A 109885-nucleotide genomic window follows, 5' to 3' on the forward strand; every position below is an offset into this window, starting at 1 on the left:
TTCAGAACCACGCAATCAATGCCCGCATGATCCGCGCCGAACTGGACAATCGCGACCTGGCCATCAAGGACGCGCTGACCGGCCTGCCAAACCGCATCTTCCTGCAGGAGAAATTGCGCGACATGTGCCGCGACCTTGCGGCGCCGGCCGCCAATGGCGGCAAGCCGTTTGCAGTGCTCAGCATGGATCTCGACGGTTTCAAACAGGTCAACGACCGTTTTGGCCACGCCGTCGGCGACGTGCTGCTGCGCAAGGTGGCCGAACGATTGAAGCGCGGCTTCCGTCCGGGGGACGTGGTCTTCCGCATTGGCGGCGATGAATTCGTCATCCTTTTGCCCGCAACCTCGGAGATCGAGGCCACCTACCTGGCAAAGCGGGCCATCGAAAAGGTCTCGGTGCCTTTCGACCTCGGGGTCGGTTCCGCCATCCATGTCGGCTTGAGCGTCGGCAGCGCCTTCGCACCCGCCGACGGCGGCGATCCGGAAATCCTGCTCACCTGTTCCGACCATGCGCTGTACGAAGCCAAGCGCACCGGCAAGGGCCGTTACTGGGCGCCTGTGCGGGCTACGATCTGACGGACGCGACAACGGCTTCCGGCGACAGGCAGGGCGATCCGCGCCTCTCCTGCTCGGCCGCGCGCACCAGTGCCGTCACGCGCTTCAGCAAAGGTGCCGGCGTGCCGGCGTTTTCGGCCAAACGCAGGACCGCGCCTTGCAGTTCGCCGATCTCCGTCGGCCGGCGGCGCTGAAGGTCGTCCCACATCGACGAACGCGCGGCCGGATCGATGGCGAGCATCCGCCGCGCCAAGAACTTGAACAGCCAGTCGGGCAGGCGAAGCACTTTCGGCAGCAGCGCGGGACGCAGGCCGGCGATGCGAGCGGGTTCGATGCCTGTTGCCGTCATTGCCGCCAACGCTTCGTCGATCTGGCCGGCCAGGATCAGCCGCCAGCGGCGATCGGCAAGCTCTGCCGCCAGCGGCAGGCCGGAAAGCGCCACCAGCGCGTTGTTGAGGTTGAGCAGCAGCTTGCCCCATAGCACCGCTTCGATGTCACCATGCGTGGCGACGGCAAAGCCCTCGACGTCGAGCAGTTCGTCAAGCCCTGTCGCGCCCTGTTCGATCATCACCTTGCCGCCGCTGGCGCGGTGCAGGCGAAGCGGCAATTCGCCCTCCGCCGATTGGACCACGTTGAACGGCACCATGCCGGCGAGCACCCGCCGGGCGGTGAGATGGGCTCGCAATTTATCGGCATTGTCGACGCCGTTCTGCAGACTGAGTATCACCGCATCCGGTCGGGCATGGGCCGCAATAAGCCCGGCCATGTCCTGCGTCGCGCCGCTCTTGACCGTTGCCAGGATGACATCGGCACCGGGGAATGCCGCGGCCGGATCGGCGGTGACCGACAATGCCTCCGGCTTGACGGATCGGTCGCGGCCATCACGGTCGGTGATGCGCAATCCACCTTTTTGCAGCGCCTTCTCGATGCGAGGCCGCGCCAGCAGAACCACCTTTCGCCCGGCAAGTGTCAGGCAGCCGCCGGCGTAGCACCCGATACTGCCGGCACCGGCGATTACGATCGTCCTGCCATGCGTGATCATGCGATGGCCCTGCCTTGGTCGAGAGGCCTTGCCGCAACTTATACGGCATGAAAACCATAATGTCGGCGGCATGGCTGGCCCTTATGTCTGGCCGTGACAGGCCTTGCGCTTTCGACTATCGCTTTTGCCCATGACGCTGCCTACCGATCCGACCAGAAATCTGGCTGCTCTCATCCGCTGCGCTTCCGTGACGCCCGCCGAAGGCAGTGCGCTGAGCGCGCTGGAAGAAATGTTGAAGCCGCTCGGCTTTGCCGTCGAGCGCCCGGTGTTTTCCGAAACCGGCACACCTGACATAGAGAACCTTTACGCGCGGCGTTCCGGCAACGGCCCGCATCTGATGTTTGCCGGCCATACCGATGTGGTGCCGGTGGGCGATGAAACAGCCTGGACGCACCCACCCTTTGGCGCCGAGATCGCCAATGGCGAGATGTTCGGCCGCGGCGCCGTCGACATGAAGGGCGGCATTGCTTGTTTCGTCGCGGCGGTAGCGCGACATATCGCGCAGAAGGGCGGCCCGAAGGGGTCGGTCTCGCTGCTGATCACCGGCGACGAGGAAGGGCCGGCGATCAACGGCACGACGAAACTGCTCGAATGGGCGGCTGCCAAGGGCGAGAAATGGCATGCTGCGATCGTCGGCGAGCCGACCAATCCCGATGCGCTCGGCGATATGATCAAGATCGGCCGGCGCGGCTCGCTCTCCGGCACGGTCGTCGTCAACGGCCGCCAGGGCCACGCCGCCTATCCGCAGCTAGCCGACAACCCGGTGCGCGGCCTTGTGACGCTGGTCGACGCCTTGCTTCACCCCGTCTTCGACAACGGAACAAGGGATTTCCAGCCGACCAATCTTGAGGTGACCTCCATCGATGTCGGCAATCCTGCCACCAACGTCATCCCGGCGAAGGCGGCGGCTACCTTTAATATCCGCTTCAACGACACATGGACCGCCGAGACGATCCAGGCCGAGATCCACAACCGCCTCGACCGGGCGGCGAAACGCAAGAAATACCGCGCCGGCAAGAAGACGCCGGTCGACTACGAGATCGTCTGGCGCGACGGACCGAGCCACGTTTTCCTGACACGCGACGACAGGTTGATCGAGACGCTTGGCGGCTCGATCAAGGCGGTGACCGGCAGGAAGCCGGCGCTCTCCACCTCCGGCGGCACCTCCGATGCCCGCTTCATCAAGGATTATTGTCCGGTGGTCGAATTCGGACTGGTCGGCAAGACCATGCACATGGTCGACGAACGCGTGGCGATTGCCGACCTCGAGACGCTGACGCAGATTTATCTGCGCTTCGTTGAAGACTGGTTTGCGCAGGACATATCCTAGTGATGCTTTCAGCGGATGAAACCTACGCTTCGCTTGCCGGTGCCTGGCGGCTGATGCTCGGCAAAGCCGACGGATTTCGCCTGCTCGACCTTTCGGCGGACGGTTTCTGGAACTCCTTTTTTGCCATCGTCGTCGCGGCGCCGGCACTGATCGTCGGCTGGGTCGGTATTGCCAACGAAATCGGCGATCCCAACGCATTCGTCGGCCGTTTCAGCATGTTGATCCGCCTGGCAACCGTCGATATCGGGGCCTGGGTGCTGCCGCTCATAGGCCTCGCCCTGGTGGCGCCGCGGGTCGGCGTCGGCGGCCGTTTCGTCCATTATGTCGTGGCCAGCAATTGGGCCTCGGCGATCATCGCCTGGATGATGCTGCCATCGGCGTTGATCCGGCTTTTCCTGACATCGGCCAACGAAGTCTCCGGACTGGTGTCGCTGCTGTTGTTCGCGCTGTCGATGGTCTTGACCTGGCGGATGACCAACGTTGCGATCGGCAGGGGTGCGGCCGCCGGCAGCGCCGTTTTTGCCGGCATGTTCGTGGCGTCGCTGATCGTCCTGTTCGGCCTGCAGGCGCTGCTCGGGATCAGCGTTCCGGATCAGCCAGGCGTCGGATAATCGACGCCGACGAGAAACAGCCCGTCGGGCGGCGCCACCTGACCGCAGGCCGCACGGTCGCGCGCCTCAAGCGCCGCCTTGAGGTCGGCAACACTCCAGCCGCCTTCGCCGACACGTTTGAGCGAGCCGACCATCGAGCGCACCTGGTTGTGCAGGAATGACCGCGCCGAAGCGCGGACCTCAATGAAATCGCCCGCCCGGCTGACATCCAGCCGGTCGAGCGTGCGGATGGGGCTGGTGGCTTGGCACTGGGTCGAGCGGAAGGTGGTGAAATCATGCCGGCCAACCAGCACCTTTGCCGCCTCGTGCATGGCACCGGCATCGAGCTGCTTCGGTACCCACCAGATCTTGCCCTTGTCGAGCGCCGCCGGCGCGCGGCGATTGACGATGCGGTAGAGGTAATGGCGGCCGATCGCCGAGAAACGCGCATCGAAGCCATCCGGCACGACTGCGGCCTTCAGGATGGCGATGCGCACCTTGGCCGCTTGCAGATGCGCGTTGACTGCGTCGCGCACCTTGTCGCCGGGCCATGCCTTGATCAGATCGACATGCGCCACCTGAGCGGTCGCATGGACGCCAGCATCGGTGCGGCCGGCGGCGCGCAGCGAAACCTGCTCGCCACAGAACTTCTCGATCGCCCGCTCGATCGCCTGCTGCACCGAAGGCTGGTTGGCCTGGCGCTGCCAGCCGGCGAAGAGACTGCCGTCATATTCGATGTCGAGGCGAAAACGCGGCATTCCCGGATCGAGGCGAAATCAGGCGGCGAGGGCTGAGCCGAAGGCCGAGGCGTAGACCAGCATGCCGGTCTCCGGCGCCTCGCCCCAGGCAAGCGCCTGCAAAGCCTCGCTTTGGTACTCGCTCTCGAATTTTGCTGCACGGGCGCGGCTGTAGCCGAAACGGCCATAGTAAGCCGGATCGCCGAGCACCACGGCGAGCGTCTCGCCAGCAGCCTTCAGGCGGATATGCGCCTCGCGGACCAGCGCACCTCCGATGCCGGTGCCGTGGAACGACGGCTCGACCGCCAAAGGAGCCAAAGCCACCGCCGGGAAGCTCTTGCCGCCATTCTGCACGAAAAGCCGTGAAAACAGGATATGGCCGACCACTTGCCCGTCTTCGTCCGCCACCAGTTCGACGACGGCATCACCGCCTGTGACCAGCGCGTCGACCAGTCCGGCCTCCGCCTGCTGGCCGAATGCGTGTTCTTCGACAAGGCGGATCGCCTCGCGGTCCCGCGGCGTCGCCGCGCGTATGGACATCATGCTCATGACAATTTCATTCCTTTTTCGAGCTTGGCGCCGCGCAGAAACTCCTGCGCGGCAATGGGCCTTGCGCCCGCACGTTGAACTTCGACCGGCCTGATCGCGCCTGACCCGCAGGCGACTGTCAGCCGGTCATCGAGAATTCCTCCCGGTTCGCCGGCGCCTTGCGAGAGCGTCGAGCGAAGCAGTTTCAGCCGTTCCACGCGGCCGCCGATTTCGGCCTCGCACCATGCACCGGGAAAGGGCGACAGACCGCGAATCTGGTTGTGCACGTCGCCGGCAGGTCGCAGCCAGTCTATGCGAGTCTCCGATTTATCGATTTTCTTGGCGTAGGTCACCCCCACCTCCGCCTGTGTGGTAAATGTCAGCGTATTCCGCTCCAGCCGTTCGAGCGCTTGCACTATCAGCGAAGCACCCAAGACCATCAGCCGATCGTGCAGATCGCCGGCCGTCATGTCGGGTCCAATGGCGCATTTTTCAACCATTGCCACCGGGCCGGTGTCGAGGCCTTCCTCCATCCGCATCACCATCATGCCCGTTTCGGTATCGCCGGCCATGATGGCGCGCTGGATAGGGGCAGCGCCGCGCCAGCGCGGCAGCAGCGATGCGTGGCCGTTGAGGCAACCGAGCCGCGGCGCCTCGAGAATGGGTTTGGGGAGGAGCAGCCCGTAGGCGACGACCACGGCGACGTCGGCACCTAAGGCGAGGAACGCCTCCTGCTCCGCCTCGCCCTTCAGCGACACCGGCGACCGCACCTCGATGCCAAGCCGCTCCGCCTCGCGCTGCACCGGCGACGGCGTCAGTTCGAGCCCGCGCCGGCCGCCGGCGCGCGGCGGCTGCGTGTAGACGGCTGCCAACTCGTGCCCGGCCCCGGCAATCGCCCGCAGCGTCGGCACGGAGAATTCGGGCGTACCCATGAAGATGACACGCAGGGGCATTCGTCGACGCCTACCCCACCATCTTGCCCGGCGCCTTGTCCCTGGCGAGCTTCTTGAATTTCTTGACCACCATGTCGCGCTTCAGCTTGGAGATGTAATCGATGAACAGCACGCCGTTGAGGTGGTCGATTTCATGCTGCAGGCAGGTCGCCATCAGCCCCTCGGCCTCGATCTCCTGCAGCTTGCCGTCGCGGTCGAGAAACTTCACCCGCACCGCCGCCGGACGCTCGACCTCGGCATAGTAATCCGGGATCGACAGGCAGCCTTCCTCGTAGACCGAACGCTGGTCGGAGCTTTCGAGGATTTCGGGATTGATGAAGACGTGCGGTGCCGGCGTCTCGTCCTCTTTGGCCAGGTCGATCACCAGCATGCGCAAGGGTTCGCCGACCTGGATCGCTGCGAGGCCGATGCCGGGCGCGTCATACATGGTGTCCAGCATGTCGCCGGCCAGTTTGCGCAAATCCCCGTCGACACGCTCGACCGGTTTTGAAACCTGACGCAGGACGGGATCGGGAAGGATGATAAGCGGCTTGATCGACATGGCGTCTCACCTAAGACCTCGCAGGAAAAGCGTCAACCGGGGCGCCTTCGGGTCGTTCACGTTTTGATCTGTGCTGGCAGACCGAATCATCTATGCTGTCGACATGAACGATCTGGCCACCATCCTGTCCGAACCTGTCGCCCGCCTAGGCGCCACCACGATCACGCTCGGCCATGCCCTGGGTTTCGGCGCAATGCTGTTCCTTGGACTGTTCGTGGCGCTCGTCGTTGCGCTCTGGCGATCGGCCAAGGCGCGTGCAGTGGCGGCCGCCGAAGCCGCCGACCACGCCCGCGACGCCGAGGTGCGGATGGCCGGCATTCTGCAATCCCAAGCGGAAATGCAGGGCCGCATGGGCGCCATCGCCGAAGTGTTCGGGGCGCGCCAGGCGGAACTGACACAGTCGATCGGCCAGCGTCTCGATGCCATGACCGGCCGCCTGGGCCAGACCATGACCGAGCAGACGAGATCGACGCATGAGAGCCTCGCCAAGCTGCAGGAACGGCTGGCGGTCATCGATATTGCGCAAGGCAACATCCAGTCGCTGGCCGGCCAGGTCGTGCAATTGCAGGCGATCCTTTCCAACAAGCAGACGCGCGGCGCCTTCGGCCAGTCGCGTATGGAAGCCATCGTCGCCGACGGATTGCCGCACGGCGCTTATGAATTCCAGGCGACCTTGTCGAATGGCAGCCGGCCCGACTGCCTGGTAAAGATGCCGAACGGCGCGCCGTCGCTTGCCATCGACGCAAAGTTTCCGCTCGAGGCGTGGAATGCCATCCGTGCCGCCGAAGGCGCCGACCTGCAGAAGTCCGCCGCACAGGCTTTCCGCCGCGACATCGAGGTGCATGTCCGGGATATTTCCGAAAAATACCTGATCCAGGGCGAGACGCAGGACACCGCCTTCATGTTCGTGCCTTCGGAATCGGTGTTCGCCGAAATCCACGAGAATTTCGAGGCCGTTGTCCAGAAGGCGCATCGATCGCGGATCGTCATCGTCTCGCCATCGCTTTTGATGCTGTCGATCCAGGTCATCCAGGCGATCCTCAAGGATGCGCGCATGCGCGAGCAGGCGCACTTGATCCAGGGCGAGGTCATCCGGCTGATGGAAGACGTCTCCCGGCTCGACGAGCGGGTGCGCAAATTGCAGACGCATTTCGGCCAATCGGCCAAGGATATCGAGGACATCCTGGTCTCGACATCGAAGGTGACCAGGCGCGGACAAAAGATCGAGGCGCTGGAGTTTGGCGTGCAGCCGGCGGAGGACACCGCTGGTTCGAATGGCAGCGGAGCAAAAGCGGAAAGCAGCCCGCGCGTCGCCGATTCGAAAACCGGGCAGTTGAGACTAAGGGTCGTCGAAGGCGACGATTGAGAGCTACGCCGGAACCGGAGGCTTCGCCCGGGTCTGGCGCTACTGCTCCTCGATGATGGTTGTGCCTTCGAATTCCGGCAGCCAATGCAGCGCCGAGCGGTGCCAGATCTGCTTTCTCGGCACCAGTTGCTCGCGCTGCCGTGCCGTGCCGACCCTGATACCGTAAACCTTCGGTCCCTCGCCCGCCGACGTGGCGTAGAGATGCGAGCCGCACTCACCGCAAAATGCCTGGGCGCGCTTGGCGCCACTCGAACCGGTCTTGATATAGATCTTCGGCGTGCCCTTGGTGATCCTGTAATTGTCCTCGGACGCCGGCACGGTGACGCGAAAAGCCGTTCCGGTTAGCTTCTGACAATCGATGCAGTGACAAATGGTGGTCTTTTCCGGATCGACTTCGGCCTCGTAAGTGATAGCGCCACAATGACACGCGCCGTCGATTTTCATCTTCGTTCCTCCTGGAGCTTTTGCCTGCGATCATAGCCGGGACTGCCCGATGGCGCATCGATTTCCTCAAGCCATTTTCCTTAGGCCGGTTCTTGTCCGGATGCCCCCGCCAAGGCCTTGCTCCGGCGTTCCCAGGTGCCGGTGGTCTGCGGCTTGACGAACAGCCGCGTCACCTCCGGCATCTCCGCCTTCAGCCGCGTCTCGAGGCGCTCGACACAGGTCTCTATCTCCGGCGCCGACAAATGATCCTCGAACTCGATGCTCAAAGCGGCGACGATCTCCTGCGGACCCATATGCAGCGTCAGCACGCCATTTGCCCGTTGCACCGCCGGGTCCTGCTGGATGATGGCCAGCACCTCTGTTTGCACCTCGGGCGAGGCCGGCTCGCCGAGCAGCAGGCTCTTGCTTTCTCGCGCCAGGAAGATCGCGGTCGCGCCCAGGATCAGCGCGATGCCGATCGACGCGGCGCCGTCGAGCTTCGGCATGTCCAGCAATTCCGCCGCCAATATCCCGGCGAAGGCGACAACGAGGCCGAGAAGTGCCGCGCTGTCCTCGAAGAGTACGGTGTAGACACTCGGATCCTTGCTGAGCTGCACCGCCTCAAGCCAGCCGTGGCTGCCTTTTTGGTGGCGGAATTCCTTCAGCGCCACCAGCCAAGAGGTGCCTTCGAAGAGGAAGGAAAGGCCAAGGACAGCGTAGTTCACCTTGGCGTTGGCGATCGGCTCCGGCGCCATGATGTGCGTCACGCCTTCGTAGAACGATATGCCGGCACCCAGTGCAAAGACGAGGAGCGCGACGATGAAGCTCCAGAAGTACAGCTCGCGGCCATGGCCGAGCGGATGCGTGCGGTCGGCCGGCCGGGCGGCACGGTGCATGCCGTAAAGCAGCAGGCTGCCATTGCCGGTATCGACGAGCGAGTGGACGCATTCCGAGAGCATTGCCGAGCTGCCCGTGAACAAGGCAGCGGCAAATTTGGTCAGTGCGATCGCAAGATTTCCGGCGAGCGCCGCATAGATCACTTTTTTTGACCCGCCATGCGCCGCCATGGTGTGCTGCCTTGGTTGATGCACCGAGATTGGCGGAGCGCCCGCCCACGCTCCACAGTCCCCCACAACGCCCGAAGTGCCCAGTTGTTCACAAGGTCAGTTGTTCAAAAGGGCGGCGCGGGGCTATTCGACGACCTCGTCCGTCCAGACCTTGAAGCCAGCCAGCGCGCCCGGCCCAAAAATGTGGGTCAGCGGCACATCGGCGGCATCGCGTCCGGAGGCAATCAGGATGCGGCCGATGCGCGGCGCGTTGTTGCGCGGGTCGAACGCTTGCCAGCGGCCGCCGAGATAGACTTCCATCCAGGCGGCGAAATCCATGTCCGACCACGGCTTTGGCAGGCCGATATCACTGATATAGCCGGTGCAGTAGCGGGTCGGAATGTTCAGGGCGCGGCAGAAGGCGACAGCGAGATGAGCAAAGTCGCGGCATACACCACTCTGCTCGCGATAGGCCTCGGCGGCGGTGCGCGTCGGCCGCGCATTGAAATAGTTGAAGACGATGTGGTTATGGACGAAGTCGCAGACCGCCTGGACGCGCGGAATGCCGAGCGGGGTGCTGCCGAACAGCCGCCACGCTTCATTCGACAGCACGTCGCTCTCGCAATAGCGGCTGGGCAGCAGGAACAGCAGCGTCTCCGACGGCAGATCGCGCACCTCGTGCTGCCACGCCGTCAGCTCGCGCGTCTCGAAGGAGCCGGGGTCGCGGATCACCGCGTCCGTGCCGAACGCAAAGCGCCCGGCCGGCGCAACGAAACGGTTGCACCAATTGCCGAAACTGTCGCGGTAGCTCTCGATCGGCACCGGCGGGTTCGACGTCAGGAAGTCCGGCCGCTCAAGATCGGATGCGCGCGAATAATGGACATTTAGCATCGCGATCAGCGGTGTTTCCTGCGGGAAGTCGAAGCTCATCTGGCAACCGATGTGGATCCGCATTGTCGTCCTGACCGGCCTGCCTGATCATCAGCTGGCGAAACGCGAGGGCTGATGCTGCAGTGCGAAGAAGACCATGGCACGGACCGCTGCGGTTTACGAGGGAATTAGAAACCGGTTGACAGCCCATCGGCCAGGCGACTGCACGGCAGCGGCCTCTTGCAGTCGAACGTTTTCTCTTGTTTCACTTCGCCAGATATCAACTGGAGGAACGAATCATGGCTAAGGGTGCGATGAAGGCAGGCAAGGAGGCCCGCAAGCCGAAGAAGGACGCGAAGAAACCGGCTCCGGCGCCGGCCCTGAAGGCACCGCCGGTGAAGGCGATGAAGCTGAAGGACAAGTAGAGCCGCAGCTACCGGCTTATTTCGACCGGCCGCAAACGCGGCCGGTATGATTGTTCATTAAGCTCACGCGCATCCCCTTGGATGCGGCGAAGGCAATTTTTGCGCTTTTCAAGAAATCGGCCGAAAGCCATCGAAACGGAGCGTTCCGATGTCGTCGGTTTTCCTGTTCCTCGCCGGCCTGTTCGAGATCGGCTGGGCGATCGGCCTCAAATACACCGACGGATTCTCGAAGCCGCTGCCAACCGTCCTGACGGTTGCCTCGATGATCGTCAGCCTGACCTTGCTCGGCCTGGCGCTGAAGGCGTTGGCGGTCGGCACCGCTTACGCGGTGTGGACCGGCATCGGCACGGCGCTGTTGGGGATATGGCTGCTCGGCGAGCCAGCGACGGCGATCAGGCTGGCCTGCATCGCGCTAATCGTCTGCGGCATCATGGGACTGAAGCTCGCGGCTTAGCCGATTCTGACAGACGAACGCGTTCGGGGCCGCTGCAAGGCGGCCCTGATTCTTGAATTCGGCTGATCAGTGCCGGAAGGCGCTATCGCGCGGAGAAGCCGGGCGGCGTCCTGCCGGTGCGCTGCTTGCGCGCGGCATAGCGTGCGTCACGCTTGGCCTTGCGTTCGGCCTCGTCGGCAAGAAAACGGGCGATGCGCTCGTTCTCTTCAGCTTCCCGGATCTTCGCTTCGGCCTGTGCGGCTTCTTCCGCGGCGATGCGTGCCGCTTCGGCAGCTGCCTCGCGCTCGGCCTTTTCGGCCGCTTCGCGCGCCAGCTTTTCCTGCTTCAGCCTGGCCTTTTCGGCCTCACGTATAGCGCGGGCCTCGAGGATTGCCTTGCGCTCGGCCTGTCGTGCCAGCACCGCTGGATCATCTGCCGCCGGCTTTGCCTTGAAGCGCTCCAGAAGCGCCTTCTTTGCCTCGTTTGCGGCATTGCGCCGCTCGAAAACGTCTTTTTCCCTATAGATAGCCAAGTCCACTTCCCTGAAGTCAATTTGCGACGCTTACATACGCGCGAAAACCGAGAGTTCAAGCGCCAAAACGGTATGCCAGCCATGAAATTCTGATCTGTTGCAGCCGGGAGACGCCATTTCGATTGAATTCGGCTGAAAGGCACCCGCACTGTTCACCATCCAGGCATCTGGCGGGGCGGCGGACTGATCGCTACGTGTAGCGCCAAGACAAAACGCTGAGATGACACACTATGGAACTCGGTCTCTACACCTTCGCCGACGTCAGCCCGGAACCGGGTCCCGGTGCGATCGGTGCGCATGAGCGGTTGCGCAATTTGATCGAGGAGATCGAGCTCGCCGACCAGGTCGGGCTGGACGTCTTTGGTCTCGGCGAGCACCACCGTCCCGACTATGCTGCCTCGGCTCCGGCGGTGGCGCTGGCGGCGGCGGCCGAACGGACCAAGCGCATAAGGCTGACCAGCGCTGTCACCGTGCTGTCCTCCGACGATCCGGTGCGCGTCTTCCAGCAGTTTGCCACCCTCGATCTTCTGTCCGGCGGCCGTGCCGAGATCATGGCCGGGCGCGGCTCGTTCATCGAGTCCTTTCCGCTGTTCGGCTACAATCTCGAAGATTATGACGAGCTCTTCGCCGAGAAGCTCGACCTGCTGCTCGCCATCCGCGATCATGTCAAGGTGACCTGGTCGGGCAGTCTGCGCGCGCCGATCAACGACCGCGGCGTCTACCCGCGGCCCTTGCAGGACAAATTGCCGATCTGGATCGCCGTCGGTGGAACACCGCAATCCGTCGCCCGCGCGGGCGTGCTCGGGTTGCCGCTGGCACTGGCGATCATCGGTGGCGAGCCGGCGCGGTTCGCACCGCTGTTCGACATCTACAGGGATGCAGCCAGGCGCGCCGGCAACGATCCGGCAAGCCTTGCCACCAGTCTCAACGTGCACGGCTTCATTGCCGACAGCACGGACCAGGCAGCCGACGATTTTTACGGGCCGCAGGCCGAGGTGATGAACCGCATCGGCCGCGAGCGCGGCTGGGGGCCGACATCGCGGGCGCATTTCGACCAATCGCGCGGCCCAAACGGCGCGCTGTTCGTCGGCAATCCAGAACAGGTGGCCGAGAAGATCGTTGCCCAGCACAGGATATTCGGCAACGACCGCTTCCTGCTGCAAATGGCGATCGGCACCATGCCGCACGCCAAGGTGATGAAGGCCATCGAACTCTACGGCACCAAAGTGGCGCCGATCGTGCGCCGGGAACTGCGAAGGCCGTTCCCGCCGTGGCGGCGCCGGTTGCCTGATTCCCAGTCACCTGATTCATTGGCAAGGCCGCGAGGCGGCCTTGCCGGTGACGCCGGCTAACGGAACCTTGAAGCGACAGAGGCGTTTTCGCCAACGGTCTGCACCAATCGCGGTGTGCCGCCGAGGGTCAGAATGAAAGCCGAACCCGACGCTTCGGGCGCAAGCGCTGCCGAAAGCCCGGATCCGCGCGTCGAGGCGCGGGCGGATGCGCATCTGATGCGTTCGCTGCTCGTCGGCATCTTCATCCTCATGGCGATCTACGCGCTTTACTTCGCCCGCGCCTTCTTCATGCCGGTCATTCTGGCTTTCCTGCTGGCGCTGACGCTGACGCCGATCGTTCGCTTCCTGCGCAAGCATGGCATGCCCGATGTCATTTCAGCGACACTGCTGGTGCTGCTTTCGTTCTGCCTCGTCGCCGTCGCGGGATATCTGCTCAGCGGCCCGGTCATCGATCTCATCAACAACACCTCGACGATCGGCCAGCAGCTTACCGAACGTCTGGCACAACTGCGCCGTCCGTTCGAAAGGATCGTGGAGGTTTCGCGTCAGATAGAGGGACTGACGCAGACATCCCAGGAGCCGGGCGTTCAGAGGGTGGCGATGGCGCCATCCGGTATTCTCTCGCAGGCCGCCGGCAATGTACTGTCGGCCGGCACCAGCGTCACCATCGTCTTCGTCCTGTCGCTGTTCCTGCTCGCCTCCGGCACGATGTTCTATGAAAAGATCGTCCAATCCTTCCCCAGTCTCAGCGAAAAGAAGCGGGCACTGCGTGTCGTCTACGACGTCGAACGTGAAATCTCGCACTATCTGCTTACCGTCACGATCATCAATACATGTCTCGGCGTGGTCATCGGGCTCGGCCTGCGGGCACTCGGCGTGCCAAACGCGCAGGTCTGGGGCGCGGCAGCGGCTCTGCTCAATTTCCTGCCCTATATCGGAGCGTTAATCACCATCACGCTGGTCACGATCATTGCGCTGATAAGCTTCGACACGATTTCCTACGCGCTGCTGGCGCCGGCCTTCGTCGTTCTATGCTACATCGTCGAAGGCCAGTTCGTGACGCCGACGGTGGTCGGCCGCCGTCTCGAAATCAACGCAGTGGCGATCCTCATCGCCATCGCCTTCTGGTCGTGGCTATGGGGTTTTGTCGGCGCGCTGCTGGCGGTGCCGCTGCTGGTCGTCATCAAGGTGTTCTGCGATCATTTCGACGGTCTCAGCCATGTCGGCAATTTCCTGGCGGCGCAACACACGGCAGCGATCGAGGACGAAGAGATTTCCGAGGTGAACAAGTAGCGGCTTAAAGGGTCAAAAGCGTCCCCCCGATGGTGCAGATCACGACCTTGCATCGGTCGCACGTCCGTTGTGCCCTCAGCGCTCCATCAACATTTTGAATTTGCCGCCTCGGCAACGGCTTCCTACATCCCTTCGGCCCACAGGAAACCCGCGCCGATGACCGTTCTTTCCGTTCTCGACCTGTCGCCGATCGTCGAAGGCAGCAACGCTTCACAGTCACTCGCCAATTCGCTCGATCTCGCCCGTCATGCCGAGCGGCTGGGTTACCGGCGCTATTGGCTGGCAGAGCACCACAATATGCCGGGCATCGCCAGCGCCGCCACCTCGGTGGTCATTGCCCATGTGGCCGGCGGTACCAATACGATACGCGTCGGCGCCGGCGGCATCATGCTGCCCAATCATTCGCCGCTGGTCATCGCCGAACAGTTCGGTACGCTTAACGCTCTGCATCCTGGCCGCATCGATCTCGGCCTCGGGCGGGCGCCCGGCACCGACATGGCCACAGCACGGGCGCTGCGCCGTAACCTCGACGCTGGCGCCGACAATTTCCCGCAGGACGTCGTCGAGCTGATGGGTTACTTGCAGCCGGCCGAAGACGGCCAACGCATCCGCGCGGTGCCCGGCGAAGGCGAAAAGGTGCCGATCTGGATTCTCGGTTCCAGCCTCTACGGCGCGCAGCTTGCCGCCATGCTCGGCCTGCCCTACGCCTTCGCTTCGCATTTTGCGCCGGCCGAGCTCGACCATGCACTGGAGATCTACCGCTCGCGTTTCCAGCCTTCGGAGCAGCTCGACAAGCCTTATGTGATGCTCGGCCTCAACGTCTTCGCCGCTCCTTCCGATGCCCAGGCGCGGTTGTTGTTCACCTCGCTGCAGCAGGCCTTCGTCAATCTGCGCACCGGCCGGCCCGGCCGATTGCCGCCGCCGGTCGAAGGATATGAGCGCGACCTCGATCCAATGGCCAAGACCATGCTCGGCCAAGCGCTTTCCTGCGCCGTCGTCGGCTCCCCGGAAACGGTCAGGCAAGGCATCGAGGCGTTTGTGCGCCGCACAGGGGCCGACGAGTTGATGGTCACGGCGCAGATTTTCGACCATGCGGCGCGGGTGCGCTCGTTCGAGATCCTGGCCGACGCTCACAAATCGCTGTCGGAAGCTGCCTGAGAGTTGGTTCGCCACTTGCCACTGTTGCGGGCAAGGCCGGCCTTAGGCAGGGAACATCGCGAACAGGTGTGCGAAGACATAGCGAACATTTCGCGCGTTTTACGCGGAGCTTTTCGATCCGTCATGCTCGTCCGTTAGCGGGAAACGCGGCGTCCACTAAATGACGATCACCTTGGTGCCGATTGTGGCGCGGTCATAGAGATCGATGATGTCCTGGTTCATGAGGCGAATGCAGCCCGCCGACACAGCTTTGCCGATGGACCACCATTCAGGGCTACCGTGCAGGCGATATCCAGTGTCACCTTTCTCGTTAAAAAGATAGAGCGCCCGCGCCCCGAGCGGGTTCATGAGTCCGCCCTCCATATGGGCCGGTATGATGCGGCCTCGCTTCTGCTCGCGCACGATCATCGCAGACGGCGCGCTCCAATCCGGCCATTCGCGCTTCCTCGCAACGTGAGCAGTGCCATGCCACTCGAAGCCCGCCTTGCCGACGCCGATGCCGTAGCGCAGTGCCTGACCGTCTCCCAGCACGTAGTAGAGGAACTTCGCTCCTGTATCGACAATGATGGTGCCCGGCGCCTCATCAGTCGCATAAGGCACTGTCTGCCGATGGAACTTTTGGTCAACCTTGTAGATCGGAACCGGCGGAACGCGAAAACCGGCGTCGGTGAGGCCGCCATAGGCCTGGGGAAAGGTCTGTAATGCTCCGCCGGTGGTGCAGCCGGAGAATGCGACCATCCCAGCAAGTCCCAGCCCGATTAGGATCGATTTCACGCGCATGACTCAAGCCGGCGCCCGTGTGAACGATCAGTCGCATCTCGTCATATTCCTAAACCGACATGCTTCGATTGCCAAGATTTTCCTGACTGTCGGCTGGCTGATTGTTGGCCACTTGGCTCGATCGGCGCCGCGTCTTTCAATTGCTCGGTTTTCGAAAGACGAACGCCCGTAGTGGCTGCGAAGGCGCGGGATCGGCAGGACAGAGGGAGCGCTGTCCGTCCGGCATTGCAAAGTTTCTGAACAGAGCCCAAGCGCTACGCGCTGACGCTCTGCGCAGTTGCACCTAGCGGACGGCATGAATTGCGGATCATCAAGCGTCCCTTGAGCGTCAGCTTGCGCGGCGGCGCATCCCTGTTTCCGGCGAGCCGGTCGAGCAGCAGATTGGCCGCCTGTTCGCCGATCGCCTGCACGGGCTGTGCGACCGTGGTCAATTGCGGCCGGAACACATCCGACCACGGAAAATCGTCGAAGCAAGCGACGGAAATATCCTCCGGACAGGACAGGCCGATATCGCGAATGGCCTTCATGGTGCCGATCACCATCGGGTTGTTGGCCGAAAAGATGGCGCTCGGCCGGTCGTGCAGCGAAAGCAGCTGCATGGTGGCGTTGTAGCCATCGACTTCGTGGAAGTTGCCGAAGCGGACGAGCTCGGGTTCGGCCGGCAGGCCGGCGGCCTGGAGGGCCTCGCGGTATCCCGCCATGCGGTCATGCATCGGCGAGATATCGAACGAGCCGGAGATGTAGCCGATGCGCCGATGGCCGAGATCGATCAGATAAGTGATGGCGTCGAACACCGCGCGCTGATTGTCGAGAACGACGGCATCGGTGTCGACACCCTGGCAAACACGGTCGAGCAGCACGACCGGCACATTGGCGTCGTCGACAATCCGTTTGAGGATCGCGCCGTCACCGACACGCGCGACGATCAGTCCGTCGACCATGCGGTCGAGCAGCAGCCTGATCTGGTCGTCCTGCGTGTTCAGGTGCTCGTCGGTGCAGCACAGCATGACGGCGTAGCCGGCCCTGTCGAAAGCCTGCTGGATGACCGAAACCACGTCGGTAAAGAACGGATTGGTGATGTGTGGGACGGTGAGCCCGATGGTGCGTGTGGTGCCCATCTTCAGGCTGCGGGCAATGGCGTTGCGCTTGTAGCCGATGTCGCGGATCGCCTGTTCGATGCGCTGGCTGAGCTCGGGGCTGACGGTCGCGGTGCCATTGATCAGCGCCGATACGGTGGCCACGGAAACACGCGCGGCCTCGGCCACATGAAGCATAGTCGGGGCAGTGAATTTGCGCTGCTTTTTTCGTCCTGACGCTGTCATTTTCGAAACGTTTCACCACTCCACGGTAGCAATACGTACGGAATCTTATGATTTTGCGCAAGAATTGAAATGGAACAATCTCAGGCTCCAGATATTGCCTTGACATGATCGAAACGTTTAGATTAGCGTTTGAGGTGTTCGGTGACGACGGAGGGAGGCCGTCCTTATCATGCAGCACGGCAATTCCATCCCTGCGCAAGGCGTTGTGGCGGACGGCTCGGCGATCGTGCTGAGCGCCGAGCACATCTCCAAGTCCTTCGGCGGTATCGCCGCGCTTGTCGATGTCGGCTTCGAACTGCGGCGCGGCGAGGTCCATGCGCTGATGGGCGAGAACGGCGCCGGCAAGTCGACGCTGATGAAGATCCTGTCCGGCGTCTATACGGACTATAACGGAACGGTCAGTATCGATGGCCATCCGGTGCGCTTTGCCGGCGTCCGCGAAGCCGAGCGCGCCGGCATCGCCATCATCCACCAGGAGCTGAACCTCGTTCCCGAACTTAGCGTCGCCGACAATATCTTTCTCGGCCGCGAGAAGCTGATCGCCGGGCTGATCGTCGACCGCAAGGCGAGCAGCCGCGCTGCCGGCGCGCTCTTGCAAAGGCTCGGCATCGAGCTCGACCCGGATGCGCGCGTCGGTGCCTTGCGCGTCGGCGAACAGCAGCTGGTCGAGATCGCCAAGGCGCTGTCGATGTCGGCGCGCATTCTGATCATGGACGAGCCGACCTCGGCGCTTTCGCCGGCCGAATGCCAGCGGCTGTTCCGCATCATCCGCCAGCTCGCCGACAGCGGCGTGGCGATCGTCTACATTTCGCACCGCATCGACGAGGTCATGCATCTGGCCAGCCGCGTCACCGTGTTTCGCGATGGACGCCACGTCCTGACGCGGGTGATGGACAAGCTCGACGAAGACGCCATAATTTCGGCGATGGTCGGGCGAAACCTGCTTGCTTCCTCCCAGGAGCACCGCATCCCCGGTGGCAACACGGTCCTGTCCGTAAGCGAGCTGTCGTTGTCGAAGCCCAATCGCCATGGTTGGCGCACCGTGCTCGACGGCGTCAGCTTCGATCTTGCCGCAGGAGAAATCCTCGGTATCGGCGGGCTGCTGGGCTCGGGCCGTACCGAAATCCTGGAAACCATCTTCGGGTCCAGCGGCGGACGTGCCGGCGGTGAGATCAGGCTCGATGGCGAGGCAGTAGAAATCCGTTCGCCGCGCGATGCGCGCCGGCTCGGCATCGCCCTGGTCACGGAAGACCGCAAGACGCAAGGCCTGCATCTCGAGGCCTCGATCACCGACAATGTCGCGCTGCCGCTGGTCGGCGCGCTGGCGCGGTTCGGCGTGCGCTCGCTGGCCGGTGAGCAAGGGCTGGCACGGGACGCCGTCAAGGCGCTCGGCATTCGCTGCGAGACCGTCGAGCAGCCGGCCGGCACGCTGTCCGGCGGCAACCAGCAGAAGGTCGTCATCGGCAAATGGCTAGCGACGAGGCCGCGGGTGCTGCTGCTCGACGAGCCGACACGCGGCATCGATGTCGGTGCCAAGCGGGAAATCTACGATCTCATCTTCAAGCTGGCGCGAGACGGGCTGGCGATCGCCGTCATCAGCTCGGAATTGCCGGAGCTGCTGCATCTTTCCGACCGTATCCTGGTCATGGCCGACGGCCGCCAGACGGGAATCCTGTCCCGCGCGCAAGCCAGCGAGGAGGCCATCATGCGGCTTGCGGCGCCGCGACGGACGATGACGAGGCCTGCCGCATGAGCATTTTGCATATCCTGTCCCGGACGAAGCTCTATTGGGGCCTGATCGCCATCTTCCTGATCGGCGTGCTCGGCTCGCCGATCAGCTCCAAGGGCAACAACATCTTCCTGTCCTACGGCAACCTGCTCGATGTGCTGCGCCAGGTGTCGACCACCGGGCTGATTGCCACCGGCATGACTGCGGTGATCATCACCGGCGGTATCGACCTTTCCGTCGGCTCGCTGATGGCTATCTGCACGGTCGTCTGTGCCATGCTGCTGACGGTCCCCGGCGTGACGCCGGCGGTGGTGCTGGGGGTGCCGACAGTTGCCCTGGCAGCCCTTTGCCTCGGCATTCTCGTCACTCGTTTCATCCTGCTGAACATCGAAAAATCCCGCGCCGGCGCGCAGGCCACGCACGACATCAGGTTGGACAGCGTTCGCGGGCTGGTGACGCCCGGCATTGTCGGGGTGATCCTGTGCAGTCTGGTGCTGTGGTTCCTGCTGCCGCAGGTGGGCTCAAAATTCGGCGTGCTCGGCGTGCTGCTGGTGGCGCCTTGCGTCGGCCTGCTGTTCGGCGCGCTCAACGGCTTCATCATCGTCGCCGGGCGGCTGCAGCCCTTCATCGTGACGCTGGCGATGATGGTCACTGCGCTCGGCATCGCCCGGCTGACAGCCGGCCAGAACAATGCGGTGCTGCCGGTCTACACCGGCTCGAATGCCACCGCCGATTTCGAAATGCTGCGCTCGCTGGTATTCGGCGTGATCCCGATGCCGGGCCTGTTCTTCCTCGGCGCCATCCTGATCTACGGCGCCGTGCTGCGCTTCACGCCGTTTGGCCGCTATGTCTATGCGATCGGCGGCAATGAGGAGGCGGCGCGACTGTCGGGCATCGCCGCCGGCCGCGTCAAGATTGCCACCTATGCCGTGTCAGGGCTGCTGGCCGGCATCGCGGCGGTGCTCTATGTCGCGCAATACCGGCAAGGCAAGCCTGATGCCGGCGCCGGGCTGGAGCTCGACGCGATCGCCGCCGTGGTCATCGGCGGCACCAGCCTGATGGGCGGACGCGGCAGCCTCACCGGGACGTTCTGCGGCGTGCTGATCTTCGGGCTGCTCTCCAACATCCTGCAGCTGCACAACATCAATTCGAACCTTCAGCTGGTGCTGAAGGGGATGATCATCATCGGTACCGTGCTCGTACAGGAGCGCAATGCCGGTGATCTTCTCTTCTATCTGCGACTGCCCGGCGGGCAAGCGCACAAGGAAACGGCCGCGGCAAAGCGGCCGTCGCAAGAGACCGCGTCTCTGAATATTGGAGGAAACAAGAAATGAAACGACGTGAATTGTTGAAGCTCGCCGGGCTGACAGCGGCACTCCTGACCACGACCGCCATGCTTGCCGGCGGCGCCCATGCGCAGGACAAGAAGTGGAAGATCGGCTTCTCGCAGGTGACGACCATCGAACCCTGGCGCGCCCAGTTCAACAAGGACATCCTGGCCGAAGCGGCCAAGCATCCGGAAGTCGAGCTGATCATCACCGACGGCGAGGACAAGACCGAGAAGCAGGTCGCCGATGTCGAAAACCTTATCCGTCAGGAGGTCGATGCGCTCTTGGTATCACCGAAAGAATCCGCCGGCCTGACCGGTGTCGTGCAGCAGGCGATCGATGCCAAGATCCCGGTCTTCGTGCTCGACCGCAACGTCGAAACCAACGACTACACGCAGTTCGTCGGCGGCGACAACAAGCTGATCGGCCGGGCTGCCGGTGAATATGCCGTCGAGCTGCTTGGCGGCAAGGGCAAGGCCGCCGGCAACGTCGTCGAGATCTGGGGCGGCATGGGCACCCAGCCGGCACACGACCGCCATGACGGCTTCCATGAATTCACCGACAAGGAGCCGGGCATAAAATACCTGCTCGACCAGCAGTCGGGCGACTGGAAGCAGGACCAGGCCTACAACATCATGGCGACGGCGTTGCGCAACAACGAGAAAATCGATCTTGTCTACGGCCACAATGATCCGATGGCCTATGGCGCCTATCTTGCCGCCAAGGACGTCGGACGTGAGAAGGACATCAAGTTCATCGGCATCGACGGCCTGCCCAATGAAGGCGTGCAGCTGGTCGCCAATGGCGAGCTGACGGCGACGTTCACTTATGTGACGCCGGGCGCCGAAGGGCTGCGGCAGGCGATCAAGTTCCTGAACGGGGAGAAGGTGGAAAAGACCATCACCCTGCCGACGCAGAAGATCACCAAGGAAAATGCCGCCCAGATCCTGAAGGACAACGGCCTCTGAGACGAGGCTTTCCTGCCGGGCGTTCAGCGCCCGGCAGGAACAACAACCAAACGCCGGCAGGCAGCGGATTAAGCCAGCTTGGCCAGCAGCTTCATGAAAATGGCCGCTTCCTTGGCGGAAAGCGGCGCCAGCGTTTCCTGCGTAATCTCACGGGCAAGCGGGATCAGCCGCTCGATCGCGTCGCGCCCCTCGGCGGTCAGATTGACCAGCAGGCGCCGTTTGTCGACTTCGTGTTTGCTAAGTTCGACAAAGCCACGCGCTTTCAGCCGGTCGATGACGCCCTTCACAGTCGCCGCATCCATGGCGATCAGGCTGCCAAGCTGGTTCTGCGAGGTCTCGCCGACGTCGCGCAATTTGGCCAAAGCGGCAAATTGCGGCGGCGTCAGATCGGCGATGTGTGCGGCGAAGATCGAGACATGGCGCTGATGCGCCTTGCGCAGGATGAAGCCGACCTGCTCCTGCAAGCGATAGTCGTTTTCGTCAGGCTCCTCGGCCTCGACCAGCTTGAGCCGATTGTCCTCGGCGCTCACCGTAGCCCATCCCATGCCTTAATGTCCTTGGCCGCCAGCCCACCCATGCGGTCGTGCACGCGCGGGCCGCAGGTCATGGCGAGGCAAAACAGGATCTCGTCGGGACGGGGGCCATCGCTGATGCCGATTTCCATGGCATCGAAATGGCTGCGCACATAGGCGGCGTTGATGTGGCCGAGCGGCACATCGAGCCGCGCGCCGAAGCCGCCGACCTTCTTTGCCGAGGGCACGATCGCCTTGGCGTCGCCGAGCCGTTCGCGCATGGCATAGCCGCCCGGCACATGCCACAGCGCGCCATGCTCCAGCTCGCCCGCCATGCCGACGATGGCGCCCTTGCCGTAACCGTCGATCTGTTTGACGTCGCCGCCCAATGCGGCAACAAGCCTGTCGGAGAGCAACAGCCCGAGCGGCTTCAAATCCTCCATGGCGCTCTGCAGTTCCTCGACGTAACGGCCGGCGAACGGGTTCTTGACCACGGCCATGGCCGCCGCGCGGCGCCGCGGCACCTTCGCCACCGGCCCGCCCTCGTGAAATATCTCTTCGGTCAGCACGGCGATCTTGCGGATCGGAAACTCAGGCATGAGCAATTTCCCTCTCTAAAACCTTATTGGCGAGCGCCATCGGACCTGCGATGCGTGCCTGACCGCCGAGGAAAAGCGCCGCGGCGGCAATCAGGCCGCGCCGCCGAAACTCCTCGGCAACGGCAAATCCGCCTTCCAGCGCGATAGCGATTTCAGCGGCGGAAAGCAGCCCCACGCCCTGCGTCACCAAACGGCAGCCGAGGTCGCTGTCAGGTGCGAGATCGCGCGCCCGTACGCGCCTAACGGCCGGATGACCGGGCAAGTCGACGGCGTTGGCGATCAACGTCGCGGCGGCATCGGCTTCAGCACCCGTTCGCGCCAGCACCGTGACCGCGTCGGCGATGCCCAGCGAAAAGGAGCGGCCGCGCCAGCCGCTTGTCGCGACACCGCGGATCCCGTCTTCGGGGCGGATCGTGAGACGATCTGCCAACCCATGACCTGTCCCGGCAATGGCAAGCATCATCGACTGCCCGTGGCCGAGATAGATCGCGCTGTCGCCGCCATTATTGACATAGGCGCGCTCGAGCCGGCGGCCGGCAAGCAGCGCGCCAAGCACTTCGTCGGCTACCGAGCCGGCGACGGCCGCCATCGGCGTGATGAATTGTTTCGCTAGCGGAACGACCGCCGCTTCCATGCCGCGCGCCGTCGGGCCAGCGAAAGCACGTGGCCGCGAGGCGGCCGGGCGCCGCAGTTCGTGCAACTCTTCGACCAGTTCAACCAGGATTGTCTGGAAGCGCGCCACTGCCTGGCGATATGCGGCGCTGCATTCACTCGCCTCGCCGAATGCCTCGACGATCAGATCGATCGGCCCATGATTGAGGTGAAGCCTCCGGCCGTCCTCGAGCCAATGCGCCTGCGGGCCGTTCATCGCCCGGCCCCGTTTGCGGCCGCGCGACGCAACTGCGCCAGCGGCGGCCAGGGATTGTCCCGGGGTGCGGCCGTGCCGCGGCGCGGATTGAGATATTCGCCGCCCTTGGCCAGGATATCGTCGACGCTGCGGATTTCGGCTTCGTAGCCGCCAAGTCTGACATAATCGTCGCGGCGCATGGTGAACTCGATCGGCGCCACCAGCGCCGGCGTCGGCACATAGCCGAAGGCGCCTTCCGGGACGCGGGTGACGTCGACCATCAGCGTGATGCCGCCGCCCGGCCAGACATAGACCGGCGCGCCGCCGACCGTCACGTAGGTCGTCAAGCCCTGCACCGAGCGGGTCAGATTGACCGGGTTCTCGGTGACGCCGGCGCGCAGCGAGCCGCCGGCGCCGCCGACGAAAAGCACGGTGCAGAGCGCCGGCTCGCAATTGTCCTCGATCAGTTCGACCGACTTCCGCAGCCGCTCCGGGAACGGTTTCTGGACCGGCTTCAATTCGTCGTCGAGCTCATAATAGGCGAATTGCTCACCGGTGGTCGAGACCATCAGCAGCGACATGCCGGGGCGCGCACCCTTTTTGGCGTTCCATTCACCAAGGATCGACAGCGGGTCGGAAATGCTGGTGCCGCCCCAGCCGAGGCCGGGCTCCGACACCTTGAAATAACGGCCCGGCGTCGAACGGCGGCCGATGATCTTGATGCCGGTATCCCGCCAGCCAAGCACCTTGCCGGCCTGATGCTCGGAGACGACGCCGGTGATGTGGTCATCGACCACCACCACCTCGTCGACAAGGCCGCGCCATTGGGTCGCGAACATGCCTATGGTAGCCGAACCGCAGCCGACGCGCATGCGCTGCTCGAGCTTGCCGTCGATGACCGGCGGCTTGCCGGCTTCGACGATGACGGTGGCGCCGCCGTCGATGACGAGTTCAACCGGTTTGCGGTTGCACAGGGCGAGCATGGCGTCGCAGGTGGCGCGCCCTTCAGCCTTCGAGCCGCCGGTCAGATGATGTACGCCGCCCAGCGACAGCATCTGCGAGCCGTATTCGCCGGTCGTGACATGGCCGATCGCCTCGCCTTGGGCACGGACCGTAGCCGTTTCGGGGCCGATATGACGGTCGGTGTCGATCTTCACCTTGACGCCGCAATAGGAGAAGATGCCCTCGGTGACGACGGTGACCAGATCGACGCCCTCGACCTCCTGGCTGACGATGAAGGGCGCCGGCTTGTAATCGGGATAGGTGGTGCCGGCGCCGATGGCGGTGACGAAGCGGCGGCCGGTGTTGACCAGTTCGCCGTCCCATGCCTCGCCTTCTTCGGCAAAGGGTACGATTGCGGCGCCGGTCTCGGCCGCGTGGTCGAGGATGGTCAGTGGATCCATCCGCACGATCCTGCCGCCAACATTGCCGTAGCGATCGCAGGCGCCGGTGCGGCCATCGGCGATGTAGCACATGACTGGACAGGCATCGCAGCGGATCTTCTCGGCCACCAGCTTCTCGCCGGGATCGTGGGTCTCGAAGCGTTCGGCAAGCTCGCTCATCGGCGCGCCTCCTTGTCGAGGATGGCGGCGCGGATGCGGGTCGGCGTCGCCGGAATTTTGGTGACCAGCACACCGGTGGCGTGGCGGATGGCGTTGAGGATCGCCGGCGCCGTCGGGATCAGCACATGCTCGCCCAAACCCTTGGCGCCGAAGGGTCCTTCCGGATCCGGAACTTCTATCAGGATGGTCTCGATCGGTGGCACGTCGCCGATCGTCGGGATCAGATAGTCGTGCAGGTTTTCGGTGCGCCCGGGGATGAATTCCTCCATCAGCGCCATGCCGATGCCCTGGGCGATGCCACCCTCGATCTGGCCCTCTGCCAGTAAAGGGTTGATGGCCTTGCCGACATCGTGAGCGGCGGTGATTTTTATAAGCTTCACGGTGCCGAGCCTGAGGTCGACCTCCAGTTCGGCGATCTGCGCGCCATAGCCATAGACGGCATAAGGCTTGCCCTGGCCCTTGGCATCGAGCGGCAGCGTCGGCGGGTCGTAGCTTTCCTCGGCGCGAAAGACAAAGCCTTCGGGGTCTGCCTTCAGCGAGGAAAGATCGACGCGGCGGGTCGCTTCGCCTTCCCTGATGCTCAGGCTTGTGCCGTCCAGCGCAATCGCCGCCTTTTCCGAGACATTGGCGAAACGCAAGATCTCCTCGCGCAAGGCGCGGCCGGCCTTTTCGGCGGCCTTGCCGGTGACGAAGGTCTGGCGCGAGGCCGAGGTCTTGCCGGCGTCGGGGGTGATCGCCGTGTCGGCGCCTTTCAGCATGAATTTTTCGAGCGGAAGACCCAACGCATCGGCGCAGATCTGCGCGATGACAGTGTTCGAGCCTTGCCCGATATCGACCGCACCCTGATGCAGGACGACTGCGCCCGATGCCGAGATGCCGACCTTGATGGTCGACGGATTGGGCAGCGAGGTGTTGCCGCAGCCGTACCAGCAAGAAGCGATGCCGACGCCGCGTTTTTTGATGCTGCTACCGGCATTGAACGCTTCGGCATCGCGAACGGCACGCTGCCAATGTGAACGGAGGGCCTCGAGGCAGTCGGCGATGCCGACGCCCGACTCGAGCCGCTGGCCGGTGACTGTTTCGGATCCGTTCCGAAGGCAGTTCTTCAGGCGAAAGGCGAGCCGATCCATGCCGAGCTTGTCGGCTAGGTCGTCATAGAGGGTCTCCTGCATGATCGTCGCCTGCGGCACGCCGAAACCGCGAAAGGCGCCGGCAATCGGGCCGTTGGTGTGGATGGCGCGGCCTTCGGCGCGATAGTTCGGCGTCGCATAGGGGCCGGAGGCGTGCACCGGCACGCGGTTGGCGACCGTCGGCCCCCAGCTGGCATAGGCGCCGGTGTTGAAATCGCCGGCGAAGACCATGCCGGTGACACGGCCGTCGGCATCGGCGCCGATGCTCGCTCTCATCAGAGCCGGATGGCGCTTGGTGGTCGAGATCATCGATTCGGTGCGGCTGTAGGCGAGCGCCGCCGGCCGGCCGGTTTTCATGGCGACGAGGCCGATGAGCGGTTGCAGCGAGACGTCGAGCTTGGAGCCGAAGCCGCCGCCGGTGGCGGTCGGCACGATGCGCACCTGTTCCGGGGCAAGGCCGAGCACTTTTGCCGTGTCGTCGCGGTCCATATAGGGCGCCTGCGTGCAGGCGACGACGACCAGCGTGTCGCCGTCCATGAAGGCATAGCCGGCTTCCGGTTCAATATAGGCGTGCTCGACATAGGAAGTGTCGATGGCGCCGGAAACGACGAAAGCCGCACCGGCGAGCGCGGCTTCGGGGTCGCCACGCTCGACGAAGCCGGAGGTGAGCAGGTTCGAGGGCCGGTTTTCATGGACCAGTTGCGCACCGCCGGCCTGCGCTTCGCCAGTTTCCAGAAAATGCGGCAACTCGGTCCAACTGACAGGAAAATCGGCAAGGTCGAGATCGAGGATAGCCTCGCGTTCGCCGGCAACCAGCGCCACCGCCTCACCGCGAAAGCGCGAAACCCCTTCGGCCAGCGCCGGCTGGTCGGCGAAGGGCGCGATGACGCCGAAACAATTCTTTCCCGGAATGTCGGCGGCGGTGAAGACGCCGGCAATGCCGGGACGGGATTTCACCCAACTGCCGAGGTCGCCAAAAGTGAAAGCGGCACGATAATGCGGCGAGCGGACCACCAGCACCGACAACGCGTCGGCCGGGAATGAATCACCGCCGAATTTTTCGTCGCCGGTGACTTTCGGCAGGCCATCTACGCGGATCGGGGAGGAGCCGACGGCATGGCCAGAGGATGGCATGCGCGGATCGAGGCCGTCGGCGTGGCGCCAAGCGTCCATCACCGCGGTGACGATCTTGCGGTAGCCGGTACAGCGGCAGAGCACGCCGCCCAGTGCATCCTGCGTTTCGGCCTCGCTCGGGCAAGGCGTCCTGTCCAGGAGTGCCGTTGCCGCGACCAGCAGGCCGGGCGTGCAGGCGCCGCATTGCGCTGCGCCATGGCTGAGGAACGAAGCCTGCAGCGCCGACAACCGGCCATTGGCGAGGCCTTCGACTGTCGTCACCACGGTGCCGGAGGCGGAAGCCGCGGGCATCAAGCAGGCGCAGACCGGCTCGCCGTCGACCAGCACCGTGCAGGCGCCGCAATCGCCGGCATCACAGCCGATCTTGGTGCCGGTCAGCCGCAACTCGTCGCGCAGCACCGCGGACAGCCGCCGCACCGGCGGCACACAAACGCTGACGGCGGCGCCGTTGACTTCGAAGGCGATGTCGGCGCGCTCCATGCCCATCAGGCCGCCGCCCTTTCGTCGGGAACAGCGCCCATCGCACCAAGCACGGCGCGGGCGACGATCTCGCGCGCAGCGTCCAGCCGATATTCGGCGCTGCCGCGCACGTCGCCGATCGGCGACAGCTCGTCCATCGGTGCGGATTGGATCGCAGTGGCCAGCGCGTGGCCGACGGGCCGGCCGCGTAGCGCCGCCTCGACACCCGCCAGGCGCCTGGCGACAACCGAGCAGGAACCGACGGCGACGGCCGCGTTCCTGACCATACCATCTTCGACGGCCAGGCGTGCGGCGGCCATGGCGATGGAGATGACGAGATAACGCCGCGCGCCGAGTTTCACGAAGGCGGAGCTGCCGGCGGTCGCGGGTTTGGGAATGCGGATTGCCGTGACCATTTCGCCGGGCTGCAGTGCGGTGCGACGGTTGCCGAGGATGAATTCTGCAAGGGGCAGATGCCGGGTCGCCACAGCGGAACGCAGTTCGACTTCGGCATCGAGCACCAGCAGCGCCGGCACGCCGTCGGCGGCCGGCGAGGCGTTGCAGAGATTGCCGGCAATCGAGGCAACGTTCTGGATCTGCACCGAGCCGACTTCCCGCGCCGCCTGCTTCAGCGCGTCGAAAGCCGCCGGCAGAGGATGGCGGACGAGATCGGTCCAGGTGGTGCGCGCGCCGACGAGCCAATGGTTTTCGGCTTCGGCAATGCCGCGCAATGCCACCAGGCCATTGATATCGAGGACATTGTCGCGGAAAGGCTTGCTGCCCTGTGCCGGATAGAAGTCGGTGCCGCCGGCGAGGATGCGCCATTGCCCTTCGCCCAGCAAAGCGAGGGCGTCGTCGACCGTGGTGGGTTTTGCGTAACGGATCACGCTTTGCCTTCCCAGAATGGGCTTCCCGAGAGGGGATCCTGCCGAAAGATTTTCCCGAGCATTCAAGGCAGGAAATTCATTCGTATGCAAATGATATCAAGCCGGCAGGAATTGTCAAAGCCAGAGTTTGCACGGCTGTTGGCCCCGGTGCACCCGGAACGCATTTGTTATGCCATGAGAGGTTGACGCAGCCGGCCATCTGGTCAAGTTTCTGCGTCCGGTCGCGTTTTCATTGGAGCCTAAGCTCAAGACCAAGAAAATAAGGAGGCTCCATGGCCGACGAAGCGCTTGTCGTTATCGACCTGCAGAACGATTTCTGCCCGGGTGGCGCCCTTGAAGTGGCCGGTGGCGACGAAATCGTGCCGTTGGTCAATGACCTGATCCGGCGGACCGAGCACGTCCTGCTGACGCAGGACTGGCACCCTGCCGGCCATTCGAGCTTTGCCTCCAGCCACCCCGGCAAGCACCCGTTCGAAACGATCGACGTGCCTTATGGCCACCAGACGCTGTGGCCGGATCACTGCATCCAGGGCAGCCTGGGATCGGATTTCCATTCGGGCCTCGCCTGGAGCAAGGCCGAGTTGGTGATCCGCAAGGGGTTCCGTCCTGCGATCGACAGCTATTCCGCATTCTTCGAGAACGACCGGACGACGCCGACCGGCCTTGCCGGCTATCTCCGGGATCGGAACATCGAGACGCTGACCCTGGTCGGCCTGGCGACGGATTTCTGCGTCGCCTTTTCGGCGCTCGACGCGGTCAAGCTCGGTTTTGAGACGTCCGTGCGGCTCGACGCCTGCCGCGGCATCGATCTCAACGGCTCCGTGGAGAGGATGCTGGGCCGGATGCGCGATGCCGGCGTGACACTGATTTGAACGTCATCCAGCCGAACCTGACAGACTTTTGAGGGGCTTCATGCGGTTTGCGGCGTTGACGGCAAGTGCTGCACTTATTGCAGCAATCTTTTCTCCGAATGCGGTTCTCGCGGCCGAAGCGCACGAATTGCCGGGCGCCGCCATGTCGCTTTGGTGGGTGCTGCCGTTTGCCGGGCTATTGCTTTGCATCGCGACCGGCCCGCTGCTGTTCCATCATGCTTGGGAGCACCATTACGGCAAGATCGCTGCCTTCTGGGCAGCGTTGGTGATCGGGCCGCTGGCCATCGCCTTCGGCATCCCGTCCGCCACGCAGGCAGTGCTGCATGCGCTGCTCACCGAATACATGTCGTTCATCATCCTGCTGTTTGCGCTGTTCACCATTTCGGGCGGTATCTTCGTTGCCGGCAACATACACGGCACGCCGCTGGTCAATGCCGGGCTGTTGCTGGGAGGGGCGCTGCTTGCCTCGATCATTGGCACAACCGGCGCCTCGATGATCCTGATCCGGCCGCTCATCCGCGCCAACGACAACCGGCGCTTCAACGCCCATGTCGTCATCTTTTTCATCTTCCTGGTGTCCAACATCGGCGGGTCGCTAACGCCGCTGGGCGATCCGCCGCTGTTCGTCGGCTTTCTGCGCGGCGTCGATTTCTTCTGGACGACAGTTCACCTGCTGCCCGAGACGCTGTTCGTCGCCGGCGTGGTGCTGGCTGTTTTCCTGGCGATCGACATCATCATGCATCGCCGGGAGGAAGGCGCGCCGAAGATCAAGGATCCGACGCCCGACAGCAAGGTGCGCATTCGCGGCCTGGCCAACATCCCGCTGCTGGCCGGCGTAATCGCCGCGATCCTGATTTCCGCTGCCTGGAAGCCGGGAGTGAGTTTCTCATTTCAGGGTGTCAGCCTCGAGCTGCAGAATCTGGTGCGGGACGCCGCCATCCTGATACTGGCCTTCACTTCGCTTGTCGTCTCGCCGAAGGAGTTTCGCGGCGCAAACGCCTTCAACTGGGGGCCGATTGCCGAGGTGGCGAAGCTGTTCGCCAGCATCTTCATCTGCATCGTGCCGGTCGTCGCCATATTGCGGGCCGGGCTCGATGGCGCGCTGGCGCCGTTGGTACTGCTGGTCAGTTCGCCGACCGGCGCGCCGGACAACCTTGCCTATTTCTGGCTGACCGGAGCGCTGTCGTCCTTCCTCGACAATGCGCCGACCTATCTGGTGTTCTTCGAGCTGGCTGGCGGCGATGCGCAGCATCTGATGACCGAGCTCGCCTCGACGCTGGCGGCGATCTCGGCAGGCGCGGTGTTCATGGGCGCCAACACCTATGTCGGCAATGCGCCGAATTTCATGGTCTATGCCATTGCCAGGCATCGCGGCATCAAGATGCCGAGCTTCTTTGGCTATATGGCATGGTCGGGCGCGGTGCTGATCCCGACATTCCTGCTTGCCGGCTTGCTGTTCTTTGCCTGATCATCCGACGCCGACATAGCGACGGACCGCGGAGGGATCGGAACGCAGTTCCTCGACATCGACCGTCTCGCGGTTGCGGCCGTTTTCGATGAAACAAACGCGGTCTGCGACCGACAGCACGGCATCGACGCGCTGCTCGACAAGAATTGTCGACACGCCAAGCGCACGCAGCTTCGACACGGTTTCGCGGATCTTGGCGATCATCGACGGCATCAGCCCTTCGGTCGGCTCGTCGAGCAGGAGCACCTGCGGTTCCAGACACAGGGCGCGGGCCATGGCCAGCATCTGCTGCTCGCCGCCGGATAGCGTGCCCGAACGCTGCCTGAGGCGCTGGCGCAACAGCGGGAAGAGATCGAGCACGTTCTCGCGCGTCGCCTTGCCCTTGTTGCGGGCCATCAGGCCGATCTCGATGTTTTCCGCCACCGTCATCTCGGCGAACAGCCGCCGGCCCTGCGGCACGTAGGCGACGCCGGCCTTGGGCACCTCGTGCGCCGGCAAGCCGCTCAATTCCCGCCCTTCGAGCCGAATCGACCCGGAGCTTGCCGGCACCAGACCCATGATTGCCTTCAGCGTCGTCGTCTTGCCGGCGCCGTTGCGGCCGAACAGGCAGAGCACTTCGCCCTCGTTCAAGACAAGATCGAGGCCATAGAGCACCTGGACCTCGCCATAGAAGCAGTCGACCCCGGAGATCGTCAGTGCCTTGGACTGGGCCTCAGCCATGGGTCGTCCCCAGATAGGCGTCCTGCACCGCGGCATTGGCGCGGATCTGCTCGGGCGTGCCTTCAGCCAAAATCCTGCCGGCGTTGAAGACGGTGATGCGGTCGGCGAGCCGCATGACCACCGGCATGTTGTGCTCGATCAAAAGCACGGTGGCGCTATCGGCGATCGCGCGCACCAGCTCGATGAAATTGTCGATCTCGCTGTCGGCAAGCCCTTGCGTCGGTTCGTCGAGGATCAGCAGCCGCGGCTTCAGTGCCAGTCCCATTGCCACTTCCAGCAACCGCTGGTGACCGTAGGACAATTGCCCGGCAGGCATTTGCGCCCGGTCGGCAAGGCCGGTGCGCTCGAGCGCCGCCATGACGCCGGTGTGAACCGCGCCCTTCGAGCGGCCGTCGGTCAGCGTGCGCTGCACCGGCAGGGCAACATTGTCGTAGGCGCTGAGATTGGCAAAGACGCTGGTGATCTGGAACGTATAGGCGATGCCGAGGCGAACCCGGGCGTAGGCAGGCAGGCTGGTGATGTCCGCGCCGTCGAAGACGATCATGCCCGACGAGGGCTGGATGCGGCCGCTGACCAGGCTGACGAAGGTGGTCTTGCCGGCACCGTTGGGGCCGATGATGGCGCGAATCTCGCCCGGTATCAGCGCGAAGTCGACGCCGTCGACGGCACGCAAGCCGCCGAAACTGCGCGACAGGCCTTTGGTGGTGAGCAGCGGCATCATGGCAACCACCCGAGCCAGCGCTGGCGGATGCTGCCGAGAATGCCTCTCGGGAAGAACAGCACCAGCAGGATGAGCGCTATGCCGACGATCAGCAGATAGGCCGAGGTGTAGCCGCTGGCGACGTCGATGACATAATACATGAACAGCGTGCCGATCAGCGGACCGAGCGTGGTGGCGCCGCCGCCCAGCAGCACCCAGAGCAGCGGCAGGATGGAATATTGCACCGAAGCGAAGCTCGAGCCGACATAGCCGAACAGCAGCGCATAGGCCGCGCCGGAGGCCGCGCAGATGCTGCCGGAGATGACGACGGCGGCAAGCTTGCTGGAGAACGTGTCGTAGCCGAGCATCTTGGTCCGCTCCTCGTTCTCGCGGATGGCGACCAGCACGCGACCGTAGCCGGAGCGGACTATCGCCAGGCTTATGAGCAGCACGATCGAGAACAGTGCCAGCGCGGTCATATAGCGCACGGTCGGGTTGGTGAGGTCGAGCGACGTGCTGCCCAGGACAAGGACACGCATCGGCTGCGGCACGACCATGCCCTGGTCGCCACCGGTCCAGGCAGCGAAATAAAGAATGACGAGATAGAATACCTGCGCGAACATCATAGTGACGATCATGAAGGCGACGCCGGAGGTGCGCAGCGCCAGCAGCCCGATCACCAGCGCGAGAAGCGCGCCGCAGGCAAGCCCGGCTGCGAAGGCGGCCGGCACGCTCCAGCCGAGATGGATGACGGCAAGGCCGGCGCCATAGAGCCCGGCTGAAAAGAACATGGCATGGCCGAGGCTGAGCAGCCCGACATAGCCGAACAGCAGATTGTAGCCCATGGCGAAGACCGCCAGCACCATGATGCGGGCGAGCAGGCCGTGATGGTATTCCGGCAGGACGAAGCTAAGCCCGAAAAGCAGGGCGATGACGCCGAGGTGCAGCGCATATGGCTTTGCCGGCGAAGCATCCTTCATCGCGATGTCGTCCCGAACAGGCCCTGCGGCCGGAACACCAGCACCATGGCGACGAGCAAGGTGGCTATGATCTTGGCCAGCGTCGGTGAGAAGAACACCGAGATGATGCCGTCGGAAAGGCCGATCAGCACCGCGGCGACGACCGTGCCGCGCAGCGAGCCGAGGCCGCCGATGATGACGACGATGAACGACAGCAACAGCGGGTCCTGTCCCATCAGATAGTGGGCCTGGCTGATCGGCACGATCAGCACCGCGGCGACAGCAGCCAGCATGGCGCCGAGCGCGAAAACACTGGCATAGACTCTGGTCACCGGAATGCCGAAGGCCTGCGCCGTCTCGCTGTCATATTGCGTGGCGCGCATGACGAGGCCGATTTTCGTGCGCGTCAGCACCAGCCAGGTCGCGACCAGCAGCAGCGCCGACGCGGCGATGATCGACAGCTTGTAGCCGGAATAGCCGAACCACGGCAGGAGGATGCGGTAGCTGAACGGCGGCTCCACCGGCCGCGCCTCCGGGCCGTAGAAGGTCAGCGCCAGTTGCTGGATGATGTAGAGCATGCCGATGGTGGCGACGATGGTGGCTTCCGGATTGTAGTTGAGCCGGCGCAGCACCAGCCGTTCGGCGAGCAGCGCGATCAGGCCGACGATCAGCGGCGCCAGCACCAGGGCGGCCAGGAAGCCGAGCGCCGGATGGCCAGATACCGCCGTTGAGATCGCCCAGGCAAGCACCGCGCCCAGCATGAAGAACTCGCCATGCGCGACATTGACGACGCGCATGACGCCGAACACCAGCGACAGCCCAAGCGCCGTCAGCGCCAGCACGGCGGAGGTGACGAGGCCTTCGAGAGCGGCGAGGAGCAGGTGAGGTCCGAAGTGCATCGGCTAAGCACCGGCGGATGCGCGAAGCACCCCCCTCTGGCCAGAGGAGGGTATCTTGGCGCTCACGCTTGCTGCAGCAGCCAAGCTCACAGCGTCTGCGTCGTGTAATCCCCCTCAGGCTCGTAGAGGCCGTCCTCGATCTTGGTCTTGTGGACGACATTCAGCCGGCCGCCTTCAACCTTGGAGATGTTCTGGATGCCAAAGCACTGGTGGATCTTGCCGTTGAAGGTTTTCGGCCCTTGCGGGTGCTCCGGCCCCTCGGCGAACTCGGTCAACGCCTCGGTCGCCTCGACCAGCTTGGCGCGGTCTTCCGGGCCCTTGTAGCCGGCATCCTCCATCGCCTTCTTGACGACGTAGAGCGTTTCCCAGCAGCCGAACATGTGCGCGGCGGTGGAGACGTCCTTGGGGTCGCCGACGGCGGCACCATTGTCGTCGATGCCGACGGCGGCGCGGTAGGCTTTCTGCGCAGGGGAGTCATCGGGCTGCGCATAACGCGGCGAGCCTTCCCAGAAATGGCTGCCGTCGAGGAATTCGAGGCCGGGGCTGTTGATGTCGGTGGCTTCGAGCGAATCGATGAAGCCGAACAATTGCGGCCGATTGGAGCCGTAGAACTCGCCGAGCTCCTTGACGAAGGTGAGCACCGCCGGGCCGACCATGACGTGGTAGATCACCTCGGTCTCCGCGGGGATCTGCGGGAAATATTTGGTGAAGGAGGATTCCGTCGGCGGAATCGCGATCTGCGCAATGACCTCGGCGCCTTGCGCCTTCAGGGCCGGCGGCAGGTAGTCGCGATGGTCGTAGCCGAAAGCGAAATCGGGGAAGATCTGCGTCACCTTCTTGCCGGCATTGGCGGCAATCCACGGCGCCATCGACTGGATCTGGCTCTTCACATCGGTGATGCCGGGCTGGAAGACGTAGCGGTTCAACTTGGTCGAGGCGACGTGGTGGCCTTCGCTGACAACGAAATAGGGCATCTTGGCCTCGCCGGCGGCCGGCGCCGAGCCGATGACGACATGCGAAAACAGCGTGCCGTAGACGATATCGGTCTTGTGCTGAGAGGCGAACTTGCCGACGACTTCGGCTCCCCGGCCGGGATCGGTGCCGTCATCCTCAATGATCACCTCGACGGGTCGGCCGTTGATGCCGCCGGCATCGTTGATCGCCTTGACGGCAGCCGCTGTGGTCTTCTCGTACCAGCGGCCATAGGCGGCGCCGATGCCGGTGCGGTGCGACTGGAAGCCGATCTTGATCGGCGCCGAGTTCTGCGCCTGGCTGTAACGCACGAAACCCGGCGCGACGGCAAGACCGGCGCCGGCGGCAAGGCCCTTCAGCGCCGTGCGGCGGGTGAGAGCGGATCTGGAGAGATCGAAAAACCCATTCTTGTCAGTCACGGCAGTTCCCCTTGTTTTTGAGCTTTGACCAATGGCTGTAGCAGGCAGGCCACTCTTGTTAAGAGGGGCGAAAATTGCATGTGTACAAACTAAATCACCAAAGCTCTGACGTGGCAAGCGAGCTTTCCCCAAGGTTCGATTGACGGCCATCGCACACCTCGTTCATCCGGCGCTCGGCGTCGCAAGCAGCCATAGGCCGAGGACGGTGTAGGCGATCATCAGCACGGTGAGCGGGAACTGGCTGAGCGCGGCGCGAGCCGGAATGGCGTGCAGCCGCCAGGCCAAGCCATGGGCGACAAGCACAGCAAGCATGTGGCCGCCAATGATGACGCCGGCCTGGAGGTTCCACAGCCACCACGCCGAGCCGGCGCCGGCGACAACGCCGGCTTCAATTGACATGTCTGCGGTACCGAACAGGTTCCAGCCAAACGCAAACGGGTCGGAGAGAGCGGCAATTGCATATTGGCCGTCGACCAGCAGCGCCGTCAGATAATGCGCGAAGTGGTAGGCGAGCGCGATCGGTACGATCGACCAGGCCAAAAGCCCGGCGGCGTGACCGAGCGAATGGTTGCTGCCGGCAAGGTGCTGGCCAAGAAAGACGGCTAGCGCGAACACGGCCGCAAGCACGGCAAAGCTCAGCACAAGACCGAAACTGCCGATGCCGATCAAAGCGGTGCGTCCAGGAAACTCCAGCGGATTGATGCCGAACCAGCCTAGCCAGAAGAAGGTTTTCGACAGGCCGTCGAAGGACACAGACGACAGCGCAAGCAGCAGGAAAGCGACGCCGCTGAGCGGTAGCGGCGCGCCACCGAGCAGCTTGGCACCCGGCCAGCAGAGTTTGAGCCGGCCGTCTTCGTTGCGCTCGATGATGGCGAAGTGCGCTACCATGGAAAAGAACACCGTCAGGAACTCACCGCGCAGGCTCCAGTCGCGGTATCCGACGACCTGCATAGCGGCAAAGGTCAGCAGCCAATAGGCGCCGGCGGCCCAGGCCAGCCGCGCCGGATCGTCTGGCGCAGGGTCGATCAGCTCGAACCAGGCGAAGGCGAAGAACAGCAGGAAAGCCGGCCAATAGCCGAGCCGTTGGGGGAGCAGATTCGGCTGCGTTCTGCCGGACAGGCGCGAGGCGACGCGGCATGGCCCGTACCAGGGGTTGAGCCACGACCAGAGATCGCCGGCGAGCCCCTGCAACAGAGCCAGGCCAACCCAGAGCAGCGTCCACACGGTCAGCGGCAGCGGATTGGAAAGCGGATCGCGGCTGCCGAACAGGCCGGCGGCAATCAGAATTGCAAAGCCGGCAAAGGATACCAGGCTGACGGCAGTCCGCGCGCCGTCGCCGAAGGTAAAAAGCGGCAGGCGTTTGCGCCAGAAGCGGTCGAGGGAGTCCGGCGGCAGTAGAGCCAGGACAAGGAAGCTGGCGGCAACCGCGAGCGCGCCACCGACGACGTAGTAGCCGGTGGGAAGCAGCAGGACATGGCCGCGGTCGGAGGCGTGGGCGAAGGCGGGCGTGGATGGGAATGCCAAGGAAGCGACGAGGCCGGGAAAGGGCCTGATTGCCGAAATGCAGCGCTCTACAGCGCCCCCCTCTGTCCTGCCGGACATCTCAAGCGGGGAGATCGGCGGTTCCGCCGTCGGCTCTCCTTCTGCAACTTCAGCAATTGGCGAAAGCAGCAATGAGGGCGCAATCTCCCCCCTCGCGGGGGAGATGTCCGGCAGGACAGAGGGGGGCGCGAAGGAACTCATACTACGCAAGAGTTCCCCTACTTCACACCTTCACCAACTGCTCCACGCGGTCCTTCTGGCCGAAGATGCGCAAATAGCGCTCGATCTCTTTCTCGTCGCCAGTCGACTTGGCCGGATTGTCGGAAAGCTTGACCGCCGGCCTGCCGTTGGCTTCGGTGACCTTGCAGACCAGCGAGATGGCGTCTAGCCGGTTGGTCTCGGTCGGCGCGCAGCCCTCGAAATCGTTGGTCAGGTTGGTGCCCCAGCCGAAGGACATGCGCACCTTGCCGCGGAAATGGCGATAGGTTTCCTCGATGGTCTCGACCTCCAGCCCATCCGAGAAGATGAGCAGCTTCTGCTTGGGGTCCTTGCCCTTTTCGCGCCACCAGGAAATGATTTTCTCGCCGCCTTCGATCGGCGGCGCGCTGTCGGGGCGGAAGCCGGTCCAGTCGGCGACCCAGTCCGGTGCATCGCGCAGGAACGCCGCGGTGCCGAAGGTGTCCGGCAGTACGATCAGCAGGTTGCCGCCGTAGTAGCGCTGCCAGTCCTGCAGCACGTTGTAGGGCGACCGTTTCAATTCCTTTTCCGAATTGGTGAGCGCGGCGAACACCATCGGCAGCTCATGCGCGTTGGTGCCGAGCGCCTCGAGATCGTTGTCCATGGCGAGCAGCACGTTGGAGGTGCCAGTGAAGGCCTCGCCGATGCCCTCCTTCAACGCTTCGACGCACCAGCGCTGCCACAGGAAAGAATGACGGCGGCGGGTGCCGAAATCCGAGATGCGGATGCCGGGCAGCGCCTTCAGCCGCTCGGTCTTGGCCCACATCTTGGCCTTGGCGCGGGCATAGAGCACGTCGAGCGCGAACGGCCCGAACGCCCGCATGGCCGCGCGAGATCGAAGTTCATTGATAATTGCCAGCGCCGGGATCTCCCACAGCGTCGTGTACATCCACGGACCGCTGAAGGCGAGTTCGTATTGGCCGTCGCGCTTGGAAAGCTCGTATTCGGGCAGCCGGAAATTTTCCAGCCAGGCGAGGAATTCCGGTTCGAATATCTGCTTGCGGCCATAGAAGGTGTTGCCGCCGAGCCAGATCATCTCTTTCTTAGAGAAGCGCAAGGTGCGGGCATGGTCGAGCTGCTCGCGCAGCTCCGTCTCATCGATCTCCTCGGCAAGGCGGACCGAGGTGGTGCGGTTGATCAGCGAGAAGGTGGCGTCGACCTTGGGATACATGCCCCAGATCATCTGCAGCATCAGAAGCTTGTAGAAATCGGTGTCGAGCAAGCTGCGGACGATCGGGTCGAGCTTCCAGGTGTGATTGTAGACGCGCCGCGCTATATCGGTCTTTGCCATCGCTTAATGCGCCTTCGTTGCTCGCTCTAGCTTTTGTCTAGCGCAATTCCGGACGGAAAACCGCTGCGCACTTTTCCTGGAATTGCTCCAAATGCCTCTTAGCATCGAATTTTTGAACGCGCCTCCCGCTTTGCGGGCTGGCCCGACAAAAAGAAGCCCCTGCTGCAAGCGGCGCCTACGGCAGTTTCGGCCTCAGGATGCGGTCTTGGCGCCGACCACCTTGAGCGCCGGACGCTTGCGGCGAATGCCGATGCGGCCTGCCACCGGTGCGTCAGCGCGGCGGTCGGCCTGTTCTTTCTCGGCAAACAGCCAGTCGATGAACAATTGCACGATCGGTGCCGACCGCATCTCGTTGCGGCAGACGACGTAGAAATCGTCGACGGCCGGCACGGAAAGGCTGAACGGGGCGACAAGCAGGCCCCTGGCGAGCAGTCCGCTTGCCGTCACCGTATCGCCGAGCGCCACGCCATGGCCGTGAACCGCGGCCTCGGTCGCCATCCGCGCATCGCCGAGATGATGGCGACGGCCGCGCTCGAGGTCCAGCGCGTCGGCGGCGGCCAGCCAGGTATGCCATTCGCGGCCGTCGTCGCCATGCAGGAAGACGTGATCGGCGAGGTCGCGAACGGTGCGGATCGGGCGGTTGTTGATCAGCGTCGGGCTGACCACCGGGAACAGTTCGAGGCCCGACCATTTGCGCATCCAGCAGTCGGTCCAGCTGCCGTCGCCATAGTGCACGCAGACATCGATATGCGGTGCGCGGACGTCCTTGGCATCATTGGATGGGATCAGCGTCAGCCTGATATCCGGATATTGCGAGGTGAAGCTGCCCAGCCGCGGGATCATCCACAGCAACAGTAGCGCCGGCACGCAGGATACAGAGAGAACGCCGGTGCTGGCCGGTCTCGTCATGCGCTGCGTGGCGGCGGCAATGCCGTCGAAGGCGGTCGACACCGCCGGCAGCAACTCGGCGCCGTGCGGCGTCAGCTTCACCCGCTGACCGGCACGCTCGAACAGCTTGACACCCAACGATTGCTCGAGCGCCTTGATCTGATGGCTGATGGCGCCGTGGGTGACGTTGAGCTCAGCCGCCGCCTTGCTCAGCGAGGCGTGGCGCGCCGTCGCCTCGAAGGCGCGCAGCGGGTTGAGCGGTGGCAAACGCTTGGCCATTTGGACCCTAGGCTCTGTGAGATTTTCTCACAGATAACACGCTAACAATATCAATTGATTTTTCAATGCAGCTACGGGACACTTTGCCCAGGCATTGCATCAAGACGTGAAATCTGCAGGCAGCCGGCGGCTGCGGCTATCGAGGCCGCCGCCCGCGCGCCGCACCAGCCATGGAGGACCGACATGGGTTACGACCGCGGCAAGCTCGAAGCGTTGCGCCGCAAATACGGCGAGAGCCATGGCGGCGAAATGTTCGACCCGAAATTCCAGCGTGTCGCCGACAAGATCTTCTCCAAGACCGGCACGCGACTGGCGCCCTATTCCGGCATCCCGACCTTCCTCGCGGCGCCCTATCGTGAAATCGCCGCCGACAATCCGGATTTCGGCGATCTGCAGGTGGCGATGATCGGTGTGCCGATGGATCTGGGCGTCACCAACCGGCCGGGCGCCCGTTTCGGGCCAAGGGCGTTGCGCGCCATCGAGCGCATCGGCCCCTACAATCATGTGCTGGAATGCGCACCGACGCATGAGCTGAAGGTCGCCGACATCGGCGACGTGCCGTTCCAGAGCCGCTACCGGCTGGAGACCAGCCATGACGACATCGAACGCCGCACCAACCAGATCGTCGACGCCGGCGTCCTGCCCTTGTCTGTCGGCGGCGACCATTCGATCAGCCACCCGATCCTGAAGGCGGTCGGCAAGAAGGCGCCGGTGGGCATGATCCATATCGACGCTCATTGCGATACCAGCGGCCTGTTCGACATGACCAAGTTCCACCATGGCGGGCCGTTCCGCAACGCGGTGCTGGACGGCGTGCTCGACCCGAGCCGCACCATCCAAATCGGCATTCGCGGCTCGGCCGAATATCTGTGGGAGTTCACCTATGAGTCCGGCATGACCGTCGTGCATGCCGAAGAGGTGACCGGCCTCGGCATTCCCGCCATTATCGAGAAGGCGCGCAGGATAGTCGGCGACGGCCCGACCTATGTCTCCTTCGACATTGACAGCATCGATCCGGCCTTCGCGCCGGGCACCGGCACACCGGAAGTCGGCGGGCTGACGACGCGCGAAGTGCTCGAGCTGCTGCGCGGCCTGAAGGGACTCAACATCGTCGGCGGCGACGTGGTCGAGGTGGCACCGCAGTACGACGCGACCACCAACACGGCGCACGCCGGCGCGCAGGTGCTGTTCGAGATCCTCAGCCTGATGGCCTTCAGCCCGGCAATCACCGGCAAGGCGGGCTGACACGCTCGACCATGATCCCGAAAGTGGGAACCGGTTTTCGGAGAAGATCATGGTCCACCAGAGAATCCAAAGGCGACCGCCGCGCTGGAGCCGGCGGTTGCACTCAAACAAACAAGCTTCCAGCAGGGGAATGACAATGACACTTCACATGAAATTCAAATCGTCCATCGCCGCCGTGCTGATGCTCGGCGCGACCGGTTTTGCTTTCACCACGCAGGCCGTCAATGCCGACGCGATCGACGACATCGCCAAGGCCGGCGCCATCAATGTCGGCATCTTTTCCGACTTCCCGCCCTTCTCCTCGGCCAGCGCCGACATGAGCATCAAGGGCTACGACATCGACGTGGCGCAATCCATCGCCGACCAGCTCAAGGTCAAGCTCAATCTGGTCAGCGTGACCGGCCAGAACCGCATTCCGTACCTGACCGACAAGCGCGTCGACCTGCTGATGAGCGTCGGCTACTCCAAGGAGCGAGAGCAGGTAATCGATTTCGCCGCCGCCTACGCACCCTACTACATCGCCGTCATCGGCCCGGCAGCACTCTCGGTCAAAGGCAAGGAAGACCTTGCCGACAAGTCGATCGCCGTCAATCGCGGCACGCTGGAGGACACCTCGCTGACCGAGGCGGCACCCGCCTCGGCCGACATCCGCCGTTTCGACAACTATAATTCCGTCATCCAGGCGTTCATCTCGGGCCAGACCCAACTGATGGTGGTCGGCAACGATGTCGGCGCCCAGGTGCTCGCCCGGCAGGAGGAACTGAAGCCGGAGCAGAAATTCCAGCTTCTCACCTCGCCCTCGCATATCGGCCTCAACAAGAAGGAAGACCGCCTCAAGCAAGCGGTCAACGATGCGGTCGCCAAGATGCTGGCCGACGGCAAACTGGACGAAAGCTCGAAGGCCTGGCTGAAGACACCGCTCGATCCCGCCAATCTCAAGGATTGACGGCCAGTGACCTATAGCCTCGACTTCGGCTGGCTTGCCGGGGCGACAGGCGCAATCGCGCGCGGCGCGGCCACGACGATCCTGCTGATCGCCGTGACCACGCTGGCGGGAACGTTGCTCAGCATCCTCGGCGCGGCAGGGCGGCGGAACGGTCCGCTGCTGCTCAAGCGGGCGATCGGCGTCTATGTCGAGGTGATCCGCAACACGCCGTTCCTGGTGCAGCTGTTCTTCATCTTCTTCGGGCTGCCCAGCATCGGCGTCAGGCTCGATCCGGTGCTGGCAGCCATGTTGGCGATGACGCTCAACATGGCCGCCTACACGATCGAGATCGTCGGCGCCGGGCTCGACGCGGTGCCGCCCGGGCAGACGGAAGCGGCACTGGCGCTTGGGCTCAGGCCGCGCCAGGTCTTCATCAAGATCGTGCTGCCGCAGGCGCTCAAGGTGATCTATCCGGCGCTGACCAGCCAGATCGTCATCATGATGCTGGAATCCGCCGTGGTGTCGCAGATCGCGGTGCGCGAGCTGACCTATGAAGCCGACATGCTGCAGGCGCGCACGTTCCGGGCTTTCGAGACCTATTTCGTGGTGACGATGGTCTACCTCGCCCTGTCGATTGGGCTGCGCCAGCTGCTGGTCGGCGGCGGCCGCCGGCTTCTCGGAGCCGGCGTGTCATGATCGAATTCACCTTCTGGGACATTCTGCGCAACCTGCTGCTGGCGGCGCGGTGGACGGTGCTCTTGTCGCTGGCCGCGTTTGTCGGCGGGGCCGTGGTCGGCATGATCGTGCTGTTCTTCCGGATCGCCAAGAATAAATGGGCGCGCCGGTTTGCCTCCGGCTACATCGCGCTTTTCCAGGGCACGCCGCTGCTGATGCAGCTCTTCCTGATGTTCTTCGGCTTGCCGATGCTGGGCCTGCGCATCGAGCCGTGGACCGCGGCGGTGCTTGGCCTGACCTTCTTCGCCAGCGCCTATCTCGCCGAGATCTGGCGCGGCGGCGTCGATGCGCTGCCGCGCGGCCAGTGGGACGCCGGCGCCAGCCTCGGCCTGCACTATCTGCAGGAACTCCGGCTGATCATCTTGCCTCAGGCGTTTTCGATCACCCGCGCACCGACCGTCGGCTTCCTGGTGCAGCTGATCAAGTCGACCGCGCTGACGTCGATCATCGGTTTCGAGGAGCTGGTGAGGACATCCAACGCGATCAACAATGCGACCTTCGAACCGTTCAAAGTCTATGGGCTGGTAGCGCTGATCTTCTTCGTCATGTGCTTTCCGCTGACGCAATACGCACGTTCGCTCGAGCGACGGGCGGCGGCCCGCTGAGCGGGCGACCAGCAATTCAACGCCCGAATACCAGCGGCGGCGCGATCCTGTCACGCCGCAGCCAGCGCACCAGCAGGAGTGCCGCAACCACCGCCAGTCCCGACGACAGGCCGATCCAGATGCCGACGCCGTTGAAGCCGAAACGAAAGGCCAGCAGCACGCCGAGCGGCAGCCCGATGCCCCAATAGCCGATCGCGGCATAGATCATCGGCACCTTGGTGTCGTGCAGGCCGCGCAGCATGCCGCTGGCGACCGCCTGCGCACCGTCAAAAACCTGGAACAGCGCAGCAAAGGCGAGGAACGAGACGGCAAGCGCCACCACCTCGGCATTAGCCGGATTGCCCAGATCGATGAAGGCGCCGATCAAGAGATGCGGCCACAGGATCATCACTAGCCCCATCAGCGCCATGAAGGAGACACCGACGACATAGGCGGTCCAGCCAGCCCGGCTGACACCTTCCGGATTGCCGGCGCCGTGGGCAAGTCCGACGCGCACCGTCACCGCCTGGTTGAGGCCGAGCGGCACCATGAAGGTGATCGAGGCGATCTGGATGGCGATCGCATGGGCGGCAAGCGAAGCCGCATCGATCAGGCCCATGAGAAAGGCCGCCGCGTTGAAGATCGTCACCTCGAACGCCAGCAGGCCCGCGATCGGCAGGCCGAGCCGCAGCAGGCCCTTGAAGCGCGGCCAATCGGCGCGCCAGAAGCGTCCGAACAGGCGATAGCGCCGGAATTTCTTCTCAAGCATCACCACCGCCGCCATGCCGGCGAACATCAACGTGCTGGACAGAGTGGTGGCGAGGCCGGAGCCGGCGATGCCCATCGATTGGATGCCGAGATTGCCGAACATGAACAGCCAGTTGAAGAAGGCGTTGCAGGCGACGGCAACGAAGACGATGATCAGCGCCCAGCCCGGCCGCTCCAGCGCCGAAATGAACGAGCGCAGGACGATGTAGCCGAAAAAGGGCAGCACCGCCCATTCGAGCCAGCGCAGATAGATGCCGGCCTGGTGCGCCAGCGCCGGTTCCTGACCCATGGCCAGCAACACGCTCTCGCCGTGCCAGAGAAGGGCCCATATCGGAATGCAAATGAGGATCGCCAGCCACAGACCCTGGCGCACGGTGCGGCGCAGGTCGCGCACCGAGTGCCGGCGACGGCCGAGCTCGGTCGCCATCATCGGCGAGGTCGCAAGCATCAGGCCGAGCCCGAAGATGAGCGGTATGAAGTAGAGGTTGGCACCAAGCGCACCGCTGGCCAGCGTGTCCGCCCCCAGCCGCCCCATCATCATGACGTCGGTAGCGGTCATCGCGGTCTGGCCGAGATTGGTCAGCACCATCGGCCAGGCGAGCGCCAGCATCGCCCTGATTTCCCGACGCCAAAGGTTTTCCGGCGCGCGAGCGTCGGCTTCGATCGCAGACATTCTAGCTTTCCGCCTATCCGATTGCGGCACGTCAGCAAGAGCCGGAAGCCGCGTCTCAGCGCGGAAAATGGCCATGATCGGCCGGATTCCGCATTACGGCGAGTTTGTCTATGAAATAGGCACCGGTGGCAAGAGGCTGACTTGCGGAAGGGTTAAGCCAGTCAGCTCCATGCAGGCTGTTGGAGAGGCTATGGAAGCCGCTATGGTCGCGGCAGATCCATTTGAAAGGCAGCCTGATGAGCACGTTTCCCGAAATCTATCTGGTTCGGCATGGCGAGACGGAATGGAGTGCGTCCGGAAAACATACCGGCCGAACCGACATACCGCTGACGCCGGCCGGCGAGGAAGCGGCAAGGCGGATCGCTGAGCGGCTCAAGGGCCTGTCCTTCTCGGCGGTGTGGTCGAGCCCGTCGCAGCGCGCCTTCAACACCTGTGCGCTGGCCGGCTTCGGCTCGTCAGGCGTGAAGAAGGACGATCTGGCGGAGTGGGATTATGGTGCCTATGAGGGATTGACCACCAAGCAAATCCTCGCCGAGCGCCCCGGCTGGCGTCTTTTTCGCGACGGCTGCCCGAGCGGCGAGTCCGCCACGGATGTCGGCTCGAGGGCGGACCGGATCGTCAGCCGGTTGCGCGAGGTCGGCAGCAATGTCCTGGTCTTCTCAAGCTCGCATTTCCTTAGAGTGCTGGCCGCACGCTGGCTCGGCCTGCCGCCGCAAGCCGGCGCGTTTTTCGTGCTGGATACCGCCAGCATAAGCGTGCTCGGTTATGAGCACGACCTTGACGAGCCGGTCATCCGGCGCTGGAACCAGAGATAGCAACCGATCCGATTTATCGGATCGCGTCCAGCGCCTGCCTTTGCCTGTGCATTTCGAGAAACACGCGGTAGTCGCGATCGAACCGGCCGGCGGCAGCCGGATTGGGCTCTCGCGTCCTGCCGCCCTGTTGCATGGCGACGCAGGCAGCGTTCAAATCGGGAAAAAGCCTGGCCGCGGTGGCGGCAATCATGCCGGTGCCGAGCAGCACCGCCTCGTCCGCCAGCGGCTCGACCACCGTGCAGCCGGTGGCATCGGCATAGAGCTCCATCAACAGCGGGTTCTTGGTGTGGCCGCCGGTGACGTGCAGCGTGTCGATCAGATAGCCGTTCTCGTTCAGCGCTTCCAGCACATGACGGACGCCAAGCGCGACGCTGACGGCGGTGCGCCAGTAGAGCTTGCACAGACTGTCGAAGGAGGCATCCAGCGTCAGCCCGCTGATGACGCCGACGGCATGCGGGTCGGCGAGCGGCGAGCGGTTGCCGTGAAAATCGGGCAGTACGTGCAGCCTTGCGGCGAGGTTGTCGCCCTCGACGGCGCGCAGCTCGGCGACGCGGTGGGCAATCCTGGCATGCATGGCGGCATCCGGCTCGCCGCCGGCGCCATGCCAGCGGATGATGTGGTCGAGCAGCGCGCCGGTGGCCGACTGGCCACCTTCCGACAGCCACAGGCCGGGAAGGGCTGCGCCATAATATGGGCCCCAGACACCGGCGAAAGGCTGCGGATCGGTCGACATCGCCATGACGCAGCTCGACGTACCGGCAATCAGGGCCAGATGGCGACCGATGTTCGTTGCGTCACCGGCGAAACCGCCGAGCACGCCAAGCGCGCCGGCATAGGCATCGATGACGCCGGCGCCGACCCGGCATTTTTCGGTGAGGCCAAGCTCCGTCGCGGCTTGCGCGCCGAGCGGGCCGATATCGGCACCGACCGGGCTTGCCTTTTCCGGCAGGTTGCCGTGCTCAAAGATATCGCCGAGCCCGACGGCTTCGAAGAAGTCGCGCCGCCAGCCGGTCGCTTCATGGGCTAGATAGGTCCATTTGGCGGTCAGCGTGCATTGTGAACGGGAGAGCGAGCCGCTTGCCTTCCAGGTGAGGAAGTCGGTGAGGTCGAATAGATAGCCGGCTTCGTTCCATGTTCCGGGCAGGTTGCGCTTCAGCCACATCAGCTTCGGCGTCTCCATTTCCGGCGACATGACGCCGCCGATATAGTCGAGCACAGCGTGGCCGCTTTCAGTGCATTCGTCGGCCTCGGCAATTGCGCGATGGTCGAGCCAGACAATGGTGTCCCAGCGCCTTTCACCAGTGACGGACACGCTGAGCTGGCCGCCATGCCGGTCTCGCACCACCAGCGAGCAGGTGGCATCAAAGGAGATGCCGACGATATCCTCGGCCCGCACGCCCGCCTTTTCGCGGGCAGCGCGGACGGCCATGCACACCGCCGACCATATATCCTGCGAATCGTGCTCGGCATGATCGGCCTTCGGCTGTTGCATGGCGATCGGGTGCTCGGCGCGGCCGAGCAAGGCGCCACCGGTGTCGAGAATGCCGGCACGAGCGCTTCCGGTGCCGACATCGACCGCGCAAACGAAACTGTTGGTCAAGGTGTTCTTGCTCTCGCTCCCAGGCCTGCAATCAGATCGGGCAATTGCAGCATGTCAGCGAATATAAAGTCCGGCTCACTCGACGCAAGCCGCGCTTTCAATGCCGGGTTGCCGGTGTGCGAGCCGCCGGTGAAGGCAAGGACGCGCATGCCGGCCGCCCGCGCCGCTTCGATGCCGGCCGGGCTGTCCTCGACGACGAGGCAGTTTCGCGGGGCCGCTCTCATTTTATCTGCTGCATGGAGAAAGAGATCGGGCGCCGGTTTGCCCCGCGCCACCATGGCGGCGCTGAACAAATGCGGCTCCAGCAGCCCAAGCAACCCGGTGACGTCGAGCGCATAGCGGATGCGTTCCAGGGTGCCGGAGGAGGCGACGCAGCACGGTACGCCGAGCCTCGGCAGGACCTGTGCGATACCTGGCATCGGTTTCAGCTCCTCGCGGAATCTGCGCATCAGTTCGGAGCGCATCTCGGTCAGATGCTGCTCGGTGAGATCGAGCCCGAAGTCGCTTGCGAGGATTTCGCGGACGCTCTTCATGCTCTTGCCGAGGAAGTGCTCGTAGGCAATGTCCTCGCTGACGTTGCCACCGGCAAGCGCGATCATCTCCAGCAATGCCGAGACGGACAGCATCTCACTGTCCACCAGCACGCCGTCACAGTCGAAAATGACCAGTTCAGGCGTCATCGCGCTGGATCGGCTTCAGAGGTCGCCGGCGAGATAGCGCGTCAGTGTCGCGCGCGCGCCGTCCGCCCACAGCAGTCTCAGCGCTTGGCCGAAGGCTTCAGCGAACGGCGGCGAGCGGCCGACATCGCCATAGATGTCCTCCATGGCAAGCCAGGCGGCAGGCATGTCCCTGGCCGCCTTGGCCGTCGCCTGCAACCGGCCCCAGTTCGGGTCGTTGGGCTCGGTGACGGCACCGGAATCCGTCGTGCCGAAGCAGTAGCGACACCAGAGCGCTGATTCCAGCGCAAGGCCGGTGACACTTTTGCCAGCCTTCAGCCGGTCGGTGATGGTCGGGATGATGAATTTCGGCTGGCGGTTGGAGCCGTCGAGGCAAAGCCGGCGTATAGTGTCGCCGATCTTCGGATTGGAGAAGCGGTGCTCGATGAGCTGGTAGTAATCTTCGAGGTCGGTGTCCGGAACCGGCGGCACGGTCGGGATGATTTCGTCATGCTCGAGCTTGTCGAGGAAGCCGCGTACCAGCGGCTCCTGCATCGCCTCATGGACGAAATGGATGTCCATCAGCCCGGCCGGATAGGCGATGGTCGCATGGCCGCCATTGAGGATGCGGATCTTCATCAGCTCATAGGGCGCGACGTCGCTGACGAACTGCACGCCGACCTTTTCCAGCGGCGGGCGGCCGTCGGTGAAACGGTCCTCCAGCACCCATTGCTTGAACGGTTCGCAAAACACCGGCCAATTGTCGTCGAGGCCGAACTCACTGGAGAGAATGCCGCGCTCGCGGTCGGTGGTGGCCGGCGTGATGCGGTCGACCATGCCATTGGGAAACGCAACGTTCTCGCTCACCCAGTTTGCCAAACCTTCGTCGATCAGCCGCGCAAGGCCGATGACGCCATCTGAGGTGACGTGGCCGTTATGGGGGATGTTGTCGCAGGACATAATTGTGAAGGGCACGATACCGTCGGCGCGGCGGCGCAGCAGCCCGGCGAGGACGAGGCCGAAGACGGTCTTCGGCGTCGCCCCCGGCTCAGCGTCGGCAACGATGTCGGGATGTGTCGGATTGAAGACGCCGGATGCCGGATCGATGAAATAGCCGCCCTCGGTAATGGTCAGGGAGACGATCTTGGTCGCCGGATCGGCAAGGCGCTCGACGATTGCGGCCGCATCGCCCGGCACCAGGAAGTCGACCATGACGCCGGTGACGCGCGCGCTCATATGGCCGCTGTCCTGCTCGACCACGGTGGTCAGCCAGTCCTGCTCCTGCAACTTGCCGCGGCCGACGTTCTCGCCCTCGAAGACGCCGGCGCCAACAATGGCCCAGTCGTGGCCGACACCCGAATTGAACAGGTCGTCGAGATAGACGGCCTGGTGCGAGCGATGGAAATTGCCGACGCCGAAATGCACGATGCCGGCCTTGAGCGCGGCGCGATCATATTTCGGGCCGGCGACCTTGGGCGGCAGCTTGGCGAGGATGGAAGAAGAGAGTTTCACGGTCATCTGCTTTTACCCTTTAGCGGGACGGCTCTTCCCCCCGCGGAGGAGACGGGGGGAAGAGCGCCTTCGCCCCCTCAACTCATCCACTGGCCGCCATCGACATTATAGGTCTGGGCGACGATGTACTCGGCCTCATCGCTGGCCAGGAACACCGCCATGCCGGTGAGGTCTTGCGCCGTGCCCATGCGGCCATAAGGCACGGCTTCGCCGACCAGCCTCTTCTTCTCGCCTCTCGGCCGGTTCTCGAACTTGGCGAACAAGGCATCGACATGGTCCCAATGCTCGCCGTCGACGACGCCCGGTGCTATCGCGTTGACATTGATGCGGTGTTTGATCAGGTCGAGCCCTGCCGACTGGGTGAGCGAGATGACCGCGGCCTTGGTGGCGCAGTAGACGGCAACCACCGCCTCGCCGCGGCGCCCGGCCTGGCTTGCCATATTGATGATCTTGCCGCCCTTGCCGCGGGCAATCATCGAACGGGCGGCGGCCTGCAACGTAAACAGCGTGCCGGCGACGTTGACCGAAAACAATTTGTCGTAGCTTGTCTTGGTGATCTCGACGATCGGCGCCAAGTCGAACAAAGCAGCGTTGTTGATCAAGATATCGAGGCCGCCGGCCCTGGCTTCGACCGCCTTGACGGCCTCATCGATAGACGCGAGATCGGTGACGTCGAGCTTTACCGCGTAGGCATTGCGGCCGATTTCCGAAGCCGTCTTCTCGGCGGCTTCGAGATTGATGTCGCCAATCGCGACCGTCGCCCCTTCGCGCATGTAGGCTTCGGCAAACGCCCTGCCGATGCCACGCGCCGATCCGGTAATCAGCGCCGATTTACCCCGGAGCCTCATTGCAGCATCGCCTTCCCGTCGGCGCCGAAACGATGCAGCTTGGCCTTTTCCGGCGTCAGGTAGATTGTGTCGCCGTGATGGGCGGCCAACTCGCCGTCGGCACGCACCGTCAGCTGCCCGACACCATCCGCCTGGACGTGCAAAAACGTGTCGGAGCCGAGATGCTCGGCAACCCCGACCGTCGCCTTCCAGTCGCCTGACGTCTTCGAAATGTTCATATGCTCCGGGCGGATGCCGACTGTCTTGGCGCCATATTTGGCGGCCGGCGCGCCTTCGATCAGGTTCATCTTCGGCGAACCTATGAACCCGGCGACGAACAGGTTCTTCGGCGTCTTATAGAGCTCCATCGGCGAGCCGACCTGCTCGATATTGCCGGCATTGAGCACGACGATCTTGTCGGCCATGGTCATCGCCTCGATCTGGTCGTGGGTGACGTAGACCATGGTTGTCTTGAGCTGGTGATGCAGCTCGCTGATCTCCAGCCGCATGGTGCCGCGCAGCGCCGCGTCGAGATTGGACAAAGGCTCGTCGAACAGGAAGGCCGACGGCTGGCGCACGATGGCGCGGCCGATGGCGACGCGCTGCCGCTGGCCGCCGGAGAGCTGGCCGGGGCGGCGGTCGAGGTAGTTGGTGAGGTTCAGGATCCGCGCGGCGTCCTTCACCTTCTTGTCGATGGTCGCCTGGTCCTCGCCCGCCATCTTCAGCGGGAAGGCGATGTTCTTGGCCACCGTCATGTGCGGGTAGAGCGCATAGGACTGGAACACCATAGCCAGCTTGCGCTTGGCCGGCGCCTCGCCGGTGACGTCGCGACCATCGATGATGATGGTGCCGCCGCTGGTATCCTCGAGACCGGCGATCAGACGCAACAGGGTGGATTTGCCGCAGCCCGACGGGCCGACGAAGACGACGAACTCTCCGTCCTCGATGACCAGATCGAGGCCGGGGATGATGGACGTCGCCCCGAAGGATTTGGAGACGTTCTTGAGCGTGATGTTTCCCATGGTTTCCTCCCCCGAAGGGCTATCTTTTCGTTTTGCGTCAGGCGATGCCCGCTACTTTACCGCACCGAATGTCAGGCCTCGGACCAGCTGCTTCTGGCTGAACCAGCCCATGATCAGGATCGGCGCGATCGCCAGCGTCGAGGCGGCCGAAAGCTTGGCCCAGAACAGCCCCTGCGGGCTGGAGAAGGAGCTGATGAAAGCGGTGAGCGGCGCGGCCTCGGTGGTGGTCAGCCGGATCGTCCAGAACGCCTCGTTCCAGGCGAGAATGATGTTGAGCAGCATGGTCGAGGCGATGCCGGGGACCGCCATCGGCGTCAGCACGTAGATGATCTCGTTCCAGAGCGATGCGCCGTCCATGCGCGCCGCTTCCAGGATCTCCCCCGGGATCTCGCGAAAATAGGTGTAAAGCATCCAGACCACGATCGGCAGGTTGATCAGCATCAGCATGACCATCAGGCCGATGCGGCTGTCGAGCAGACCGGTATCGCGGAAGATCAGATAGATTGGAAACAGCACGGCGACGGCCGGCATCATCTTGGTGGAAAGCATCCACATCAGGATGTCCTTGGTGCGTTTGCCCGGCGAAAACGCCATCGACCATGCCGCCGGTATGGCGACGAGCAGAGCCAGGATGGTCGAGCCGACCGACAGGAACACCGAGTTCAGGAAGAATTTGAAATAGCCGTTCTGCGCCTGGACCTCGGAATAGCTCTCCGTGGTTCCCGACGGGAACAGGTTGAAGCCCTGGATAGCCTCCTGCTCCGACTTGAACGAGGTGATGATCGTATAGAGGATCGGGAAGAAGATCAGCAGCGCGACGATCCAGGCGGCCGCGGTAGCAATCGTCTTGTGCTGGGTGGTGACTGCACGTGCCATCTTATCCTCCCTTATTTATCCAGGTTCTTGCCGACAGCGCGCATGGCGAAGAAGGCAACGATGTTGGCGAGAATGACGGCAATGATACCGCCGGCGGACGCCTGGCCGATTTTGAACTCCAGCAATGCCTTCTGATAGACGAGGAAGGGCAGGTTGGTGGAGGCGTAACCCGGGCCGCCGTTGGTGGTGACGAGGATCTCGGCATAGACCGACAGCAGGAAGATCGTCTGGATCAGGATGACGACGGTTATGGCGCGCGACATGTGAGGCAGCGTCAAATAGATGAAGCGGCTGATGAAGCCGGCGCCGTCCATTTCGGCGGCTTCCTTCTGCTCGACGTCGAGCGACTGAAGCGCGGTCAACAGGATCAGCGTAGCAAACGGCAGCCATTGCCAGGCAACGATGATGATGATCGCCAGGAGCGGGTGCTGCCCGAACCAATCGATCGGCTGCCCGCCGAAGAAGCGCGCAATATCGGCGAAAACCCCGTACTGCGGATGCATGATCATGTTCTTCCAGACCAGTGCTGCCACCGGTGGCATGACGAAGAACGGCGAGATGACAAGGATGCGGACGATGCCCTGTCCCCACATCGGCTGATCGAGCAGAAGGGCGAGCAGAATACCGCCAATCACCGTGATCAAAAGCACGCTGACGACGATGGTGAGCGTGTTGAGGATCGACTGCAGGAATGCCGGGTTGGAATAGAACAGCGCGTAGTTCGAAAACCCGACGAAGCGGTCGCGCATCGGATTGAGCGGGTTGTATTGCTGGAAGGAAAACCACAGCGTGAATGCCAGCGGCACAATCATCCAGACCAGCAGCAGCACCACGGATGGCGCCATCATGAAACGGGCAAGCGAACGGGTCTGCTGAGTAGCCATGACGGTCACCCTTCGAGGTCGGCCAAGTTTTTCAGCGGTGTGAAAGCTGGCCGCCCGAACTGGGATTCGGGCGGCCGTTGCCGGTCGCCATTGGCAACCGGCACCGGGAGGAGCTTACTTGATGTAACCGCCTTCGGTCATCGTCGCGGTGGCGGCGTCCTGCGCCTGCTTCAAGGCATCGTCGACGCTCGACTGGCCGGCAAGTGCCGCCGAGAAGAGCTGGCCGACGGTGGTGCCGAGACCCTGGAACTCAGGAATGGCGACGAACTGGACGCCGACATAAGGCACCGGCTTGACGGTCGGGTGCGTCGGATCGGCGGAGTTGATCGAGTCCAGCGTCATCTTGGCGAAAGGTGCTGCCTTCTGGTATTCGGGATTGGCATAGAGCGACGAGCGCGTTCCCGGCGGAACGTTGGCCCAGCCTTCCTTCGAGGCGACGAGCTCGGCATAGTGCTTGCTGGTTGCCCAGGATACGAACTTTTGAGCGGCGTCGGCCTTCTGCGTGCCGGCGGGGATGGCTAGCGACCATGCCCACAGCCAATTGCCGCGCTTGCCGAGGCCATTGTCCGGCGCCAGCGCATAGCCGACCTTGTCGGCGACGGTGGAGTTCTTCGGGTCGGAAACGAAGGAGGCAGCGACGGTAGCGTCGATCCACATGCCGCATTTGCCCTGCTGGAACAACGCAAGGTTTTCGTTGAAGCCGTTGGACGACGCGCCCTCGGGGCCGTCGGCCTTCATCAGGTCGACATAGAACTGCAGCGTGTTCTTCCATTCGGGCTGGTCGAATTGCGGCTTCCAGTTCTCGTCGAACCAGCGCGCGCCGAATGAGTTCGACATGGCGGTCAGGAAGGCCATGTTCTCGCCCCAGCCGGCCTTGCCGCGCAGGCAGACGCCGTTCACGCCGTTGGCGCGGTCGGTCATCTTGTCGGCGGCCTGCTTGATGAAGTCCCAGGTCGGTGCATCGGGCATCTTGAGCCCGGCCTTGTCCATCAGGTCCTTGCGGTACATGACGAAGGAGCTTTCGCCGTAGAACGGGGCTGCGTAGAGCTTGCCGTCGACCGACAGGCCGCCGGCTATGGCCGGGATGATGTCCTTGACGTCGTAATCGTCGCCGAGCTTGTCGAGCGGCAAGAGCCAGTTCTGCTTGGCCCAGATCGGCACTTCATAGGTGCCGATGGTCATCACGTCGTACTGGCCACCCTTGGTGGCGATGTCGGTGGTGACGCGCTCGCGCAGAACGTTTTCTTCGAGCGTAACCCACTGCAGCTGAATGTCGGGATTTTTGGCAGTGAAGTCGTCGGTCAGCTTCTGCATGCGGACCATATCGCCATTGTTGACCGTGGCGATGGTGATGGATTCGGCATGCGCGGCGAAAGCGAGGGCGCTGGCCGAGAACAGGCCTAGGGTGAACGTGCGAAGTTTCATCAAAATTCCTCCCATAAACCAAGATGAGCATTTGCCTTGGCTGTGAGCAATTACTCACTTGCGATGAATTATGTCAAGACAGATTCGTTGCTGCAGCGCAGCACGCCGGGGTCTCGTGCAGCGGCAAGCCTGGGACGTTTGCGGCATGTCTGACGAAGGATTCGGCCGGGCTGATTGGGCCCGGCGCTTGCTATCGGGCTTGCTGGGGTTCAGCCTACTGGCAAGCGATCTCGCTCAGGATCCAATCGCGGAAGGCGCGGATCTTCGGCACGTTGCGACGTGCCGTCGGATAGACCAGCCAATAGGCGTGGCCGTCGTCACCGACCAGATCAAAGGGCTGGATCAGGCGGCCGTCGGCAAGTTCGGTCTTGAACAGCGCCTTGGTAACGATCGCCACGCCGTGGCCGGCAATCGCGGCATTGGCCTCGTAGGCCTGCGCGCCCATGCTGGTGCCGGGACGCTTAGCCAGTTCCTCGACCGGCAGGCCGGCGGCGGCAAACCAGTCCCGCCACCAGATGTCACCCGGGTCGAGGATCGGCAGCCGCAGCAGGTCGGCCGGCTCCTTGACGCCGCCGATGCTTGCCGCGAGCTTTGGACTAAGGACCGGCGTGAAATCGGCCCTGAAAAGCATATGGGTCTCGACGCCCGGCCAATTGCCGCCGCCGGAGCGGATGGCGATGTCGATATCCTCTCTGGCAAAGTCGACAACCCTGTTCGAAGTATCGACGCGCACCGCCAGCGACGGATGCGCGACCTGGAATGAACCGAGATGCTGCGCCAGCCAGTTGGAGGCAAATGTCAGCAGCGTCGAAACGCAAAGCAAGCCGTCGGCGCCGGTGCGCGCGGCGGCATAGGCGCCGCTCAACAGCGCGAACGCCTCGCTGACCGCGGGCGCCAGGCGCTGGCCGGGTTCGGTCAGCACGATCTGTTTTGGCTGGCGCAAGAATAGGGGCGCGCCGATGCGCTCCTCCAGAAGCTTGATCTGATAGCTTGCCGCCGCCTGCGTCATGCCAAGCTCCTGGGCGGCCTTGGTGAACGAGAGATGCCGCGCCACCGCCTCGAACACCCGGATCGCCTGAAGCGGAGGAAGCTGCGAAACCAGCTGTCGTGAATTGAGCTCCGGCATAAGCCCTCCTTATGGGCAGTGATCGACGTTTGATTGGCGGCACCGGCCGGTCCTACCGATATTCCGTATTGAAGATCAATTACGCCTAGAGATAGCGAAGGCTGACGATCATGACCACAATACAGGAAAAGCTGCTTCTTGCTCCAGCCCATGGCTGGTTTTCACAGTTGGCGCGGGGATTGGCAAGGCACGCGGCGCGGAAACGGGCCTATCTCGACGTCCGGGAGCTGCCGCCGCATCTGCAGCGCGACATGGGCTTTCTCGACGGCAACGATCCTTGCGGCCGGCACCAGTAGTGCCGCTCGTTTTATCGGGGCTTCAGGGGCGTTTCGATTTCCCATGATCGTTTCCGACCGCCAGCGGCTCGGAGATCATGCGCCCGCCAGCAAGGCGGCGGCGGTCCGCTCATCGGTGATGAGGCCATTGACCAGCCGCCGGTTGACGGCGGCGAAGATGCCCGGCAGCTTGCGGTCGCCCATGGCAAGCGCGATCACCAGCGACTTTTCGCGCGACGGCAGCGGTGCCGACGACACCCGATCATTGGTGATGCCCTCGATCATGCGGCCGTCACGATCGAATACCCAGCCGACGATCTCGGCGACGCCGCCGGCCTTCTGCAGCGCCTTTAATTCACCCTCCGAAATGAAGCCGTCCTCGTAAAGCGGCGCCTTCGGGCCGAGATCGCCGATGCCGACAAAGGTGACGTCGGCCTCGGCCGCAAGCGCCAGCGTCGGCTGGATCATCGGCTGGCTGAGCAGCATCTCGCGCTCCTCGGGCGAGGAAGCGATGACCGGCAAAGGCATCGGAAACGAACGCGCCTTGACCCTGTCAGCCATGGTGAAGATGACGTTGTAAAAGGCCGCCGAGCCGTCCGGCGAGATGTTGCCGGTCAGCGATACCACCTTGTGCTGCGGGCATTCCATCGGCGGCAGTTGCTCGATCGCGGCCTTCAGCGTGCGGCCAGTGCCGATCGCCATGACGATCGGCACCGGCGACCGCAGCCGCCGTTCGATCTCGGCCGCCGCCGCCTCGGCGACGCCGATGACGGTGGAGGAAGAAGAAGGGTCGCTCGGCACCACCTCGACCAGATCGAGCGCAAAGCGCGATTTCAGCCGTGCCGCAAGGTCGAGGCAATTGGCGATCGGATGGTCGACGCGCACCTTGATCAGCCCTTCGGAGACTGCGAGCGACACCAGGCGCTGCGCCGTCTGCCGCGAGATGCCAAGCGTGGCGGCGATCTGGTCCTGGGTGTTGCCTGCGACATAATAGAGCCAGCCGGCACGCGCCGCGTCGTCCAGCCTGTTGCCGCCGCTGTCCTGCCGCGAATTCAAGTTCCTGCCTCCCAACCCCGCCGAGCATAAGAGGCGGAGCGCAGTAGTTTCGCAGGGAATGAACTTGCGCGCAATTGCCTATTGTAAGAGCAATTGCTTAGTGATGAAACTTGGTGTTTGGAGCGAAGTGACAAGTCGACCCAGTCTCGTTGCAACAGCAAGGCTGTCGAGGTTGCACCAATCCCGGTTCTAAAGCGCGTTGCGTTCGATCGGCCTCATGCGACACGTTTTAGGTTGCTTTTTATGCATGTCGTCATCGCAAAACCGCTGCACACTTTGCGCGACATGCATTAGCGGGGACGCGGCGGTTTATCTCGCGCGCTAAACGCTTTAAGGAATTTTTTGAGAATGGAGCCTTGCATGACGCCGAAAGCGGTTTTCTGGGATATGGACGGCACGCTGGTCGACAGCGAGCCGCTGCACGAGGCGGCGCTGATTGCGGCGCTGCACAGCGTCGGCATCGCGCCGCCGGCCGACCTGCATGAGCGCGTGCTCGGCATCGCCGCATGGCCGGTCTACGAAATGCTGCGCGACGAGTTCGGCCTCGACCTGCCTTTCGACGACTGGATCGTGCGCAAATACGATCACTATCTGCCGATGGCCGAAACGCTGACGCCACGCACCGGCGCGATCGAGATTTTCAATGAGCTGCGCGCGCTTGGCGTGCCGCAAGCGGTGGTGTCCAACTCGGACAGACTGATCGTCGATGCCAATCTGCGCGCCGTAGGCCTTTTCTATCCCGGCATGAAGACGGTCAGCCGCAACGACGTGCGTGAAGGCAAGCCGCATGCCGAACCTTTCCTGCGCGCCGCCTGGTTGGCCGACGTCGATCCCGCCGAGGCCGTGGCGGTCGACGACAGCGTGACCGGCGCCACGGCGGGGCTGGCAGCTGGGATGAAGACGATCTTCTGGCCAGAGGTGCCCATGGAGGGGCCGCCGGGGGCGATTGTCATCAACAGCGCCGCTGAATTGCGGGCCGAACTCGGGCTTTAAGCCAGCCCGGCGGGACCGCCCTCAACTCCGGTAGGCAGGCTCCTGCTCGTCGAGGATCGCCTTCAGTTCGGAAAGGTGGCGCTCGGCCTGGCCGGGATAGTCTTCCTGTTCCCTTGCCGCTTTCTCCGCGATCTCATCCGACAGTACCCGCAGCGGCCGACCTGTCCACAGCGCCTTGATATAGGTTTCGGCGGCGCGCTCGAAATAGAACATGCGGTTGAAGGTGTCGGCGACGCTGTCGCCGATGACCAGCACGCCATGGTTGCCCATCACCATCACCTTGACCTTCGGGTCGACAAGCAACTGGGAGCAGCGCTCGCCCTCTTCCTCGAAGGCCAGCCCGCCATAATGAGCGTCGACGACATGGCGGTTGAAGAAGATCGCCGAGTTCTGGTCGACCGGCGGCAGCGTCGAGTCGGCGAGCGAGGCAAGCACGGTGGCGTGGATCGAGTGGACATGCATGACGCAGCGCGCATGACGCACGTTGCGATGGATGGCACCATGCAGGCCCCACGCCGTCGGGTCGGGCGCATTCGGGCCGATAAGCGTGTCGGGATCATTGGCGTCGATCAAAAGCAGATCGCTCGCCTTGATGCGCGAGAAATGCACCTGGTTGGGGTTCATCAGGAATTGCGAGCCATCGTCGTTGACCGCCAGCGAAAAATGATTGGCCACCGCCTCGTGCATGTTGAGCCGCGCCGTCCAGCGGAAGGCGCAAGCGAGATCGACGCGCTCCTCATAGAACGGCAGGTTGGTCAGCACTTCCTTCTGCAGGCGGGCGATGCTCATCGTAACCTCCGTGAAGAGGCGAGGATGCCGCGCGACTGGAACGCGCGCAACCGGTTTCGTTTGGTGCAGGCGAACGCGATTGCTATGCCGCCGTGCTGGTGGCAGTGCCAGCTCTCAGCCCGCCATGCTCGACGATGAAATCTATCACCTCCTGAAGCCCCTTGCCGCGCGACAGGTCGGTGAAGCCGAACGGCCGTTTGCCGCGCATGCGGGCAGCGTCGCGTTCCATGATGTCGAGATTGACGTTCACATAGGGCGCAAGGTCGCTCTTGTTGATGACCAGGAAATCGGACCGGGTGATCGCCGGTCCGCCCTTGCGCGGAATCTCCTCGCCTTGGCAAACCGAGATGACATAGAGCGTCAGGTCGGCAAGGTCCGGCGAGAAAGTGGCGGCGAGGTTGTCGCCGCCCGATTCGATGAAGACGACATCGAGATCCGGGAATTTTTTGGTCATCTCGGCGATCGCCTGCAGATTGATCGAGGCGTCCTCGCGAATGGCGGTGTGCGGGCAGCCGCCGGTCTCGACGCCGATGATGCGATCCTCAGGGAGCGCCTGCAGCCGGGCCAGCATCATGGCGTCTTCCTTGGTGTAGATGTCGTTGGTGACGACGGCGATCGAGAACTCGTCACGCAGCGCCTTGCAAAGCTTTTCGGTGAGCGTCGTCTTGCCCGAGCCGACCGGACCGCCGATGCCGACGCGAAGAGGACCGTTGGGTGATATCATGCGGGGAACTCCGTGAGGGCAAGAATGGCAAAGCCAAGCCCGATCAGCAGGCACAGCGGCGAATAATAACGCAGATCGAGCCGCACGAAAGGCTGCTCGGGCGTCAGCCGGCGCCACCAAGGCGTGAAGCCGGCAATGCCGCGCGCCAGGAAGACCAGTGCGATGAGCAGCGCTGTGGCGGCGAGCCCGGCCTTGGGAAAGGGCGTGGCAAACACGCCTTCGAGCGCCATCGGCCACAGCGTCGCCAGGCCCAGGCATGCGGCGACGGCGAAGCTGGCGAAGGGCGCCGGCATCTCGTCGACGCCACGGAAGCCGCCCACCGCGCGGGCGCAGGAGGCAGCGTCCCTGCCCGGCCAGATGCCGCCAATGCCCCAATAAACATGCAGTGCTGTGATCAACAGCAGGACGAGCGAGAGGGCGAAAGCGAGAATGATCATGAGCGGAACAGCCGCGAATACTGGGCCTCGTGCTTCATCGCCGTGACGTCGGAGATGAAAGCGCACCCGCCGAGATCATCGAGGGTCGAGCCGGCAGCGCGGTCGGCCGTGGCCAGGGCAAGCGGTTCGAAGGCGGCCAGTAGCGTCATCGCGGCACTCTGGCCAACGATGCCAAGCCGGATCGCAGCCTGGACGAGATTGGAGAAGAAGGCCTGCAGAAAGGCCGCCAGGGCGTCCCGCAGCGCAATGCCGTGACCGCCGGCAACGGCGCCGACGGCAACGCAATAGGCACATTCGGCCGGCAGGCGATCCAGCACCTGGCACGGCCAGGCGAAGGCCGCCTTCAGGAAAGCAGCGCCCTGCAGCATGGTCTCGGCATGGCGCTCGCGCGAGCCTGCCAGAGCTTCGGCAAGGGCGACGATTTCATCGAGATCGCCGGTTTCGCGCGCCCTGCGCCAGCTTTCGGCAAACAGCACCGCATCATTCCAGCCCGAACCCATCTCGACCAGCGTTTCCAGCCACGCGGCGAGCTCTTTGCTGTCGGCAACCAGCCCGGCATGCACGGCTTGCTCGAGACCATGGCTGTAGGAAAAGCCGCCGACCGGGAAGGAAGGCGACAGCCACGCCATCAGCCGCAACAAAGCAATATTGGAAGGCTGGGCAACGTTGGAAGGCTGGTCAGTCATGGTCATGGTCGTGCGAATGGCTGTGGGAATGCGATTCGGTATGGGTATGGGAATGCGCTTCGGCATGGCTGTGCGCATGCGCCTCGGCGTGAGAATGGCCATGGCCGGAATAAGCGCCGCGCACCGGCTTGAATGGCTCGGAGACGTCGCTCACCGTGGCGCCCAGCCCTTCCAGCATCGCCTTGATGACATGGTCGCGCAGGATGAGGATTCGGTCAGCCTCGATGCTTGCCGCGAGATGACGGTTGCCGATATGCCAGGCAAGTTCGGCCAGATGGACAGGGCCGCCGGCACGGAGATCGTACAGCGGCTCCTCGGCCGCGATGATCTCGATGTGGCGGCCATCCTCCAGCACCAGCCGGTCACCATGGTTCAAGGTCACCGGTTCGGGCAGGTCGACCAGCACCTTGTCGTTACGCACCGTTTCGATGGCGCGACGGCGCAGATGCCGCTCGTCATGGGCAAGCACCGCACTGTCGTATGGCGTGGTGGTTCCGGCTTCGCCTGCGGCCAGGACGGAGACGGCGCGCGGGAATTTGGTGAAGTCGGTGCGAATATCGAGCTTCATGTAAAAACTGCCTCTCCCAAAAAGCCTAGCCTATCGCGTCCGCCGCCCCAATGGGGCTCAGACGATCGTGTCGAAGAGCCGCAGGATGAACGATATCTGATAGACGAGCGCGCCGGCGACAAAGGCGATGTGAAAGCGGCGGTCGCGCAGCAGGATCGCAATGACGCAAAGCGCGACGAAAACCGGCGTGCGGATCAGATATTCGACGCCAAAATGGGCGAAATGCTCCGGCCCTTTCAGCAGCGTATCGATCACGTCGAGCAGATAGGTCGCCGCCAGCAGGCCGAAGAACCAGGCCCGGCGCGAATAAAAGAAATCCTCATAGCTGGTGTAGTCCAGCATCGAATCCGGAAACAGCAGCGCGCAGAGCAGGAACAGCGTGACGGCGTAGAAGATGATGAACAGGTATTTGCCGAAAGTCCAATTCTCGATCTGGAACAGGCCGAACTCCCACCACCAGAAATGCACCAGCATTAAAAGCACCGACGCAACCCAGGCGAGGTGCACGGGATAGAGCCGGTATTGGCCGGGATGCTGGACGATGCGGGCGAGCCCCGACAGCAGCCGTGTGACGCCAAGGCCGATCACCATGCCCAGGACGATGCGGATATGCGGGAAAATGTCGTGGGCGTAGGGGAGTTGCTGGTCCATAGGCCTGGCGCGGCATGTTCTACATTTGGCGTTCTAGATTGTGATCTGAAAAGTGAAAACCGGTTTCTGCTGCGCTGACCTGCCGTTCGAATCTTGAGTCCGTTGAGACCTTGGCTATTGGTGCGCCGCAAGCAGATCGGATGAAATGGATGGCGTCTGCGCCAGATACTTCGTTGCCTTGCGAAAATAGGCCAACGGCCCGGAATCCAGATACTCGCGCGCGTCCTGTATTCCCTGACCGCGCGCCTGGATGAACAGCGCCAGCGCAAAGGCGCGTTCCGCTGGCGACAGATAGCCTTGTCGCTCGAAGGACCAGCCTTGCGTGCCGGTGGCGGTGTCGCGGTACTGAGTGAAACTCGCCGCAGTGTTGGAATTGAAGATACCAAAGCCGAAGAAGGTGACCGCGAGATCGGTTGCGAACTCCTCCATCTCGGTGCCGCCCGGCGGTTCTTCAGGCACCGAGAACAGCAATGGATGACAAATCTCATGCGCGAACGTCGCAATGAGCTTCATGGGCTTGGGAACGATCGCCGGATTGTAGGTGATTGTCATGGCACCGCCCCGGGACACGGAGAAGGTCCCGGCAGGCTCCCGCGGCGCGTCCTGAAGGACCTGAAGCGGTCCCAAAACCGGGTCGATTGAATCTTCCTGTGGCACGAGATTGAAGCGGGCCGCATCGATGCCAAAATATGCCGCCACCTGCCCGAAATAGTGCGATGCAGCGGCGTGCCCCTGTTCTTCAGAGGGGGTGAAAAATGCTCGTGTTGGCAAGATCAGCGAACGTTTGCGCAGCGCGGCTGCCCCGCCGAAATGCCTGAGCAGCCAACCCCAGCAATCGAGCTGCCACTCCTCGTCGTCGGCGTCCAGCGGGGAGCTTGTGCGCCAGAACACGCATCACCTCAAAACAAAAAGTACCTTTGCGCCATCGGTAGCACGGTTGCTGGCTCGCAGGTCAAGAGTGCGCCGTCGGCGCGGACCTCATAGGTTTCCGGGTCGACCTCGACATGCGGCGTGGCGTCATTGAGCACCATCGAATGCTTGCCGATGCCGCCGCGGGTGTTCTCGACCGCGACCATCTGCTTGTCGATGCCGAGCCTGTCGCGCAGGCCGGTGTCGAGCGCGGCCTTGGAGACGAACGTCACCGACGAATTGGTCATCGCCTTGCCGTAGGCCCCGAACATCGGCCGATAGTGCATCGGCTGCGGCGTCGGGATCGAGGCGTTGGGATCGCCCATCGGGGCGGCGGCGATCATGCCGCCGATCAGCACCATGTCCGGCTTGACGCCGAAAAAGGCCGGATTCCACAGCACGAGGTCGGCGCGTTTTCCCACTGCCACCGAGCCGATGTCCCTCGACAGGCCATGCGCGATGGCCGGATTGATGGTGTATTTGGCGATGTAGCGGCGGACGCGGAAATTGTCGTTGTCGCCGGTCTCCTGCGGCAATGAACCGCGCTGGCGCTTCATCTTGTCGGCGGTCTGCCAGCAGCGGATCGCCACTTCGCCGACACGGCCCATGGCCTGGCTGTCCGACGAGATGATCGAGAAGGCGCCGATGTCGTGCAGAATGTCTTCGGCGGCGATGGTTTCCTTGCGGATGCGGCTTTCGGCAAAGGCGATATCTTCGGGGATCGACGGCGACAGATGGTGACAGACCATCAGCATGTCGAGGTGTTCGGCCAGCGTGTTGATCGTGTAGGGGCGGGTCGGGTTGGTCGAGGACGGAATGACGTTAGGCAGGCCGCAGACCTTGATGATATCAGGCGCGTGGCCGCCGCCGGCGCCTTCGGTGTGGAAGGCATGGATGGTGCGGCCCTTGATCGCCGCGACCGTGTTTTCGACGAAGCCGGACTCGTTCAGCGTGTCGGTGTGGATCATCACCTGCACGTCGTAATCGTCGGCGACCGACAGGCAGCAGTCGATTGCAGCCGGCGTCGTGCCCCAGTCCTCGTGCAACTTCAGCGAGCAGGCGCCGGCGAGCACCATCTCCTCGAGCGCGGCAGGCAGGGACGCGTTGCCCTTGCCCGACAGGCCGATATTCATCGGGAAGGCGTCGAAAGACTGGATCATGCGCGCCAGATGCCACGGCCCAGGCGTGCAGGTGGTGGCCAGCGTGCCGTGCGCCGGGCCGGTGCCGCCGCCGAGCATGGTGGTGATGCCCGACATCAGCGCTTCCTCGATCTGCTGCGGGCAGATGAAGTGGATATGCGCGTCGAAGCCGCCGGCGGTCAGGATCTTGCCCTCGCCGGCGATGATCTCGGTGCCGGGACCGATGATGATGGTGACGCCGCCTTGGGTATCCGGATTGCCGGCCTTGCCGATCGCGGCGATACGGCCGTCCCTGAGGCCGATATCTGCCTTGACGATACCGGCGGTGGCATCGACGACCAACGCATTGGTGATGACGGTGTCGACCGCGCCTTGCGCGCGCGACACCTGGCTCTGGCCCATGCCGTCGCGGATGACCTTGCCGCCGCCGAACTTCACCTCCTCGCCGTAAAGAGTGAGATCCCTTTCGACCTCGATGAACAGCTCGGTGTCGGCGAGCCGGATCTTGTCGCCGACGGTCGGGCCGTACATCTGCGCATAGGCGGCGCGGGTGATTTTAGCCATCAGCAATTGCTCCCGAAATACAGCCCGAAAATACCACTTGTCGAAGCCGGGCCCCACATTGCCGCCATCCTATGGTCACGCAATGACCCGCTGAGCGACACTTTCCGATCCCATTTAGCGTTTGAGGTGGCCGGGCCACCCCAAAACCACAATTTGCCAATCGATGGAAAGGAACATCCATGCGCAAAACGACCCTTCTGGCAGCCGCCGCCACGCTGGTGCTCGCAACCGCCGCCAGCGCCCAGCAACAGCCCGCGCAGCAGCCCAGTCCGGCGCCGGCCGCGCCTGCTCCTGCCACGCCCGGGGCGCAGCCGCAGGCGCCCACCATCCACGCGATCAACGTCGTCGATATCAAGGATCTGCCCGCGGACACTCAAGCCAAGGTCAACGAGGTCATCGCCAAGCGCAGCGATGCCGACCTGCAGAAACTGCGCGGCTCGATCGACGCGACACCGCAGGTCAAATCCGCGCTCGAAGCCAAGGGGCTCACCTCGGCGCAGGTGATCGCCGCCAGCATGAGCACCAATGGCGCGCTGACGCTGATCACCAAGAAAGCGAGCTGACGAGACGAGGCGGCGGGCCGGCGCCCGGCCAGCCCGCCGCGTCGCAAAGGGAACCTTCACGGGGGACGTTGCGTTTCGGTCCTGTCGCCCTGACACGAGCCTCGAAAAGGACCCTGAGAACGAGCGATGGCGATCACCACCTTCTCCGACACCAGATGGCTGCATGGGATTGCCGCGACCGCGTTTCTGGCAGCCAGCATTCCGCACGCCGCGCTGAACGCGCAGAGCCTCGACAGCGCCGAGACCGTCAACCGGATCGTCGGCTCGGAGGTCGGCCAGGAAGAGACCCAGACAAATGCGGAAGCCGGCAAGGTCAGTTCGGCGATCGACCGCACGCGTGAAAACATCGCCGCCGTGCGCAAGACATCCAAGCTCGACAAGGTCGATATCGTGTTTCTTACCGATGCCGCGCGCACCGAAGGCGGCCCGCCGCCGGCGATCGAAAACAAGGTCAGGCAACATCGGGACGACATCGCCGAGCTGCGCAAGGAGATCGAGGCGAACGCATTGCTGTTCAACGCCATCGATTCGCGGCGAGTGCAAACCGAGGACGTTCTGGCGGTGGAATTCGACGATCCGGGAAAGGTCGTCATCTATGCGGCGGCCAAGCCGCCCGGCTGAGCCGAAACTGCTCGACGCCTTCGATCTCACAGCGCGCCCATGATCTTCTGCTGAAATCCGTAGACCTCGCGCTTGCCGCCGAACGGCACCAGGGTAACGTCGCGCTCTTGGCCGGGCTCGAAACGCATGGCGGTGCCGGCAGCGATGTCGAGGCGCATGCCGCGGGCCTTGTCGCGATCGAATCTCAGTCCCTCATTGGTCTCGAAGAAATGATAATGGCTGCCTACCTGGATCGGCCGGTCGCCGCTGTTGGCTACCTTCAAGGTGACCGTCGCCAGACCCTTGTTCAGTTCGATCTCGCCGCTTGCCGTGATGATTTCGCCGGGGATCATCGCGGCCTCACACGACGCCGAAAGCGAGGCCGGCGCCAATCGCGGCACAAGCGGCGCCAGCGGCGCGGGCAAGCCCGCGGAAGCGCCAGCCGAGGCCGAGACCGGCCGCGATGCCGACGGCGTGGAGCAGTGCCGTGGCAACGGCAAAGCCCGCCATATAGCCGAGTCCGCCGGCATTCTCAGGCACCTCGGTGCCATGGGCATAGCCGTGGAACAGCGCGAACAGGCCGATGACGGCGACGCCGGCCGAGACAGGAAGATCGACGGCGAGCGCAACCAGCAGCCCGAGTGCCACGACGGACGCCAGTATCGCCGGCTCGACGAAAGGCATCGGCACATGCAGCATGCCAAGCACGCCGCCGGCCAGCATGACGCTTACGAAGGCCAGCGGCCATGCCCAGATCGCTTTGTCGCCCTTGAGCGCGGCCCATAGCCCGACGGCAATCATCGCCGTCATGTGATCGAGGCCGGAGAGCGGGTGGGAGAAGCCGGCGGTGAAGGACCAAACCGTGCCGACGCCGACATGGGCATAGGCTGGCATTGCTGCCGCCAGCAACAGGACCGCCGACAGCGTTGAGCGTTTCATCGTAGCGGGGATCATCGGCGTGCCTTCCATCTTTGAGATCATCATCCCTCTCACGCTGCCTTGCGGGCCGGACCGCAGCCCTCTGCCTTGAGGACGCGCTTGGTGGAGGCCGGATATTTCTTCAGCAGCGCTGCCGGACGGATCGGGCGGGCCGAGAAGTTGCCGCCGCAATTCGGACAGGCGCCGCCGAGCACGTTTTGTGCGCAGTCGGCGCAGAAGGTGCATTCGAAGGTGCAGATCACCGCATCCGTCGCGTCGGGCGGCAGATCCTTGTCGCAGCACTCGCAGTTGGGACGCAGCTCAAGCATTTCCTCTCCTTGGCGGTGTTATCTGATCGGCTCGTGCACGGTCACCAGCTTGGTGCCGTCTGGAAACGTCGCCTCGACCTGCACATCGTGGATCATTTCGGCAATGCCTTCCATCACCTGGGCCCGGGTGACGACATGGGCGCCGGCCTCCATCAGCTCGGCGACCGCGCGGCCGTCGCGGGCACCCTCGACGACGAAATCGGTGATCAGCGCGATCGCTTCCGGATGATTGAGCTTGACGCCGCGTTCGAGCCGCTTGCGGGCCACGATCGCCGCCATGGCGATCAGCAGCTTGTCTTTCTCCCTCGGCGTCAGATTCATGCTTTTTCCTGCGGTGGCACAATCGAAATCAGAGTGACCATAATTTGGGCAGGCCCGCCCGTCCGTTGAGCAATTCGACAAGCGGCACCAGCCGCTTGCGGAGCCGGTAGCCGTCCTCAGCGAACAGCCTCGCAAGAAGCTTGCCAGATTTCCGCACGCTCCAGAAACTGACGCCGCCCTGGCCGCCGACTATGCCCCGGGTCGGCTCGAGCAAAGCCTCTGCCCGTGGCGACACCATCAGCAGCGTCGCCACGGCGACGGCACTGCCGGCCGCTGCGGGACGGTTCAAGGTGGCCGCAATGTCCGGCCCGATGCGGAACTCCTCTGCATGGACCAGCGCCCCGTCCTGGCGGACGCGCCAGCGGTCGTGGAAATGGCCTTGCGAAGCCCGTTCACCCATGGCCAGGCGGCCGAAGACGGTAGCCTCCAGGATCAGCGCCTCGGCTCCGCTGGCAAGCTCCACGTCAAGGCTGCGGGCAAAGGCCGAGCGGTCGAAGACAATGGTTTCCTGTGGCAGCCAGGCAATGTGGCCGTCTTCCCCGACAGTCAGCTGCACCCTCACTTCGGCGCGGTCGGACGCGGCGCGATAGATTTTCTCGCAGGCCTGCGTTGTTATGGTTGCGGAGGCGCCGGCACCGACATCGACCTCCCAGGCGAGACGGTCGCCACCGGTCAGCCCACCGGCGGTGTTGATCAGGACGGCTTCGAGCGGATCGGCCGAGACCGCCGGCATGCGGATCTTGGCCGAACCGTCCTGGTACAGACGCCGAAGACGCGTGCGGCCCCCGTTCCAGTCGCAGCCAAGCCGCGCGACGCCGGCAACACGCTGGGCCGCCGGCACTGAAGTCAAGCTATATGCGATCGTATCCACGACGCCAACGTTAAGCACTGCGGCGGCTTTGTCGATATATAGCTTGTTGCTTGACAGCGTTTCGGTTTCTATAGAGGGAGCCACCTTGGTACGGTCACCGGCGCCTGGCGGGGGTAAAAGGCGACGATGACGACGTAATCGAGGACAAAAGGGGCGCTGATCAGTTGGCGTCGGGAAACGACAGAGTTGGGGAAGAAACCGAATGGCTGACCAGCTGGCAAACGATATCATCGCCAAGATCAAGGCTCATGCCGACCCGGGCGGCGAGGAAATCACCACCAGTACCGAACTGACCGCCCTTGGCATCCATTCGCTGGAACTGACGGAGATCATCTTCGATCTCGAGGAAGAGTACGGCATCGAAATCGAGATGAACACTGTCGATGCCTGGAGCAATCTGAAGAATGTCGGCGACATGGTCGAGGCGGTTCGCGCGCTGATCGCGAAAAAAGCCTGACTGAATGCACAAGCGCGTCGTCATCACGGGCATCGGCGGATTATGCGGGCTCGGCACCAACGCACCGGCAATCTGGAATGAAATGCGCGCCGGCCGTTCGGCAATCGGCGCGATCGACAATCCGCTGCTGCATGATCTGAAGGTCAAGGTCGGCTGCGAAATCAAGGCGCTTCCCGAGCACGGCATCGACCGCAAGCAGGTCGTGTCGATGGACCGCTTCAGCCTTCTGGCGACGATCGCCGCGCGGGAGGCGGCACAGCAGGCGGGATTGAACCCGCACGCGGCCAACACCTACCGGATGGGCACCATCGTCGGCGTCGGCGTCTGCGGCTGGGAGGCAATCGAAGAGAACTATCGCGCCATCCTGCTCGAAGGCAAGAACCGCGCCGGCATCTTCACCGTCCCGAAAGTAATGCCGGGCGCTGCAGCCGGCCATGTCAGCATGAATCTTGGTCTGCGCGGGCCGGTGTTCGGCATCACCTCTGCCTGCTCGTCATCCAACCACGCCATTGCCTCGGCGGTCGATCAGATCAGGCTCGGCCGGGCCGACGTCATGGTCGCCGGCGGCACCGATGCGCCGCTGGTCTGGGGCATCCTCAAGGGCTGGGAGGCCCTGCGGGTACTGTCGCCGGACACCTGCCGGCCGTTTTCGGGCGACCGCCAGGGGCTCGTGCTCGGCGAAGGCGCCGGCATGGTGGTGCTGGAAACATATGAGCATGCCATGGCGCGCGGCGCCGCCATCCTTGCCGAAATCGCCGGCGTCGGCCTTTCCGCCGACGCCTCCGATATCGTCGCGCCAACCATCGAAGGGCCTGAGGCGGCGATGCGCTTCTGCCTCGTCGATGCCGGGCTCAATCCCGAGGACGTCGACTATCTCAACGCGCATGGCACCGGCACCAAGGCCAACGATCAGATCGAGACGGCGGCGATCAAACGCGTGTTCGGCGGCCATGCCTACAAGCTTTCGGTGTCCTCGACCAAATCGATGCACGCCCACTGCCTCGGCGCCTCCGGCGCGCTGGAAATGATCGCCTGCGTGATGGCGATCCGCGAAGGCATCGTGCCGCCGACCGCCAATTATCGGGAAGCCGACGCCGACTGCGATCTCGACATCACGCCGAACGTGGCGCGCGAACGCACTGTGCGCACCGCGATCAGCAACAGCTTCGCCTTCGGCGGCACCAATGCGGTGCTGGCGGTAAAGGCCGTGTGACCGCACCCCTTGCGGGTCCTTCACCGGGGCCGGCGAAACTTTCCATGCGCATATTGATCGCGCCAGGCGTCGCGCCTAACTCTCTGCGACCCGCCATGACCGTGCCGCTCGGCGCGGTCCCCTACCAGGAGTTTCGATGACCGATCTGTCCGCGTTTCCGATTGCCAGGCGCTGGCCGGCGAGCCACCCCGACCGCATCCAGCTTTATTCGTTTCCGACGCCGAACGGGGTGAAGATATCGATCGCGCTGGAGGAACTTGGCCTGCCTTACGAGCCGCATGCCGTCGATATCGGCAAGAACGAGAGCTGGACCCCGGAATTCCTGTCTTTGAACCCGAACGGCAAGATACCGGCGATGATCGATCCGGACGGCCCGGGCGGCAAGCCGATCGGCTTGTTCGAATCCGGTGCCATCCTGCTTTACCTCAGCGACAAGACCGGCCAGCTGGTCCCGGCAGACGCGACGCTGCGTTATGAGACGATCCAGTGGGTGTTCTTCCAGATGGCTTCGATCGGGCCGATGTTCGGCCAAGTCGGATTCTTCCACAAATTCGCTGGGCGCGAAATCGCCGACAAGCGCCCGCTGGAACGTTATCGCGACGAGTCGCGACGGCTGATCGGCGTCCTCGAAACGAGGCTCAAGGGCCGCAACTGGATCATGGGCGACGATTACACGATCGCCGATATTTCGATGCTTGGGTGGGTGCGCAATCTGATCGGCTTCTACGAGGCGCGGGAACTCGTCGGTTTCGACGATTTCCCCAGCGTGGGCGCATGGCTGGAGCGTGGCCTCGCCCGACCGGCGGTGCAGAGGGGCCTCACCATTCCGGCCAGAAGCTGATCTTACGTCGATTCCGCTCGGCTATTTTGCCTTGGTCCGGGGCTTTGAGCCGCCCTTGCCGACTACGGAAGCAGCAAGCGACGCCGCACCTTTGGCGGTGGCAAGCACGGCACCGGCGGCGACATTGGCCGTTGCTTTAACAGTGCGCATTGCGCTGCCTGCGATCGATCCTCTGCTGCTTGCCGATCTTTTGGGCTTGGGTGCAGCGGCTTTGGCCGCGGCAGGCATCACCTTTTTCGGCGCCGCCTTGCCAAAGCTGGGCTTTGCCGCATCCTTGGAGCGGGCCGCTGCTGCCGGGCCGGCGCTGGTTTTCACTCGAGTGGCTTTTGATCGTGTTGCCCTGCCCTTGGCGGGCGCAGGCTTTTTTGCCATGGTTTCCATCGAACCGTTCCCTCATGCGGCACAATTGCCGTGTTCGGGATAACGGCCTGAAAGTGTTAAGGTTCCGGCCCAATAGTCCTTACAGATCAGGCCTGTTCACCGACCACCAGGTCAGCGGGCCGCCGACGAGCAAGCACGCGATCAATGTTCGGCATGTCGTTGGAAGCAATCCAGGCGCGCGCGTCCTCGTCGGAGCGGCCGTGCTCGTGCCATCGCTCCAGCAGTCGGCGCTCGAGCTCGGCGCGCGGCACATCGACGAAGATCGAGAAGTCGAACAGCGGCGCCAGCCGCGTCCAAGGTTCTTCGTCGAGCAGCAGATAATTGCCTTCGACCAGGATGAATTTGGCGTCGGCGGCGATGATCGCAGCGGCGGCGCGCGACAGCTCCATGCTGCGGTCGAAGACCGGGATGGCGATATCCGGCTCGCCGGCGCGGATGCGCTTCAGCAGCGCTTCGAAGCCGGCAAAATCAAAGGTTTCCGGAGCACCTTTTCGCGCGCGAAGGCCGCGTCGATCGAGAACGACGTCATCGTAATGGAAGCCATCCATCGGCACGACTTCCGCCGTGCCTTCCGGCAGCAGGTCGTGCAAGCCTGTCGACAATGTCGACTTGCCGGCGCCGGGCGGACCGGCAATGGCAACGATGAAGCGCGGTGCCTTGCCGGCGCGTTTGAAAATGACAGCAGCGATGTGGGCGATTTCTGACATTGGCATCCATAAGATGGTCCTGGCGCATTTTGGCGGCAGTTTTTGAAAATTTCAAACGCCGGCTTGTGCCAAGCCTTCAATCGGGCCTGGATTGGCCGATCCGCAGGAAATCGCGGTCGAAGCCGATGTCGCGCACGGCACCGTCAGCCGCCAGGATGCGCATGCGGCCCGGCGAGGTCGTGACGTCGTGCGGCGGCTCGCCGGATGGCCATGGCAGTGCGCCGATGACATGGCGGAACGAAAAGCGGCGCCCTTCGGAAAGGGCAAAGGCGGTCGCCACGCCTTCGCGCTTCAGCCAATTGTCGCCGAGCGATGCGGCGTGGCCGACGGCCGTGCGGCCGTCCTCGATGCCGAGCACGCCGCGGTGGCGGCCACTCCATGGCGCATAATCGCGCCCGCCATTGCTGACCCACAGCATGGTGACCGGCAGTTCGGCCGGGTTCTTCAGCACCAGCACGAGATCGGCTTCCGCCTGGCGCGCCAGCGCCGTCCAGCCCGGTCCGCCATGGTCGGCTTCGACCAGCGTGACGAAGTCCTCACGCAGCTGGTCCATGCGATAGGTGGTCAGGTCAATCGTGCCGCCGTCGGCAGCGGGAAAGCGCGTCAGGTCGGCGGTTCGCGCCGGGTAGGCGAGCAACGAGCGGCCGCGGGCCGGATCGGGCTCCGGCGCCTCACTCGGCGTTGCGGCAAGGCGCTTCGGCGAGAACGCTAGCCTGCCGCCGGCCGTCATCACCGTCATCGGGTGGTGGGCGACGGGAATGGCGCCGGCGCCGCCGGAAAAGACGTGCTCCTGATAGAGAAAGGGATGATCGTCGCGCAAGGTCAGGATCTTGTCGACGCTTGCGCCCATGACCGGGCGCTGCAGGCGGAAGACGGCGCGCCAGCCGTCGGCCGTTGCCGCGCTGTCGACGACGTCCCAGCGGCTATTTGCCGGCCAGCCATGCAAAGGTGCCGCTTCGACGTCGCTGATCGAGAACGGCGCGCAGAGGAAATCGCCGGACAGGTGGACCGTCCCTTCAGGCAGGTCTTTCGGCAGCATCTGGCGCGGCTCGCCGACCCAGGGTGCGCGATGCAGCGGCTTCAGCCGGCGGCCATCGATATCGACCGTCATGTCGGCGAGATGGCCGACGGCAAGATCGACCGATACCGAAATGCCCTTCGCCGTGATCGTGACCGTATCCATGTGCACCTACCGATTCAGCCCGATTCTGCCAGCCCGATTCTGGCGGCCCGATTCTGTCGGCGCCAGCAAAGCCCACTCGCCGCCGGTTGCGCAAGCGCGGTGGCCGGCAATTCACATCAGGCGGCGCCACGTCGGCCTGTGGACAGGGCACCGTTCGAGGGCCAGACCGATATTAACCAAATGGACTGTGCCTTTGCGTTAAGATAGCTTCGCCTCGTCTCAGAAACTGCCTGCCTTCGGAACTGACTTGTCCGCCTTCCGGTTCTTTTCGTCCATCCACAAATGCGTCGCTGTGCTGGCGCTGCTGCTGTTTGCTGCCGGCTGCACGACTGTCACGCCGCCCGACAGCGTGCTGGCGGTACCGGCGCCGCCGCAGAAATATGCCGCCATGGTCATCGATGCCGGCACCGGCAAGACGCTGTTCGAGGTCAACTCGACGGCGCCGCGCTATCCGGCGTCGCTGACCAAGATGATGACGCTCTACCTCCTGTTCGAGGCGCTGGACCAGGGCCGCATCAGCAAGGAGACGCAAATTCCGGTGTCGGACAACGCCGCCCGGCAGCCGCCGACCAAGCTGCGGTTCAGGCGCGGCGAGACCATCGACGTCGATTCGGCGATCCGCGCCATCATCGTCAAATCGGCCAATGACGTGGCGGTCGCCGTTGCCGAATATCTCGGCGGCAGCGAAGAGGCGTTCGCCGGCATGATGACCGCCAAGGCGCGCCAGATCGGCATGAGCAGCACCGTGTTCCGCAACGCCTCGGGCCTGCCGGACGGCGACCAGCACACGAGCGCGCGCGACATGGCGGTGCTCGGCATGGCGCTGCACGCCCGCTTCCCGCAGCATTTCCACTATTTCTCTGAAAGCGACTTCATGTTCCGCGGCAGGCTGGTGCGCGGCCACAATGACATGCTCGGCCGGGTGCGCGGGGTCGACGGCATCAAGACCGGCTACATCAGGGCTTCGGGCTTCAACATCGTCACCTCCTATAATGCGGACGGGCACAGGCTGATCATCGTGGTGATGGGCGCCGACAGCGCGCGCCAGCGCAACGACCACGTCGAGGCGCTGATCCAGCGCAGCCTGTTGCCGACCTCCGAGGCAAAGACGCGGCTGCTGTATGCCGAGGAGCAGTGATAGTTGAAGTCCGAGTGTTGACCGCGTGCGGGTTCAGGCGACAAACGCAGAGCCGCCGTTTTGCGCGACACTGCTGAGATACTTTGCCGGCGGCTTGCCAAGCGCTTTCTTGAACATGGTGATGAAGGCGGTGACCGATTCGTAACCGAGATCGGCCGAAACCTGCTGCACGCTGGCGCCGGAGGCCAGCTCGCGCATTGCGACGATCAGGTGCAGTTGCTGGCGCCAGCGCCCGAAGGTCAGCCCTGTCTCCTTCACCACGAGACGTGCGAGACTGCTCTCGCTGAGCGCGACGCGACTGGCCCATTCCGCCAGGGTGCTGCGATCGGCAGGATCTTGCGCCAACGCCGCCGCGATGCGCCTCAAGCGCGGCTCGGACGAGATCGGCAAATGCAGCTGCTGGACAGGCATGCGCGGCAGTTCGGTGAGCAGAGCCCTGGTCAGGAGCTCGCCCCTCGCGTCATCGTCCTCAACGCGATCCGTCAGCTCTATGATGAGCTCGCGCAGCAACGGCGTGATCGAAAGCGTGCAGCACCGGTCCGGCAGGTCGGCAACTCCCGGTTCGATATAGACGAAGAAAATCCGGGCATTGGCGGTCGCGATATTGCTGTGCTCCATGTCGCCGGGAATCCACACCGCGCAATGCGGCGGCACCATCCACAGACCGCTGGGGACGCGACATGTGACGCCGCCGCCCAGCGCGAAGACGAGTTGCCCCTTGCGGTGGTGGTGGTCCGGCACCTCCGCCCCGGTTTCGGTAACGTCAACGCGCACGGCGATTGCCGGGGCGAGGACGTCATCCGGATCGAAAGGCCAGGGGTAGCGGAGCGGCTGTCTCACATTGACTGTTTTTAGCGATCGACTGCCAAGATATCTAAATTACTCAAACAGGAAAGTCGATAGTTTAGGGATGAGTAACTCAGAAGCCGACAGGCGGACTTCCATTTAGTCATGCCCTGCTTGCGTTCTGAACGTCGGACCAACAAGCCCGGCGCACGAAAACAGGCTGGCGTCCGCCACGCAGCAAGAAGGGACGATACCAATGCTCGCCTTGGTCACATCTTCCGACAGCGCCACCGGGTTGCGGCTCGCCGAGCTTGGTGAGCCCGAGCCCGCCCCGCATGAGGCGCTGGTCTCGGTCCGGGCAGTCTCGCTGAACCGCGGCGAACTGCGCTTGCTCAACATCCGTCCGAACGGCTGGGTGCCTGGCCAGGACGTCGCCGGAATTGTCGAGCGCGCCGCGGCCGACGGCTCCGGGCCGGCCGTCGGCGCCCGGGTTGCGGCTCTGGTCGACGAGGCCGGGTGGGCCGAACGGGTCGCCGTTCCGACCGACCACCTCGCCGTCCTGCCGGACGACGTCAGCTTCGTCTCCGCCGCCACTGTTCCGGTCGCGGGCACGACCGCGCTGCGGACCCTGCGCCTCGGCGGCGACCTGGCCGGCCAGCGGGTCCTGATTACCGGCGCAAGCGGCGCGGTCGGCCGTTTCCAGATCCAGATCGCCCGCCAGCAGGGCGCGTCGGTGGTGGCGGTCGCCGCTGAACGGCATGCCGACGATCTCCGCGGCCTCGGAGCCGAGCGGGTCGTCGAAACGATCGAGCTGACCGAAGGACTGTTCTCGCTGATTACCGAATCGGTGGGCGGCGATAGCCTCGCCCACGCGATCGAACGGATCGCGCCCGGCGGGACCGTCGTCATGTTCGGCTCGAGCCGCGGCGAACTCACGCCCATCGGCTTCCGCCAGTTCGTTCCGGGGCACGAAGGTGCGCGGCTGCAGACCTTCGCCTACTACGCTTCTGGTCCGGAGGTAGGCGCCGACATCGCCTCGCTGCTCGCGCCGATCGCAGCCGGCCGGCTCGAAACGCGGGTGGTCCTCACCGTGCCGTGGCGGGACGTCGGTCAAGCCCTCGACGCGCTGCGGCAGCGCAGCATCAGCGGCAAGGCGGTGCTTACCGTGACCGAATGAGCAGGCGGTGGCGGCGGACGGGACGGTGTCTGTCTCCCCCGGGCTGCTACGGCAGTTTGAGCCCGCTGGCGATTGCCCGTTGAAGCCGGCGCCTGCTTCCGCTAAGAAGCCGTGGCTGGCCGGTTTACCGGCTGGTTCGTTTTTGGGATCACCGATCCTGAAAGCACCCGTAGCTCAGCTGGATAGAGCGCTGCCCTCCGAAGGCAGAGGTCACAGGTTCGAATCCTGTCGGGTGCGCCAAATCTCAAATTGTCCAACCCGGAGACATGGGTTGCGGTTTATACCGGAGACATGGTGGACCGCATCCCTGGGTGAGACACCAATTAGGGACAGTTCCCCAGATTTTGGATTGCGTACGACCTCATAACGCAACGGTTAAGTAGGCGACCGCGGCAAGTCCGCTGGGGTCAAGCCTGTGTAAAAACGCCGTGGCCTGGTCCAATCAGATCCGTGGATCGTGTATTGTGATGGGACGTCGGGACCGAGGATCAGCGGATATGGACGAGGAGGGCTTGGCCGAGATCTCAGCCCGATATATTCGCTTCGCCGATACGGAAGCTCGCGGTCGCTCGCCGCTCTACGAGGAGTTGGCTCGGGCAGTCGCTGGGGATCGGGAGGCGCTCGGTTTCCTGTCGACTCTTCCGGACCTAAAGCGGCAACCGAACCTTCTACTTGCAGCGGTGCGTCACTTGTTCGGCACGCCAACAGGGTGGACCGAGCTTCGCCAGGCGCTTCAGGCTAATCCCGACGCTATCCGCTCGCTCATGCTCGAGCGCTCAACGCAAACCAACGAGCCGGGAAGATGCGCCACCCTGCTCCCCGTCCTGGCGCGTTTGCCGCAGCCGCTGGCCCTCATCGAGGTCGGGACCTCCGCAGGGCTCTGCCTCATGCCCGACCTCTACGGCTATGACTACGGACGCAAGGTGATCCGCGCACCTGCAATGGCCTTGGAGCCGCCTGTCTTCCGATGCCTCGCTAGCGAAACAACGCCATTGCCGACGGCCTTGCCGCAAGTCGTCTGGCGGGCTGGATTGGACCTGAGCCCGATAGATGCTTCGGACGACTCGCAAGTCGCATGGCTTGAGACACTGGTCTGGCCGGAACAGACAGCACGGCTTGCCAATCTGCGGGCGGCCCTAAAGATCGCTGCCACAGTCAAGCCTCGGGTGGTGAAGGGCGACCTGCGCGGGAGCGACCTCGTGCAACTCTGCAACGAAGCGCCAAACGACGCTACACTCGTCATCTTTCACACAGCCGTCCTCGACTATGTCTCCGACCTTGGTGACAGAGAAGCTTTCGCCGAGCAGGCGATGCGTCTCTCGCCTTATTGGGTATCGAACGAGTCCCCTCGCGTCTTCCCGTCCATCGCCACACGCGCCGGAACAAGCTGGCCGCCTGGCCGCTTCCTCCTATCTGCGAACGGCTCCCCTGTAGCTTGGACTGACCCGCATGGCGCCTCGCTCGAATGGATCGCGGACGAGGCGTAGGCTATAGGTCGTGGATTGCCGTCCTTGGCCAGAGACGCCATCAGTTCTCAGTTTCATCAATGCTCGTCTGCCACTGCTTGCGTCTTGAATTCGCGGCAAGCGCCCTTCGGACTTGCTACCGGGCGGTTGAACCCAGGAACAGCGCGTTGGGCGCGCGAAGACCGCATCCGCAGTCGGGAACCACAGCTATCGGCAAGCCGTTTACGCTGCAAACCCGCCTGTCGATCCTCAGAGCCGGGCGAGTTCTCCGAGATCCACAAATTGGAGATTGATCATGACTAGCGCTGCCGACCGCGATCCGCGCCACCACACGCAGAAAATGCAGAAAAAGTTGGAGGAGGTGAAGCAGCACCTTCGCGAGGACATCGAGAAGGTCGATGAGCCGCAGCTGAAGGCGATGTTCGAGACGTCCGCCGAGGTGATCGGCGGTCTCCAGAAGGCGTTCCAGGACTATAAACAGAAGAATGAACCCGCTTGGCGTTAAACGGCTTCTTCGCGGGTAGGTTTCAAAGGAGCGCCCCCGTGCCTGCACCACCTGAAATGGATGTCGTCCTCGAAAAGCTGCCTTTGAGGATCGGCGCGTATATCCCCGACGACTTGCTGGAGGACTGGTTTGCGCCGGGAACCGGCATGAACCCGGTCAGCAAGGAGGCGCTTGCCACCGCCAAGAACTACGGCTGGCGCTTCGAATGCGAGTTCAAGCACTACCCCGAACGCAAGGAAGGCGTGTTCTGGAAGTGGGTGCCGGCGATCTGACCGGCGCTGGACGGTTCATCGTTCCGCGGAAACGCAGAACCTGTCTATCTTATTGTTTGACGCAAATACCGGACGGAAAACCGCTTCACACTTTTCCTGGAATTGCTCAGCCTCCGCCTATCGGCGTCATCACCTTGCCGGTTCCGCCGCATTCGGGGCAGGTGCGGCCGTCGATCATGCCTGACCCTGCACAGCGGCGGCAAATATTCTCGCCAGCGCCTGGAGTGCCTGCGGGGACTTCGTCCGTGTTGGTCTGAGCGGCTTGCCGGGGGTTGCCCTGCAGCTTGTTTCTCAGCCGGGCGACCCAGCCTTCGTCGACCTCGAGCGGCCTGCTGCTGTCGTCCGGCAGGCCTTCGCTGGATTGGCCGATGGTTTCATTGCGCGGCCGGTCGTTCGCGCCTGTCGTGATCTTCTGAGCCATTGCGTTTGCCTTTACGCCTTGCAATTTTCGAACGCCTCAGCTCCGCAGAGGTTCCGGTTGGACCGGCAGCCTTTCAGCCGGGTTTTCGCCGCACATTATCTATCCTGAACCCGGATTTCGGCCGCGCCGGCATGCGGGCAAGCGAGACGGTCATATCCTGATCAGGCACCTGGTAGGCCATCGACCGCGTCAGCAGGCGAACCGCTTCCGTGATCAGCGCGACGGTGACGGCTTCTCCGGGGCAGCGATGGGTAGTCGCCGGATCTCCGCCGCCATGCGGGATGAAGTCGAAGCCGTGGGTTTTCCAGCTCAAGCCGCGCTCCGGGATAAATCGGTCCGGCTCCACAAACAGGCGCGGATCATGGTTGGTGCCGTGCAGGTCGAGCAGGACCCAGTCGCCTTGGTGGAAACGGTAGCCCTTCCATTCGAAGGGGTGGCGGGCGCGGCCGCCGATGAACGGGAAGAACGGGTAGAGCCGGCGAATCTCCTCGGCGAAGGCTTCCAGCCCGTCGTCATCGCCGGCGGCGAACTTGTCATACCATTGGCGGTGCTGGTGAAGCGCCAGCGCCGCAAACATGATGAAGCGGCCGATGGCGACAACCGGCCGGATGATGTTGATGATCTCGACCGCAGCACTGGCAAGATCGAGCGGCTTTCCCTTGGCATCGACATGTTCGCTGACCAGGCGGACCGGGCTGTTTGCCGGCAAATCAAGCGCGCCGCTTCGGACGCGCCGTACAAGCTCGCCGATAGTGCGTTCGGTCCGGCGTCGCCGCCACAGCGCCAGCATGGTCGACGGCCCAATGCCGCCGGCGTTCTCGACCATGCCGCTGAGCTCGCGGCAGAGTTCGGCGCGATCCTTGTCGGCGGGGATGCCGGCCCAAGCCGCTGCCGCCTGGGTCAGGACGAGGTTTACGGCGTCGAACAGGACGATCTCGTCACGCCGCTGCCAGTCTTCCAGCTGGTCGAGCCAGGCGCGACGGAAGGTTGCGCGGAGCCGCTCGATCTGGTCACCATCCAACAGGATCGACAGGAAAAGCGCCTTGCGGTGGCGGTGAGCGGCGCCGTCGAGCGCCTGGACGCTGCCCTTGTCCTGCAGCAGACGCAGCGTGGTCTGCGGCATCGCACCAATTCGGGTGAAGTGGTCGCCGCCATAAAACATCTCGGCAGCCTCGGCACCACGGACACAGATTGCCGGCCGCAGCATCAGGCGCGTCGCAAAGATGTCGGTGTTCATGCGCCGGCAGCGGGCCGAAATGAAGTCATAGCCCTCGCGCAGCAGGGCCAAGGTGCTGTCGAACGCGGCATCGCGCGGGATGGGCTTTGCGACACGCTTGCCCCCGTCGGCATCGATCAGTTCACGTCTGTTCATGGCGTGCTCCCTGGCGTTGAAATTCCTCGACGCACGGCCGGCACTTTCGATCACTCGACTTTTTGACGGCTTTGCCGCGCCGCCCTTCGGCCGCGGCCGGCAAGGATGGTGGTCAACGTGACCGGACGAAAATCCCAGCTGTCGACGCCGACGTCATACTGGCGCGTGACCGGGGTCAGCCGGCCGTGGGAATGGCCATGCAGGTCGATCGATTTCCTGCCGATCTGGTTCCAGGTGCGAAAAGGGTAGTGACAAAGGATCAGCAGGCTGCCGTCGAGCGCCAGCTCCTTGTAGTGCTGCGTGCTCGCCCAACCTGTGGCCTCAATGGTGGCCGCAGCATCGTTGTTGCCGATGATCAAATGCTTGCTGCCATGAAGAGACGCCAGCAGCGACGACACGAACGCGGCCGATCCCCTGGCAAAATCGCCGAGATGCCAGACCTCGTCGTCCGGCCCGACAGTCTCGTTCCAGAACGCAATGAGCGACCGGTCATGTTCCGCCAGCGAGCCGAACGGGCGGCGGTCGATGCGCAAAATGCGCGGGTCGCTGAAATGCGTGTCGGCGGTGAAGTAGATCATGCGAATTCGCTGGAGCCGGTTATCGAACTGCCGCATGTAGGCGCGTGGCTCACCAAGTCCATCTTGCTCTCCCCGATGCTTGCTCAACCCGCTCGATCGCCGGTTGTTCCTGTAAGCAGGCTTAGGCGGTTTCCGCTCGTTGGCACTTTGAAAAGGGGGGAACTTTGAAACGGGGGAACTTTGAACCGGGGAATTTTGAAACGGGGGAACTTTGAAATGAGACGCAGGTTAGAATGCTTGAGGCCGATGCTCTGAAAGGACCTCGACGATGACCGACGCAGCACCTCTTGGGCGAAGCCCGGCTCAAGCGCGGGGCGATATCGACGCCGGGCGCGAAGGGGACAAGACCCCGGGCATCGATCCGGCTGCGGCTCCCATGGAGACCGACGCGGAATCAGCCGGCAACGCTCCGCCGAAGAGCCCTGCCGCGCGCCATGAAACGGCGAAGTTTACCAACCAGGCGAGCTATGCCAATGCGATGCGCCCGCTGACGGATGAGCCCGACGTCCAACCGAGCAGATATTGGCCGGTGCTGGTGATTGCCGCCATCGTCGTGCTGGCCGCGGCGGTTTTCATCGGCGCAGCCATGCTGCGCTGAATACCTTCATCCGAGAGCTGTGGCTGGACATTTCGTGTCCGGTCCGGGAACTTGCTGACGCGCCAGGTCCAGGCGCGATCGAGTCTGCCGCACAATGACCACGACCCATCGTTTCTTTGCCCGTGACGCCACCACCGTGGCGCGCGACATGATTGGCGCCTCGCTGCTCTTGCACGGCGTTGGCGGCATCATCGTCGAGACCGAGGCCTATCGCCCGGATGACCCGGCTTCGCATGCGTTCGGTGGCAGGACGGTGCGCAACGGCGCAATGTTCGGCGCCCCAGGCAGCGCGTATGTCTATCGCTCCTATGGCCTGCATTGGTGCCTCAATGCCGTGTGCCTGCCCGGCAGTGCCGTGCTTGTCCGCGCAATCGAACCGCAATCCGGGCTGGAGGTGATGCGGGCCAATCGCGGCGTTGACGATCCCCGGCTGCTTTGTTCGGGACCGGGTCGCCTTTGCCAGGCGCTGGCAATCGACAAATCCCATGACGGGCTGCCGCTGGACGTGCCGCCATTCGAATTCAGGCAGCCGGGCGACGCCAGCGCCGTTCTGACAGGCCGCCGGATCGGCATTTCCAAGGCTGTCGATGCAGAGTGGCGGTTCGGCCTGCGCGGCTCGGACTATTTGAGCCGCAAGTTCTGACGCCCGCGGCAGCGGCAGAGCAGTTGCCTGGCATCACTCGTCGGGTTTGCCGAGATGCATGGGTGTCGCCTGCTGGCGGGCTTCCCTGGTCACCTCGTCGGCTCCGGCAGGTGAAATCCCTCGCAATGCCTTCGCAGCTACGGTCAGGCGCCCGCGATCATTGCCGAAGCTCTTGATCAGCTGGCGGACCTGATCGGCGGTGATGCCGTTCTGTTGGGCAAAATACTCGACTTCACGGTCGTCTTCCGTAGAAACGCGGTCGCGCTCGCGGAAATCTCGCTTGCTCTTATCGTCGGCCATTTTTTCCTCCTGGTGGAGCGTCGCATCCATCCATGGCAACGTGGACAACGAGCTTTCGTTGCCGCGATCGGGCGGACTTTTCCGCCGTTGTGCCGACTGCCCAGGAACCATGAGGCGAGCAGCCGGTTTGGCTTGGATGCAGACATATTCGGCCACAATTCATACCGATGGAGAATACGATGACGCTCGCAAGCAAAACCACTGTAATTGTCGCGGCGCTGGCCATGTTGGCCGCGCCGGCATTCGGCCAGACGAGCCCACCTGCGCCCGCCGCGCCGGCACCGGATCGTGGCGCCGAACCGTCGCCCGGAGTGATCGGGCAGAGCCAGGATGCCATGCGCGATATGATGCGCCAGATGATGACTGAGATGCTGGAGGAGAGAATGCAGGAAGATCGCGCGCCCTGGACAGAACGGCGAGGTCCCGACCGCTGGCATCGCGACTACAGGATGGGCCCGCCTGAGCGAGGGTGGGAGATGGGAGGGCGCGGCGGCATTCCACGCGGGATGCATGGCGCGAAGATGCGAATGATGTTCGCCATAGTAGATGCGGACGGCGATGGCGCGCTTTCTCAGAGCGAAGTCCAGGATTTCGTCGGGCGAATATTCAACGCCGTCGATGAGGACGGTGACGGCAGCGTCGACATGCAGGAAATCCGGTCCTTCTTCCACGGAGGCGGCGCCGAGGATCAGGAGTAAGTCTCCTACCGGTCGGCAGGAGGCCTGTCTGGGGCAGCGCGAGCTCGTCGGCCGGGGAGGATAAAAAGTCGCCGGCAACTGGATACCAGGCTGCCAGCCGGGGAGATGCGTTCCTTGGCTGGCCTTGCCGAACGCCGCGGACCAATCAGACCAGCAGGAATTCATTGGCCATGACAGAGAAAGCTACAGAGAAATCCCCGACCATCGCTCGTATCTGGCGCGGCAGAACCGTGCCTGAAAAGGCGGATGCCTATGAGAGTTACAATTACGAGGCCGGCATCAAGCCGCTGATCGAGAAGGCCCTGGGCGTTCAGACCTTTCGCGAGGACACGACGACCCATTCGGAATTCGTGACGATCTCCTATTGGGAAAACGTCGAGGCGATGGCGGCGCTCACCGGCGGCGATCCGACAAAAATCCACCATCTCGAGCGGGACGAAGAGTTCCTGATCGAGCTGCCGTCGCGGGTGCAGGTGTTGCGCATCCGATCGAGTCACGGGCGGCTGGGATAGGGCAGCGCCGCCCGGTTCGGCCCGATCTAGGAAATCGCCGTCAAGTCGATTTCGGTGATGTGCCAGCGGCCGAGATTTGCGGTGTAGAGCTTGTCGCCCTTGAAGGCAATGTTGGTTGGGTGGGCGAGCGTCGTTGCCGCCGGATCCTCGATCAGCACCTCGAGCCCGCTATCCTTTCGCCAGCGATAGATACGGCTGGGCTCGTAGCATGAGATGAACAGCGACCCGTCCGGCGCCAAGGCGACGCCATCGGGAACGTTGCTCACGCCGTCCACGACGAGTTGGCGAGGTCCTGCCGTGCCGTCGGCACGGATTGGCACATAGCTGAGGCAGGCCGCATGGCTTTCCACGACGTAAAGCCCATCGCCACCCGGCGCCATCGCCATGCCGTTGGCGAAGGCCATGGTCTCGCTGCACCACAGGCCGCCTTCGCCGGTCTTCAAATCGTAGCGAAAAATGCCGGAGCGGTTGTCTTCGCCGAGGCTGTCCGACACGTAGAGCCAGCCGCGTGTCTCGTCGACGATCGGATAGTTCGGCACGCGGATGCCGGCCGAGGCGAAGCGCTGCATACCAGCCGTCGCGGCATCCCAGTGAAAGATCGCCGAATGTCTCAAATCGCATGCAAAACAGTTTCCCGCGCTATCGAAGGCGATGCCGAGCAGAAAGCCCTCCGTACCGCCCATGCGTTCGACCGAGCCGCCATCGGCGGCCAAGCGCAGCAGGTCGCCGGTTTCGGTGCCGCACCAGATCGAGCCGTCGCGATGGATGGCCACGCCTTCCGGATGGGCGATGCGCGGGCTGGTGAAGATGCCATCGAAGAAGACCCTCGCGGCCGACATTTCGAGCAACGGCTTTGCCATGCGCACCCCCTTCAATCCGGTGCAGTATGCGACCGCTGTGCGGCGATGCAGCGCTCGACCATCCGCCGGTCGGTGGCCAGGATCTCGGCGATCAGGGCGCTGCGCTCCCTGGCGCTGACGAATTCGAGGCGCCGCAGGCCGAGCGGGTCGATGCGGTTTCGCAGGATGTCGAGCGTCTCGTTTGAGGGTAGCGCAACTTCGCGGCAATCGGCATCGAATGTCAGGGCAAAGCCGGTGGCATCCTGGAGCTGCTGGCGCGTCACGCACGGCATGGTCTCGATGACGGCCAATTGCCGGCTCTCCCCGTCGAGCCGAAACACGCAAAGGTCGGTGAACACCAATGCCGCGCCGGTCCGATAGCCCATCGGCTCGCGTTCGGCCTCAGTCAACAGGCCGCGCGCCGAGCTGGCAATCTCGACCGTCTCGACCAGCGACTGCACGGAATGGCGGGGGACGTAGAGCAGATAATCGCGATGCATGTTGGCGACGTCGGCCATGCCGCCTTGCCCGGGCAGCCGGATAAGGCTGCCGTCACACTTGCGCAGCGCAATGGTGTTGACGCGCCCACGGCGGTCGACCTGCGCGGCACCGACGATCTCATGCGTCACCGCGCCGGCCTGATAGTAGGTCGAATAGGTGTCGTCGCCGCCGGCATGCGCCACCGCCGTTTCGCAATCGAGGCTTTCGATCAGCGACAGGATCATCCGGCTCGGTGCTATGTCGAGATGGCCGCAACTCATGGTGGCGATGATCATGTCCGGCGCGTGCGTCGCTTTGGCCAGCCGGTAGGCGACATTGGCGAGCGGCGACACCGCGCCGGCACTGGCAAAGCTCTCATTGTCGAGCTCAGCGGCGATGCGGGCGGCGATGATCTCGTCGATGGACGCCTCCTTGTTGCCGTGCACGAGCCTGGGCATTGCGAGGACTGTTTCAGCGCCGACTTTTGCAGCGTCTTGAACCCGCTCCGGCACGCCTTCCGAAGGCATGCTCAGGCTGTCCGACAAAGGTATTTCCTTGGCCGCGAACGCCTCCGCTAACGCTTGATAGTCCGTCACATAGAATGGCAGGCAGGAGGCGGGATAGGCGCCGCCTGGTGCCAGCGCGATCGCCGACACCTGGTTGCGGGTCAAAATGCTCTGCCGACCATCATGCCGCAGCCCTCCGACCGGGACGATCTCCTCGACCGTCACCAGCACCTCGCGCGCCGCGCCGGCCATGGCGAAATCGAGCGCTCGTGGTCCGATGATCTGGACATTGCCGCTCTCGTCGGCACGCTGGGCATGGACGACGAACGTATCGAGCCGCAAGGCCGGGATGATCCCGGTCGTGGCTCCCACGATCGGATCGGGCACGGCGATCGCACCCGGCACGCGCGCCAGCATGTCCGAACCCTCCGGAAGCTGAAACGGCATCGACGGCAGGTTCTGCTGCCCCGCCCGCAGCGCCTGGATCATGGCCAGCGCCGTCCAGTCGCGGACCGGCACGGCATTGGTCTCGGCAGCCGCGCGGAAGCGCGGCGGTAAGCCAAAAATATCGAGGCTGGAAAAGCAGATATCAACCTCCGCCACGGCATTCGCTTCGAGAAGCAGTTCGAGCGGCAGGCCGCCGGCCCAGCAGACATAGCGAAGATCCTTGACGCCCAAGCGGGCGATGGCCCGCAACAAGGCGATCGGCAGCCGGGCAAAATGATGGCCACCGACACCGAAGACGTCGCCGCCGCCGACCATCGCGGCCAGGCCCTCGACATCGGTGAAGCGCGGCCGGTTTTGCTTGACCAGGGATGTCATTGCCCAGCCTTCGGCCGCGCGGCGCTTTTTTCGGCGAACGCCTTCACCCGCTGCTGGCCGGTCTCGCTACGATAAAGCCCGCCCAGTACGTCGCGCTCCATGGCAAGGCCTTCCGCCAAGTCGCCCGACACGGCGTGCGCCGTCAGCGCCTTCAATGCCTCGATCGCGGCAGCCGGTTCGGCGGCTATCATGCCGGCGAGTTCCAGCGCCCGCGGCATCAGCTTTTCGGCGTCGACGACCTCGTTGACCAGCCCGGCGGCGAGCTCGGAAGCCGGCACGATGGCGCCGGTCATCAGCAAAAGGTTGGCGCGGTTGCGGCCGAGCTTCTGGACGCTGCGCTGGGTGCCGCCGCCGCCGGGGACCAGCCCGAGCTTGATCTCGGGCAGGCCGAGCTTCGCGAACTGGTTGGCGATGACGATGTCGCAGCACAGCACCAGCTCCATGCCGCCGCCGAGCGCAAAGCCGTTGACCGCGGCGATGACCGGCTTGCGGTTGTTCTCGACCGCCGCATACATGCGCGTGCCGGCGGCCTGGAAGGCGTCGAACTCGATAGCTGTCTGGGCAGCGTATTCCTTGATGTCGGCGCCGGCCATGAAGCCGCGCCCCTCGCCGGTCACCACGATCGCGCCGACGCCGTCATCCTGCGACAGCGCCTCGAAAACCTCGGTGATCTCGCTTTGCATCAGCCGGTCCATGGCGTTGAGCTGATCGGCGCGCCGGAAGGTGACGACTGCGACGCGCCCGGATATTTCCAAGCTGAGTGTCTGGTAAACGCTCATCGTCAGGCAGCATCCACGGTCATGTCGCCGGACGCCTCAAGCGCTGCAATCTCGCCGCTGGAGAGGCCGAACTCGGCCAGTATCTCGCGGCCATGCTGGCCGACCAGCGGCGCCGGCCGCTCTATGGTAGGCGGCGTCTCGCTCATCTTGACAGCCGGCGCGACCACCCTGACCTTACCGCCGCGCGGATGATCGTAGCTGGTGATCATGCCCAGGTGCTTAACCTGCGGGTCCTCGGCTGCGCGCCTTATGTCCTTCACCTCGGCGCACCAGATGTCGGCTGCGAGCAGCCGCGCCAGCAGGTCCTGCGTGGCAAACTTCCTGGTTTCGGCGTTGACCTTGTCGAACACCTCGTCGCGCCTGTCGAACAGCGTCTTCAGATCGTCGTAGACAGCAAGCTGCGGCGCCTCCAGCACTTCATACAGCGTCTTGAACGGGCTCATGGCGATCGACACATAGCCGCCGTCCTTCGCTTCATAGACACCGAACGGCGCCTGCATGCCGGGGTGGCCGATGCCGGAATTCGGGCGCACGAAATCCTCGCCGAGATTGAGCACGGCGACATATTCCTGATTGAGATGCGCCAGCATGCCGGCGAGCAGATTGACCTCGATCTTCTGGCCCTTGCCGGTCTTCTCGCGATAGTAGAGCGCCGACAGGATGCCGTAGACCATGTTCATGGCGCCGATCTGGTCGGCCAGGCCGGCACCGGCCGGAACAGGAGCCTGATCGCCGCGGCCGGTGTTGGAGATCAGCCCGGACAATCCCTGGATCAGCATGTCCTGGCCGGGGCGCTCGACATAGGGGCCTTCCTCGCCATAGCCGGAGCCCGAGCAATAGATGATGGCGGGATTGACCGCCCTGAAATCCTCGTAACCATAGCCGAGCCTGGCGAGTACGCCGGGGCGGAAATTCTGCACCACCACATCGGCCTTCTTGGCCATGTCCATGATGATGGCATGCACCTTGCGACTTTTCAGGTTGAGCGCGATGGAGCGCTTGTTGCGGTTCCAGGCGAGGAAATTCGGACTTTCGGAGCCGCCGACCCATTTGGCGAAGAAGGTCATGCCGCGGAACATGTCCCCGGCGCCGGCACGCTCGATCTTGATGATGTCGGCGCCCATGTCGCCGAGCAGCTGCGTGGCGAACGGCCCTTGCAGCAGATGGCTGAAATCGAGAATGCGGACGCCTTCGAGGGCTTTGTTCATTTCATGTCTCGTTGGTTGTCAAAGCAGGTCGGGTACGTAGCGGGGTGCCGCGGTGAGGCCGCCGTCGACGCGCAGGTCGGTACCGGTGGTGAAGCCGGCGGCGTCGGAGGCCAGATAGACGGCGGCTTCGGCCACCTCGGACGGTTTGCCGATGCGGCCGAGCGGATGCATCTTGACCCAGGCCTTGGCGAGATTGCCGCCGATCTCCTTGACCAATTTGTCGTTCATCGGCGTGTTGATGGTGCCGGGCGAGATCGAGTTGACGCGGATGTTGAGCGGGCCGAACTCGACCGCCATCTGGCGCGTCATCGCCATCACCGCACCCTTGGCGCCGGCATAGGCGGTCCAGCCGTCGAGCCCGATATGCCCTTGCGCCGAGGCCATGTTGATGATCGAGCCCGATTTCTGCGCGATCATATGTGGCAGCGCATATTTGCAGCCGCGGAACACGCTGGTAAGGTTGACCGCGATCAGCCGGTGCCACTGCTCGTCGCTCATTTCGTGAACCGGCATGCCGCCGATGGCGATGGCGGCATTGTTGACGAGAATATCGAGATGGCCGGTCTTGCCGACGGCTGCGTCGATCAGGGCGGCGATGTCGGCCTCCTCCGCCACGTCGCAATGGATGTAGTCGGCGCGGTGGCCGGCGGCGCGCAGCTCGGCTGCGAATTTTTCACCCTTCTCGTCGGCGATGTCGCCGAGGAAGACGTGCGCGCCTTCCCTTGCCATCGCCTCGCTGATCGCGTGGCCGATGCCGTCGGCGGCGCCAGTGACGATTGCGGTTTTCCCTTTGAGACGATCCATATCAGCCTCCAATGGCGCGCCGGCGCTTTGCTTCGTCGAAGGCGACGGCGGCAATGATGATCATGCCGGTGATGACCAGTTGCCACTCGGTCGGCAGGCCGAGACCGCGCAGCCCGTTGGACAGGAACTGCAGGATCAGCACGCCGAGCGCCATGCCGGTCAGGCTGCCTATGCCGCCGGCAAGGCTCACCCCGCCGAGCACGGTGGCGGCAACGACCTGGAACTCGAAATTCAGCCCGGCGGTATGCTGCGCCGAACCGACGCGGGCTGCCAGGATGATGCCGGCAACCGTTGCCAGCAGCGCGCTGATGATGAAGCAGGTGAACTTGACGCGGCGCACGTCGTAACCCGCCAGCCGTGCCACTTCCGGATTGCCGCCGACGGCATAGATCTGCCGCCCGAACGGCCGGTGCTGCATCACGTAGGCGAAGACGGCGAGCAGGACGATGGCGATGACAGCCGAATAGGGAACGACGTTGAACAGGCGGCCGTCCGACAGCGCGATGAAGCTGTCGAGCGCGGCATCGTCTGGAATAGCGCGCTGGCCGGTATAGAGATAAACGCCGCCGCGCATGATGAACATCGTGCCCAGGGTCACGATCAGCGAGTTGATGCCGGCGTAGGCCGTCAGATAGCCATTCACGACGCCGATGATCAGCCCGAACAGCAGCGCGCCACTGATGCCGAGCAGCAGAGAATTCGTGTCATTCATGATGATGATCAGCGGCAGGGCGATGGTCGCCAGCAGCGAGCCGATCGAGATGTCGACCTCGCCTGATATGAAGACGATGGCGCAGCCGATGCCGGCTGTCAGCGCCAGCGAAGCCTGACCGAGCACATTGGTGATGTTGCGCACGGAGAAGAAATTCTCGGCGGTGAAGGAAAAGAACGCGATCACCAGGATGAGGCAGAGGAGCAATGCCAATTCCTGGCGCGCGACGAGCCGCGCCAGCATGGACGGCCCAGCTTTCATGGTGTCGGTTCTTGCCAGGCTCATCGCTTGGTCCCTTTGCGAAGCGTCATCGCCTTAGCCGATTGCCGCATTGAGGATGTTCTCCTGCGTGGCCTCGTCGCGAGGCATGATCGCGGTGAGGCGGCCTTCGCACATCACCGCGATGCGGTCGGCAAGCCCCAGCAGCTCGGGCATTTCGGACGTCATCATGACGACCGCCAGGCCCTCGCCGGCGAGCCGGTCGATGAGCGCAAAAATCTCCGACTTGGCGCCGACGTCGATGCCGCGGGTCGGCTCGTCGACGACGATCACCTTCAGGCCTCGCATCAGCCAGCGCGCGATCAGCACCTTTTGCTGATTGCCGCCGGACAGGTTCTTGACCTGCTGGAACAGGCTGGGCGTCCGGATGCGGAAACGGTCGACATAGTCCTGCACCGCCTTGCGTTCCCTGGCCTTGTCGACAATGCCCATTTTGGCGAAACCGCCGAGCGAAGCGAGGCTGGCATTCTGGTAGACCGGCAACTCGCCCATCAGCCCCTCGCTCTTGCGGTCCTCGGTGAGCAGGCCGATGCCGAGCCGGACGCCGGTGTGCGTTTCGTGCGGCAGCAGCCGGCTGCCATCGACCGAAATGACGCCGGAAGTGATCGGGTCGTAGCCGACGATGGCCTTGGCGAGCTCGGTCCGGCCGGCCCCCATCAGGCCGAAGAAGCCGAGGACTTCGCCGGCATGCGCCTCGAACGACACATCCTTCAGCTTCTTGGCGGTGCTGAGCCCTTCAACGGAAAGCGCGACCTTGCTGCCCGGCGCGCCGCGCTTGCGAGGGAACAGGTTTTCGATGCGCCGGCCGATCATGTCCTGGATCAGCGTGTCGTTGGTGTGCTCGCCGATCGGCCTGGTCGAGACGTGGCGGCCATCGCGCAGCACGGTCACGGTGTCGGCGATCTCGAAGACCTCGTCGAGCTTGTGGCTGACATAGAGCACCGCGATGCCGAGCGCGGCCAGCCGGCGGATGACGGTGAACAGCAGCGAGACCTCGTTCGGCGTCAGCGAGGAGGTCGGCTCGTCCATCACCACGACGCGGGCCTCATGGGCGAGTGCGCGGGCGATCTCGACCATCTGCTGCTGGCTGACCGGCAGCGATCCCGTGCGCGCCGCCGGGTCGACATTGAAGCCGATACGCTTGAACAGAGCGGCCGCATCGGCACGGATCTTCTTCCAGTCGATCGAGCCGCCTTTGCCGGTCGGATAGCCTTCGAGGAAGATGTTTTCGGCGACGCTGAATTCGGCGATCAGCGCGATCTCCTGGAACACCACCTTGATGCCCTCTTTCAGGCTATCGCGCGGCGACTTGATGTCGGCCTCGCGGCCGCGCAGGCGGATGGTGCCGGCATCCTTGCCGTAGACCCCGGCCATGATCTTGATCAGCGTCGACTTGCCGGCGCCGTTCTCGCCCATCAGGGCATGGATTTTGCCGGGTTCCAAGGTCAGATCGACATTGTCCAGCGCCATCACGCCGGGAAAACGCTTGCCGATGCCGCGCATCTCCAGCGCCGGCACGCTTTTGTCGACAGCCACGGTTTCGCCGGGGTGAAGGAAATCAACCGACATTGGCTCTGTTCCGCACGATGTCGAGATAGGTCGCCAGGATGATGACGATGCCGGGCACCACCATCTGCAGGTCCTGGTTCCAGCCGAGGATGATGATGCCGTTGTCGATGACCTTCAGCACCAGCACGCCCAGCAACGTGCCAAGCAGCGAGCCGCGGCCGCCAAGCAGGCTGGTGCCGCCGAGGATGACGGCGGCAATCACCGTCAGCTCGAAGCCGCGGCCAGCGGTCGGCTGGCCGGCATTCATCAGCGACGACAGGATCATGCCGGCGACGCCGACGCACAGGCCGGTGACGACGAAGGCGAACAGTTTCAGCCGTTGCGAGCGCACGCCGGAGAGACGAACCGCGCGCTCGTTGGCGCCGACAGCGTAGAGATAACGGCCGAGCGTGGTGAAGCGCAGCGTTGCCGCGGCCAGCGCGAAAATCACCGCGGCAACGACCACGGGCAGCGGGATCGCGCCGATATAGCCAGCGCCGAGATCGGTGAAACCGGCAAGCCGGTGGTGGTTCTGCACCGCCTCGCGGGTGAACAGGTAAACGCCGCCCTGCAGCATCATCATGGTGCCGATGGTGGCGATCAGCGAGTTCACCTTGAGGCTGGTGACGACGAGGCCGTTGAAAAGGCCGACCGCGCCTGAAAAGGCGAGCGCCGCCAGCAGCCCGAGCGTCAGACTGTGCGTTGAATTGAGCACGGCCATGCCGATGCAGCCGACAAAAGCCAGCGATGCACCGACCGACAGGTCGACTTCCGCAGTGATGATCAGCATCGTCATGCCGGAGGCAACGATCAGCACCAGCGCGCATTGGCGCAGGATGGCGATGATGTTGGCCTCGGAATAGAATTGCGGCGCGGCAATCGAAATGGCGATGCAGAGCACGGCCAGGATCACGCCGAGCACCAGCTGGCTGCTGCCCAGCAGCTGGCCGCCGATGAAACGCCTTGGCGCAGAGGATTGCGTAAGCTCGCTCATGTCCATTTTATTTCCGGGCCCGTATCGGTGCCGTCGCCGTCTGGAAACTGCCGGCCAAAACAGGACGGTTGCCCTGTTTTGCCGTTCGGCATATCCGATCCGCCGCCCTTCCCGCCGTGCGGGAAGGGCTACCCGGAATCCTTACTTCTTCAGATCGGCGGAAGTTTTCATGCATTTTTCCGGTGGCTGAAGCGCATTGACGGCATCCCATTTGATTTTGCGTGTGGTGCCATCGTAGTCGTAGAACTTCTTCCAGTCGTCGCCGTTCATCGGCGCGGTCGGGCTGACGATGTGTTCCGGCACCTCTTCGCCATTGAAGAGCTTAACCGCTGCATCGATGGCGGTGTAGCCTTCCTTTTCCGGGAACATCGCGGCCTCGATGCGGTAGGACGGCTCGTTCTGCATCGCATTGATGAAGGCGAGGCCTTCGCCGCCGGTGCCGACAGTCAAGAGGCCGTCCTGCGACTTGCCGGCCGCTTTCCAGGCCTGAAGGCCGCCGAGCGAGGAGGAATCGTTGATGCCGTAGATGATGTTGATGTCGGCATTCTTGGCAAGAGCCGCCGAAGAGACTTCGAGTGCGCGATCGGGATTGCCGCCGCCGTCGAGGTCGTGGATCATGACCGCGTCGGGGATGATGGTCTTGAGGCCATCCATGAAACCCTGCGACCGCAGCACGGTGGCGGACAGCAGCGGCAGGCCGACATTCATCACCTTGGCTTTGGCTTCGAGCTTTTCCTTGGCGTATTTGCCGGCTTCGACGCCGGCGGTGTAGCCGGTGTCGTAGTCGCAGATCGCGACCATTGTGGTCATGCCCTTGACCGGATTGCCTTCGAGTACGACCGGAACGTTGTTGGATTTCGCCTGGCGCAGCAGCGGCACGACGCCTTCCTCGTTGACGGGCGTGATGATCAGGACGTCGACGCCCTTGGCCATGAAATCTTCGGCGGCGGAGACCTCCTTGGCAACGTCCAGATTGGCGTCCTGCACCTCGAGCTCGATACCGAGTTCCTTGGCGCGGGACTGCATGCCCTTGATGACGTTCTGATACCACTCATGGGTGGCGTAGTTGGTGACGTAGCCGATGCGCTTCGGCATGTTTTCGGCGTGTGCCGCGGCGGCGCTCAGAGCAAGCACCGCCGCCGAGGCAAACAGCATCGATTTGGACCAGTTCATGTTTCTCTCCCTGTATTTCTTGTCAGTTGCTGAACGGATAGTCCCGCCGTTCCGGGTCGGCACGTGAAGAGGCGGCAGCTTCGCCCGCGCCCAGCGCCGCCGATATCGCCTCGGCCGCCGCCTTCGTCCGCTCGAACACGGTGCTGCGATCGAAGCGGGCGGCCTTTTGCGGCAGGAAGGGGACGGTGAGCGCGGCAATGACGGCGCCGGTATGGTCGCGCACCGGCATCGAAATGTTGGTGCAGCCCTCGACAGCCAGCGAGGCGCGCATTTCATAGCCGAGCCTTGCGACTTCGTTCAGCCGCGCTTCGATTTCCGCCCGGCTGCCTTGGCCTTCGCCTGCAGCGACGATCCGTTCGACGATGCGGTCGCGCTCGGCGCGGCTCGAATGCGCCAGCAGCACCGCGCCGGAGCTCGTTTCGAGGATCGGGAAATGCGAGCCAAGGGCAACCGAATAACGCATCGGCAAAGGCGAATCGATCTGCAGCACGACCAGTGCGCTCTCGCCTTCGCGCACGACCAGATGGCAGCTCTGGTCGGCATTGGCGGCGAGGCCGCGCATCAACGGCAGCGCGCATTCGACCAGGCGGTTCACCGGGGGATGCATATGCGCCAGTTCGAACAGCTTCAGCGACAGGCGGAAGCGGTCCGATTGCGTCCGGAAAATGTAGCCGCGCTTCTCCAGCAGCAGCAGGATGCGGTATATCTCGTGAATGGAGCGCCCCATTCCGGTGGCGATCTCGGTCTGGGTCAGCGGCTCGCCGCTGGCAGCCATGAATTCCAGTATGTCGAGCGCCTTCTCCACAGCGGGCACCCGATAGCCGTTGCGGCCGCTTTCGCCTTCGTCGACGATCTGGGCAATATCGGCGGCCATTACGCGACGCTCCGTTGCGGCTGGCCATGCCTGGTCTCGCGATAGAGCCGGTTCAGCCGATCCGCGAGCTCGGCCGCCTGCAATTCGCCGGCGATCGCCGCCGCGGCATGAGGGGCGCATTGGCGGAAGAAGCTGATGAAGCCCGGATGGGTCGGGCGCAGATAAGAGGCTTCGATCGTCGCCAGCGTCGAGGCGAAGAAGCCGCCCGAGAGCGCGTTGACCTCGGTATCCTGCCACGCCGCCAGCGACCCCGGCTGTCCGCCGGATTTCACATAGTCGCCGCGCTGATAGCCGGGCGAGCACAGAAACAGCGCGTAGTCGATGGCGGCTTGCTTGTGTTGCGATTGGGCGCTGACGCCGATGCCGGCGCCGCCGAGCAAGGCGCCGGCGGATCGCGGCGTCGGCACGTCGGCGAAGCGCAGATACGGCCTGTCGGCCCTGGAGGCATAATTCACATAGCCGAAGGCGAACGGCACGTAGACCACGTCGTCATGCGCGATCATGTGATCGTAGCAACGGATCGGGTTCCATTTCGGCGAGTTCGGATGCGACAGCGCCGCAAGCTGGCGCAATTGCCCGACGGCCCGCTCGATTTTTTTCCCGGCGATGAACTCGTCGCCGTCTTCCCGGGGCTCACCGAGCGTCAAAAGCAGGCACATGGCGTCAGTCGGCACCAATGGCAGCCCAAGCCATTTGCCGTCCTTCAAGGCGCGCCGGCCGAGCTCCAGCACCTCGTCATGGCTGCGCGGCAGCGGTCCGTAGCGCTCCAGGAGATCGGGGCGATACGAGGCAACCTGACAGGCAGCATCGATCGGCAACGCCCATTGAAGCCCGTCCCTTGCGTAGGATTGCCAGGATGCGCCGACCGAATCCCGTTCGAAGCCGTGGCGCTGCTCGGCCGACAAATCGAACGGCACCATCAGCCCGCCTTCGGCAATATCGCCGATGAACGGATGGTCGAACACGACAAGGTCATAGGCGCCGAGCACAGGACCAAGCGCGCCCTCGCCGAACTCATAGAGGCTGCGGCGGTCCCATTCGATCTCAAGACCGGGATTGGCGGCACAATACGGCCCGATGCTGGCGTCGAGCGGACCCCAGCAGCGTCGGTGATCCCACGCGAGGCCGCGCAGCCTTATCATGCCGAAATTCCTCCCAGAGGCGGCCGTGCGCCCGCCCAGCCGATTAGTAGCAACTATTTTTACCTAGACAAGTAGTTTTTACATACGCAAAGGCAGTCCTCGCTTCCGTTTGGCGAGAAAGCCGCCCAACCATCCCTGGTGCGCATCGCGTTGCCGCCGGCCTGCAACCAAAGGCTGCGATGGATCTGGCTTTTTGGGAACTTTCGCGACGAACATTCGTTCGGTTGGCGCAGCCATCTGGAGCAGCAGCACTGGAATCAGCAGCCACGTCGCAGGGAGCGGACTAAATGGACCAACCTTGGGCGAGGCCATGAACCGGTTTACCGCCTTGGCATTCGCCACGTTTCTGGCGATAACTTCGATCTGGGCACTGTTTCTGATTTCTTAGGATTTGGCTCTGGTTGCTTGGGATTTGCCGCTGGTTTTTAGGATTTGGAGGGTTCTCGACAGGTTGACCGCTTAACGATGACGTCCGCCGCGTGTGGTTCTGCCAGCCGGAGCCCCGTGCGTGAAGAAACTGTCGCCAGGAGCACACCGGCGCGAACATTCGGGGGTTGGCAGCCACGCTGCCTGCAACGTTCCATCGGTTTTCAGGAAACGGCGAGATGTCATGTTGCTGAGGGCGATCGTTCGAAATTGTGCCGCCATCCGTGTTGGCCGCGTCGGCGCGACGATGCTTGTTGCCGCGCTGCTTGCCGGCTGCCAGGGCGGCGTGCTCGATCCGCAAGGGCCGGTGGGGGCGGCGCAGCGGACGATCCTGCTCAATTCGGTCGCTATCATGCTGGCCATCGTCATCCCGACGATCGTGGCGACGCTCGGCTTTGCCTGGTGGTTCCGGGAAACCAACACAAGAGCGCGGTACCTGCCGGAATGGGCCTATTCCGGACGCATCGAACTGGTAGTCTGGTCGATCCCCATCCTCGTCATCCTGTTTCTGAGCGGCATCATCTGGATCGGATCGCATGACCTCGACCCAATGAAGCCGTTGGATTCCCAGCAAAGGCCGTTTGAGGTGCAGGTCGTCTCGCTCGACTGGAAATGGCTGTTCATCTACCCCGAGCAGAATGTCGCGAGCATCAACCAGCTTGTGGTGCCGGCGGGCAGGCCGGTGCATTTCTCGCTTACCTCGGCAAGCGTCATGAATGCGTTCTTCGTGCCTCAGCTCGGCGGCATGATCTACACGATGAACGGCATGACGACGCAGCTTCACCTGCAGGCGGATCAGCCGGGCGAATTCTATGGGCGGTCGGCCCATTTCAGCGGTGACGGTTTTCCAGGCATGCAATTCGTGCTGCATGCCGTCGCGGCCGATGCCTTCGAGGCGTTCGTCAATTCGGCGCGAAGCCAGGGACAGGCACTCGACAAGGCCAGCTACCAGGAACTGGCCAGACAGAGCATCGACGTGCCGCCTTCGACCTATCGCTCGGTCGAGCCGGACCTTTTCCACGAAATCGCGACGCAGGGCGTTCCACCCGCGCCCGGCCCCCAGGCCGGTCGCCCCGGGCCGAGCGTATCGCCCAAGGCAGGAGGCTGACAATGCTCGGAAAATTGAACTGGGACGTCATTCCGTTCGATCAGCCTCTGCCGATGATCGCCTCGGCGGTCGTCGCCCTGGCAATCCTCGGCGTGCTGGCCTGGGTCTTCCTGGCCGGCCATTTCCCCTATCTCTGGCGCGAATGGATCACCAGCGTCGATCACAAGCGGATTGGCGTCATGTACACGCTGCTGGCGCTGCTGATGCTGCTGCGCGGCTTCAGCGACGCCGTCATGATGCGGTCGCAGCAGGCCCTCGCCTTCCAAGCGCCCGGCTATCTGCCGCCCGACCACTTCAACCAGGTCTTTTCCGCCCACGGCACCATCATGATCTTTTTCGGGGCGATGCCGTTCGTCATCGGCCTGATGAACCTGGTCGTGCCGCTGCAGCTCGGCGTCCGAGACGTTGCCTTTCCGACGCTCAACTCGGTGAGCTTCTGGCTCACCGCCACCGGTGCGCTGCTGGTCAACATCTCGCTTGTGATCGGTGAATTCGCGCGTACCGGATGGCTGCCCTATCCGCCGCTCAGCGAGACCGCCTATTCGCCGGGCGTCGGCGTCGACTATTATCTGTGGGCCGTGCAGATAGCGGGCGTCGGAACGCTGCTCACCGGGATCAATTTCGTCACCACGATCCTGAAGATGCGGTCGCCCGGCATGAGTTACCTCAGGATGTCGATGTTCTGCTGGACCTCACTTGCCGCCAGCCTGCTCATCGTCGCCGCCTTCCCGATCCTCACCGCCACGCTCGCGATGCTGACGCTCGACCGCTATTTCGGCTTTCATTTCTTCACCAATGAAGCTGGCGGCAACATGCTGATGTTCGTGAACCTGATCTGGGCCTGGGGCCATCCCGAGGTCTACATCCTCGTCCTGCCGGCGTTCGGCATCTTCTCGGAGGTCATCTCCACCTTCTCCAGCAAGCCGCTGTTCGGCTACCGCTCGATGGTGGCCGCGACGCTCTTCATCTGCATCGTCTCCTTCATGGTGTGGCTGCACCACTTCTTCACGATGGGCGCCGGCGCCGACGTCAACGCCGCGTTCGGCATCGCCACCAGCATCATCGCTGTCGGTACTGGCGTGAAGATCTATAACTGGATGTTCACCATGTATGGCGGCCGCATCCGCTTCGCGACGCCAATGCTGTGGTCGCTGGGCTTTATGGTGACATTCGTCATCGGCGGCATGACGGGTGTGTTGCTGGCGGTGCCACCGGCCGATTTCCTGCTCCACAACAGCCTGTTCCTGGTGGCGCATTTCCACAACGTCATCATCGGCGGCGTGCTGTTCGGCGCCTTCGCGGGATATACCTACTGGTTTCCCAAGGCATTCGGCTTCCGGCTGCACGAGGGCTGGGGCAAGCTGGCCTTCTGGCTGACGCTGATTGGATTCTACGCCACCTTCGTACCGCTCTACGCTGTCGGCCTGCTCGGCATGACCCGCCGCATGCAGCATTTCGACGTGCCGGCATGGCATCCGTGGGTGCTGGTTGCCGGCGTCGGCATGTTGATCACCACCGCCGGCGTGGTCGCGCAGATCGTACAGCTCGTCGTCAGCATCCGGCAGCGCGCGGCGCTTCGCGACGCCACCGGAGATCCCTGGGACGGCCGCTCGCTGGAATGGGCCACGCCCTCGCCGCCGCCGGTATTCAACTTCGCCGCGCTTCCGCATGTCGAGGGCGAAGAGCCCTACTGGAGCATCAAGCAGCGGGCACGCGAGCAAAACCGGCTGCGCGACGAGCCTGACTACGAGCCGATCGAGATGCCCCGCAACAGTCCCACCGGGTTCATCTGCGCCTTCTTTGCGACCGTGATGGGCTTTGCTCTCATCTGGCACATCTGGTGGATGGTGGCGCTCGGCGCGCTCGGTGCTTTGGCCACCTTCGTCGTATTCGCGTGGCGCGACATCCCCGAATACGTCATTCCTGCCGCCGAAGTCGCCCGGATCGACCGCGCCAACCGAAGTGCGCGCCGCGAGGCGCTGGCCACTTACACGGGGCCAAGGCCATGACCGCGATCGACGTTCGAGAGCGTGACCCCTACCGCCTCCATGGCGGGCACGGCCATGCACCCGGCCACGGCGACGGCGGCCCGGCACCGATCCGGATCGTCGTGGGCTACGGCTTCTGGATCTTCCTTCTGAGCGACATCGTGATGTTCTCGGCCTTCTTCGCGGCCTATGCCGTGCTGGCGGGCAAGACGGCGGGCGGGCCGAGCGGGGCCGAGCTGTTCGACCTGCGCAACGTCGCGATCGAGACGGCCGCTTTGCTGTTGTCGAGCTTTACCTGCGGTCTCGCCAGCCTTGCCGTGACAGCGCGGCGAAGCTCCTGGTTCTATGTCGCGATGACTGTCACCTTCGTGCTCGGCGCCAGCTTCATCCTGCTCGAGTTGCGCGAGTTCGCGCATATGGTTGCCAGCGGTGCCGGACCGACGCGCAGCGCTTTCCTGTCGGCATTCTTCACGCTGGTGGGATGCCATGGCCTTCACGTGACGGCGGGGCTGCTGTGGCTGCTCACGATGATGGCGCAGATCTTCGCCAAGGGATTCCGCGACGATATTCTTCGGCGTTTCATGTGCTTCAGCCTGTTCTGGCACGCCCTCGACATCATCTGGGTCGCCCTGTTCACGGTGGTCTATCTCCTGGGAGCAAGTCGATGAGCAATGCGGACGATCGCCACGCGCAACGGCGCGACACCGATGGCCTGGAGCGCTACGACATCGATACGGCGCCGGGTGACGAATACCTCGGCGACACCGAGGTCGGATCCGGGCTACGCGGCTATGTGATCGGCCTCGGGCTGGCAACGCTGCTGACCATCGCCTCGTTCTGGTTGCCCGGAACCAACCTGATATGGGCACCCGGCATTCCGGTGGCGCTGGTCGTGCTGGCGATCGCCCAGATGGGCGTGCATCTCGTCTTCTTCCTGCACATCACGACGGGACCGGACAACACCAACAACGCCCTGGCGCTTGCCTTCGGCGTGCTGATCGTAGTTCTGGTGATCGGCGGCTCGATCTGGATCATGGCCAATCTCGACCACAATTTGATGCCGATGAATGCGATCATGAACATGAACCGCTAGCGATTTGAGGCGCAGCGCAGTGCCTCCAGCCCGGCCTTGCCCGCCGCTTCAGACGCGTTGCCGGATGACGGACCGGTATCAGCTGCGCTGGCTGGAGTTTTGATTTTTGCGATCCTGCGGCGATATCGCGCCTTTCGAGGCCTTTGAGCCGCCGCCCCACTCCTGGGCTTTCCGTGCCTGATCGCCTGCTTCCTTCGGTGCCTCGGCCTTGTCGCTGCCGCTGGCTTTCTTGCCGGATATGGGTTGGTCGACAGGGTTTGATTTGTTGTCCATCATGCTTCTCCGTTTGCGCCGAACCAGGCGACGGGGTGGCGTGGCGTCCTCAAGCCCGTTCGAACGTGCCGACGAGCTCGGCCTCTCCCACGACGTGCGGCTCGGCCTGTTTCAGCACGTCTTCGACGGCAGCCTTCTCGCCGAGATGAAGCGTCTCGGCGTCGAGTGCAAGAAGCCGGAAATGGTAATGGTGGAGCCCATGCCCAGGCGGCGGCTGGGGGCCGTCATAATGAGGATTGCCGAAATCGTTGACGCCGTGTCCGAGGCTCTCGGTCTTGGCGCCGGCGGTCGTGCCTTCGGGAAGAAAGTTGCGCTGTGCGTCGATGTCGTAGACCGCCCAATGACGGAACATGCCTGAAGGGGCGTCGGGGTCCTCGACGGCCAGGACGAAGCTTTTGGTTCGTTGCGGCGCGTCCGTCCACTCCAATGGCGGCGAGACGTTGCCGCCGTCGCGGGAATAGCGCGGCGGTATTTTTTCGCCATCGGCAAAGGCAGAGCTTTTGAGAGTGAAAGCCATGGTCTCCATCTCCCTGTCTGAGATTCCCTCATAAACAGCTACGAGCCGCCGAGTTCCGGTCGCCGCCCCGGTCAAACCCAGGGCTATCGCAGATGGAAAGCCGAGGCTTTCGCTCTACGACGTACCCCCACCCCTAGCCCCTCCCCACAAGGGGGAGGGAGACTTTCGTTGGCGCTGACCTCGGCAAATTGCCTGCCTTTCGGCGCCAAAAGGGGAAGTAAGGGCGGGCGGCAGCGTTCCCTCCCCCTTGTGGGGAGGGTTAGGGTGGGGGTCCATCTTCGTAAGAAACCAAATGCGATTGCCCTGCAGTCAAACCGGATTGCCGGCCGTTGGCCGGAACATTCGCCGAGGAAGCGGGTTTTTCGGTTCGGACGCATCGCCGCGGAAACGGCAATGGGCTCGGCAATGGACGAAGGGCGCGACATGACCGGGCTAAGCGGCAAGCAACCAAGCGGGGCGAAAGGTGTTGTGGTCGCATTCTCCGCGCCGGGCGGCGAGACCATCTATGCCCACGAACGGGAAACCGTCGCTGCCGTCGCGCGCACGATTGCGGCGTTGAAGGGATTTTCCTTCCGCGAGGGCCTGCGTGACGGCGGCGGTGACGGTCGCCGACTGTATTTCGTGCCGGACGACAGCCTGCTTGCTGCCGATGCGGTCCAACTGGGCATCAACGGGCCCGACGACCTCTTCGGCGGTGTGGTGCCCTGGCGCCTCGCAACCACCAAGGCCATAACCCACGAGCTGGTGGACGGGTCGGCGGCACGGCCAAAAGAATGGCCAGCCGGCTTCGGCAGAGCCGTCGGCGCAGCCGTACTGCCCGGCTATACCGCATTTTCACGCGATGACGCGCTGCGCGCAGCGGAACGTCTGCTGCAGGTGGGGCTGGTCCGGTTCAAGCCACCGCGCGCTTCGCGGGGCCGCGACCAGCACACCGCCGCGACCGTCGCCGATATCGAAAGACTACTGGATCGATATCCATCCTCCGACCTGAGGGAATACGGCCTTGTTCTCGAAACGGAGCTTCGCGACATCGTCACGCTGAGCATTGGCAGAACGGCGATCGACGGAACATCGGTCGCCTATTACGGCGTGCAGCGGATGACGGCCGACAATGCCGGACAGCCCGTTTACGGCGGATCCGATCTGGTCGTCGTGCGCGGCGGATGGGAGGCGCTCGACAGGCTGCAGCTTTCTCCGGCGCTAAGTTTGGCTGTGGCGCAGGCGAGGACCTACGACGCGGCGATGGATGGCTATCCCGGATTTTTCGCCTCACGGCGCAACTACGACATCGGCCAAGGTGTCGATTCCTCGGGCATTTGGCGATCGGGTGTGCTGGAAGCCAGCTGGCGGATCGGCGGCAGCAGCAGCGCCGAGCTGGCAGCAATGGACGCCATGACGCGTGACCCCGACGTGCAGATTGTGCATGTCTCCGCCGTCAAGCAGTTCGGCAACATCGCGCGGCTGCCGCTGAATGCAGAAATCCACTTCGACGGGGAGGACCCCGAGGAGGGCCAAATCACGCGTTACACCGTCGTCACCCAGGCGATCCGAGGGCCGGTCGGGGAAGCCGGCCGATCGTCGTTCTAACCATGTCAGGTTGAAGCCAAGCACGCCTCCGGCAGGGAACATCCGCCAATGGCCCGAGTTTGTTTCGGGCAGGCAGCCAGTCAGAGACCGGAGGAAAAAATGATCGAGATGATTGCCGCTCCCCAGAATGTCGCCGCCTTTCGTGTCACCGGCACCGTGACGGCGGACGACTACGACAAAGTCATCCCGGCGATCGAAGCGAAACTGAGCGACCACAAGGACATCGGCGTCCTGACCGATCTTGCCGATTTCGAGGACATGACGGCTGGCGCCTTGCGGCGCGACCTGCAGTATGGGCTGAGCAAACTTGGCGAGGTCCACCGCTTCAAACGTGCCGCCGTGATTTCCAACAAGCAGTGGATCAAGGCAGCCACGGAAATGACGGACGCGCTGTTTCCGCAAATCGAGGCGCGGGTGTTCCCGGAGGACGAAAAAGCCCAGGCCCTGAAATGGGTGGCAGGCGTACAATAGCGGTGTTGGGGAGTGCCATGGCGTTCGACAAACGACAGGATCCGGAAGGCCTCTGGGAGGTCTATGACAGCGAGAGCGACGAAGCCGTCGTGGTCGGCGGGTTGCCGCTTTCCGGTCTCGACGAAAGCGAAGCCGATGAAGCGATTGAAAAGCTCAATCGGGGCGATCTGACGTCGGACAACATCCCCGAGACGGTTCGGTCAGGGTGGCCTCCGACCAAGGACGGTTTGTGATGACAGCCTGACGGACGTCACCGAGGACCGGTCGCGGATCTACGACGAGGCCTTGACCCCAAGCTTGCGGGCTTTGTCCTCAAATTCGTCGCGAATATCCTCGATCGTCGGCAGATGCAGGCGCCGCAGCTGGGCGTGCAACTTTTTGGCGGCATCTGAGCTCAGGTCGCGCTTGAAATTGGTCGCGACCTCCTCGGCCGAGCCGTAATGGCGATAGCGCTCGATCTCGGTCTTCGTGGCTTGCTGGACGTGCTCGAGCGTCTTGCGTTCGGCATCGGATTTTCCGTCTGGTTTGGCCCGCATGACCGGATTGAACGCTTTGCTGATAACGAATTCGACCAGTTCCTGCTGGGCGTGAGCCATGATTGTTCTCCCTCGAAGAAGGGCTGTCCGAGCCTAGAACGGTTCATCGGGGGAAACGCTGAACCGATCACTCTTGTTTTGACGCAATTCCGAACGGAAAACCGTTTCACACTTTTCCTGGAATTGCTCTAACCGCGGCGGCAATTGAAGGTTCCCTGGCTTGGGATTTCATTGCCGCTGGAGGTCAAGGGCGAAGATCACAGCCGCGCCTTGGTGGTGCGCGGCGTTGCCAGGAGCAGGCTTGTTTCGCTGCCGGTAATTCCGGGAATCAGCCGGATACGTCTCAGCACCGCATCGAACTCGCTCAGCGTCTGGGTTCCGAGTTCTATCACCAGGTCCCACCGGCCATTGGTGGTGTGGATGGTCGAGACCTCGGAGAAGCCGCCCAGCGCCCGGATGACGCGATCGGCGGCATGGCCCTCGATCTCGATCATCATGATGCCACGCACCCGCTGATCGACCGCGTCGGCGCGTAGAATGACGGTGTAGCCGACGATGACGCCGTCTCTTTCAAGTCGCTCGATCCGGGACCTTACCGTTGCCCGGGAGACACCCAGGCTAACGGCAAGGTCGGAAATGCTGCGCCGGGCGTCGTGCCGCAAAGAGGTGATGATCTGCTCATCGAGACGGTCCATGTTTGCTCACAACGGAAGTAGATGCTGCCGCTATGGTAAGGCACTTCGACAAATTTGCCAATTTGACATGTTCATTCTGCCAGCGATGCCGGCTTCAATAAAGCCATCGTAATTGGCGGGGTATGACAAATGCATTGCACGATCGTTGGGGCGCCGATCCAGGCCGGCTCAGGCCGCATGGGCTGCGAGATGGGGCCGAGCGCGCTTCGCACGGCAGGTCTGGCCGGCGCGCTGACCGAGCTTGGCCATACGCTGACCGACCTCGGAACGATTGTCCCTGCCGATATGCGCCCTGTCGTACACGGCAACGCGGCGGTGAAGGCGCTGCCGGAAATCGCCGCCTGGACGGCAGCGATCAGCGAAACTGCCTATGCCGCAAGCGCCGATGCGATGCCGATCTTTCTCGGCGGCGACCACAGCATTTCGGCCGGCACGCTCGCCGGCATAGCCCGCCGCGCGGCGAATGCCGGTCGGCCGCTCTTCGTGCTGTGGCTCGACGCCCACCCCGATTTTCATACGCTCGACACGACGACCAGCGGCAATCTGCATGGCGTGCCGCTGGCCTATGCCAGCGGGCAGCCCGGCTTCGAGGGCTATTTCCCCCGCCTTACAGCACAGGTGGAGCCGGCTTGCATATGCGCGCTGGGGATCCGCAGCGTGGACCTGGCGGAACGGGATGCATTGCGCAGAGCCGGCGTGACGGTCCACGACATGCGTTCGATCGACGAGCACGGCATAGCGCAACTGCTTCGCGCCTTTCTCGAACGGGTGAGCGCCGCCAATGGCATGCTCCATGTCAGCCTCGACGTCGATTTTCTCGACCCGTCGATCGCCCCGGCGGTGGGCACCACCGTTCCCGGCGGCGCCACCTTCCGCGAGGCGCATCTGGCGATGGAAATGCTACATGACAGCGGCCTCGTCACCAGTCTCGACCTGGTCGAGCTCAACCCATTTCTTGACGAGCGCGGCCGCACCGCCACGCTTTTGGTTGACCTGACCGCAAGCCTGATGGGCCGGCGGATCATGGACCGCCCGACGAGGGGGTTCTGAGCCATGACCGTCAATTTGAACATCGTCCCGTTCGTCAGCGTCGACCGCATGATGAAGCTGGTGCTTGCCATCGGCATCGAGCGCTTTCTGGTCGAGCTTGCCGCCTATATCGAAGAGGATTTCAGGCGCTGGGAGCTGTTCGACAAGACGCCGCGCGTCGCCTCGCACAGCATTGACGGCGTCATCGAGCTGATGCCGACCAGCGACGGGCAGCTTTACGGCTTCAAATACGTCAACGGGCATCCGAAGAACACGCGTGACGGCCGCCAGACCGTGACCGCTTTCGGCGTGCTTGCCGATGTCGGCAACGGCTATCCGATGCTGCTTTCGGAAATGACCATCCTGACGGCGCTCAGAACCGCCGCAAGCTCGGCCGTCGCGGCGAAATACCTCGCTCCAGAGGCCGCCAGTTGCATGGCGATCATCGGCAATGGCGCGCAATCGGAATTCCAGGCCATTGCCTTCAAGGCGCTGCTTGGCGTCGACAGGCTGCGTCTCTACGATATCGACCCGGCGGCCTCGACCAAATGCATGAAGAACCTTGCCGGCCTGGGCTTCGACATCAAGCTCTGCGCGTCGGCGCAGGAGGCCGTTGAGGGTGCAGAGATCATCACCACGGTTACCGCCGACAAGCGGTCGGCAACAATCCTGACCGACAACATGGTGGGATCCGGCGTGCACATCAATGCAGTAGGCGGCGATTGCCCGGGCAAGACCGAGCTGCATCGCGACATTCTGCTGCGCTCGGATATTTTCGTCGAATACCCGCCGCAGACGCGCATCGAAGGCGAGAGCCAGCAGCTCGATGCGGATCATCCGGTCACCGAATTGTGGCAGGTGATGACAGGAAAGGCAGCAGGCCGGACGGACGCCCGACAGATCACATTGTTTGATTCCGTCGGCTTTGCGATCGAGGATTTTTCCGCGTTGCGTTACGTTCGCGATCAGCTTCAGCGGACCGGCCTTTACGAGGAACTAGACCTTCTGGCCGATCCCGATGAGCCGCGTGACCTGTTTGGCATGCTGCTGCGCGCCGAAAAAGCGACCGGGCTGGCGGCCGCCGGCAGCTGAGCTGCGATCCTGTCGGTCAGTCCTTCTTTTCCTGATACAGGCGCTCGGTGGCGCGCTCGCTTTCCCTGCGCTCCGCCGGGCCGCGACGGCGCTGCGTGAGCAGGGCGTAGGCGATCAGGATTGCCAGCAGCAGTGGACCGCCTGCAACAACGAGCAACCACAAACTATTCCCAGACATCGACCGTCTCCTTTCCCTCACAACCGGGAAGGACCCGAACCGTTCCTCCGTCTTGTTGGGAGTCGTCAGCGGGGCGCGGTGCAATTCAGGATTTTATGCCTCGGTCAGGACGTTGCACGCCTTGTCTGCACTCAGGATGTCCTTATCTAGACTCTTATCCTTCTATCACATGCACTTCTGCGAAGTGAAGGGAACCACAAGGGCTTTCTGACATTTGGTTGTTCAAGAGACAAACGTGCAGCCACACCGGCTCCGGGGCTAGGAATACCATGCGTGAGAATCAATCCGACGTCTTCGATCTGTTTTCCGAGGTTTACAAGAATGCGGCTCAGGAGGAGATAAGCCTCCAGCAATATCTGCTTGCCTGCCGCGAGGACAAGTCGATGTACGCCTCGGCACCCGAACGGATGGTCGAGGCGATCGGCGAGCCGACCTTTGTCGATACCAGCAAGGACGAGCGGCTCGGCCGTATTTTTTCGAACCGGACGATCAAGATCTATCCAACCTTCGCCGACTTTTACGGCATGGAGGATACGATCGAGCGTATCGCCGGTTATTTCCGCTATGCCTCGCAAGGGCTCGAGGAACGCAAGCAGATCCTCTATCTGCTTGGCCCGGTCGGCGGCGGCAAGTCCTCGCTTGCGGAGCAGCTGAAAAGGCTGATGGAGCAGCGTCCGATCTATACGCTGAAGGTCGGCGGCCAGGTCAGCCCGGTCTTCGAATCGCCGCTCGGGCTGTTCGACCCCGACCGCATGGGCGACCTTTTGGAGGACAAATACGGCATCGCCCGACGGCGGCTGAACGGCCTGATCTCGCCCTGGGCGGCCAAGCGCCTCGACGAATTGTCCGGCGACATCTCCAAATTCAGCGTCGTCAAGCTGATGCCGTCCAGGCTGCGCCAGATCGGCATTGCCAAGACCGAGCCGGGCGACGAGAACAACCAGGACGTTTCGGCCCTGGTCGGCAAGGTCGACATCAGGCAGCTGGAAAACTTCAGCCAGTCCGATCCGGACGCCTACTCCTATAGCGGCGGGCTGAACCGGACGACGCAAGGGCTGCTCGAATTCGTCGAGATGTTCAAGGCGCCGATCAAGGTGCTGCATCCGCTGCTGACCGCCACTCAGGAAGGCAGCTACAACGGCACCGAGAATTTCGGCGCTTTCCCCTATCAGGGCATCATCGTTGCCCATTCCAACGAATCGGAATGGCTGCAGTTCAAGAACAACAAGAACAACGAGGCGTTCCTCGACCGCATCCTGGTGGTCAAGGTGCCGTATTGCCTGCGCGTCACCGAAGAGCGGCAGATCTACGAGAAGCTGTTGCGCGAAAGCGAATTGGCTAACAGCCCCTGCGCTCCGGAAGTGCTCGATATCCTCAGCCGGTTCACCGTCTCGACCCGCCTGGCCGAACACGACAATTCGCCGCTCTACACCAAGATGCGCGTCTATGACGGCGAGAACCTCAAGGAAACCGATCCCAAGGCGAAGTCGGTCCAGGAATACCGAAACGCCGCCGGCGTCGACGAAGGCATGACCGGCGTCAGCACCCGCTTCGCCTTCAAGATCCTGTCGCAGACCTTCAATTACGACACCGAAGAGGTGGCGGCCGATCCGGTGCATCTGATGTACATCCTTGAAGAGGCGATCAAGCGCGAGCAGTTCCCGAAGGAGACCGAGGCGGACTATCTCGATTTCATAAAGTCGGAGCTGGCCACCCGTTATGCCGAGTTCATCGGCCACGAGATCCAGAAGGCCTATCTGGAATCCTACAGCGAATACGGCCAGAACCTGTTCGACCGCTATATCGCCTACGCCGATGCCTGGATCGAGGATCAGGACTACAAGGATACCGATACCGGCCAGATCCTCAATCGCGAGGTCTTGGACAACGAATTGTCGCAGGTCGAAAAGCCGGCCGGCATCGCCAATCCCAAGGACTTCCGCAACGAAGTGGTGAAGTTCACGCTGCGCGCGCGGGCCAGAAACCATGGCCGCAACCCGTCATGGACAAGCTATGAGAAGCTGCGCGAAGTCATCGAGAAGCGGATGTTCGGGCAGGTCGAGGACCTGCTGCCAGTGATCAGCTTCGGCTCCAAGCAGGACAGCGTGACGGAGAAGCGGCATACCGAATTCGTGCAGCGGATGATCCAGCGCGGCTACACCGAGCGCCAGGTCCGCCGGCTGGTGGACTGGTACATGCGGGTGAACAAGGCGGGTTGAAGCCAGCCCGGGGTAACATATGCCGATCTTCATTGATCGCCGACTGAACCCGAAGGACAAAAGCCTCGGCAATCGGCAGCGTTTCCTGCGGCGGGCGCGCGAAGAGTTGAAGCGCACCATCCGCGATCAGATCCGCGCCGGCAAGATCGCCGACGTGGACGCCGAGCATGCCGTTTCGATGCCGGCGCGGGGTACCGGCGAGCCGAGCTTCAACGATGCCAGGAACAGCGGCAGCCGCCAGCACGTCCTGCCCGGCAACAAGCATTTCACCCCAGGCGACCGGCTGCCCAAGCCCGGCCAGGGCGGCGGCATGGGATCAGCCCCGGGAAGAACCGAATCGGAGGACGATTTCCGTTTCGTGCTGTCGCGCGAAGAGGTTCTCGACCTCTTTTTCGAAGACCTCGAACTGCCGGACATGGTCAAGCTCAACCTCAAGGAGATCCTCGCTTTCAAGCCGCGCCGGGCCGGCTTCGCCGCGACCGGCTCGCCGACCAACATCAATGTCGGGCGCACGATGCGCAACAGCCATGGCCGCCGCATAGCACTCCGGCGCCCCAAGCAGGAGGAACTCGACGCAATCGCGCAGGAGATCACGTCGCTGGAGGCGAAGCCGCAGAACGCCGAGATGCGCCAGCGCATCGTGGCGCTGCAGGAAGAGCTTGAGCGACTGGAGCGCCGCCGCAAGCGAATCGCCTATGTCGACCCGGTCGACATCCGCTTCAACCGCTTCGACGCCCAGCCGGTGCCGAATGCCAATGCGGTGATGTTCTGCCTGATGGACGTGTCCGGCTCGATGGGCGAACGCGAGAAGGATCTGGCCAAGCGCTTCTTCGTGCTGCTGCACCTGTTCCTGAAACGGCGCTACGACCGGACCGAGGTGGTCTTCATCCGCCACACGCACGAGGCGCAGGAGGTGGACGAGGAGACCTTTTTCTACAACACCCAGAGCGGCGGCACGGTGGTTTCCACGGCGCTCGAGGAGATGCACCGCATCGTCGAGCAGCGCTATCCCAGCCGCGAATGGAACATCTATGTCGCCCAGGCCTCGGACGGCGACAATTTCGTCACCGATTCGGAGCGCTGCATCACCCTGCTCGACGAACAGATCATGCGGCTTTGCCAGTATTTTGCCTACGTCGAGATCCTCGACGAGCGCGAGAGCCACATCTTCGGCGCCACCGACAACGGCACGTCGCTGTGGCGTGCCTACAGTGCGGTCAAGCTGAGGTGGTCGAACTTCCAGATGAGCCGCATCGCCACGGCGGCCGACATCTACCCGGTTTTCCGCCAGCTCTTCGCCAGACAGCCGGGTTATCAAAAGAGCGGTGAAAGAGGGGGCTGATGGCGAGCAGATCCGGGTTGTTGTTTTCCGGTTCCGACTGGGATTTCAGGACGCTGTCGCGCGCCTACGAGACCATCGAGGCGATCGCCACCGAAGAGCTCCTCCTCGACGTCTATCCGGTACAGATGGAGATAATCTCGTCCGAACAGATGCTCGACGCCTATTCCTCGGTCGGCATGCCGCTGATGTACCGGCACTGGTCGTTCGGCAAGCACTACCTCTACCAGGAATTGCTCTATCG

At 63.5% G+C, this 109885-nt stretch carries 122 protein-coding genes and 1 tRNA gene (2 of these 123 cut by a window edge); 49 read left to right on the plus strand and 74 right to left on the minus strand.

Annotated features, from left to right (window positions below; translation table 11 throughout):
• On the plus strand, positions 1–575 hold the 3' portion of the coding sequence (locus NKH04_RS09905; RefSeq protein ID WP_352813998.1) for a GGDEF domain-containing protein. The gene continues 526 nt to the left of window position 1, outside the view; the window shows 575 of its 1101 coding nt (coding positions 527–1101); the start codon falls outside the window, past its left edge; it ends in the stop codon at positions 573–575.
• Here the strand turns inward: NKH04_RS09905 and NKH04_RS09910 are convergent.
• A complete protein-coding gene (locus NKH04_RS09910) occupies positions 565–1596 on the minus strand; it encodes a 2-dehydropantoate 2-reductase (protein ID WP_353044288.1) in 1032 nt (343 codons plus the stop codon). The genes NKH04_RS09905 and NKH04_RS09910 overlap by 11 nt on opposite strands.
• Positions 1597–1726: 130 nt before the next feature.
• On the opposite strand from NKH04_RS09910, the gene dapE reads away from it, so the two are divergent.
• Both dapE and NKH04_RS09920 read left to right on the plus strand, forming a co-directional pair.
• Positions 1727–2926 carry a succinyl-diaminopimelate desuccinylase gene (gene dapE, locus NKH04_RS09915; RefSeq protein ID WP_353044289.1) on the plus strand — a complete coding sequence of 400 codons (1200 nt, stop codon included), beginning with the start codon at positions 1727–1729 and terminating at the stop codon, positions 2924–2926.
• Between the two features lie 2 nt (positions 2927–2928).
• Positions 2929–3537, plus strand: coding sequence for a hypothetical protein (locus NKH04_RS09920; protein ID WP_023677470.1), 609 nt, complete (start codon positions 2929–2931; stop codon positions 3535–3537).
• Here the strand turns inward: NKH04_RS09920 and truA are convergent.
• Genes truA through def form a run of 4 tightly spaced genes read right to left on the minus strand, consistent with a single transcriptional unit; the run spans position 3519 to position 6275 of the window.
• Complete coding sequence (gene truA, locus NKH04_RS09925; RefSeq protein WP_353044290.1) at positions 3519–4274, minus strand: tRNA pseudouridine(38-40) synthase TruA; 756 nt, start codon at positions 4272–4274, stop codon at positions 3519–3521. The genes NKH04_RS09920 and truA overlap by 19 nt on opposite strands.
• A gap of 18 nt (positions 4275–4292) precedes the next feature.
• The gene (locus tag NKH04_RS09930; RefSeq protein WP_352539946.1) at positions 4293–4802 is read right to left on the minus strand and encodes a GNAT family N-acetyltransferase; all 510 of its coding nucleotides are present in this window, start codon (positions 4800–4802) and stop codon (positions 4293–4295) included.
• Complete coding sequence (gene fmt, locus NKH04_RS09935) at positions 4799–5728, minus strand: methionyl-tRNA formyltransferase (protein WP_353044338.1); 930 nt, start codon at positions 5726–5728, stop codon at positions 4799–4801. Before fmt ends, NKH04_RS09930 begins: the two co-directional genes overlap by 4 nt.
• Positions 5729–5744: 16 nt before the next feature.
• Entirely contained in the window at positions 5745–6275 is a 531-nt protein-coding gene (gene def / locus NKH04_RS09940) for a peptide deformylase (protein ID WP_352539945.1), read from the minus strand.
• 103 nt (positions 6276–6378) lie between these two features.
• On the opposite strand from def, the gene NKH04_RS09945 reads away from it, so the two are divergent.
• A complete protein-coding gene (locus tag NKH04_RS09945; protein ID WP_353044291.1) occupies positions 6379–7641 on the plus strand; it encodes a DNA recombination protein RmuC in 1263 nt (420 codons plus the stop codon).
• 39 nt (positions 7642–7680) lie between these two features.
• Here NKH04_RS09945 and NKH04_RS09950 read toward each other — a convergent pair whose 3' ends face one another.
• From NKH04_RS09950 to NKH04_RS09960, 3 genes are all read right to left on the minus strand, one after another.
• Positions 7681–8085 carry a GFA family protein gene (locus NKH04_RS09950; RefSeq protein WP_023676952.1) on the minus strand — a complete coding sequence of 135 codons (405 nt, stop codon included), beginning with the start codon at positions 8083–8085 and terminating at the stop codon, positions 7681–7683.
• Between the two features lie 80 nt (positions 8086–8165).
• Positions 8166–9131, minus strand: coding sequence for a cation diffusion facilitator family transporter (locus tag NKH04_RS09955; RefSeq protein WP_352539943.1), 966 nt, complete (start codon positions 9129–9131; stop codon positions 8166–8168).
• 123 nt (positions 9132–9254) lie between these two features.
• Positions 9255–10064 (minus strand): transglutaminase-like domain-containing protein, encoded by an 810-nt coding sequence (locus NKH04_RS09960; RefSeq protein WP_352539942.1) that lies wholly within the window; start codon positions 10062–10064, stop codon positions 9255–9257.
• A gap of 215 nt (positions 10065–10279) precedes the next feature.
• On the opposite strand from NKH04_RS09960, the gene NKH04_RS09965 reads away from it, so the two are divergent.
• Positions 10280–10405 carry a hypothetical protein gene (locus NKH04_RS09965; RefSeq protein WP_013528464.1) on the plus strand — a complete coding sequence of 42 codons (126 nt, stop codon included), beginning with the start codon at positions 10280–10282 and terminating at the stop codon, positions 10403–10405.
• Between the two features lie 148 nt (positions 10406–10553).
• Positions 10554–10859, plus strand: a complete 306-nt coding sequence (locus tag NKH04_RS09970) for a DMT family transporter (RefSeq protein ID WP_352539941.1) — start codon at positions 10554–10556, stop codon at positions 10857–10859.
• An 82-nt stretch (positions 10860–10941) separates the two neighbouring features.
• On the opposite strand, the gene NKH04_RS09975 is transcribed toward NKH04_RS09970, so the two are convergent.
• Positions 10942–11370: a DUF6481 family protein gene (locus tag NKH04_RS09975; RefSeq protein ID WP_023718183.1), complete on the minus strand. Its 429-nt coding sequence runs from the start codon at positions 11368–11370 to the stop codon at positions 10942–10944.
• 230 nt (positions 11371–11600) lie between these two features.
• Here NKH04_RS09975 and NKH04_RS09980 point away from each other — a divergent pair, with 230 nt between their 5' ends.
• From NKH04_RS09980 to NKH04_RS09990, 3 genes are all read left to right on the plus strand, one after another.
• The gene (locus NKH04_RS09980) at positions 11601–12722 is read left to right on the plus strand and encodes an LLM class flavin-dependent oxidoreductase (RefSeq protein WP_353044292.1); all 1122 of its coding nucleotides are present in this window, start codon (positions 11601–11603) and stop codon (positions 12720–12722) included.
• 72 nt (positions 12723–12794) lie between these two features.
• On the plus strand, positions 12795–13955 hold the full coding sequence (locus NKH04_RS09985) for an AI-2E family transporter (RefSeq protein WP_353044293.1): 1161 nt from the start codon (positions 12795–12797) through the stop codon (positions 13953–13955).
• Positions 13956–14111: 156 nt separating this feature from the next.
• Positions 14112–15113 (plus strand): LLM class flavin-dependent oxidoreductase, encoded by a 1002-nt coding sequence (locus NKH04_RS09990; protein ID WP_352539939.1) that lies wholly within the window; start codon positions 14112–14114, stop codon positions 15111–15113.
• A 156-nt stretch (positions 15114–15269) separates the two neighbouring features.
• Here NKH04_RS09990 and NKH04_RS09995 read toward each other — a convergent pair whose 3' ends face one another.
• Together NKH04_RS09995 and NKH04_RS10000 are read right to left on the minus strand one after the other, a co-directional pair.
• The gene (locus NKH04_RS09995; protein ID WP_352472366.1) at positions 15270–15893 is read right to left on the minus strand and encodes a L,D-transpeptidase; all 624 of its coding nucleotides are present in this window, start codon (positions 15891–15893) and stop codon (positions 15270–15272) included.
• Between the two features lie 254 nt (positions 15894–16147).
• The gene (locus tag NKH04_RS10000; RefSeq protein ID WP_254815864.1) at positions 16148–17167 is read right to left on the minus strand and encodes a LacI family DNA-binding transcriptional regulator; all 1020 of its coding nucleotides are present in this window, start codon (positions 17165–17167) and stop codon (positions 16148–16150) included.
• Between the two features lie 217 nt (positions 17168–17384).
• On the opposite strand from NKH04_RS10000, the gene NKH04_RS10005 reads away from it, so the two are divergent.
• From NKH04_RS10005 to NKH04_RS10015, 3 genes are read left to right on the plus strand one after another with little or no spacing between them, the layout of a single operon-like run.
• Entirely contained in the window at positions 17385–18968 is a 1584-nt protein-coding gene (locus tag NKH04_RS10005) for a sugar ABC transporter ATP-binding protein (RefSeq protein ID WP_352472367.1), read from the plus strand.
• A complete protein-coding gene (locus tag NKH04_RS10010; RefSeq protein ID WP_352455946.1) occupies positions 18965–20278 on the plus strand; it encodes an ABC transporter permease in 1314 nt (437 codons plus the stop codon). Before NKH04_RS10005 ends, NKH04_RS10010 begins: the two co-directional genes overlap by 4 nt.
• The gene (locus NKH04_RS10015) at positions 20275–21240 is read left to right on the plus strand and encodes a substrate-binding domain-containing protein (protein ID WP_254815861.1); all 966 of its coding nucleotides are present in this window, start codon (positions 20275–20277) and stop codon (positions 21238–21240) included. The genes NKH04_RS10010 and NKH04_RS10015 overlap by 4 nt, the downstream gene beginning before the upstream one ends.
• A gap of 68 nt (positions 21241–21308) precedes the next feature.
• Here NKH04_RS10015 and NKH04_RS10020 read toward each other — a convergent pair whose 3' ends face one another.
• Genes NKH04_RS10020 through NKH04_RS10045 form a run of 6 tightly spaced genes read right to left on the minus strand, consistent with a single transcriptional unit; the run spans position 21309 to position 28370 of the window.
• Positions 21309–21770, minus strand: coding sequence for a MarR family winged helix-turn-helix transcriptional regulator (locus tag NKH04_RS10020; RefSeq protein WP_352472397.1), 462 nt, complete (start codon positions 21768–21770; stop codon positions 21309–21311).
• Complete coding sequence (locus NKH04_RS10025; RefSeq protein ID WP_352568537.1) at positions 21767–22351, minus strand: amino acid synthesis family protein; 585 nt, start codon at positions 22349–22351, stop codon at positions 21767–21769. Before NKH04_RS10025 ends, NKH04_RS10020 begins: the two co-directional genes overlap by 4 nt.
• Positions 22344–23219, minus strand: coding sequence for a UPF0280 family protein (locus NKH04_RS10030; RefSeq protein ID WP_353044294.1), 876 nt, complete (start codon positions 23217–23219; stop codon positions 22344–22346). The genes NKH04_RS10025 and NKH04_RS10030 overlap by 8 nt, the downstream gene beginning before the upstream one ends.
• Positions 23216–24760, minus strand: a complete 1545-nt coding sequence (locus NKH04_RS10035) for a 6-hydroxynicotinate reductase (RefSeq protein WP_352919981.1) — start codon at positions 24758–24760, stop codon at positions 23216–23218. Before NKH04_RS10035 ends, NKH04_RS10030 begins: the two co-directional genes overlap by 4 nt.
• Positions 24757–27510 (minus strand): molybdopterin-dependent oxidoreductase, encoded by a 2754-nt coding sequence (locus NKH04_RS10040; RefSeq protein ID WP_352919984.1) that lies wholly within the window; start codon positions 27508–27510, stop codon positions 24757–24759. Before NKH04_RS10040 ends, NKH04_RS10035 begins: the two co-directional genes overlap by 4 nt.
• Positions 27510–28370, minus strand: a complete 861-nt coding sequence (locus NKH04_RS10045) for an FAD binding domain-containing protein (RefSeq protein WP_352539932.1) — start codon at positions 28368–28370, stop codon at positions 27510–27512. The genes NKH04_RS10040 and NKH04_RS10045 overlap by 1 nt, the downstream gene beginning before the upstream one ends.
• 272 nt (positions 28371–28642) lie before the next feature.
• On the opposite strand from NKH04_RS10045, the gene pncA reads away from it, so the two are divergent.
• A complete protein-coding gene (pncA, locus tag NKH04_RS10050; RefSeq protein WP_023676971.1) occupies positions 28643–29242 on the plus strand; it encodes a bifunctional nicotinamidase/pyrazinamidase in 600 nt (199 codons plus the stop codon).
• 40 nt (positions 29243–29282) lie between these two features.
• The gene (locus tag NKH04_RS10055) at positions 29283–30710 is read left to right on the plus strand and encodes a sodium:proton antiporter (RefSeq protein ID WP_352539931.1); all 1428 of its coding nucleotides are present in this window, start codon (positions 29283–29285) and stop codon (positions 30708–30710) included.
• Here the strand turns inward: NKH04_RS10055 and NKH04_RS10060 are convergent, their stop codons facing one another.
• From NKH04_RS10060 to gcvA (NKH04_RS10095), 8 genes are all read right to left on the minus strand, one after another.
• Positions 30711–31430, minus strand: a complete 720-nt coding sequence (locus NKH04_RS10060; RefSeq protein WP_353044295.1) for an ABC transporter ATP-binding protein — start codon at positions 31428–31430, stop codon at positions 30711–30713.
• A complete protein-coding gene (locus NKH04_RS10065; RefSeq protein WP_352769443.1) occupies positions 31423–32151 on the minus strand; it encodes an ABC transporter ATP-binding protein in 729 nt (242 codons plus the stop codon). Before NKH04_RS10065 ends, NKH04_RS10060 begins: the two co-directional genes overlap by 8 nt.
• Positions 32148–33110 carry a branched-chain amino acid ABC transporter permease gene (locus NKH04_RS10070; RefSeq protein ID WP_353044296.1) on the minus strand — a complete coding sequence of 321 codons (963 nt, stop codon included), beginning with the start codon at positions 33108–33110 and terminating at the stop codon, positions 32148–32150. The genes NKH04_RS10065 and NKH04_RS10070 overlap by 4 nt, the downstream gene beginning before the upstream one ends.
• On the minus strand, positions 33107–33988 hold the full coding sequence (locus tag NKH04_RS10075; RefSeq protein ID WP_352539929.1) for a branched-chain amino acid ABC transporter permease: 882 nt from the start codon (positions 33986–33988) through the stop codon (positions 33107–33109). Before NKH04_RS10075 ends, NKH04_RS10070 begins: the two co-directional genes overlap by 4 nt.
• Positions 33989–34074: 86 nt before the next feature.
• Positions 34075–35379 (minus strand): ABC transporter substrate-binding protein, encoded by a 1305-nt coding sequence (locus NKH04_RS10080; RefSeq protein WP_352472378.1) that lies wholly within the window; start codon positions 35377–35379, stop codon positions 34075–34077.
• 162 nt (positions 35380–35541) lie between these two features.
• Positions 35542–36981, minus strand: coding sequence for a hypothetical protein (locus NKH04_RS10085; RefSeq protein WP_352814014.1), 1440 nt, complete (start codon positions 36979–36981; stop codon positions 35542–35544).
• A 163-nt stretch (positions 36982–37144) separates the two neighbouring features.
• On the minus strand, positions 37145–38449 hold the full coding sequence (gene pncB, locus NKH04_RS10090) for a nicotinate phosphoribosyltransferase (protein ID WP_352472380.1): 1305 nt from the start codon (positions 38447–38449) through the stop codon (positions 37145–37147).
• Between the two features lie 192 nt (positions 38450–38641).
• Complete coding sequence (gene gcvA, locus NKH04_RS10095; protein ID WP_023676980.1) at positions 38642–39616, minus strand: transcriptional regulator GcvA; 975 nt, start codon at positions 39614–39616, stop codon at positions 38642–38644.
• 183 nt (positions 39617–39799) lie between these two features.
• On the opposite strand from gcvA (NKH04_RS10095), the gene speB reads away from it, so the two are divergent.
• The 4 genes from speB (at position 39800) to NKH04_RS10115 (ending at position 43126) form a co-directional block, all read left to right on the plus strand.
• Positions 39800–40861 (plus strand): agmatinase, encoded by a 1062-nt coding sequence (speB, locus tag NKH04_RS10100; RefSeq protein WP_353044297.1) that lies wholly within the window; start codon positions 39800–39802, stop codon positions 40859–40861.
• 136 nt (positions 40862–40997) lie between these two features.
• Positions 40998–41807, plus strand: a complete 810-nt coding sequence (locus NKH04_RS10105) for a transporter substrate-binding domain-containing protein (protein WP_353044298.1) — start codon at positions 40998–41000, stop codon at positions 41805–41807.
• A gap of 6 nt (positions 41808–41813) precedes the next feature.
• Positions 41814–42482, plus strand: a complete 669-nt coding sequence (locus NKH04_RS10110; protein WP_352472383.1) for an amino acid ABC transporter permease — start codon at positions 41814–41816, stop codon at positions 42480–42482.
• Positions 42479–43126 carry an amino acid ABC transporter permease gene (locus NKH04_RS10115; RefSeq protein WP_353044299.1) on the plus strand — a complete coding sequence of 216 codons (648 nt, stop codon included), beginning with the start codon at positions 42479–42481 and terminating at the stop codon, positions 43124–43126. Before NKH04_RS10110 ends, NKH04_RS10115 begins: the two co-directional genes overlap by 4 nt.
• A gap of 16 nt (positions 43127–43142) precedes the next feature.
• Here NKH04_RS10115 and NKH04_RS10120 read toward each other — a convergent pair whose 3' ends face one another.
• A complete protein-coding gene (locus NKH04_RS10120) occupies positions 43143–44546 on the minus strand; it encodes an MATE family efflux transporter (protein ID WP_353044300.1) in 1404 nt (467 codons plus the stop codon).
• Between the two features lie 233 nt (positions 44547–44779).
• Here NKH04_RS10120 and NKH04_RS10125 point away from each other — a divergent pair, with 233 nt between their 5' ends.
• Positions 44780–45361 (plus strand): histidine phosphatase family protein, encoded by a 582-nt coding sequence (locus tag NKH04_RS10125; protein WP_353044339.1) that lies wholly within the window; start codon positions 44780–44782, stop codon positions 45359–45361.
• A 13-nt stretch (positions 45362–45374) separates the two neighbouring features.
• Here the strand turns inward: NKH04_RS10125 and NKH04_RS10130 are convergent, their stop codons facing one another.
• From NKH04_RS10130 to gcvA (NKH04_RS10170), 9 genes are all read right to left on the minus strand, one after another.
• Positions 45375–46961, minus strand: a complete 1587-nt coding sequence (locus tag NKH04_RS10130) for an FGGY-family carbohydrate kinase (protein WP_352970226.1) — start codon at positions 46959–46961, stop codon at positions 45375–45377.
• Positions 46958–47641, minus strand: coding sequence for an HAD family hydrolase (locus tag NKH04_RS10135; RefSeq protein WP_352449475.1), 684 nt, complete (start codon positions 47639–47641; stop codon positions 46958–46960). The genes NKH04_RS10130 and NKH04_RS10135 overlap by 4 nt, the downstream gene beginning before the upstream one ends.
• Positions 47642–47656: 15 nt before the next feature.
• Positions 47657–49135 (minus strand): mannitol dehydrogenase family protein, encoded by a 1479-nt coding sequence (locus tag NKH04_RS10140; RefSeq protein ID WP_353044301.1) that lies wholly within the window; start codon positions 49133–49135, stop codon positions 47657–47659.
• 71 nt (positions 49136–49206) lie between these two features.
• On the minus strand, positions 49207–49977 hold the full coding sequence (locus NKH04_RS10145; RefSeq protein WP_352449477.1) for an L-iditol 2-dehydrogenase: 771 nt from the start codon (positions 49975–49977) through the stop codon (positions 49207–49209).
• On the minus strand, positions 49974–50978 hold the full coding sequence (locus NKH04_RS10150) for an ABC transporter ATP-binding protein (protein WP_023676991.1): 1005 nt from the start codon (positions 50976–50978) through the stop codon (positions 49974–49976). The genes NKH04_RS10145 and NKH04_RS10150 overlap by 4 nt, the downstream gene beginning before the upstream one ends.
• 51 nt (positions 50979–51029) lie before the next feature.
• The gene (locus NKH04_RS10155) at positions 51030–51854 is read right to left on the minus strand and encodes a carbohydrate ABC transporter permease (RefSeq protein ID WP_023676992.1); all 825 of its coding nucleotides are present in this window, start codon (positions 51852–51854) and stop codon (positions 51030–51032) included.
• Positions 51855–51865: 11 nt separating this feature from the next.
• Positions 51866–52738 carry a carbohydrate ABC transporter permease gene (locus tag NKH04_RS10160; protein WP_353044302.1) on the minus strand — a complete coding sequence of 291 codons (873 nt, stop codon included), beginning with the start codon at positions 52736–52738 and terminating at the stop codon, positions 51866–51868.
• A 114-nt stretch (positions 52739–52852) separates the two neighbouring features.
• Positions 52853–54163, minus strand: coding sequence for an ABC transporter substrate-binding protein (locus NKH04_RS10165; protein ID WP_352449478.1), 1311 nt, complete (start codon positions 54161–54163; stop codon positions 52853–52855).
• A gap of 214 nt (positions 54164–54377) precedes the next feature.
• Entirely contained in the window at positions 54378–55289 is a 912-nt protein-coding gene (gcvA, locus tag NKH04_RS10170; RefSeq protein WP_352578172.1) for a transcriptional regulator GcvA, read from the minus strand.
• Positions 55290–55399: 110 nt separating this feature from the next.
• On the opposite strand from gcvA (NKH04_RS10170), the gene NKH04_RS10175 reads away from it, so the two are divergent.
• Positions 55400–55585, plus strand: coding sequence for a hypothetical protein (locus NKH04_RS10175; protein ID WP_023676996.1), 186 nt, complete (start codon positions 55400–55402; stop codon positions 55583–55585).
• Positions 55586–55660: 75 nt separating this feature from the next.
• Here the strand turns inward: NKH04_RS10175 and NKH04_RS10180 are convergent, their stop codons facing one another.
• Complete coding sequence (locus NKH04_RS10180; RefSeq protein WP_023676997.1) at positions 55661–56620, minus strand: sugar-binding transcriptional regulator; 960 nt, start codon at positions 56618–56620, stop codon at positions 55661–55663.
• Between the two features lie 360 nt (positions 56621–56980).
• Here NKH04_RS10180 and NKH04_RS10185 point away from each other — a divergent pair, with 360 nt between their 5' ends.
• Positions 56981–57613, plus strand: coding sequence for an HAD family hydrolase (locus NKH04_RS10185; protein ID WP_352615083.1), 633 nt, complete (start codon positions 56981–56983; stop codon positions 57611–57613).
• A gap of 21 nt (positions 57614–57634) precedes the next feature.
• Here NKH04_RS10185 and NKH04_RS10190 read toward each other — a convergent pair whose 3' ends face one another.
• The 8 genes from NKH04_RS10190 to ureC all read right to left on the minus strand — a co-directional run bounded on the left by NKH04_RS10190 (position 57635) and on the right by ureC (position 64080).
• Positions 57635–58402 (minus strand): class II aldolase and adducin N-terminal domain-containing protein, encoded by a 768-nt coding sequence (locus NKH04_RS10190; protein ID WP_352615085.1) that lies wholly within the window; start codon positions 58400–58402, stop codon positions 57635–57637.
• 82 nt (positions 58403–58484) lie between these two features.
• Complete coding sequence (gene ureG / locus NKH04_RS10195; RefSeq protein WP_352709115.1) at positions 58485–59126, minus strand: urease accessory protein UreG; 642 nt, start codon at positions 59124–59126, stop codon at positions 58485–58487.
• Complete coding sequence (locus NKH04_RS10200; protein ID WP_353044303.1) at positions 59123–59563, minus strand: DUF3995 domain-containing protein; 441 nt, start codon at positions 59561–59563, stop codon at positions 59123–59125. The genes ureG and NKH04_RS10200 overlap by 4 nt, the downstream gene beginning before the upstream one ends.
• Positions 59560–60255: an urease accessory protein UreF gene (locus tag NKH04_RS10205; RefSeq protein ID WP_352709118.1), complete on the minus strand. Its 696-nt coding sequence runs from the start codon at positions 60253–60255 to the stop codon at positions 59560–59562. Before NKH04_RS10205 ends, NKH04_RS10200 begins: the two co-directional genes overlap by 4 nt.
• Positions 60242–60817, minus strand: coding sequence for an urease accessory protein UreE (locus NKH04_RS10210; RefSeq protein WP_352709119.1), 576 nt, complete (start codon positions 60815–60817; stop codon positions 60242–60244). Before NKH04_RS10210 ends, NKH04_RS10205 begins: the two co-directional genes overlap by 14 nt.
• Positions 60818–60874: 57 nt before the next feature.
• Positions 60875–61468: a hypothetical protein gene (locus NKH04_RS10215; protein ID WP_352474742.1), complete on the minus strand. Its 594-nt coding sequence runs from the start codon at positions 61466–61468 to the stop codon at positions 60875–60877.
• 114 nt (positions 61469–61582) lie between these two features.
• Positions 61583–62359, minus strand: coding sequence for a hypothetical protein (locus tag NKH04_RS10220; protein WP_352539911.1), 777 nt, complete (start codon positions 62357–62359; stop codon positions 61583–61585).
• Between the two features lie 8 nt (positions 62360–62367).
• A complete protein-coding gene (ureC, locus tag NKH04_RS10225; RefSeq protein ID WP_502903569.1) occupies positions 62368–64080 on the minus strand; it encodes an urease subunit alpha in 1713 nt (570 codons plus the stop codon).
• A 179-nt stretch (positions 64081–64259) separates the two neighbouring features.
• Between ureC and NKH04_RS10230 the strand changes: the two genes are divergently transcribed.
• On the plus strand, positions 64260–64643 hold the full coding sequence (locus tag NKH04_RS10230) for a hypothetical protein (protein WP_352709122.1): 384 nt from the start codon (positions 64260–64262) through the stop codon (positions 64641–64643).
• A 126-nt stretch (positions 64644–64769) separates the two neighbouring features.
• Positions 64770–65264, plus strand: coding sequence for a hypothetical protein (locus NKH04_RS10235; RefSeq protein ID WP_023677007.1), 495 nt, complete (start codon positions 64770–64772; stop codon positions 65262–65264).
• 26 nt (positions 65265–65290) lie between these two features.
• On the opposite strand, the gene NKH04_RS10240 is transcribed toward NKH04_RS10235, so the two are convergent.
• From NKH04_RS10240 to NKH04_RS10260, 5 genes are read right to left on the minus strand one after another with little or no spacing between them, the layout of a single operon-like run.
• Positions 65291–65596 carry an urease subunit beta gene (locus tag NKH04_RS10240; protein ID WP_023677008.1) on the minus strand — a complete coding sequence of 102 codons (306 nt, stop codon included), beginning with the start codon at positions 65594–65596 and terminating at the stop codon, positions 65291–65293.
• A 7-nt stretch (positions 65597–65603) separates the two neighbouring features.
• The gene (locus tag NKH04_RS10245) at positions 65604–66197 is read right to left on the minus strand and encodes a HupE/UreJ family protein (RefSeq protein WP_352615150.1); all 594 of its coding nucleotides are present in this window, start codon (positions 66195–66197) and stop codon (positions 65604–65606) included.
• A 35-nt stretch (positions 66198–66232) separates the two neighbouring features.
• Entirely contained in the window at positions 66233–66490 is a 258-nt protein-coding gene (locus NKH04_RS10250) for a DUF1272 domain-containing protein (protein ID WP_352492190.1), read from the minus strand.
• Between the two features lie 18 nt (positions 66491–66508).
• Entirely contained in the window at positions 66509–66811 is a 303-nt protein-coding gene (locus NKH04_RS10255; RefSeq protein ID WP_023677011.1) for an urease subunit gamma, read from the minus strand.
• A gap of 28 nt (positions 66812–66839) precedes the next feature.
• Positions 66840–67682, minus strand: a complete 843-nt coding sequence (locus NKH04_RS10260; protein ID WP_353044304.1) for an urease accessory protein UreD — start codon at positions 67680–67682, stop codon at positions 66840–66842.
• Positions 67683–67884: 202 nt separating this feature from the next.
• Between NKH04_RS10260 and NKH04_RS10265 the strand changes: the two genes are divergently transcribed.
• From NKH04_RS10265 to NKH04_RS10275, 3 genes are all read left to right on the plus strand, one after another.
• Complete coding sequence (locus tag NKH04_RS10265; RefSeq protein WP_353044305.1) at positions 67885–68139, plus strand: acyl carrier protein; 255 nt, start codon at positions 67885–67887, stop codon at positions 68137–68139.
• Between the two features lie 4 nt (positions 68140–68143).
• Entirely contained in the window at positions 68144–69352 is a 1209-nt protein-coding gene (locus NKH04_RS10270; RefSeq protein WP_352682345.1) for a beta-ketoacyl-[acyl-carrier-protein] synthase family protein, read from the plus strand.
• Between the two features lie 136 nt (positions 69353–69488).
• On the plus strand, positions 69489–70193 hold the full coding sequence (locus NKH04_RS10275; RefSeq protein WP_352615099.1) for a glutathione S-transferase family protein: 705 nt from the start codon (positions 69489–69491) through the stop codon (positions 70191–70193).
• Positions 70194–70214: 21 nt separating this feature from the next.
• Here the strand turns inward: NKH04_RS10275 and NKH04_RS10280 are convergent, their stop codons facing one another.
• Positions 70215–70343: a hypothetical protein gene (locus NKH04_RS10280; protein WP_302893450.1), complete on the minus strand. Its 129-nt coding sequence runs from the start codon at positions 70341–70343 to the stop codon at positions 70215–70217.
• Here NKH04_RS10280 and NKH04_RS10285 point away from each other — a divergent pair.
• Positions 70336–70617: a hypothetical protein gene (locus NKH04_RS10285; RefSeq protein ID WP_352501144.1), complete on the plus strand. Its 282-nt coding sequence runs from the start codon at positions 70336–70338 to the stop codon at positions 70615–70617. The two genes, NKH04_RS10280 and NKH04_RS10285, sit on opposite strands and share 8 nt — an antisense overlap.
• Positions 70618–70660: 43 nt before the next feature.
• On the opposite strand, the gene NKH04_RS10290 is transcribed toward NKH04_RS10285, so the two are convergent.
• A complete protein-coding gene (locus NKH04_RS10290; protein WP_352474754.1) occupies positions 70661–71281 on the minus strand; it encodes a nucleoside triphosphate hydrolase in 621 nt (206 codons plus the stop codon).
• A 76-nt stretch (positions 71282–71357) separates the two neighbouring features.
• Positions 71358–72464 (minus strand): hypothetical protein, encoded by a 1107-nt coding sequence (locus NKH04_RS10295; protein WP_353044306.1) that lies wholly within the window; start codon positions 72462–72464, stop codon positions 71358–71360.
• A gap of 247 nt (positions 72465–72711) precedes the next feature.
• Between NKH04_RS10295 and NKH04_RS10300 the strand changes: the two genes are divergently transcribed.
• Positions 72712–73602 (plus strand): D-alanyl-D-alanine carboxypeptidase family protein, encoded by an 891-nt coding sequence (locus NKH04_RS10300; RefSeq protein WP_352744800.1) that lies wholly within the window; start codon positions 72712–72714, stop codon positions 73600–73602.
• Positions 73603–73635: 33 nt separating this feature from the next.
• On the opposite strand, the gene NKH04_RS10305 is transcribed toward NKH04_RS10300, so the two are convergent.
• The gene (locus NKH04_RS10305; protein ID WP_353044307.1) at positions 73636–74442 is read right to left on the minus strand and encodes an AraC family transcriptional regulator; all 807 of its coding nucleotides are present in this window, start codon (positions 74440–74442) and stop codon (positions 73636–73638) included.
• A gap of 202 nt (positions 74443–74644) precedes the next feature.
• Here NKH04_RS10305 and NKH04_RS10310 point away from each other — a divergent pair, with 202 nt between their 5' ends.
• From NKH04_RS10310 to NKH04_RS10330, 5 genes are all read left to right on the plus strand, one after another.
• Positions 74645–75565 (plus strand): zinc-binding dehydrogenase, encoded by a 921-nt coding sequence (locus NKH04_RS10310; RefSeq protein WP_352501145.1) that lies wholly within the window; start codon positions 74645–74647, stop codon positions 75563–75565.
• A 163-nt stretch (positions 75566–75728) separates the two neighbouring features.
• Positions 75729–75805 (plus strand) — tRNA-Arg (locus NKH04_RS10315).
• Between the two features lie 257 nt (positions 75806–76062).
• Positions 76063–77052, plus strand: coding sequence for a DUF2332 domain-containing protein (locus tag NKH04_RS10320; RefSeq protein ID WP_353044308.1), 990 nt, complete (start codon positions 76063–76065; stop codon positions 77050–77052).
• Between the two features lie 274 nt (positions 77053–77326).
• Complete coding sequence (locus NKH04_RS10325) at positions 77327–77536, plus strand: hypothetical protein (RefSeq protein ID WP_353044309.1); 210 nt, start codon at positions 77327–77329, stop codon at positions 77534–77536.
• Between the two features lie 38 nt (positions 77537–77574).
• Complete coding sequence (locus NKH04_RS10330) at positions 77575–77808, plus strand: hypothetical protein (RefSeq protein WP_023677026.1); 234 nt, start codon at positions 77575–77577, stop codon at positions 77806–77808.
• Between the two features lie 106 nt (positions 77809–77914).
• Here NKH04_RS10330 and NKH04_RS10335 read toward each other — a convergent pair whose 3' ends face one another.
• The 3 genes from NKH04_RS10335 to NKH04_RS10345 form a co-directional block, all read right to left on the minus strand.
• A complete protein-coding gene (locus tag NKH04_RS10335; protein ID WP_353044340.1) occupies positions 77915–78229 on the minus strand; it encodes a hypothetical protein in 315 nt (104 codons plus the stop codon).
• A 73-nt stretch (positions 78230–78302) separates the two neighbouring features.
• Complete coding sequence (locus tag NKH04_RS10340; protein ID WP_353044310.1) at positions 78303–79601, minus strand: cytochrome P450; 1299 nt, start codon at positions 79599–79601, stop codon at positions 78303–78305.
• Positions 79602–79651: 50 nt separating this feature from the next.
• The gene (locus NKH04_RS10345; RefSeq protein ID WP_352617723.1) at positions 79652–80179 is read right to left on the minus strand and encodes a metallophosphoesterase; all 528 of its coding nucleotides are present in this window, start codon (positions 80177–80179) and stop codon (positions 79652–79654) included.
• A gap of 268 nt (positions 80180–80447) precedes the next feature.
• Between NKH04_RS10345 and NKH04_RS10350 the strand changes: the two genes are divergently transcribed.
• Positions 80448–80777: a hypothetical protein gene (locus tag NKH04_RS10350; RefSeq protein ID WP_352539898.1), complete on the plus strand. Its 330-nt coding sequence runs from the start codon at positions 80448–80450 to the stop codon at positions 80775–80777.
• Positions 80778–80871: 94 nt separating this feature from the next.
• Complete coding sequence (locus tag NKH04_RS10355; RefSeq protein WP_352539897.1) at positions 80872–81420, plus strand: DNA-3-methyladenine glycosylase; 549 nt, start codon at positions 80872–80874, stop codon at positions 81418–81420.
• A gap of 33 nt (positions 81421–81453) precedes the next feature.
• Here NKH04_RS10355 and NKH04_RS10360 read toward each other — a convergent pair whose 3' ends face one another.
• Entirely contained in the window at positions 81454–81750 is a 297-nt protein-coding gene (locus NKH04_RS10360) for a DUF3606 domain-containing protein (RefSeq protein WP_353044311.1), read from the minus strand.
• Between the two features lie 149 nt (positions 81751–81899).
• Here NKH04_RS10360 and NKH04_RS10365 point away from each other — a divergent pair, with 149 nt between their 5' ends.
• Both NKH04_RS10365 and NKH04_RS10370 read left to right on the plus strand, forming a co-directional pair.
• On the plus strand, positions 81900–82418 hold the full coding sequence (locus NKH04_RS10365; RefSeq protein ID WP_352539895.1) for an EF-hand domain-containing protein: 519 nt from the start codon (positions 81900–81902) through the stop codon (positions 82416–82418).
• Positions 82419–82588: 170 nt separating this feature from the next.
• On the plus strand, positions 82589–82930 hold the full coding sequence (locus tag NKH04_RS10370; RefSeq protein WP_352539894.1) for an antibiotic biosynthesis monooxygenase family protein: 342 nt from the start codon (positions 82589–82591) through the stop codon (positions 82928–82930).
• Positions 82931–82956: 26 nt separating this feature from the next.
• Here the strand turns inward: NKH04_RS10370 and NKH04_RS10375 are convergent, their stop codons facing one another.
• The 12 genes from NKH04_RS10375 to NKH04_RS10430 all read right to left on the minus strand — a co-directional run bounded on the left by NKH04_RS10375 (position 82957) and on the right by NKH04_RS10430 (position 95432).
• Complete coding sequence (locus tag NKH04_RS10375) at positions 82957–83790, minus strand: SMP-30/gluconolactonase/LRE family protein (protein WP_352979629.1); 834 nt, start codon at positions 83788–83790, stop codon at positions 82957–82959.
• Between the two features lie 11 nt (positions 83791–83801).
• Positions 83802–85577 (minus strand): CoA-transferase, encoded by a 1776-nt coding sequence (locus NKH04_RS10380; RefSeq protein ID WP_352899321.1) that lies wholly within the window; start codon positions 85575–85577, stop codon positions 83802–83804.
• Positions 85574–86356, minus strand: a complete 783-nt coding sequence (locus NKH04_RS10385) for an enoyl-CoA hydratase/isomerase family protein (RefSeq protein WP_353044312.1) — start codon at positions 86354–86356, stop codon at positions 85574–85576. The genes NKH04_RS10380 and NKH04_RS10385 overlap by 4 nt, the downstream gene beginning before the upstream one ends.
• Before the next feature lie 2 nt (positions 86357–86358).
• Positions 86359–87564: a CaiB/BaiF CoA transferase family protein gene (locus NKH04_RS10390; RefSeq protein WP_353044313.1), complete on the minus strand. Its 1206-nt coding sequence runs from the start codon at positions 87562–87564 to the stop codon at positions 86359–86361.
• 18 nt (positions 87565–87582) lie between these two features.
• Positions 87583–88368, minus strand: coding sequence for an SDR family NAD(P)-dependent oxidoreductase (locus NKH04_RS10395; protein ID WP_023677038.1), 786 nt, complete (start codon positions 88366–88368; stop codon positions 87583–87585).
• A 1-nt stretch (position 88369) separates the two neighbouring features.
• Complete coding sequence (locus tag NKH04_RS10400; protein ID WP_352746716.1) at positions 88370–89365, minus strand: ABC transporter permease; 996 nt, start codon at positions 89363–89365, stop codon at positions 88370–88372.
• 30 nt (positions 89366–89395) lie between these two features.
• On the minus strand, positions 89396–90928 hold the full coding sequence (locus NKH04_RS10405; RefSeq protein WP_352746719.1) for a sugar ABC transporter ATP-binding protein: 1533 nt from the start codon (positions 90926–90928) through the stop codon (positions 89396–89398).
• Positions 90918–91901 carry an ABC transporter permease gene (locus NKH04_RS10410; protein WP_352682380.1) on the minus strand — a complete coding sequence of 328 codons (984 nt, stop codon included), beginning with the start codon at positions 91899–91901 and terminating at the stop codon, positions 90918–90920. Before NKH04_RS10410 ends, NKH04_RS10405 begins: the two co-directional genes overlap by 11 nt.
• 141 nt (positions 91902–92042) lie before the next feature.
• Positions 92043–93074: a sugar ABC transporter substrate-binding protein gene (locus NKH04_RS10415; protein ID WP_353044314.1), complete on the minus strand. Its 1032-nt coding sequence runs from the start codon at positions 93072–93074 to the stop codon at positions 92043–92045.
• 22 nt (positions 93075–93096) lie between these two features.
• The gene (locus NKH04_RS10420; protein WP_352771100.1) at positions 93097–93948 is read right to left on the minus strand and encodes an IclR family transcriptional regulator; all 852 of its coding nucleotides are present in this window, start codon (positions 93946–93948) and stop codon (positions 93097–93099) included.
• A complete protein-coding gene (locus NKH04_RS10425) occupies positions 93948–95090 on the minus strand; it encodes an extracellular solute-binding protein (protein WP_353044315.1) in 1143 nt (380 codons plus the stop codon). The genes NKH04_RS10420 and NKH04_RS10425 overlap by 1 nt, the downstream gene beginning before the upstream one ends.
• Before the next feature lie 78 nt (positions 95091–95168).
• Positions 95169–95432 carry a hypothetical protein gene (locus NKH04_RS10430; RefSeq protein ID WP_353044316.1) on the minus strand — a complete coding sequence of 88 codons (264 nt, stop codon included), beginning with the start codon at positions 95430–95432 and terminating at the stop codon, positions 95169–95171.
• A 268-nt stretch (positions 95433–95700) separates the two neighbouring features.
• Here NKH04_RS10430 and cyoA point away from each other — a divergent pair, with 268 nt between their 5' ends.
• From cyoA to cyoD, 4 genes are read left to right on the plus strand one after another with little or no spacing between them, the layout of a single operon-like run.
• Positions 95701–96624 (plus strand): ubiquinol oxidase subunit II, encoded by a 924-nt coding sequence (gene cyoA / locus NKH04_RS10435; RefSeq protein ID WP_352539884.1) that lies wholly within the window; start codon positions 95701–95703, stop codon positions 96622–96624.
• 2 nt (positions 96625–96626) lie between these two features.
• Positions 96627–98633 (plus strand): cytochrome o ubiquinol oxidase subunit I, encoded by a 2007-nt coding sequence (cyoB, locus tag NKH04_RS10440; protein ID WP_352539883.1) that lies wholly within the window; start codon positions 96627–96629, stop codon positions 98631–98633.
• On the plus strand, positions 98630–99280 hold the full coding sequence (cyoC, locus tag NKH04_RS10445) for a cytochrome o ubiquinol oxidase subunit III (RefSeq protein ID WP_352615133.1): 651 nt from the start codon (positions 98630–98632) through the stop codon (positions 99278–99280). Before cyoB ends, cyoC begins: the two co-directional genes overlap by 4 nt.
• A complete protein-coding gene (gene cyoD, locus NKH04_RS10450; protein ID WP_352473039.1) occupies positions 99277–99705 on the plus strand; it encodes a cytochrome o ubiquinol oxidase subunit IV in 429 nt (142 codons plus the stop codon). The genes cyoC and cyoD overlap by 4 nt, the downstream gene beginning before the upstream one ends.
• Before the next feature lie 78 nt (positions 99706–99783).
• On the opposite strand, the gene NKH04_RS10455 is transcribed toward cyoD, so the two are convergent.
• Both NKH04_RS10455 and NKH04_RS10460 read right to left on the minus strand, forming a co-directional pair.
• Positions 99784–99981, minus strand: a complete 198-nt coding sequence (locus tag NKH04_RS10455) for a hypothetical protein (protein ID WP_352615135.1) — start codon at positions 99979–99981, stop codon at positions 99784–99786.
• 46 nt (positions 99982–100027) lie between these two features.
• Positions 100028–100495, minus strand: coding sequence for a YbhB/YbcL family Raf kinase inhibitor-like protein (locus NKH04_RS10460; RefSeq protein WP_352615137.1), 468 nt, complete (start codon positions 100493–100495; stop codon positions 100028–100030).
• Positions 100496–100888: 393 nt separating this feature from the next.
• Between NKH04_RS10460 and NKH04_RS10465 the strand changes: the two genes are divergently transcribed.
• From NKH04_RS10465 to NKH04_RS10475, 3 genes are all read left to right on the plus strand, one after another.
• A complete protein-coding gene (locus NKH04_RS10465) occupies positions 100889–102082 on the plus strand; it encodes a DUF3182 family protein (RefSeq protein ID WP_353044317.1) in 1194 nt (397 codons plus the stop codon).
• Between the two features lie 99 nt (positions 102083–102181).
• Entirely contained in the window at positions 102182–102553 is a 372-nt protein-coding gene (locus tag NKH04_RS10470; protein WP_352539879.1) for a SpoIIAA family protein, read from the plus strand.
• Positions 102554–102570: 17 nt separating this feature from the next.
• A complete protein-coding gene (locus NKH04_RS10475) occupies positions 102571–102786 on the plus strand; it encodes a hypothetical protein (RefSeq protein WP_353044318.1) in 216 nt (71 codons plus the stop codon).
• A gap of 39 nt (positions 102787–102825) precedes the next feature.
• Here the strand turns inward: NKH04_RS10475 and NKH04_RS10480 are convergent, their stop codons facing one another.
• Together NKH04_RS10480 and NKH04_RS10485 are read right to left on the minus strand one after the other, a co-directional pair.
• A complete protein-coding gene (locus NKH04_RS10480) occupies positions 102826–103149 on the minus strand; it encodes a hypothetical protein (RefSeq protein WP_352539878.1) in 324 nt (107 codons plus the stop codon).
• A 197-nt stretch (positions 103150–103346) separates the two neighbouring features.
• The gene (locus tag NKH04_RS10485; RefSeq protein ID WP_352449541.1) at positions 103347–103784 is read right to left on the minus strand and encodes an Lrp/AsnC family transcriptional regulator; all 438 of its coding nucleotides are present in this window, start codon (positions 103782–103784) and stop codon (positions 103347–103349) included.
• Positions 103785–103913: 129 nt separating this feature from the next.
• On the opposite strand from NKH04_RS10485, the gene rocF reads away from it, so the two are divergent.
• Both rocF and ocd read left to right on the plus strand, forming a co-directional pair.
• Entirely contained in the window at positions 103914–104834 is a 921-nt protein-coding gene (gene rocF / locus NKH04_RS10490; protein ID WP_353044319.1) for an arginase, read from the plus strand.
• A 3-nt stretch (positions 104835–104837) separates the two neighbouring features.
• Complete coding sequence (gene ocd / locus NKH04_RS10495) at positions 104838–105905, plus strand: ornithine cyclodeaminase (protein WP_352971512.1); 1068 nt, start codon at positions 104838–104840, stop codon at positions 105903–105905.
• A gap of 16 nt (positions 105906–105921) precedes the next feature.
• Here the strand turns inward: ocd and NKH04_RS10500 are convergent, their stop codons facing one another.
• Positions 105922–106083, minus strand: a complete 162-nt coding sequence (locus NKH04_RS10500; RefSeq protein ID WP_292655465.1) for a hypothetical protein — start codon at positions 106081–106083, stop codon at positions 105922–105924.
• Positions 106084–106352: 269 nt separating this feature from the next.
• Between NKH04_RS10500 and NKH04_RS10505 the strand changes: the two genes are divergently transcribed.
• The 3 genes in view from NKH04_RS10505 to NKH04_RS10515 are tightly spaced (at most 19 nt apart) and all read left to right on the plus strand, a layout consistent with a single transcriptional unit that may run on beyond the window.
• On the plus strand, positions 106353–108302 hold the full coding sequence (locus tag NKH04_RS10505) for a PrkA family serine protein kinase (RefSeq protein ID WP_352449545.1): 1950 nt from the start codon (positions 106353–106355) through the stop codon (positions 108300–108302).
• Between the two features lie 19 nt (positions 108303–108321).
• Positions 108322–109644 carry a YeaH/YhbH family protein gene (locus NKH04_RS10510; RefSeq protein WP_352539876.1) on the plus strand — a complete coding sequence of 441 codons (1323 nt, stop codon included), beginning with the start codon at positions 108322–108324 and terminating at the stop codon, positions 109642–109644.
• Positions 109644–109885, plus strand: the 5' end (the start) of a protein-coding gene (locus NKH04_RS10515; protein WP_353044320.1) for a SpoVR family protein. 1297 nt of this gene lie beyond the right edge of the window; only the first 242 of its 1539 coding nucleotides appear in the window; its start codon is at positions 109644–109646; its stop codon lies off the right edge, out of view. The genes NKH04_RS10510 and NKH04_RS10515 overlap by 1 nt, the downstream gene beginning before the upstream one ends.

Origin of the sequence: Mesorhizobium sp. M1365, from assembly GCF_040317865.1 — a bacterium.
GTDB lineage: Bacteria > Pseudomonadota > Alphaproteobacteria > Rhizobiales > Rhizobiaceae > Mesorhizobium.

Coding starts and splice junctions, on each gene's coding strand:
- NKH04_RS09910 (WP_353044288.1), bottom strand. CDS start 1,596: ATGATCACGCATGGCAGGACGATCGTAATCGCCGGTGCCGGCAGTATC.
- dapE (WP_353044289.1), top strand. CDS start 1,727: ATGACGCTGCCTACCGATCCGACCAGAAATCTGGCTGCTCTCATCCGC.
- NKH04_RS09920 (WP_023677470.1), top strand. CDS start 2,929: ATGCTTTCAGCGGATGAAACCTACGCTTCGCTTGCCGGTGCCTGGCGG.
- truA (WP_353044290.1), bottom strand. CDS start 4,274: ATGCCGCGTTTTCGCCTCGACATCGAATATGACGGCAGTCTCTTCGCC.
- NKH04_RS09930 (WP_352539946.1), bottom strand. CDS start 4,802: ATGAGCATGATGTCCATACGCGCGGCGACGCCGCGGGACCGCGAGGCG.
- def (WP_352539945.1), bottom strand. CDS start 6,275: ATGTCGATCAAGCCGCTTATCATCCTTCCCGATCCCGTCCTGCGTCAG.
- NKH04_RS09945 (WP_353044291.1), top strand. CDS start 6,379: ATGAACGATCTGGCCACCATCCTGTCCGAACCTGTCGCCCGCCTAGGC.
- NKH04_RS09950 (WP_023676952.1), bottom strand. CDS start 8,085: ATGAAAATCGACGGCGCGTGTCATTGTGGCGCTATCACTTACGAGGCC.
- NKH04_RS09955 (WP_352539943.1), bottom strand. CDS start 9,131: ATGGCGGCGCATGGCGGGTCAAAAAAAGTGATCTATGCGGCGCTCGCC.
- NKH04_RS09960 (WP_352539942.1), bottom strand. CDS start 10,064: ATGCGGATCCACATCGGTTGCCAGATGAGCTTCGACTTCCCGCAGGAA.
- NKH04_RS09965 (WP_013528464.1), top strand. CDS start 10,280: ATGGCTAAGGGTGCGATGAAGGCAGGCAAGGAGGCCCGCAAGCCGAAG.
- NKH04_RS09970 (WP_352539941.1), top strand. CDS start 10,554: ATGTCGTCGGTTTTCCTGTTCCTCGCCGGCCTGTTCGAGATCGGCTGG.
- NKH04_RS09980 (WP_353044292.1), top strand. CDS start 11,601: ATGGAACTCGGTCTCTACACCTTCGCCGACGTCAGCCCGGAACCGGGT.
- NKH04_RS09985 (WP_353044293.1), top strand. CDS start 12,795: ATGAAAGCCGAACCCGACGCTTCGGGCGCAAGCGCTGCCGAAAGCCCG.
- NKH04_RS09990 (WP_352539939.1), top strand. CDS start 14,112: ATGACCGTTCTTTCCGTTCTCGACCTGTCGCCGATCGTCGAAGGCAGC.
- NKH04_RS09995 (WP_352472366.1), bottom strand. CDS start 15,893: ATGCGCGTGAAATCGATCCTAATCGGGCTGGGACTTGCTGGGATGGTC.
- NKH04_RS10000 (WP_254815864.1), bottom strand. CDS start 17,167: ATGCTTCATGTGGCCGAGGCCGCGCGTGTTTCCGTGGCCACCGTATCG.
- NKH04_RS10005 (WP_352472367.1), top strand. CDS start 17,385: ATGCAGCACGGCAATTCCATCCCTGCGCAAGGCGTTGTGGCGGACGGC.
- NKH04_RS10010 (WP_352455946.1), top strand. CDS start 18,965: ATGAGCATTTTGCATATCCTGTCCCGGACGAAGCTCTATTGGGGCCTG.
- NKH04_RS10015 (WP_254815861.1), top strand. CDS start 20,275: ATGAAACGACGTGAATTGTTGAAGCTCGCCGGGCTGACAGCGGCACTC.
- NKH04_RS10025 (WP_352568537.1), bottom strand. CDS start 22,351: ATGCCTGAGTTTCCGATCCGCAAGATCGCCGTGCTGACCGAAGAGATA.
- NKH04_RS10030 (WP_353044294.1), bottom strand. CDS start 23,219: ATGAACGGCCCGCAGGCGCATTGGCTCGAGGACGGCCGGAGGCTTCAC.
- NKH04_RS10035 (WP_352919981.1), bottom strand. CDS start 24,760: ATGAGCGAGCTTGCCGAACGCTTCGAGACCCACGATCCCGGCGAGAAG.
- NKH04_RS10040 (WP_352919984.1), bottom strand. CDS start 27,510: ATGGGCATGGAGCGCGCCGACATCGCCTTCGAAGTCAACGGCGCCGCC.
- pncA (WP_023676971.1), top strand. CDS start 28,643: ATGGCCGACGAAGCGCTTGTCGTTATCGACCTGCAGAACGATTTCTGC.
- NKH04_RS10055 (WP_352539931.1), top strand. CDS start 29,283: ATGCGGTTTGCGGCGTTGACGGCAAGTGCTGCACTTATTGCAGCAATC.
- NKH04_RS10060 (WP_353044295.1), bottom strand. CDS start 31,430: ATGGCTGAGGCCCAGTCCAAGGCACTGACGATCTCCGGGGTCGACTGC.
- NKH04_RS10065 (WP_352769443.1), bottom strand. CDS start 32,151: ATGATGCCGCTGCTCACCACCAAAGGCCTGTCGCGCAGTTTCGGCGGC.
- NKH04_RS10070 (WP_353044296.1), bottom strand. CDS start 33,110: ATGAAGGATGCTTCGCCGGCAAAGCCATATGCGCTGCACCTCGGCGTC.
- NKH04_RS10075 (WP_352539929.1), bottom strand. CDS start 33,988: ATGCACTTCGGACCTCACCTGCTCCTCGCCGCTCTCGAAGGCCTCGTC.
- NKH04_RS10085 (WP_352814014.1), bottom strand. CDS start 36,981: ATGTCCGGCAGGACAGAGGGGGGCGCTGTAGAGCGCTGCATTTCGGCA.
- pncB (WP_352472380.1), bottom strand. CDS start 38,449: ATGGCAAAGACCGATATAGCGCGGCGCGTCTACAATCACACCTGGAAG.
- gcvA (WP_023676980.1), bottom strand. CDS start 39,616: ATGGCCAAGCGTTTGCCACCGCTCAACCCGCTGCGCGCCTTCGAGGCG.
- speB (WP_353044297.1), top strand. CDS start 39,800: ATGGGTTACGACCGCGGCAAGCTCGAAGCGTTGCGCCGCAAATACGGC.
- NKH04_RS10105 (WP_353044298.1), top strand. CDS start 40,998: ATGACACTTCACATGAAATTCAAATCGTCCATCGCCGCCGTGCTGATG.
- NKH04_RS10115 (WP_353044299.1), top strand. CDS start 42,479: ATGATCGAATTCACCTTCTGGGACATTCTGCGCAACCTGCTGCTGGCG.
- NKH04_RS10120 (WP_353044300.1), bottom strand. CDS start 44,546: ATGTCTGCGATCGAAGCCGACGCTCGCGCGCCGGAAAACCTTTGGCGT.
- NKH04_RS10135 (WP_352449475.1), bottom strand. CDS start 47,641: ATGACGCCTGAACTGGTCATTTTCGACTGTGACGGCGTGCTGGTGGAC.
- NKH04_RS10140 (WP_353044301.1), bottom strand. CDS start 49,135: ATGACCGTGAAACTCTCTTCTTCCATCCTCGCCAAGCTGCCGCCCAAG.
- NKH04_RS10145 (WP_352449477.1), bottom strand. CDS start 49,977: ATGAGGCTCCGGGGTAAATCGGCGCTGATTACCGGATCGGCGCGTGGC.
- NKH04_RS10150 (WP_023676991.1), bottom strand. CDS start 50,978: ATGGGAAACATCACGCTCAAGAACGTCTCCAAATCCTTCGGGGCGACG.
- NKH04_RS10155 (WP_023676992.1), bottom strand. CDS start 51,854: ATGGCACGTGCAGTCACCACCCAGCACAAGACGATTGCTACCGCGGCC.
- NKH04_RS10160 (WP_353044302.1), bottom strand. CDS start 52,738: ATGGCTACTCAGCAGACCCGTTCGCTTGCCCGTTTCATGATGGCGCCA.
- NKH04_RS10165 (WP_352449478.1), bottom strand. CDS start 54,163: ATGAAACTTCGCACGTTCACCCTAGGCCTGTTCTCGGCCAGCGCCCTC.
- gcvA (WP_352578172.1), bottom strand. CDS start 55,289: ATGCCGGAGCTCAATTCACGACAGCTGGTTTCGCAGCTTCCTCCGCTT.
- NKH04_RS10175 (WP_023676996.1), top strand. CDS start 55,400: ATGACCACAATACAGGAAAAGCTGCTTCTTGCTCCAGCCCATGGCTGG.
- NKH04_RS10185 (WP_352615083.1), top strand. CDS start 56,981: ATGACGCCGAAAGCGGTTTTCTGGGATATGGACGGCACGCTGGTCGAC.
- NKH04_RS10190 (WP_352615085.1), bottom strand. CDS start 58,402: ATGAGCATCGCCCGCCTGCAGAAGGAAGTGCTGACCAACCTGCCGTTC.
- ureG (WP_352709115.1), bottom strand. CDS start 59,126: ATGATATCACCCAACGGTCCTCTTCGCGTCGGCATCGGCGGTCCGGTC.
- NKH04_RS10200 (WP_353044303.1), bottom strand. CDS start 59,563: ATGATCATTCTCGCTTTCGCCCTCTCGCTCGTCCTGCTGTTGATCACA.
- NKH04_RS10205 (WP_352709118.1), bottom strand. CDS start 60,255: ATGACCATGACTGACCAGCCTTCCAACGTTGCCCAGCCTTCCAATATT.
- NKH04_RS10210 (WP_352709119.1), bottom strand. CDS start 60,817: ATGAAGCTCGATATTCGCACCGACTTCACCAAATTCCCGCGCGCCGTC.
- NKH04_RS10215 (WP_352474742.1), bottom strand. CDS start 61,468: ATGGACCAGCAACTCCCCTACGCCCACGACATTTTCCCGCATATCCGC.
- ureC (WP_502903569.1), bottom strand. CDS start 64,080: ATGGCTAAAATCACCCGCGCCGCCTATGCGCAGATGTACGGCCCGACC.
- NKH04_RS10230 (WP_352709122.1), top strand. CDS start 64,260: ATGCGCAAAACGACCCTTCTGGCAGCCGCCGCCACGCTGGTGCTCGCA.
- NKH04_RS10235 (WP_023677007.1), top strand. CDS start 64,770: ATGGCGATCACCACCTTCTCCGACACCAGATGGCTGCATGGGATTGCC.
- NKH04_RS10240 (WP_023677008.1), bottom strand. CDS start 65,596: ATGATCCCCGGCGAAATCATCACGGCAAGCGGCGAGATCGAACTGAAC.
- NKH04_RS10245 (WP_352615150.1), bottom strand. CDS start 66,197: ATGATCCCCGCTACGATGAAACGCTCAACGCTGTCGGCGGTCCTGTTG.
- NKH04_RS10250 (WP_352492190.1), bottom strand. CDS start 66,490: ATGCTTGAGCTGCGTCCCAACTGCGAGTGCTGCGACAAGGATCTGCCG.
- NKH04_RS10255 (WP_023677011.1), bottom strand. CDS start 66,811: ATGAATCTGACGCCGAGGGAGAAAGACAAGCTGCTGATCGCCATGGCG.
- NKH04_RS10265 (WP_353044305.1), top strand. CDS start 67,885: ATGGCTGACCAGCTGGCAAACGATATCATCGCCAAGATCAAGGCTCAT.
- NKH04_RS10270 (WP_352682345.1), top strand. CDS start 68,144: ATGCACAAGCGCGTCGTCATCACGGGCATCGGCGGATTATGCGGGCTC.
- NKH04_RS10275 (WP_352615099.1), top strand. CDS start 69,489: ATGACCGATCTGTCCGCGTTTCCGATTGCCAGGCGCTGGCCGGCGAGC.
- NKH04_RS10280 (WP_302893450.1), bottom strand. CDS start 70,343: ATGCGCACTGTTAAAGCAACGGCCAATGTCGCCGCCGGTGCCGTGCTT.
- NKH04_RS10290 (WP_352474754.1), bottom strand. CDS start 71,281: ATGTCAGAAATCGCCCACATCGCTGCTGTCATTTTCAAACGCGCCGGC.
- NKH04_RS10295 (WP_353044306.1), bottom strand. CDS start 72,464: ATGGATACGGTCACGATCACGGCGAAGGGCATTTCGGTATCGGTCGAT.
- NKH04_RS10310 (WP_352501145.1), top strand. CDS start 74,645: ATGCTCGCCTTGGTCACATCTTCCGACAGCGCCACCGGGTTGCGGCTC.
- NKH04_RS10320 (WP_353044308.1), top strand. CDS start 76,063: ATGGACGAGGAGGGCTTGGCCGAGATCTCAGCCCGATATATTCGCTTC.
- NKH04_RS10325 (WP_353044309.1), top strand. CDS start 77,327: ATGACTAGCGCTGCCGACCGCGATCCGCGCCACCACACGCAGAAAATG.
- NKH04_RS10335 (WP_353044340.1), bottom strand. CDS start 78,229: ATGGCTCAGAAGATCACGACAGGCGCGAACGACCGGCCGCGCAATGAA.
- NKH04_RS10340 (WP_353044310.1), bottom strand. CDS start 79,601: ATGAACAGACGTGAACTGATCGATGCCGACGGGGGCAAGCGTGTCGCA.
- NKH04_RS10345 (WP_352617723.1), bottom strand. CDS start 80,179: ATGATCTACTTCACCGCCGACACGCATTTCAGCGACCCGCGCATTTTG.
- NKH04_RS10350 (WP_352539898.1), top strand. CDS start 80,448: ATGACCGACGCAGCACCTCTTGGGCGAAGCCCGGCTCAAGCGCGGGGC.
- NKH04_RS10355 (WP_352539897.1), top strand. CDS start 80,872: ATGACCACGACCCATCGTTTCTTTGCCCGTGACGCCACCACCGTGGCG.
- NKH04_RS10360 (WP_353044311.1), bottom strand. CDS start 81,750: ATGGATGCGACGCTCCACCAGGAGGAAAAAATGGCCGACGATAAGAGC.
- NKH04_RS10365 (WP_352539895.1), top strand. CDS start 81,900: ATGACGCTCGCAAGCAAAACCACTGTAATTGTCGCGGCGCTGGCCATG.
- NKH04_RS10370 (WP_352539894.1), top strand. CDS start 82,589: ATGACAGAGAAAGCTACAGAGAAATCCCCGACCATCGCTCGTATCTGG.
- NKH04_RS10375 (WP_352979629.1), bottom strand. CDS start 83,790: ATGGCAAAGCCGTTGCTCGAAATGTCGGCCGCGAGGGTCTTCTTCGAT.
- NKH04_RS10380 (WP_352899321.1), bottom strand. CDS start 85,577: ATGACATCCCTGGTCAAGCAAAACCGGCCGCGCTTCACCGATGTCGAG.
- NKH04_RS10385 (WP_353044312.1), bottom strand. CDS start 86,356: ATGAGCGTTTACCAGACACTCAGCTTGGAAATATCCGGGCGCGTCGCA.
- NKH04_RS10390 (WP_353044313.1), bottom strand. CDS start 87,564: ATGAACAAAGCCCTCGAAGGCGTCCGCATTCTCGATTTCAGCCATCTG.
- NKH04_RS10395 (WP_023677038.1), bottom strand. CDS start 88,368: ATGGATCGTCTCAAAGGGAAAACCGCAATCGTCACTGGCGCCGCCGAC.
- NKH04_RS10400 (WP_352746716.1), bottom strand. CDS start 89,365: ATGAGCCTGGCAAGAACCGACACCATGAAAGCTGGGCCGTCCATGCTG.
- NKH04_RS10405 (WP_352746719.1), bottom strand. CDS start 90,928: ATGTCGGTTGATTTCCTTCACCCCGGCGAAACCGTGGCTGTCGACAAA.
- NKH04_RS10410 (WP_352682380.1), bottom strand. CDS start 91,901: ATGAGCGAGCTTACGCAATCCTCTGCGCCAAGGCGTTTCATCGGCGGC.
- NKH04_RS10415 (WP_353044314.1), bottom strand. CDS start 93,074: ATGAACTGGTCCAAATCGATGCTGTTTGCCTCGGCGGCGGTGCTTGCT.
- NKH04_RS10420 (WP_352771100.1), bottom strand. CDS start 93,948: ATGGCCGCCGATATTGCCCAGATCGTCGACGAAGGCGAAAGCGGCCGC.
- NKH04_RS10425 (WP_353044315.1), bottom strand. CDS start 95,090: ATGATAAGGCTGCGCGGCCTCGCGTGGGATCACCGACGCTGCTGGGGT.
- cyoA (WP_352539884.1), top strand. CDS start 95,701: ATGTTGCTGAGGGCGATCGTTCGAAATTGTGCCGCCATCCGTGTTGGC.
- cyoB (WP_352539883.1), top strand. CDS start 96,627: ATGCTCGGAAAATTGAACTGGGACGTCATTCCGTTCGATCAGCCTCTG.
- cyoC (WP_352615133.1), top strand. CDS start 98,630: ATGACCGCGATCGACGTTCGAGAGCGTGACCCCTACCGCCTCCATGGC.
- cyoD (WP_352473039.1), top strand. CDS start 99,277: ATGAGCAATGCGGACGATCGCCACGCGCAACGGCGCGACACCGATGGC.
- NKH04_RS10455 (WP_352615135.1), bottom strand. CDS start 99,981: ATGATGGACAACAAATCAAACCCTGTCGACCAACCCATATCCGGCAAG.
- NKH04_RS10460 (WP_352615137.1), bottom strand. CDS start 100,495: ATGGCTTTCACTCTCAAAAGCTCTGCCTTTGCCGATGGCGAAAAAATA.
- NKH04_RS10465 (WP_353044317.1), top strand. CDS start 100,889: ATGGGCTCGGCAATGGACGAAGGGCGCGACATGACCGGGCTAAGCGGC.
- NKH04_RS10470 (WP_352539879.1), top strand. CDS start 102,182: ATGATCGAGATGATTGCCGCTCCCCAGAATGTCGCCGCCTTTCGTGTC.
- NKH04_RS10475 (WP_353044318.1), top strand. CDS start 102,571: ATGGCGTTCGACAAACGACAGGATCCGGAAGGCCTCTGGGAGGTCTAT.
- NKH04_RS10480 (WP_352539878.1), bottom strand. CDS start 103,149: ATGGCTCACGCCCAGCAGGAACTGGTCGAATTCGTTATCAGCAAAGCG.
- NKH04_RS10485 (WP_352449541.1), bottom strand. CDS start 103,784: ATGGACCGTCTCGATGAGCAGATCATCACCTCTTTGCGGCACGACGCC.
- rocF (WP_353044319.1), top strand. CDS start 103,914: ATGCATTGCACGATCGTTGGGGCGCCGATCCAGGCCGGCTCAGGCCGC.
- ocd (WP_352971512.1), top strand. CDS start 104,838: ATGACCGTCAATTTGAACATCGTCCCGTTCGTCAGCGTCGACCGCATG.
- NKH04_RS10500 (WP_292655465.1), bottom strand. CDS start 106,083: ATGTCTGGGAATAGTTTGTGGTTGCTCGTTGTTGCAGGCGGTCCACTG.
- NKH04_RS10505 (WP_352449545.1), top strand. CDS start 106,353: ATGCGTGAGAATCAATCCGACGTCTTCGATCTGTTTTCCGAGGTTTAC.
- NKH04_RS10510 (WP_352539876.1), top strand. CDS start 108,322: ATGCCGATCTTCATTGATCGCCGACTGAACCCGAAGGACAAAAGCCTC.